87 protein-coding genes are annotated in these 82,389 nt (G+C 67.9%); 36 read left to right on the top strand and 51 right to left on the bottom strand.

Going from position 1 to position 82,389, the window contains the following annotated elements; genetic code table 11:
• Positions 1-75 precede the first annotated feature (75 nt).
• The 8 genes from FHR20_RS18585 to FHR20_RS18620 all read right to left on the bottom strand — a co-directional run bounded on the left by FHR20_RS18585 (position 76) and on the right by FHR20_RS18620 (position 5,971).
• Positions 76-738, bottom strand: a complete 663-nt coding sequence (locus tag FHR20_RS18585) for a TapB family protein (protein ID WP_167301099.1) — start codon at positions 736-738, stop codon at positions 76-78.
• Positions 739-760: 22 nt separating this feature from the next.
• The gene (locus FHR20_RS18590; RefSeq protein WP_167301100.1) at positions 761-1,216 is read right to left on the bottom strand and encodes a BA14K family protein; all 456 of its coding nucleotides are present in this window, start codon (positions 1,214-1,216) and stop codon (positions 761-763) included.
• Positions 1,217-1,300: 84 nt separating this feature from the next.
• The gene (locus FHR20_RS18595) at positions 1,301-1,684 is read right to left on the bottom strand and encodes a hypothetical protein (RefSeq protein WP_167301101.1); all 384 of its coding nucleotides are present in this window, start codon (positions 1,682-1,684) and stop codon (positions 1,301-1,303) included.
• A 56-nt stretch (positions 1,685-1,740) separates the two neighbouring features.
• On the bottom strand, positions 1,741-3,078 hold the full coding sequence (locus FHR20_RS18600) for a sensor histidine kinase (RefSeq protein WP_167301102.1): 1,338 nt from the start codon (positions 3,076-3,078) through the stop codon (positions 1,741-1,743).
• Positions 3,075-3,749 carry a response regulator gene (locus tag FHR20_RS18605; protein ID WP_167301103.1) on the bottom strand — a complete coding sequence of 225 codons (675 nt, stop codon included), beginning with the start codon at positions 3,747-3,749 and terminating at the stop codon, positions 3,075-3,077. Before FHR20_RS18605 ends, FHR20_RS18600 begins: the two co-directional genes overlap by 4 nt.
• Positions 3,750-3,912: 163 nt before the next feature.
• Positions 3,913-4,521 carry an outer membrane protein gene (locus FHR20_RS18610; protein WP_167301104.1) on the bottom strand — a complete coding sequence of 203 codons (609 nt, stop codon included), beginning with the start codon at positions 4,519-4,521 and terminating at the stop codon, positions 3,913-3,915.
• Between the two features lie 116 nt (positions 4,522-4,637).
• Complete coding sequence (locus FHR20_RS18615) at positions 4,638-5,336, bottom strand: response regulator transcription factor (protein ID WP_208413744.1); 699 nt, start codon at positions 5,334-5,336, stop codon at positions 4,638-4,640.
• A 182-nt stretch (positions 5,337-5,518) separates the two neighbouring features.
• The gene (locus tag FHR20_RS18620; protein WP_286711746.1) at positions 5,519-5,971 is read right to left on the bottom strand and encodes a MarR family winged helix-turn-helix transcriptional regulator; all 453 of its coding nucleotides are present in this window, start codon (positions 5,969-5,971) and stop codon (positions 5,519-5,521) included.
• A 142-nt stretch (positions 5,972-6,113) separates the two neighbouring features.
• Here FHR20_RS18620 and FHR20_RS18625 point away from each other — a divergent pair, with 142 nt between their 5' ends.
• Positions 6,114-6,884 (top strand): alpha/beta hydrolase, encoded by a 771-nt coding sequence (locus FHR20_RS18625; protein WP_167301105.1) that lies wholly within the window; start codon positions 6,114-6,116, stop codon positions 6,882-6,884.
• Positions 6,885-6,944: 60 nt separating this feature from the next.
• Here FHR20_RS18625 and FHR20_RS18630 read toward each other — a convergent pair whose 3' ends face one another.
• Both FHR20_RS18630 and FHR20_RS18635 read right to left on the bottom strand, forming a co-directional pair.
• Positions 6,945-7,298: an STAS/SEC14 domain-containing protein gene (locus tag FHR20_RS18630; protein ID WP_167301106.1), complete on the bottom strand. Its 354-nt coding sequence runs from the start codon at positions 7,296-7,298 to the stop codon at positions 6,945-6,947.
• A gap of 40 nt (positions 7,299-7,338) precedes the next feature.
• Positions 7,339-7,749, bottom strand: a complete 411-nt coding sequence (locus tag FHR20_RS18635) for an acyl-CoA thioesterase (RefSeq protein WP_086131069.1) — start codon at positions 7,747-7,749, stop codon at positions 7,339-7,341.
• A gap of 217 nt (positions 7,750-7,966) precedes the next feature.
• On the opposite strand from FHR20_RS18635, the gene FHR20_RS18640 reads away from it, so the two are divergent.
• Together FHR20_RS18640 and FHR20_RS18645 are read left to right on the top strand one after the other, a co-directional pair.
• On the top strand, positions 7,967-9,139 hold the full coding sequence (locus FHR20_RS18640; RefSeq protein ID WP_167301107.1) for a glycoside hydrolase family 88/105 protein: 1,173 nt from the start codon (positions 7,967-7,969) through the stop codon (positions 9,137-9,139).
• Positions 9,140-9,148: 9 nt separating this feature from the next.
• Positions 9,149-10,090 (top strand): DUF4861 family protein, encoded by a 942-nt coding sequence (locus tag FHR20_RS18645; protein ID WP_167301108.1) that lies wholly within the window; start codon positions 9,149-9,151, stop codon positions 10,088-10,090.
• 209 nt (positions 10,091-10,299) lie between these two features.
• On the opposite strand, the gene FHR20_RS18650 is transcribed toward FHR20_RS18645, so the two are convergent.
• The 4 genes from FHR20_RS18650 to FHR20_RS18665 all read right to left on the bottom strand — a co-directional run bounded on the left by FHR20_RS18650 (position 10,300) and on the right by FHR20_RS18665 (position 17,508).
• A complete protein-coding gene (locus FHR20_RS18650) occupies positions 10,300-11,577 on the bottom strand; it encodes an alginate lyase family protein (RefSeq protein WP_167301109.1) in 1,278 nt (425 codons plus the stop codon).
• A 20-nt stretch (positions 11,578-11,597) separates the two neighbouring features.
• Positions 11,598-14,534: a TonB-dependent receptor gene (locus FHR20_RS18655; RefSeq protein WP_167301110.1), complete on the bottom strand. Its 2,937-nt coding sequence runs from the start codon at positions 14,532-14,534 to the stop codon at positions 11,598-11,600.
• A 116-nt stretch (positions 14,535-14,650) separates the two neighbouring features.
• Positions 14,651-16,528, bottom strand: coding sequence for a hypothetical protein (locus FHR20_RS18660; protein WP_208413745.1), 1,878 nt, complete (start codon positions 16,526-16,528; stop codon positions 14,651-14,653).
• Between the two features lie 209 nt (positions 16,529-16,737).
• A complete protein-coding gene (locus FHR20_RS18665; protein ID WP_167301111.1) occupies positions 16,738-17,508 on the bottom strand; it encodes a FadR/GntR family transcriptional regulator in 771 nt (256 codons plus the stop codon).
• A gap of 88 nt (positions 17,509-17,596) precedes the next feature.
• Here FHR20_RS18665 and manD point away from each other — a divergent pair, with 88 nt between their 5' ends.
• A complete protein-coding gene (manD, locus tag FHR20_RS18670) occupies positions 17,597-18,808 on the top strand; it encodes a D-mannonate dehydratase ManD (protein WP_167301112.1) in 1,212 nt (403 codons plus the stop codon).
• A 199-nt stretch (positions 18,809-19,007) separates the two neighbouring features.
• Here manD and FHR20_RS18675 read toward each other — a convergent pair whose 3' ends face one another.
• The 4 genes from FHR20_RS18675 to FHR20_RS18690 form a co-directional block, all read right to left on the bottom strand.
• Entirely contained in the window at positions 19,008-20,762 is a 1,755-nt protein-coding gene (locus FHR20_RS18675) for a hypothetical protein (RefSeq protein WP_167301113.1), read from the bottom strand.
• Positions 20,763-20,922: 160 nt separating this feature from the next.
• Positions 20,923-21,096: a YegP family protein gene (locus tag FHR20_RS18680; protein ID WP_167301114.1), complete on the bottom strand. Its 174-nt coding sequence runs from the start codon at positions 21,094-21,096 to the stop codon at positions 20,923-20,925.
• Between the two features lie 34 nt (positions 21,097-21,130).
• On the bottom strand, positions 21,131-22,210 hold the full coding sequence (locus FHR20_RS18685; protein ID WP_167301115.1) for an NAD(P)/FAD-dependent oxidoreductase: 1,080 nt from the start codon (positions 22,208-22,210) through the stop codon (positions 21,131-21,133).
• A complete protein-coding gene (locus tag FHR20_RS18690) occupies positions 22,210-23,154 on the bottom strand; it encodes an alpha/beta fold hydrolase (RefSeq protein ID WP_167301116.1) in 945 nt (314 codons plus the stop codon). The genes FHR20_RS18685 and FHR20_RS18690 overlap by 1 nt, the downstream gene beginning before the upstream one ends.
• Before the next feature lie 49 nt (positions 23,155-23,203).
• Between FHR20_RS18690 and FHR20_RS18695 the strand changes: the two genes are divergently transcribed.
• From FHR20_RS18695 to FHR20_RS18735, 9 genes are all read left to right on the top strand, one after another.
• Positions 23,204-23,677 (top strand): A24 family peptidase, encoded by a 474-nt coding sequence (locus FHR20_RS18695; protein WP_167301117.1) that lies wholly within the window; start codon positions 23,204-23,206, stop codon positions 23,675-23,677.
• 61 nt (positions 23,678-23,738) lie between these two features.
• Complete coding sequence (gene cpaB, locus FHR20_RS18700) at positions 23,739-24,770, top strand: Flp pilus assembly protein CpaB (RefSeq protein WP_167301118.1); 1,032 nt, start codon at positions 23,739-23,741, stop codon at positions 24,768-24,770.
• Between the two features lies 1 nt (position 24,771).
• On the top strand, positions 24,772-26,496 hold the full coding sequence (locus tag FHR20_RS18705) for a type II and III secretion system protein family protein (protein WP_167301119.1): 1,725 nt from the start codon (positions 24,772-24,774) through the stop codon (positions 26,494-26,496).
• A 28-nt stretch (positions 26,497-26,524) separates the two neighbouring features.
• A complete protein-coding gene (locus FHR20_RS18710) occupies positions 26,525-27,148 on the top strand; it encodes a CpaD family pilus assembly protein (RefSeq protein WP_341786481.1) in 624 nt (207 codons plus the stop codon).
• Positions 27,145-28,437: a pilus assembly protein CpaE gene (locus tag FHR20_RS18715; protein WP_167301121.1), complete on the top strand. Its 1,293-nt coding sequence runs from the start codon at positions 27,145-27,147 to the stop codon at positions 28,435-28,437. The genes FHR20_RS18710 and FHR20_RS18715 overlap by 4 nt, the downstream gene beginning before the upstream one ends.
• 51 nt (positions 28,438-28,488) lie before the next feature.
• Positions 28,489-29,469 carry a type II secretion system F family protein gene (locus tag FHR20_RS18720; protein ID WP_167301122.1) on the top strand — a complete coding sequence of 327 codons (981 nt, stop codon included), beginning with the start codon at positions 28,489-28,491 and terminating at the stop codon, positions 29,467-29,469.
• A gap of 4 nt (positions 29,470-29,473) precedes the next feature.
• Positions 29,474-30,478, top strand: coding sequence for a type II secretion system F family protein (locus FHR20_RS18725; protein ID WP_167301123.1), 1,005 nt, complete (start codon positions 29,474-29,476; stop codon positions 30,476-30,478).
• A gap of 66 nt (positions 30,479-30,544) precedes the next feature.
• Positions 30,545-31,075, top strand: coding sequence for a hypothetical protein (locus tag FHR20_RS18730; protein ID WP_167301124.1), 531 nt, complete (start codon positions 30,545-30,547; stop codon positions 31,073-31,075).
• Between the two features lie 11 nt (positions 31,076-31,086).
• Positions 31,087-31,596: a hypothetical protein gene (locus FHR20_RS18735; protein ID WP_167301125.1), complete on the top strand. Its 510-nt coding sequence runs from the start codon at positions 31,087-31,089 to the stop codon at positions 31,594-31,596.
• A gap of 61 nt (positions 31,597-31,657) precedes the next feature.
• Here FHR20_RS18735 and FHR20_RS18740 read toward each other — a convergent pair whose 3' ends face one another.
• The 5 genes from FHR20_RS18740 to FHR20_RS18760 form a co-directional block, all read right to left on the bottom strand.
• A complete protein-coding gene (locus FHR20_RS18740) occupies positions 31,658-32,170 on the bottom strand; it encodes a chorismate--pyruvate lyase family protein (RefSeq protein WP_167301126.1) in 513 nt (170 codons plus the stop codon).
• The gene (gene ppdK, locus FHR20_RS18745) at positions 32,167-34,830 is read right to left on the bottom strand and encodes a pyruvate, phosphate dikinase (protein ID WP_167301127.1); all 2,664 of its coding nucleotides are present in this window, start codon (positions 34,828-34,830) and stop codon (positions 32,167-32,169) included. Before ppdK ends, FHR20_RS18740 begins: the two co-directional genes overlap by 4 nt.
• A 143-nt stretch (positions 34,831-34,973) precedes the next feature.
• The gene (locus tag FHR20_RS18750; protein WP_167301128.1) at positions 34,974-35,450 is read right to left on the bottom strand and encodes a hypothetical protein; all 477 of its coding nucleotides are present in this window, start codon (positions 35,448-35,450) and stop codon (positions 34,974-34,976) included.
• Positions 35,447-37,513: a glycine--tRNA ligase subunit beta gene (glyS, locus tag FHR20_RS18755; protein ID WP_208413746.1), complete on the bottom strand. Its 2,067-nt coding sequence runs from the start codon at positions 37,511-37,513 to the stop codon at positions 35,447-35,449. Before glyS ends, FHR20_RS18750 begins: the two co-directional genes overlap by 4 nt.
• Positions 37,510-38,376 carry a glycine--tRNA ligase subunit alpha gene (locus FHR20_RS18760; protein WP_167301198.1) on the bottom strand — a complete coding sequence of 289 codons (867 nt, stop codon included), beginning with the start codon at positions 38,374-38,376 and terminating at the stop codon, positions 37,510-37,512. The genes glyS and FHR20_RS18760 overlap by 4 nt, the downstream gene beginning before the upstream one ends.
• 153 nt (positions 38,377-38,529) lie before the next feature.
• Between FHR20_RS18760 and FHR20_RS18765 the strand changes: the two genes are divergently transcribed.
• From FHR20_RS18765 to pth, 5 genes are all read left to right on the top strand, one after another.
• Entirely contained in the window at positions 38,530-39,414 is an 885-nt protein-coding gene (locus FHR20_RS18765; protein ID WP_243857627.1) for a TraB/GumN family protein, read from the top strand.
• Positions 39,415-39,502: 88 nt separating this feature from the next.
• Positions 39,503-39,835 (top strand): ArsR/SmtB family transcription factor, encoded by a 333-nt coding sequence (locus tag FHR20_RS18770; RefSeq protein WP_167301130.1) that lies wholly within the window; start codon positions 39,503-39,505, stop codon positions 39,833-39,835.
• Positions 39,832-40,314 carry an SRPBCC family protein gene (locus tag FHR20_RS18775; RefSeq protein WP_167301131.1) on the top strand — a complete coding sequence of 161 codons (483 nt, stop codon included), beginning with the start codon at positions 39,832-39,834 and terminating at the stop codon, positions 40,312-40,314. Before FHR20_RS18770 ends, FHR20_RS18775 begins: the two co-directional genes overlap by 4 nt.
• A gap of 152 nt (positions 40,315-40,466) precedes the next feature.
• Positions 40,467-41,084 carry a 50S ribosomal protein L25/general stress protein Ctc gene (locus tag FHR20_RS18780; protein ID WP_086131043.1) on the top strand — a complete coding sequence of 206 codons (618 nt, stop codon included), beginning with the start codon at positions 40,467-40,469 and terminating at the stop codon, positions 41,082-41,084.
• 81 nt (positions 41,085-41,165) lie between these two features.
• Positions 41,166-41,735 carry an aminoacyl-tRNA hydrolase gene (gene pth, locus FHR20_RS18785; RefSeq protein ID WP_167301132.1) on the top strand — a complete coding sequence of 190 codons (570 nt, stop codon included), beginning with the start codon at positions 41,166-41,168 and terminating at the stop codon, positions 41,733-41,735.
• A gap of 93 nt (positions 41,736-41,828) precedes the next feature.
• Here pth and FHR20_RS18790 read toward each other — a convergent pair whose 3' ends face one another.
• The gene (locus FHR20_RS18790) at positions 41,829-42,470 is read right to left on the bottom strand and encodes a DUF2306 domain-containing protein (protein ID WP_208413747.1); all 642 of its coding nucleotides are present in this window, start codon (positions 42,468-42,470) and stop codon (positions 41,829-41,831) included.
• A 105-nt stretch (positions 42,471-42,575) separates the two neighbouring features.
• Between FHR20_RS18790 and FHR20_RS18795 the strand changes: the two genes are divergently transcribed.
• A complete protein-coding gene (locus tag FHR20_RS18795; RefSeq protein ID WP_243857629.1) occupies positions 42,576-43,349 on the top strand; it encodes a LytTR family DNA-binding domain-containing protein in 774 nt (257 codons plus the stop codon).
• 41 nt (positions 43,350-43,390) lie between these two features.
• On the opposite strand, the gene FHR20_RS18800 is transcribed toward FHR20_RS18795, so the two are convergent.
• The 3 genes from FHR20_RS18800 to FHR20_RS18810 all read right to left on the bottom strand — a co-directional run bounded on the left by FHR20_RS18800 (position 43,391) and on the right by FHR20_RS18810 (position 46,547).
• The gene (locus FHR20_RS18800; RefSeq protein WP_167301133.1) at positions 43,391-44,578 is read right to left on the bottom strand and encodes a JmjC domain-containing protein; all 1,188 of its coding nucleotides are present in this window, start codon (positions 44,576-44,578) and stop codon (positions 43,391-43,393) included.
• Between the two features lie 156 nt (positions 44,579-44,734).
• A complete protein-coding gene (locus FHR20_RS18805) occupies positions 44,735-45,739 on the bottom strand; it encodes a transferrin-binding protein-like solute binding protein (protein WP_167301134.1) in 1,005 nt (334 codons plus the stop codon).
• Between the two features lie 235 nt (positions 45,740-45,974).
• A complete protein-coding gene (locus FHR20_RS18810; RefSeq protein ID WP_167301135.1) occupies positions 45,975-46,547 on the bottom strand; it encodes a hypothetical protein in 573 nt (190 codons plus the stop codon).
• Between the two features lie 159 nt (positions 46,548-46,706).
• Here FHR20_RS18810 and ychF point away from each other — a divergent pair, with 159 nt between their 5' ends.
• A complete protein-coding gene (ychF, locus tag FHR20_RS18815) occupies positions 46,707-47,804 on the top strand; it encodes a redox-regulated ATPase YchF (protein ID WP_167301136.1) in 1,098 nt (365 codons plus the stop codon).
• 12 nt (positions 47,805-47,816) lie between these two features.
• On the opposite strand, the gene FHR20_RS18820 is transcribed toward ychF, so the two are convergent.
• From FHR20_RS18820 to FHR20_RS18830, 3 genes are all read right to left on the bottom strand, one after another.
• Positions 47,817-49,142, bottom strand: a complete 1,326-nt coding sequence (locus FHR20_RS18820; protein WP_167301137.1) for an acetamidase/formamidase family protein — start codon at positions 49,140-49,142, stop codon at positions 47,817-47,819.
• A 126-nt stretch (positions 49,143-49,268) separates the two neighbouring features.
• Entirely contained in the window at positions 49,269-50,726 is a 1,458-nt protein-coding gene (locus tag FHR20_RS18825; RefSeq protein ID WP_167301138.1) for an alpha/beta hydrolase, read from the bottom strand.
• 52 nt (positions 50,727-50,778) lie between these two features.
• On the bottom strand, positions 50,779-51,186 hold the full coding sequence (locus FHR20_RS18830; RefSeq protein WP_243857631.1) for a MerR family transcriptional regulator: 408 nt from the start codon (positions 51,184-51,186) through the stop codon (positions 50,779-50,781).
• Between the two features lie 23 nt (positions 51,187-51,209).
• Between FHR20_RS18830 and FHR20_RS18835 the strand changes: the two genes are divergently transcribed.
• The 3 genes from FHR20_RS18835 to FHR20_RS18845 all read left to right on the top strand — a co-directional run bounded on the left by FHR20_RS18835 (position 51,210) and on the right by FHR20_RS18845 (position 53,929).
• The gene (locus tag FHR20_RS18835) at positions 51,210-51,968 is read left to right on the top strand and encodes a glutaredoxin family protein (protein ID WP_167301139.1); all 759 of its coding nucleotides are present in this window, start codon (positions 51,210-51,212) and stop codon (positions 51,966-51,968) included.
• Positions 51,969-52,084: 116 nt separating this feature from the next.
• Positions 52,085-53,368, top strand: a complete 1,284-nt coding sequence (locus FHR20_RS18840; RefSeq protein ID WP_167301140.1) for an alkaline phosphatase family protein — start codon at positions 52,085-52,087, stop codon at positions 53,366-53,368.
• A gap of 108 nt (positions 53,369-53,476) precedes the next feature.
• Positions 53,477-53,929: a MaoC family dehydratase gene (locus FHR20_RS18845; RefSeq protein ID WP_167301202.1), complete on the top strand. Its 453-nt coding sequence runs from the start codon at positions 53,477-53,479 to the stop codon at positions 53,927-53,929.
• A gap of 9 nt (positions 53,930-53,938) precedes the next feature.
• Here the strand turns inward: FHR20_RS18845 and FHR20_RS18850 are convergent, their stop codons facing one another.
• The 5 genes from FHR20_RS18850 to petA form a co-directional block, all read right to left on the bottom strand.
• Complete coding sequence (locus FHR20_RS18850; RefSeq protein ID WP_167301141.1) at positions 53,939-54,271, bottom strand: hypothetical protein; 333 nt, start codon at positions 54,269-54,271, stop codon at positions 53,939-53,941.
• Between the two features lie 111 nt (positions 54,272-54,382).
• Positions 54,383-54,919, bottom strand: coding sequence for an adenine phosphoribosyltransferase (locus FHR20_RS18855; protein WP_167301142.1), 537 nt, complete (start codon positions 54,917-54,919; stop codon positions 54,383-54,385).
• A gap of 79 nt (positions 54,920-54,998) precedes the next feature.
• Positions 54,999-55,835 carry a cytochrome c1 gene (locus FHR20_RS18860; protein WP_086131027.1) on the bottom strand — a complete coding sequence of 279 codons (837 nt, stop codon included), beginning with the start codon at positions 55,833-55,835 and terminating at the stop codon, positions 54,999-55,001.
• 15 nt (positions 55,836-55,850) lie between these two features.
• Positions 55,851-57,110, bottom strand: a complete 1,260-nt coding sequence (locus FHR20_RS18865; RefSeq protein WP_167301143.1) for a cytochrome b — start codon at positions 57,108-57,110, stop codon at positions 55,851-55,853.
• Positions 57,111-57,122: 12 nt separating this feature from the next.
• On the bottom strand, positions 57,123-57,674 hold the full coding sequence (petA, locus tag FHR20_RS18870) for a ubiquinol-cytochrome c reductase iron-sulfur subunit (protein ID WP_086131025.1): 552 nt from the start codon (positions 57,672-57,674) through the stop codon (positions 57,123-57,125).
• A 201-nt stretch (positions 57,675-57,875) separates the two neighbouring features.
• Here petA and FHR20_RS18875 point away from each other — a divergent pair, with 201 nt between their 5' ends.
• From FHR20_RS18875 to FHR20_RS18885, 3 genes are read left to right on the top strand one after another with little or no spacing between them, the layout of a single operon-like run.
• The gene (locus FHR20_RS18875; RefSeq protein ID WP_167301144.1) at positions 57,876-58,325 is read left to right on the top strand and encodes a tRNA (cytidine(34)-2'-O)-methyltransferase; all 450 of its coding nucleotides are present in this window, start codon (positions 57,876-57,878) and stop codon (positions 58,323-58,325) included.
• Positions 58,322-59,164: an oxygen-dependent coproporphyrinogen oxidase gene (gene hemF / locus FHR20_RS18880; RefSeq protein ID WP_167301145.1), complete on the top strand. Its 843-nt coding sequence runs from the start codon at positions 58,322-58,324 to the stop codon at positions 59,162-59,164. Before FHR20_RS18875 ends, hemF begins: the two co-directional genes overlap by 4 nt.
• Positions 59,165-59,166: 2 nt before the next feature.
• A complete protein-coding gene (locus FHR20_RS18885) occupies positions 59,167-59,766 on the top strand; it encodes a GNAT family N-acetyltransferase (protein ID WP_167301146.1) in 600 nt (199 codons plus the stop codon).
• Here the strand turns inward: FHR20_RS18885 and FHR20_RS18890 are convergent.
• Both FHR20_RS18890 and FHR20_RS18895 read right to left on the bottom strand, forming a co-directional pair.
• A complete protein-coding gene (locus FHR20_RS18890) occupies positions 59,730-60,470 on the bottom strand; it encodes a hypothetical protein (protein WP_167301147.1) in 741 nt (246 codons plus the stop codon). The genes FHR20_RS18885 and FHR20_RS18890 overlap by 37 nt on opposite strands.
• Entirely contained in the window at positions 60,467-61,300 is an 834-nt protein-coding gene (locus FHR20_RS18895) for a DUF7847 domain-containing protein (protein ID WP_167301148.1), read from the bottom strand. Before FHR20_RS18895 ends, FHR20_RS18890 begins: the two co-directional genes overlap by 4 nt.
• Positions 61,301-61,394: 94 nt before the next feature.
• On the opposite strand from FHR20_RS18895, the gene lipB reads away from it, so the two are divergent.
• The 3 genes from lipB (at position 61,395) to FHR20_RS18910 (ending at position 63,250) form a co-directional block, all read left to right on the top strand.
• Positions 61,395-62,036 carry a lipoyl(octanoyl) transferase LipB gene (lipB, locus tag FHR20_RS18900; RefSeq protein ID WP_167301203.1) on the top strand — a complete coding sequence of 214 codons (642 nt, stop codon included), beginning with the start codon at positions 61,395-61,397 and terminating at the stop codon, positions 62,034-62,036.
• Between the two features lie 114 nt (positions 62,037-62,150).
• Positions 62,151-62,387, top strand: coding sequence for a hypothetical protein (locus tag FHR20_RS18905; protein WP_167301149.1), 237 nt, complete (start codon positions 62,151-62,153; stop codon positions 62,385-62,387).
• Between the two features lie 182 nt (positions 62,388-62,569).
• The gene (locus tag FHR20_RS18910) at positions 62,570-63,250 is read left to right on the top strand and encodes a hypothetical protein (protein WP_167301150.1); all 681 of its coding nucleotides are present in this window, start codon (positions 62,570-62,572) and stop codon (positions 63,248-63,250) included.
• Between the two features lie 150 nt (positions 63,251-63,400).
• Here the strand turns inward: FHR20_RS18910 and queE are convergent, their stop codons facing one another.
• From queE to FHR20_RS18950, 8 genes are all read right to left on the bottom strand, one after another.
• Positions 63,401-64,033, bottom strand: a complete 633-nt coding sequence (gene queE, locus FHR20_RS18915; RefSeq protein WP_167301151.1) for a 7-carboxy-7-deazaguanine synthase — start codon at positions 64,031-64,033, stop codon at positions 63,401-63,403.
• A gap of 12 nt (positions 64,034-64,045) precedes the next feature.
• On the bottom strand, positions 64,046-64,729 hold the full coding sequence (gene queC / locus FHR20_RS18920) for a 7-cyano-7-deazaguanine synthase QueC (RefSeq protein ID WP_167301152.1): 684 nt from the start codon (positions 64,727-64,729) through the stop codon (positions 64,046-64,048).
• Positions 64,730-64,901: 172 nt separating this feature from the next.
• Positions 64,902-65,309: a hypothetical protein gene (locus FHR20_RS18925; protein ID WP_167301153.1), complete on the bottom strand. Its 408-nt coding sequence runs from the start codon at positions 65,307-65,309 to the stop codon at positions 64,902-64,904.
• A gap of 71 nt (positions 65,310-65,380) precedes the next feature.
• Entirely contained in the window at positions 65,381-66,307 is a 927-nt protein-coding gene (locus FHR20_RS18930) for an Hsp33 family molecular chaperone HslO (RefSeq protein WP_167301154.1), read from the bottom strand.
• Positions 66,308-66,406: 99 nt separating this feature from the next.
• A complete protein-coding gene (locus tag FHR20_RS18935; protein WP_167301155.1) occupies positions 66,407-66,829 on the bottom strand; it encodes a hypothetical protein in 423 nt (140 codons plus the stop codon).
• 10 nt (positions 66,830-66,839) lie between these two features.
• Positions 66,840-67,754 (bottom strand): ornithine carbamoyltransferase, encoded by a 915-nt coding sequence (argF, locus tag FHR20_RS18940; RefSeq protein WP_167301156.1) that lies wholly within the window; start codon positions 67,752-67,754, stop codon positions 66,840-66,842.
• Positions 67,755-67,897: 143 nt separating this feature from the next.
• On the bottom strand, positions 67,898-69,094 hold the full coding sequence (locus FHR20_RS18945) for an aspartate aminotransferase family protein (protein WP_167301157.1): 1,197 nt from the start codon (positions 69,092-69,094) through the stop codon (positions 67,898-67,900).
• A gap of 161 nt (positions 69,095-69,255) precedes the next feature.
• The gene (locus FHR20_RS18950) at positions 69,256-70,095 is read right to left on the bottom strand and encodes an ABC transporter permease (RefSeq protein WP_167301158.1); all 840 of its coding nucleotides are present in this window, start codon (positions 70,093-70,095) and stop codon (positions 69,256-69,258) included.
• Positions 70,096-70,150: 55 nt separating this feature from the next.
• Here FHR20_RS18950 and FHR20_RS18955 point away from each other — a divergent pair, with 55 nt between their 5' ends.
• The 6 genes from FHR20_RS18955 to FHR20_RS18980 all read left to right on the top strand — a co-directional run bounded on the left by FHR20_RS18955 (position 70,151) and on the right by FHR20_RS18980 (position 76,790).
• On the top strand, positions 70,151-70,804 hold the full coding sequence (locus FHR20_RS18955) for a GcrA family cell cycle regulator (RefSeq protein WP_167301159.1): 654 nt from the start codon (positions 70,151-70,153) through the stop codon (positions 70,802-70,804).
• A gap of 6 nt (positions 70,805-70,810) precedes the next feature.
• Positions 70,811-71,392: a demethoxyubiquinone hydroxylase family protein gene (locus FHR20_RS18960; protein ID WP_167301160.1), complete on the top strand. Its 582-nt coding sequence runs from the start codon at positions 70,811-70,813 to the stop codon at positions 71,390-71,392.
• Positions 71,393-71,449: 57 nt separating this feature from the next.
• Positions 71,450-71,764, top strand: a complete 315-nt coding sequence (locus FHR20_RS18965; RefSeq protein WP_167301161.1) for a hypothetical protein — start codon at positions 71,450-71,452, stop codon at positions 71,762-71,764.
• Positions 71,761-73,284 carry a methyl-accepting chemotaxis protein gene (locus tag FHR20_RS18970; protein WP_167301162.1) on the top strand — a complete coding sequence of 508 codons (1,524 nt, stop codon included), beginning with the start codon at positions 71,761-71,763 and terminating at the stop codon, positions 73,282-73,284. Before FHR20_RS18965 ends, FHR20_RS18970 begins: the two co-directional genes overlap by 4 nt.
• A gap of 88 nt (positions 73,285-73,372) precedes the next feature.
• Complete coding sequence (gene parE, locus FHR20_RS18975; RefSeq protein WP_167301163.1) at positions 73,373-75,355, top strand: DNA topoisomerase IV subunit B; 1,983 nt, start codon at positions 73,373-73,375, stop codon at positions 75,353-75,355.
• 127 nt (positions 75,356-75,482) lie between these two features.
• Positions 75,483-76,790, top strand: coding sequence for a serine hydrolase (locus tag FHR20_RS18980; RefSeq protein ID WP_167301164.1), 1,308 nt, complete (start codon positions 75,483-75,485; stop codon positions 76,788-76,790).
• Positions 76,791-76,956: 166 nt separating this feature from the next.
• Here the strand turns inward: FHR20_RS18980 and FHR20_RS18985 are convergent, their stop codons facing one another.
• From FHR20_RS18985 to FHR20_RS19005, 5 genes are all read right to left on the bottom strand, one after another.
• Positions 76,957-77,220: a hypothetical protein gene (locus FHR20_RS18985; RefSeq protein WP_167301165.1), complete on the bottom strand. Its 264-nt coding sequence runs from the start codon at positions 77,218-77,220 to the stop codon at positions 76,957-76,959.
• Complete coding sequence (locus FHR20_RS18990; RefSeq protein WP_167301166.1) at positions 77,217-78,050, bottom strand: TIGR00266 family protein; 834 nt, start codon at positions 78,048-78,050, stop codon at positions 77,217-77,219. The genes FHR20_RS18985 and FHR20_RS18990 overlap by 4 nt, the downstream gene beginning before the upstream one ends.
• A gap of 90 nt (positions 78,051-78,140) precedes the next feature.
• Entirely contained in the window at positions 78,141-78,932 is a 792-nt protein-coding gene (locus tag FHR20_RS18995; protein ID WP_167301167.1) for a LysR family transcriptional regulator, read from the bottom strand.
• The gene (gene apaG / locus FHR20_RS19000; RefSeq protein ID WP_086130998.1) at positions 78,929-79,327 is read right to left on the bottom strand and encodes a Co2+/Mg2+ efflux protein ApaG; all 399 of its coding nucleotides are present in this window, start codon (positions 79,325-79,327) and stop codon (positions 78,929-78,931) included. The genes FHR20_RS18995 and apaG overlap by 4 nt, the downstream gene beginning before the upstream one ends.
• A complete protein-coding gene (locus FHR20_RS19005; RefSeq protein WP_167301168.1) occupies positions 79,327-80,535 on the bottom strand; it encodes a trans-sulfuration enzyme family protein in 1,209 nt (402 codons plus the stop codon). The genes apaG and FHR20_RS19005 overlap by 1 nt, the downstream gene beginning before the upstream one ends.
• A 108-nt stretch (positions 80,536-80,643) precedes the next feature.
• Between FHR20_RS19005 and FHR20_RS19010 the strand changes: the two genes are divergently transcribed.
• Positions 80,644-81,984: a glycosyltransferase family 39 protein gene (locus FHR20_RS19010; RefSeq protein WP_243857633.1), complete on the top strand. Its 1,341-nt coding sequence runs from the start codon at positions 80,644-80,646 to the stop codon at positions 81,982-81,984.
• Positions 81,985-81,993: 9 nt separating this feature from the next.
• On the opposite strand, the gene FHR20_RS19015 is transcribed toward FHR20_RS19010, so the two are convergent.
• Positions 81,994-82,389 (bottom strand): GtrA family protein (locus FHR20_RS19015; protein ID WP_167301169.1); only part of this gene is annotated, 396 nt, incomplete at its 5' end.

Genomic DNA, 82,389 nt, shown 5'->3' on the forward strand with positions numbered 1-82,389 from the left:
TTCCCGCGCGCCCCCCGGCCGGCACCGCCGTCCGGAACCAGGATTGCGTGAACATTGCGCCGGCGTCGTCGCGGTTCAATTCAGGAAGCGAACCGTGGACCGCTCGACCGTCCTGCCCTTCTCCTCGGCCTCGGTGCGCATCACGCCCAGCCCGGGCACGAAGAACTCCACAAGCTCGTACCGCATCGGGATCGCGACGCCGATGACGCGGAAGGACACGTTGAGCGTCGAGCGAATGACGAACGCCTGCTTGCGTCCCTGCGGCGTGTCGACCGCCTCGGACGCACGCACCCGGCGATCCGCGAGGCTGAACCTGACCTTCATGGCCTTGCCCCTGGTCTCTCCGTCCAGATCGAAGTCCACCCGCGATTCGAGCGCGTCGCCCACCCGCATGTCGCCGGGATAGCGGAGCAGGATGGGGCGGCGCGACGACAGAGCCTCCTTCTGGCTGGGCAGGCTGCCGGTGAGGTCGAGCAGCAGGTCGCCATTTTCGCAGCGCGCCTCGCTGGTGGTGGCGGGCTCCCGGGTGTCGAGGCTGCGGGTGGTGAGCTGGGCCGTGGCCGATCGCGGTGTGACCTGCCCCGCGCGCACGGTCATCAGCTTGCGGTTCTTGACCGATCCTTGCGCATCCAGGGTGACCGTCTCGATCCTGCGGCCATCGGCGAAGTAATAATAGCCGGCGCAATCCACGGGGCCGGCAGCCGCGCTCAGCGCCGCGGCCAGAATCAGGAAGGGCATTGCAGCCTCCGTCTCGTCGGTGTCACGTGCAGGGGTAGCTGCGGCCGTCGCGATCGCGATACGTGTCGCTGCGCTCGTCGTAATTGCCATAGCGTTCGATGCAGTAACGCTGGCGCTCGCGAGCCTTTTTCTTCTTGCTGTCGCTGGCGAGCGCGACGATCAGCCCACCGACCAGCGCGGTTCCGATGACGCCGGTGACCACGCCCTTGGCCCGGGCATCGTCGCGCCGCTTGCGTTCCGCCTCGCGCCGCCAGCGATCCTCGCGCTCGCGTTCCCACCGCCCCTGATCCCGTTCGCACCGGATCCGGTCGCGCCCCTCGCGCCAGTCGCAACGCGGCCGGTCCCAACCGCCATCGCCTTGCCAGTCGCCGCGGCGCTCTTCCTGCGCACCTGCCGGCAGCCCGGCGGCGGGCATGGCAGCCGCCAGATAGGCGGCCGCGCCAAACATCAGGGCCGTTCGGCCAAGTCTCGCCACCATGGCATTCACTCCTCGACACGCACCCTTGCCGGGCGCGGGTCGAGTAAAGCCGATCGACATTGCGTCAGTCTGGCGCGGGCCGGGTCAGCAGCCGAGCTCGGGGTTCAGGTAGCTGTCGATCCGCCAGCCTCGGGAGGTCCGGTTGGCATAGAAGGTATAGAAGCAGCGCTTCTGCTCGGTGGTCGTCGGCGAATACTCGGTTCGCCGCCGTCCCCGCTCGTACGTGGTCGTCTCGGCACCGCCGCTGGTGGTCGTCTCGACTTCCATCCACTGATAGGCGCGGCGCCCGTCGGGAAGATCGCGCACGTCTACCGGTGGGCCATAGCGCGCCATGACCGCCTCGGGCGGGCGGCCGATATAGCCGCGCATGATGTCCGCCGAGCATCCTTGCAGCGCCATCGCCAATGCCAGCCAGCCAGCCCCATGCGCGGCCTGCCGCGGGGCAGGGACGAAGAAACGAAACGGCATGCGCAATCTCCGGAAGTTCGATCACTCGCCTCCGGGTCTTCCGTCCGAAGCTTGCGTCAACCTTGCGTGCTCTCGACGAATTCGAGCCGCATGATCGTGCCGCCGGCCGGCGCTTCCAGCGCATGGGCCGTGCCGCCATGCAGCGTCATGACCTGACGGATGAGATTGAGGCCCAGGCCGGAGCCGGTTTCGCGCGCGCGCAGCCTGTGGAAGGGGTCGAACACCCGGTCACGCTCCTCGACGGGAATGCCCGGGCCATCGTCCTCGACTTCGATGGCCTCCCCCTGGACGCGCAGGATCACGTTCCGTCCGCCATGATCGACTGCGTTCTGGATGAGATTCGCCAGCATGCGCTCGATAGCGGCGGGATCCCCCCGCACCGGCCTGCCGCCCAGATCGGCAACCTCCAGATCGCCGCCCCCGGTGATCACCAGCGGCGCGATATCGGCGGCGACGCCGCGCGCGATCTGGCCGAGGTCCACTCCCTCGCGAAGGGGGGCGAAGCGCTCCAGCCGTTGCAGATCGAGCAGTTGTTCGGCCAGCGTCGCCAGGCGGGCGACGTCGCGCTGCAGCCGCGAGACCAGGGGGACGTCGGCCGAAGCCTCGATCTTGGCCTGCAATATCGCAATGGGCGTGCGCAGTTCGTGCGCCGCATCGACGATGAAGCGCTGCTGCCGGTCATAGCCTTCGTCGAGCCGGCAGAGCGCGCCGTTCATCGACTCGATCAGCGGCACGACTTCCGCCGGAAGCCCCTCCGGCGACAGCCTGGTGCCCCGCCGATCAATGTCTATCCGCCCCGCTTGCCTGGCGGCGATGGAAAGCCGGCGAAAGGCGCGCCGGATGATCAGCGGCGTGACGACGATCGTGATCACCGCCAACAGGCTGAGCACGGGGATCATCATCAGGTTCGACAGGAAGAGCACGACGAAGGTCATGCTGAACAGCCCGCCCTTGCCGAGCACGGTGAACGCGCCGGCGGGCCCGGACGCGCGACGCACCACGGCGATGTCGCGAAACGGCGGAGACGTGTCCCGGATATCGGCGAAGGTGATGCGATCGAGATTGTGCGCGATCGGCCGGTAGAGCGCGGGCATCTTGCCGAACGCGATCAGTTCCCCGCGATCGCTCCGCGCCACGAACCACATGTCCGGCGTGCTCGCCCGCAAGGCCTCGAGGTCCCGTGTCTTCACCAGGCGAAGCTGGCCGTCGGCGTCGCGCCGGATCGCCCGCACCGCCACTTCGGCGAAGTTGGAATCGATCAGCGCGCCGCCGTCGTCGGCGCGGATGAGATAGGCGACGAACGCCGCGCTGAAGACCAGCAGGATCGAGATCTGGAAGGCGAGCAGCCGTACGACCAGCTGACGCTTGAGCGGCACCGGCCGCGACGCGCTCATGGGCAATGGCGCAGCAGATAGCCGACGCCGCGGATGGTATGGATCTGAACCTCCGCATCGGCTTCCGAAAGCCGACGGCGCAGGCGCGAGATGTGCGAATCGAGCGTGTTCGACTGGATCTCGTCGTCGAAGCCGTAGACGGCATCCTCGAGCGCGGTGCGCAGCACCGTTCGCCCCCGCCGCCGCATCAGCGCGGCGAGCACCCGCAATTCACGACGCGGCAGATCGAGCCGCTCGCCGCGTACCAGCGCCTCGTCATGCGCCATGTCGTAGACCAGTTCGCCCACCTGCACTTCGTTGAGCGGCAACGCGGCCGGCCGCCGCCGGATCGCGCGGATGCGGGCAAGGAGTTCCTCCATCGCGAACGGCTTGGCAAGATAATCGTCGGCGCCGAGATCCAGGCCCGAGACGCGATCCTCGACCTCGGCGCGGGCGGTTATCACGATCACCGGAACGCCGGGGATCCATTGCCTGAGTTCCGCGATCGCCTCGACGCCGTCCCCGTCGGGCAGCGCGCGATCGAGCAGGACGACATCGCTGTTGGCGAGCCGCGCCGCTTCGCGCAGGTCGGCGAGGCCAGCGACATGATCGACGACATAGCCTTCGCGTTCCAGGACCGTCCGCATCGCGCTCGCCAACTCGGCTTCGTCCTCGACCAGCAATATACGCACTACGCCTCTTCCTGCCGCTGCCTGGTCCGCCGGCGATGCGCCGGTTTGCCATCGAAGCCCCCAGGCGCCAAGCGCCAGACGGGGTGAGGACGGACGGCCGACAAGACCGCCCGTCCTCGGGTTGAGAACGGACGGTCTCTCCTCCGTCCGCCCTCGGGGCAAGTTAGAAGCCGACCGATAGACCCAGTCGGACATTCGAGGCTGTCAGCCCATCCCGATAATTCGCACGACTATATTCCGCGCGTGCATACATTCCCGGCGAGATCCCGGCCTCGATGCCGGCTCCCCACAGAAAGCCCTTCTCGGTCCCGCTGGTGCGGAGATCCTTGAGATTGGTCGCCCGGAAATCGGTCGTTTCGCGCACGCGCAGCCAGCTATAGCCGGCGCGGCCGTACAGCAGGACATTCGGCGCCGGCAGGATGCCCGCGCGGCCGGAGGCGTCCCAGGTCCAGCCCGGCTTCAACGCATAGTCGCCCGTGGGGCTCGCGGCGGTCAGGGTCTTGCCGCCCCTGCCGATCCCGGCCTCGGCACCGATCACCAGCAGGTCGCCGAGCTGCGCATCATAGCCGACATGGCCGCGATAGCCGATGCCGCCCTTGCTCTGGTCGATGCGCGAAGCGATCCGCGGCAGCGAATAGTCGCCATCATGCCAGCGATAGTCGATCGAAACGCCGACCTTGACGCCGCCAAACGTCGCATCGCCTCCCGATTGCGCAAAGGCGGTCCCGGGGATTGCCGCCAAGACGCCGATCAGTACACAGATACGCTTCATCGAATTTTCCCTCCGGTCTCACAGGAACCGCCTCTTTCGGCGGCTCCGCATCCGGTTGGGCGGGGAACCTTGCATCAGCATTGCGCCGCGGGATCCGGCGGCAGCAACCGCCGGCGCTATCCCTCCATCCGCAACCGATATCCGACGCCCCGGACCGTCTCGATGCCGATGTTGCGGCCGGTCGCGCGATCGAGCTTCAATCGCAGGTTGCTCACATGGACGTCGATGCTCCGGTCATAAGGGTGGCGGGAACGCCCCAGTGCCGCCAGGCACAGCGCATCCCTGGTGGAAACCGTGTCGCCGCCGTGCATCAGCAGTTCGAGCAGATTGAATTCGGTCACGGTCAGGGCGACCTGCTGGTCGCCCCACGACGTGGTACGGCGCGCCTTGTCGAGGCGCAGCCGGCCGGCCGAAATCATGGGCTGGGCCGGCAGGTCGCGGGTGCGGCGCAACACGGCGCGAAGACGGGCGAGGAGTTCGCGCGGGAAGCAGGGCTTCGCCAGATAGTCGTCGGCGCCCAGCTCGAGACCGATGACCCGTTCGACATCGTCATCGCCTCGCGCAGTCAGCATCACGACGGCCACGGCGCTGCGGGCCCGGACGCGGCGGAGCACTTCGATGCCATCGATCCCGGGCAGCATCACGTCGAGGAGCACGAGGGCGAACCTGCCGGACAAAGCGAGATCGACGCCCTCCTCCCCCGTCGCGCTGGCCGTCACCCGAAAGCCCTGGGGAAGCAGATAGTCGCCCATCAGGGCGCCCAGCTGAGCATCGTCGTCGATGAGCAGTATCTCGATCACGTCGGCACGGCACATATCGGAAGCCCCTCGCAAGGAAGGGTCAGGCAGCCGCGAAGCGCGCGATCGGAACGACGGCGCCGGGCGCCGGGGAGTCAGCAAGACGCAACTTCATACATGGATCACCATCCGCCGGATCGACCGAACGGATTGCCGGGGAAGGTTGCGCCAACCTTGCGGAGCCGGCCGGCGAAAGGCGCCTAGCCCGCATTGCCCCCCGTCAGCGCCGCACGCAGCTGCAGGACCTGATCGTTGAGCGCGACCATCTGGGGCACGCTCAGCCCCGAATTGGCAAGCAATGCATCGGTGAGGCACGAAGCGCGGCTCCGCAGCGCCTTGCCCGGGGCGTTCAGGAACACCCGCACCTGGCGCTCGTCCTTCGGGTTGCGCCTGCGCGCGACGAAACCCGCAGCCTCCAGCCGCTTCATGAGCGGAGTTATCGTGCTCGGATCGAGCGCCAGCCGGTCGGCGATCGCCGAGATGGTCTGGCCGTCGCGTTCCCACAGCGTGCTCAGCACCAGATATTGCGGATAGGTCACGCCCAGCGAATCGAGCATCGGCTTGTAGAGCCGGTTGATCGCGATCGAAGTGGAATAGAGCGAGAAACAGAGCTGCGCATCGAGCGGCAATGGCTCGCCAGGGGTCTTGGCCACAAAATTCCTCGCTTCCGAATCATGAACTTACGACGAAAATACATATCGCGATAAATTTCCTCTGGACAAGAGGGCCGAACGGGCGCAGTTAATTATTATCGCGATAAATAATGTCGCGGAAACTTTTGAAAGGAGACCTCAGATGACCAAGTCCAAGATGCTGCTCGCCGCCGCTGCCACCCTCGCCCTCGGCACGGCCCCCGCCTCGGCCCAGGAAAGGGCCGCCGCCCCCGTCAAGTCGGTCGTGCTCGTGCATGGCGGGTTCGTCGACGGCTCCGGCTGGATGGATGTGTACAAGATCCTGAAGAAGGACGGCTATGACGTCACCATCGTCCAGAACCCGACCAACTCGCTTGCCGACGACGTCGCGGTGACCAAGCGCGCGATCGCCGCCGCCAGCGGCCGGGTGATCCTGGTCGGCCACAGCTATGGCGGCGTCGTCGTCTCCGAAGCGGGCACCGATCCCAAGGTCGCCGGCGTGGTCTACATCGCCGCCTTCGCCCCGGACAAGGGCGAGTCGGTCTCGTCGCTGATCGCCAACCCGGCCCCCGGCGCCCCGGTGCCGCCGATCCTGCCGCCCCAGGACGGCTATCTGTTCCTCGACAAGGCGAAGTTCGCCGCCGCCTTCGCCGCCGATGTGAAGCCCGAGGTCGCCCGGTTCATGGCGGACTCGCAGGTCCCCTGGGGCGTGGACGCCCTGGGCGGTGCAGTCACCAGCCCGGCCTGGCGCGTGAAGCCGAGCTGGTACCTGGTCGCCAGCGACGACCATATGATCCCGCCGGCGGCGCAGCGCCAGATGGCCGCGCGGGCCGGGGCCCATGTCAGCGAAGTCGCGGGCAGCCATGCGGTCTATGTCTCGAAGCCGGCCGCGGTCGCCGCAGTGATCGAGGAAGCGGCGAAGGGCGCGAAGTAGACCCGCCTCCCCTCCACTCCCCCGGCGCCGGGCTTCTTCGGAAGCCCGGCGTTCGGCGTCTCAGCGGCGCAGCAGCCAGGTGAGCGCGCTCTCGGCCCGTTCGAAGATGCGCAGATAGGGCTGGGTCATCTCGCGGCGCACCTGCATCCGCGCGATCGCGCTTTCGGTGACGACGGCGATGCGGCTCGCCTGGGGAAAGCCGGCGAAGTGGCGGCGAAAGGCGCGCACCGCCTCCTGGGCCTGCACCCCGCTGCGGCGCATGTCCATGCGCAGGAGATAGCCGGGCACGAAACCCTCGGCGTCGAACTGGTCGCGCAGCTTGCGGGCATAGTCGCCCACCCGATCGGGCTCGAACATCGCGAGCCACTCGATATCGAGCAGATTCAATTCCTTGCGAAAGGTCACGCGGTACATCCGGCTCCTCTCGCAGCGAGAGGTTAACGGATCCTCGCCGTCAATCCTCGGCCTTGACGAAGAAGCGGTCGATCACTTCGCGCGCCAGCCGCGCGGGGCGGAGCGTCTCGGCATCGAGGCAGCACCAGCTCGACTTGACCTCGGCCAGCACCTCGCCGCCGCGGCGGATCACCGTCTCGTAAAAGGCCCGGGCGCCCTGCACCTTCTCGAGCAGCACGGTCGCGACGACATCGTCCTCGAGGAACGCGGGCTTGCGATAGGTGATCTCGTGCTTGAGCGCGACCCAGAGATGCTCGGCCACCGCCTCGACCGGCGCCAGCGCCTGCCAGTGGCTGATCACCGCCTCCTGGACCCACTTCAGATAGGAAGCGTTGTTCACATGCCCCATGAAGTCGATATCGTCCTGCGCGACGTCGATCGGAAACTCATAGGGAAGCGCGGTGCCTGACATATTCCCGCATCATAGGGCCTATCGGGTTTCGAAGCGACTAAAATCCCCGAAATCCGCGGACTTCGAGGAACCGGCGGATGCCGTAGCGTCACCCCGGCGCGACGAGGCAAACCCGCCCGGCCCGCACGACAGATTGGCCTTACCACTTGACTTGGACACAGCGGGCAAACATCGTCCGGGCATATCGCGGTGACAGCGGTAGCAGAGAGGAGACAAGATGAAACTGAAGCTCGCCGCCGCCCTCCTTGCCGGAGCCGCGCTCGCCGCCAGCCCGAGCGGCATGGCCCGCCCCGTGGCGCCGGCCGCCGCGCCCGCCCTGCCGAGCCGCATGCAGCTGATGGCGTCGATGGAGCGCGTCGCCGACTGGCAGCTGACGCATCTCGACGACCTGAGCTACATGCCTGCCGCCCGCCCGAGCACCAAGCGCGCGCGCGACTGGCAGCAGGCGACCTTCTGGGTGGCGCTCACCCATCTCGCCGACCGTTCGAGCAGCGTGCGCTACAAGGACGCGATCTTCTCCAAGGGCCGCGAGGAGGGCTGGAAGCTCGGCGACCGGCTCTACCATGCCGACGACCACATCATCGGCGCCGCCTGGATCTGGGCCGCGCGCAAGGGCGCCGGCGCCGCCGCACTCGCCCCGATGCGCGCGAGCTTCGATCGGATCCTCGCCGCCCCCAAGACCAACGACCTCCATTTCGTCGCGCCCGAGCCCGGCGCCGGCGACCCGGGCTGCACCACGCGCTGGTGCTGGTGCGACGCGCTGTTCATGGCGCCGCCGACGCTCTGGGCGCTGAGCAAGGACACCAGGGACGGCCGCTACGCCAGCTTCGCCGACAAGGAATATCGCGCGACCACCGACTATCTGTTCGACAAGGGCGCGCATCTCTATTTCCGCGACAGCCGCTTCTTCGACCAGCGCGGCGCGCACGGCGAGAAGCTGTTCTGGAGCCGCGGCAATGGCTGGGTGTTCTCCGGCCTCGCCCGGATGATCCCCGAAATCCCGGCCAAGGATCCGCGCCGGCCCTATTACATCAAGCTGTTCAAGGAGATGGCGGCTAAGCTGGTGACGCTCCAGCGCGGCAACGGCTATTGGCCGCCCTCGCTGCTCGCCGATCCCGACCGCTCCCAGGACGAATCGAGCGGCACCGGCTTCTACGTCCATGGCATGGCCTGGGGCATCAAGGCCGGCCTGCTCGATCGCAAGACCTACCTCCCGGCCGTGACCAAGGGCTGGGCCGCGCTCGAGCACGCCGTTCAGCCGAACGGCATGCTGGGCTGGGTACAGCAAGTGAGCGACCGGCCCGATGTGGTGAAGGCCGAGGATGCGCAATTCTACGGCACCGGCGCCTATCTGCTCGCCGGCGCCGCGGTCTATGATCTGACGAGGTAAGGAAGAAGCATGAAGCACGCCCTCTGGTTGCTCGCCGCCCCGCTGCTGGTCGCGGCCGGGCAGGACAGTGCCCCGCCCGCGCCGCTGGCGACGCTCAACGTCCGCCAGGCCGATGGCAGCTACAAGCTGGTCGACCGGATCGACGTGCCCGCGGACCATAAGATCCATGACGGGCTGATCGCGATGGAGGGCCCGGGCTGGGAAAGCGACAGGATCGCCTATCGCCTGTACCTCGACGAGCGCAACGTGCCCGACATCTACGGCAAGAAGCTGCCCGGAAACATCCTGCCCACGATCGGCATGGGCAAGGACGACTATCATTCGATGGCGCCCTGGGGGCAGGACATCTTCCAGGTCGACCAGTCGCTGGGCATGGGCGGGATCGGCGTGCTGCGCGGCGGCGCGGCGACCCAGCTCGGCAAGGCGAAGGTCGGCGCGCGGGTGTTCAACACCGATCGCGCGGCGACGGTGCTGGTGACCAATACCGGCTTCCCGGGCGATGGCGGCCCGGCGGATCTCTCGACCACCTATCGGATCTTCGCGGGCTCGCGCCTCACCAATGTCGAGGCACGGGTGGGCGGCAACGTGCCGACCATGGTCGCCGGGCTGACGCTGCATGACGGGGTGACGAAGATCGAGAGCCCGAAGCGCGGCAAGTGGCGCTATTTCGCCACCTGGGGCAGGCAGAGCCTGGCCGGGGACGATCTGGGCATCGCCCTGTTCTACCCCGCCGACGAGGCGGCGGCGACGGGAAGCGACGGCAAGTCGCTCTATGTGCAGTTCTGCGATCCGCGGAACCTTCGCTACGCGTTCGGTGCGGCCTGGGTGGAAGAGCCGGGCGCGCCGAAGACCGAGCGCGAGTTCCGGAAATGGCTGGACGATACCGCGGCCGAACTCGCCCGCCAGCCCTTCGTGGTGAGCACGGCCCAGAAGACCTGCCCGGCGAAATAGGCGGCGCCGAAGCCGGGCGGTTCCCCGGCAAAGGCCCGGGTCGGGGACTCATATTCGTATCCGCCCTCCCCGCGCAGGCGGGGAGGGAGGAAGGAATCGCAAAGGCCTGCCTGGGTTCTCAGCCTGGAAGGGGGCCTCTCTCCCGTCCGAGATTCCGCCTCGATCGAAGATGACGCCCCTCCCCCCGGCAAGCCCGAGGGAACAGCCGCTCAGCCCGGATTCTTCCCCTCGCCCGCCGCCGGCGCCGCACCGAAATAGCGCTTCAACTCGGTCTCCGGCGCGAGCGGATAGCCATCCCCCCAGGCCCCGCGCGCGCGCCGCATCAGCTCGTCGAGCTCGCCGGCATCGGGGCGCAGCTCGGGCATCGGCCAGGCATCGACCTTGCGATAATAGGGTTTCAGGAAGTCGGTGGCGCCCTTCAGGCTCTTGGCGCCATCGGCATAGTTCCACACATCCACGCCCACGCATTTGGCCATGTCGGCGACGTCATAGGCGGCGAACAGCGCATAGATCGAGTAATGGAGGCTGCGCGTGCGGGCGAGCTCCAGCGGCATCCTGCCCTCGGCCGTGATCTGCGGCGAGATGCGCTTCTTGCCAAAGGCCTCGGCCACCGCCTTGGCCATTTCGGGCCGCCGCGCGAACAGGGCGAACTGCGAGGTCTGCGCGTCGAACCACATGCCGTGATTGTTCTTGGCGGCATTCTCCGCCTTGCCGTTCCTGCTCGTCTGCATCCAGTCGAGATAGTCGGAGAACCACTTCTCCAGGCCCTTCTGCTCCTCGGCGGTGAGCCTGGCCGAGGGGCCGATCAGCCCGATGCCGTCGACCACACGCTCGAGCCGCGAGGTGTCGAGCACGCCCTCGGCACGGCCCTCCTCGCGCCCGGGCACGGCCTGGGCATAGTTCATATTGGGGTTCATCCGCGTTTCCGGGTTGAGGAACCAGGTGCGCACCAGGCTTGCGGCGCGCCCGGCATAGCGCGGATTGTCGGAGAAATAATAAGCGAGGCTCAGCGTCTCGACGTCCGAGCTCATGCCCTCCAGATCGGTGACGTCGAACTTGTCGGTGTTGCGGTCCGGATTGATCTCGCCGTCCTTGCGCATATAGGGCACGCCGCCCGGCTTGCTGGGATCCGGCCACCAATAGGGCGCGAGGCTGATATAGTCGTGCCGATCGCGCGACGGCGGGATCGTGCGCTTGTCGACCACCGTGTAGAGCGGCCGCTTCATCGCCGCCTCGGCCCGCGCGATCAGCGCGTCATAGGCCGCCTTCACCGCCGGATCGGTCTGGATCGCGGCCTTGAGCCGCATCATCGCGTCCGGCGCCAAGAAAAAGGTCCTGCGTCCGCCGAACGACGCGGAATATCCTTCCGCGCCGGCGCAGACCGGCTGCTGGGTATTTAGGCCAGGGGAGGCGATCCCGGCATGGGAGGCAGCCTGCGGCGCGAGCGCCGCAGCCAGGACGAGGAGAAGAGAGGCACTGCGGCGCATCGGAGATTCCTTTCGCGTGCTCAGTAGCGGATCCGGACGCCGAAATAATATTGCGGCCCGCTCTCGCTCACTTCGGCGATCGAATCGTAGCCGCCCTTGTAGAACACGTCCCTGGTATTGGTGACGTTGAGCGCCTGCAGCTTGAGCTGGACGTTCCTGGTCACGTCATACTGGGCCGAAAGGTTCAGATAGCCCGCATCCTGCACGCCGCGATTCGTGCCGCCGTTCGGCTTGTAGTAATGCGAACGGTAGCGATACATCGCGCGCAGCGAGAAGCCCTTGCGCTCCCAATAGACCGTGCCGTTGGCGACATATTTGGAGAGGCCGATCAGATTCTCGGGATCGAGATAGGTCGCCAGTGCCGAGGTATCCGGATACTGGAAATTCGCCAGGGCGATGTTGACCGAGCCGTTGATGCCGAAGCCGCTGAGGATGCCGGGCAGCCAGGTGAAGGCATGGCTGCCGGTGAACTCGAAGCCGTAGAGGCGGCGCATCTCGGGATCGTTGGCCGGCGCGATCAGGTTGACGTTGTAGGTCTGCTGGGTCGGCGCGCCGTTATCCACCTGGGTGGTGACCGAGATCGTCGTCGGGATGCCCGCCGAACGCGAGATCACCGATCCGCGCAGCCACTTGTAATAGCCGGCGATCGAGAAGAGCGTGTCGCGGCTCGGATAGAATTCCAGGCTCAGATCCGCGTTCCAGGCGCGCATCGGCTTCAGGTTGGGGTTGCCGCTGGTCGGGTTGAAGGTGACGCTCGACGCGCCACCCGAGCCCGAAGTCGGGTTGAGGTTGATGCCCGCGCCGAAGCTCTCGATCGGCGAGCGCGACAGGGCGCGATAGCCGGCGGCGCGCAGCTTGATCTTGCTCGACAGGTCGAAGGCCAGGTTCAGGCTGGGCAGCCAATATTCATAGTCGCCCTTGAGCGTGTCGGTCTGGATCGTGCCGCTGGGATCGGCGGCGACGGTGTAATTGTCCGACGCGGTGTCGATCGTCACCTTGAACGGCAGGCGGAAGCCGACCGAGGTGATGCTGGTCTTCACATAGCGCAGGCCGATATTGCCGCTGAACGGCGTGCTGCCCAGGTCGCCGCCGAAGCTGGCCATCGCATAGGCGGCCCGGATCTTCTCGGTGACGTCGATGTCGCTGGGGTCGCGGCTGTCGGCCGGCAGTGCCAGCGAATCCTGGCCGGTGAAGGTCTTGAACAGGCACTGATTGTCGAAGGTCGCCCAGCTCGAGAGGTTGGTGTTGGTCGTCGGGAAATATTCGCTGGTCGGGAAGCTGCGGCGGCAATTGGCGTTGGCGCTGCCGATGATCTGCGCCACGTTGGTGAAGCTGCCATAGGGCACGATCGTGTTCAGGTCGGTGTTGCGGTTGTTGTCCAGCGTGCGCTGGTGCTCCGAATAGCGGCCGCCCGCCTTGATCGACTTGATGAAGCCGTCATTGGCGAACCGGTATTCCGCGTCGAGGCGGCCGGCCCAGATATCGTCCTTGCGATCGGTGACGAAGCGCTGGCGGGCATAGACCGAGGTGGCGGTGTTGGCGGCGAAGTTCGCCGGATTGTTCACGTCGAAATTGAAGAAGGTGACGCGCGGGACGATCGGGCTCTCCGAATAGTCCAGCTCATAGCCGACGCGCGCGGTGGAGCGCATGCGGGTCGCCTTCTGCGTCTCGGTGCGATGCGAGTCGGAGAAGCTGCCATCGGCGGTGATGATGAAGTTGCCCGGCTTCCAGGTGACGGTGGCGCCACCGCCCTTGTAGGTCTCGTCGCGCTCGCGCAGCTCGAGCTGGTTCTCGATGTTCGAATTGCCGCTGTACTTGATCAGCGCGCCCTTGCTGAAGCCATTGGTGCCGTCGCCGATAAGGATCGGCTTGATGCCGCGCAGCGCCTCCGCGATCGACAGGATGTTGCGGTTCTCGGTGGATTCGCGCTTCGACCATTGGCCGTCGATCGAGATGTCGAGATTGGGGGCCGGGCGCCATTGCAGCGCTCCGATCACGGCGTTGCGCAACTCGCGCGTGGTCTGCTGGCGGAAGTTGCGCGACTGGGTGGCGTAATAGGGGGTGCCGATCGTTTCGCCGATGCCGGCGCGCGGCGCGGCGCCGACCTGGCAGTTCACTGCGGCGCCGGCGGCGTTGTTCGCGGCCGAGCTGGTCGAGATCAGCGTGCCGTTGCTGGCCGAGGTGTTGCACGGCACGAAGTTCGAATTGCCGTTGTAATAGTCTTCCGGCGCGGCGACGTCCTGGCGCTGATAGCCGATCGCGATGCCGATCTCGCCGATGCCGGTGCGGAACTGCTTCACCAGGCTGGCATTGGCGCGATAGCCCAGGCCGTCACGGCCGATGATCGCGTCGTCCTTGGGCAGATACGAGCCGCGGATCTCCGCCTGGAAGCGCGACTTGCCATAGTCGAGCGGGCGCATCGAGCGCAGCTCGATCACGCCGCCGATACCGCCTTCGAGGAAGTCGGCCCGCTGGGTCTTGTAGACGATGACGCCGTTGACCAGCTCCGACGGGAATTGCTGGAAGGCGACGGAGCGGTCCTGGCCCGCGGTCGACACTTCGCGGCCGTTGAAGGTGGAGAAGCTGAGCGTCGGGCCAAGGCCGCGCACCGAGAGCTCGTTGGCATTGCCCTTGAAGCGATCGGCCGAGACGCCGGTGATACGCTCCAGCGTGTCGCCCACGCTATTGTCCGGCAGGGCGCCGATCTCGTCATTGACGATGCCGTCGAGCACGACATCGGCATTGCGCTTCACGTCGATCGAGCTGCGCTGCTCGGCGCGCGCGCCGGTGACGATGATGGCCTGCTCCGCATCCTGGGGCGCCGCGCTGTCCGCCGGGGCGGGATCGGGCGCGGTCTCGGCGGTCTGCGCATAGGCAGGCATCGCCGCACAGGCGGATGCCAGCAACGCCAGGCGCAGCGAGTTGCGTCCGAAAGCGGAAAAAACAGTCCCAGGCATGGAATCTCCCCGTCAGTTATTACGCCCGTTTTCGGGTCTGGTGGTGTGGTAAGGCCAATTTGGCACCGGTGTCAACCCAATTGGCCAGCGCGGGCGGCCCGGGATCGTAACGCCTGTCACTTGTAGCTGAGCGACCAGGTCAGCGTGAGCGGCGCGGCGAGGCGCCTGCCCGCCAGCGTGCAGCGGACCAGCGAGGCGAAGGCGCCGGTGGGTGCGCGATATTCCTTGCCCGTGGCCGGGCCGACCGTGCAGCCGTCATAGCCGGTGGCGGAGAAGCCGGTCACCTCGCCCGCCCCGAACCTCACGGCGCCGGGCCCGGCGCTGCGCGGATCGCCCGAGAAGCTGGCGAATTCGAGCGCGACTTCGGAAAGATCGACGGGCGCGGCCGCGCGATAGACGTCGGTGCGCGTGATCCTGCCCGGCGCGAACTCGTAGCGGGTGCTCACGGCGATCCGCTTGTCGGCGGCGGGCGCGTTGCCGCCCATCCGGTCCATCGCGTCCTGCCGCCAGCCGACGATCGTGCGATCGCCCCGGCGCTGCCAGGTCACGCCGCGGAACCAGGCAAGCGGCATCAGCACGCTGCCGTCGGCGAGCGCGAAGCGCGGGGTGAGCTGGGGGAAGCTCGCATCCGCCGATCCCTGGAGCATCCCGCCGGCGAACGGGATCGGGAAATAGGGATTGTGCATGTGCTGGTCCTCGGCGCCGTTGATGATCGGCAGGCCGATGACGTGGCCACGATCGCGCAGCGTGAGCAGCGCGCGATCCTGCGCGCCGCGCGCGAACCAAGTGAAGCGGGCGGCGGGCAGCGTCTCCAGCCAGGCCGCATAGCCGGGCGACGGCGCGGCGCGCTTGTAGCCCAGCGCGTTCCACAGCGCGTTGGTGTAGATATACTGGCGCGCCAGGCTCAGATTCTCGCCCAGGATCCGATGCTTGCCGCGATAGCCGTCGGTACGCCGGCCATCGTCCCACAGGTTCACCGAGCCTGTGGCCGGGTTCAGCCAGAAATCGGCATAGCGCGCGGCGATCCGGCTGGAGAGCGCATAGGCCATGTCGCGCTCGCGTGGCGCGAGCACCCCCAGCTTCGCCGCGGCGGTGAGCACTTCGAGGAACGCCGTCTCGCCATAGGCGCCGATGCTGCGGCCATATTCCCAGCCCTCGCCGGTGAGCGTCGCGCGCGCCAGCATCAGTTCGGCGGACTTGCGCAGCCACGCCTTCACGTCCGGCGTGGGCGCCATGCCGGTCTCGATGAAGCGCTGGGCGATCTCGCCGATCAACAGCACCGAATAGCGATCGAAGCGGCCATGCCCGTCCGTCTCGTCGGCAAAGCCATATCTGCCCGAATAGGTGCGGTAATGCGCGAGCATCCGCTTGAGCAGCGCCCTGGACGCCGTCTCGTCCTCCCAGCCGAGCAGGTAGCGCAGCCGCGCGACGCTGAAGGCGACGCCGTAGTAATTGTTCGGCAGCCCGTGCAGCAGGTCGAGCGACCGCGCATCGACGAAGCTGCGCCAGTCGAGACGCTGGCGGAGGCGCGCCAGCGTTTCGGGGCGCACCGCTTCCTCCAGCAGCCCGGCCTGTTTCAGCGCATGGAGGGCGGAGACATAGTAATAGATGCCCCAGCTGTCGTTGGGATCGGCGACGGTAAGGTCGGCGATATCGCGATAGCCGGCGAGATATCCGGCAAGGCGCGGGTCGCCGCGGGGGGTATCGAGCAGGAGATAGTGCAGGCCCGAGGCGATCTTACCGGGCAGGAACTTGTCGCCGCTGTCGAACACCGGCACGCCGTCCAGCCGCATGTCGCGCTTCTCGCGCAGCAGCTGGTGGAGCAGGCTCTCAAGCTGCGGCATCAGCCGCTCCTCGATCGTCGCGTCCATCGGCGGCGCCGCGACATAGACGGGGCCATGCGGCGCGGGCGCGGCTTGCTGCGCGACCGCGGCCGGGCTTGCGAACGCCGCGAGACAGGCGGCACCGAGCAGTGCACGCGAACGATTCTTCAATTGGCCTCTCCTTTTGGTCAGGCCAATTTCCATCTCACGGTAATCGGTGTCAAGCCACTGCGTCACGGAAAGCATTGCCCCGATTTCCGCCATGCCCGCACCGGCGGGGAATCCGGGGCAAGGGAGCGGCCCTCCGCACTCCGAACCCCGCCTGCGCGGGGATGGCGCGAAAGGACGGCGATGACGAGAAGGGGCCGAAGGCGCGAACCTCAGGCCGATCCGATCCTGAGCCGCTGGGCCACGCTGTTCCGGCGCGCGTCGATCTCGCTGCGGGCGCGCTCCATCGCTTCGAGCTCGGTGGCCTCGAGCAGGTCGTCGACCACGCCGCGCAAGTGGCGGCGCATCGCATTGCGCGCGGCATGCGGATCGCGTGCCTTGAGCGAATCGAGGATCGGGCGATGCTCCTCCACGCGCGGCGTGATGCCGCCGCGCTTGGCGCGCGCGAACATGTTGGCGGCCAGCGGCGACTTGGTGCGCAGTTCCCACAGATACTCGACCACGCTGCGGATCGCGGCGTTGCCGGTGGCATTGGCGATGGCGAGGTGGAAACGGTGATCGGCATCCATCACGGCGGGCTCGTCCGAATCGTCCGCCCCCATGTCGTGCAATATGGCTTCGAGTTCCTCGATCTGTTCGTCGGTGATCGAGACCGCTGCAAGCGCCACCGCCTCGCCTTCGAACAGGATGCGCGCTTCGGTCAGGTCGAAGGCGCCGACGTCGAAATTGAGCGCATCGGCACGCTCGCCGCTGCCATGGTCGCGGCGCGTGACATAGAGGCCCGAGCCGTGCCGCGCTTCGATCCAGCCCTTCATCTCGAGCGCGATCATCGCTTCGCGGATCGTCGGCCGGCTGACCTTATACTCTTCGGCCAGGTCGCGCTCGCCGGGCAGCCGGCTGCCGGGCGACCATCGGCCGGCCTCGATCGCCTCGGTGATCGAAGCGGCCACCCGCTGATAGAGCTTGTTGCCGGTAATCTTCATCGCACCCTCATTGTTACACTACCTCGTAGGTTGACACGATAGGTCATACAAGTGGATATTGGCCTGACCACTTCCAGGGGGTTTCGTTTTGCCACGTATCACTGCCGCCCGCGTCATCGTGACGCGCCCCGGCCGCAACTTCGTCACGCTGAAGATCGAGACCGACGAGGGCGTCTACGGCCTTGGCGATGCGACGCTGAACGGGCGCGAACTGGCAGTGGCGAGCTACCTCGCGGACCATGTGATTCCGTGCCTTGTCGGCCGAGATGCCCATAGCATCGAAGACATCTGGCAGTATCTCTACAAGGGCGCCTATTGGCGGCGCGGCCCGGTGACGATGACCGCGATCGCGGCGGTCGACATGGCCTTGTGGGACATCAAGGGCAAGCTGGCGGGCATGCCCGTCTACCAGCTGCTGGGCGGCGCCGCCCGCGAAGGATGCATGGTCTATGGCCATGCCAATGGTAGCGATATCGCGGAGACGATCGAGCGCGCGCAGGAATATCTGGAGCAAGGCTATCGCGCCGTGCGCCTCCAGTCCGGCGTGCCGGGCATGGCGACGACCTATGGCGTGTCGGGCGAGCGCTTCTATTACGAGCCAGCCAAGGGATCGCTGCCCGAGGAATCGCAGTGGAGCACGGCGAAGTACATGCGCTTCGTGCCCGAGCTGTTCCAGAGGGCGCGCGACGCGCTGGGCTGGGACATCCATCTGCTGCACGACGTCCACCACCGCCTCACGCCGATCGAGGCCGGGCGGCTCGGCAAGGACCTGGAGCCCTATCGCCTGTTCTGGCTGGAGGACGCGACGCCCGCCGAGAACCAGGCGGCCTTCCGGCTGATCCGCCAGCACACCACCACGCCGCTGGCGGTGGGCGAGATCTTCAATTCGATCTGGGACGCCAAGCAGCTGATCGAGGAGCAGCTGATCGACTATATCCGCGCGACCGTGGTGCATGCCGGCGGCATCACCCATCTGCGGCGGGTGGCGGCGCTCGCCGATCTCTATCAGGTGCGCACCGGCTGCCATGGCGCGACCGACCTGTCGCCGGTGTGCATGGCGGCGGCGCTGCATTTCGGCCTGTCGATCCCCAATTTCGGCATCCAGGAATATATGCGCCATTCGGAAGAGACGGACGCGGTCTTCCCCCATGCCTACCGCTTCGAACGGGGCCTGATGCATCCGGGCGACAAGCCGGGCCTTGGCGTGGACATCGACGAGGTCCTCGCCGCGAAATACGAGTATAAGCGCGCCTATCTGCCAGTGAACCGGCTCGAGGACGGGACGATGTTCAACTGGTGAGCCGCTGCAGGCCCGCCGGGATCGCCTCGCGGCGCGGAAGGGTACGAAGTTGACGCCATGGGGGGCGGGTTTCGCCCTCCCGTGACGGTGCCCCTGGCTGGCCGGGGCGCGGGAGAAGGCGAGCGGCTGCCGCATCCGGCCCGCCAGGCATGCCCAGGGCGCGGCGCCCCATCCCGCTGGACGAGGCGCCGCGCCTTGCTCAGGCCCCTTCCGGACGGGACTTCGATCCGATCCTGGCCTGCGCCTCGGCCACGCGCGCAAAGGGTGCCATGTGGCGCTCCGAATGCTCGAGGTCCTGCTGCCAGGCGCGAGTGATCGTCAGTGTCGCTTCACCGGCCGCGCGCCTGACGAGATCGCCCGGATCCTCCGCCAGGCCGCGCGTCGCTGCGATCCGGCCGGTCTCGGCGAGCTGGTGCTGCGCCTCCGGCATGTCGGCATAGACTTGCTTGACCAGCTCGCCGAGCACCACGGCGTCGATGAACTCTTCCGGCGGGCAAGTGAGGCAAGGCCACGGACCCGGCCTGGGGATCGGATCCAGCTCGATCGCGACCAGGCGCAACGCGTCGCGATTGAAATGCCAGACCCAGCACGGGCCGAGCGCGCGGCCGAGCAGAGTCTGCGCGGCAAGGCCGAGCGACACGGAATCGGCGAGCGGATGATATTCCTGCTGCCCGAAATAGCCGAACTGCTGGAGCTTGAGATAGCCGAGCGTCATCGCGTTGCGCCAGGCCGGCGAAGCCAGCCAGATGCCGACATTGACGAAATAGCGCATGACCTTCTCGAACGGCACCTTGTCCGGCGCCGCCTGCATGCCCACCAGGTTGATGTCGAGCCAATGGTGCCAGGTCGAATCGACGACGACACGGCCGAGGTCGATCTGCTGCCCGTCATAGACGGAAACGAGCGGAATCGTGCGGAAGTCCTGCTTGCCCTTGGCCAGCTTGAGCGGCGGGCTGGCCAGCGTGTTGCCGCGCGCGATCACCTTGGGCAGCGGGCGCTTGCCGTTGACGGTGGGATAATGTTTCCCCGAATAGCCGCCGAACGCATATTCGGCATTGGCCTGGTTCTCGAGCCAGCTCTGCTCGGTCGGCTCGTAGCACGAGCCTTCGTGCGGATGGTCGGGGAAGACGTCGATCGGGCCATGGCTGGGGTGGCAGAAGATCGGGTGCGGCGCCTGGCGCTTGAACAGCCATCCCCCCGAACTGTACTCGGGCACCCAATGCACCGGCTGGGGCGTGGCGTCGCTCTGATTGTCGAAGAGGATCGTCGCCTGACCGGCAGCTTCCTGCGGCGTGGCGGGCTGGTTCGTATCAAAGCGGGTCGGGAGTTCCACCGTGGTGGTGCCCTGCGCGACCGTCCACCGCCGCATCGTGTTCACGCGCGGGATGCGCGAGCACATCGAGGCGCCGAGCGTGTGATGATCGCCCGTGGCGAACAGCCCGCCCTGCCGCTCGTTCATCCAGCGCGTCAGCGCCGCCAGCTCGGCATCGCTGGTGGGGTTGTACTTCGCCATCGCGAAGACCGAATCGATCGACGGGTTGAGGCTGTTGGGGTCGTTGTCCGGCCCGTTTCCGGGCTGCAGGCCGAAGCACCAGACCTGGTCATAGCGGTTCAGCACCGGGTCGCCGGGGCCGCCCTGATCGAAGCGGAAGCCGGTATATTTGAACTCGGCGGGTCCGGGCGAATCGCTGGTCGCGGCCACGCCATTGCGCGTCGCGAGCGTGACCGAGAAGGACGCGAAGCCGGCCGAGAAGCTGCGCAGATGCGCGATCGCCATACTGAGACCGAACAGGTTGGCGTCGCCCAGATCGGTCGGATCGGCAGCGGGCGTGATCCGGATGCCGCCATCGACGACGATCAGGATTCGCGTCCTCCGGAACCACAGCTTGATGTGGCTCTCGAGGAACGCCGCGTCGACAATGCGGTTTTCGAGAAGCTTGTCTATTTCGAACATGGCGCATCTTTCTCTGAAAGAGTGGATGCGACGCCGTTTTCTTTTGCGAAGAATTGGCGCGAATAACCATATATACTTCAGACGAGCCTATCCGCGCGCCCATGGCATTATCATGCCATGGAACGCCCTCTCAACGCGATCTATGTCTGAATCGGATAGATCAGCCTTCTTCGACCGGCGCGCCCGGGCCGTTCTTCAGGATCGATTCGATCGCGTTCTTCGCGCTCGCCTTGCTGGAATAGCCTTCGGTCCAGAAGATAATTTCGCTGTTATACTTGAACTTCGCGACATACTCGCCAGCCTTGTTCTGCTCGATCACGAACTTGTGTGCCATTGGCTTTCTCCCGAACTAGAACGGCTAACCCAGGTTAGCTGCCGAAACGTGCAGGCGAATAGGGGTCCGGGTCAATAGCCGCGACCGCGGGATCGGGTGCGCCGCCGAGCAGCAGCGCCGAAGCGAGCCTGGCGGCGGCCGGCGCGGTCTGGATGCCGAAGCCGCCCTGGCCGGCGCACCAGAAGAATCCCGGCACATCCATGTCGAAGCCATAGACCGGCAGGCGATCGGGCGCGAAGGTCCTGAGGCCGGCCCATTTGTGCTCGAGCCTGTCCACCCGCCAGTCGACGACATGCTCGAACCGGTCGATCGCCGTGGCCACGTCGATATCCTCCGGCTGCGCATCGCAGGGCGGCGTCGCGATCTCGTCGTGCGGGCTCAGCCAGATCCGCCCGCCCGCCTCCGGCTTCCAGTAGAAGCTGCCGCCGATATGCGCGACCATCGGGCTGCCGGGTGCAGGCGCCGGATCGGTCTTCAGCTGCATGATCGTGCGGCGATAGGGCCGAATGCCGAGCGGCCGCGCACCGGCCATCTCCGCCACCGGATCGGCCCAGGCGCCGGCGGCATTGACGAGAATGGCAGCCTCGAAGGCGCCGGCCCGGGTCTCGAGCTTCCATGCGCCGCCCTCGCGCCGCGCGGAAAGGAGCCCGGCATGCGTCCGCAATTCCGCCCCCGCCCGCTTCGCCGCGGCGAGCATGTCGCCGTGCAGGCCGCCGACATCGATATATTCGCAGCTCGGCTCGAGCACGCCGAGCGTCCATTCGGGGCGCAGGCCCGGGATCATCGCCCGCGGATCGACCGGGCGCAGCGCCACCCCCGTGCCCTCGAACTCGGCGAGGAACGCCGCGATCGCCCCGGCCTCGTCCGCCCTGCCGATATGGACGGAGCCCATCGGCTCCAGATACTTTCCGAGCATCGGGCCCGATGCAGTGGTGAGCGGCTGGACGGCGGGCCCGCCATAGCTTTCGGACCAGAAGGCGGCCGAACGGCCCGTGGCATGATAGCCGGCGCGCTCCTCGGCCTCGAGCAGCAGCACGCGCGCATGGGGCGCGAGTTCGGCCGCGAGGCTGGCACCGGCGATGCCGGCACCCACGATCGCTATGTCATGGGCCATCAGCGCCGCTGGGCGCGGGCGGCGAGGAAGAGGTCGATCTCGCCGATCGCGCGGTTGCGGACCCGGTCTTCCTCGCGCAGGATCTCGTGCGCGCTTTCCTTGCCGAAGCTGACGATGCGGGCGTCGGGGAGCTTCGGCACGATCCGGAGCGCCGCCTTCGCATCGACGAGCCCATCCGCCTTGGCGACGAGGGCGAGCACCGGCACCGGCATTTTCCGAAGCTTCGGATTGCCCGCCAGCTCGCGCATCGACTTGAATGCCTGGATCAGCCAGCGCCAACTCGGCGGGCCGGTCACGATCGCGGGATCGTGCTGCTGCCACCAGATCTCGTCGGCATAGCGATCCGGATCATGGGTGAGCAGGTTGGCGCGGGTCTCGGTGGTGTAGGGCTTCTCGTTGCTCTTCCAGGCCGGCCGGGTGCTGTCCCCCACGCCGCCCAGGATGCGCGCGGCCCGCTCGGCAAAGGGGCCCAGCGCGCTCTTCACGCCCAGCATCGGCGCGACAATCACCGCGGCATCGGGGCGGATCGCCCCTTCGACCAGCCCGCGCAGCACCAGGTGGCCGCCCATCGAATGGCCCATCACCACATGCGGGCCGGGCGTCGCCGCCTCCCAGTCCGCATAAAAGGCGCGCAGGTCGGCGATGAAGCTGTCGAAGCTGTCGATATCGCCGCAATTGGCCGCGGCGGTGAGCCGGCCCGAGCCGCCTTGGCCCCGCCAGTCGAACGACGTGATCGCCCAGCCCTGGTCGTGCCAATGGTGGAAGGCCTCGAGATACTTCTCGAAGATGTCGCCCCGGCCGCCCTGGAACAGGATCGATCCGCGCGGCGTGGCGGCCTCGGCGGGCCAGGCGAAGGCGCGCAGCTGCCAGCCATCGGGAGCCGTCCAATGATGGACCTTGGCCCCGGCGGGGATGGTGCGGCGGATATCCGGGTTTTCACGCATGGGGCTTGGTTACGTTTTGATAAGCCGTCCCGTCTAGGACTTTGGCGACATGGGGGATGTGTACGTCACTTTGCTGCTCGTAGCACTTGCGCTGCTGCTCGTCTCGGCGGGCATCCAGGATGCGCGCACACGCGAGATCGCCAACTGGAAGAATGCCGCCATCGCATTGCTGGCGCCGCTCTGGTGGTGGGCGAACGGACTGGCGCTGTGGCCGGACGTGGCGATGCAAGCCGGCGTTGCCGCGCTCGTCTTCGCCTTCTTCCTCGGCGCGTTCGCGCTGGGGCAGATGGGCGGCGGCGACGTGAAGATGATCGGAGCGCTCGCGCTGTGGCTGCCGGTGCAGCCGCTGGTGTGGATGCTCGTGCTCATGTCGCTGATCGGCGGCGGCCTCACGCTCCTCATGGTGATCGAGAAGCGGTTGCGCCGCGACGCGGAGGGGCCGCTGGAGATCCCCTATGGCGTCGCCATCGCGATCGCCGCGCTGCTGGTTCTTCGCGAACCGATTTTTAACCAGTTCGGGTGAATAATTAACGCTGGCGCAACCACATACGCCGGCGCTTTTGAGAAGGCTTGGGAATAGCGAAATGGATGCACGCAAGCTGATCCTGCTCGTCGGCGCGCTCGTCGTGGCGGCCATCACCGCGTTCATGGCGCGCAACCTGATGAGCGGCGCGCCCGCGCCCCAGGCCGGCGCCGTGCCCGCGGCCGTCCAGCCGCAGAACACCACCGAAGTGCTCGTCGCCAAGCGCGAGCTGCCGGTGGGCACCATCCTGGATGCCCAGTCGCTCGAATTCCGCCCCTGGCCCAAGGAACTGGTCGAGGGCGCCTATTACGTGCGCAGCGAATCGGACCCGGCCAAGCTGGTCGGCACCGTGGTGCGCTTCCCAATTCCCGCCGGCCAGCCGGTGACCCAGGGCGCGCTGGTGAAGCCCGGCGACCGCGGCTTCCTGGCGGCCGCGCTCGGCGCCGGCATGCGCGCGGTGACCGTGCCCGTCTCGACCCAGAGCGCGGTTGCGGGCTTCGTCTTCCCGGGCGACCGCATCGACCTGATCCTCACCCAGTCGGTGAGCGGCGGCGGCGACGGTCCGGCGCTCAAGGCGTCCGAGACGGTGTTGCGCAACCTGCGCGTGCTCGCCACCGACCAGAAGACCGACAAGCAGACCGACGACAAGGGCAACACGATCGTCAACACCTATTCGACCGTCACGGTCGAGGCGACGCCCAAGATCGCCGAGAAGATCGCGGTGGCGCAGACCATCGGCACGCTCTCGCTCTCGCTGCGCTCGATCGCCGACAATCAGGGCGAGCTCGAGGACGCGATCGCGAACGGCGACGTCGAGGTGCCGAGCGACCCGAAGAAGGAAAAGGAAATGATCGCCAAGGTGGCGCGCACACCGCAGGACGGCGCGACCACCTTCGCCACCGGCGCCGACGTGTCGCGCTTCCAGCGCAGCACCGTGCCGACCAAGCCGCACGACATGGGCACGGCCGGCGCGCCCGGCGCTACGCCCGCGCCCGGCCAAAGCTTTCCCGGCGCCGCGACTCCGCGCGGCCCGGTCGTGACCGTCGTTCGCGGCAATGCCGAGACCGCCGTTGCTCTGGGGGGCAAGAACTGAAATGACTCGCAAGCTTCTCCTGAAGCGCTCGCTCGCCGCGATCGTGTCGACCGCGCTGGTCGGCACGCCGGCGACCGGCTTCGCCCAGACCGCCAAGTCAAAGCGGCCCCACCCGGCACGCACCAATGCGCCGGCCCGCACCAATGTGGGCGTCGCCAACCTGCCGCCGGGCACGCAGCGGCCGAGCGGCGAGATCCTGCTCTCGACCGGCCAGGGCGAGCTGATCACCCTTCCCGCCACCGTCGCCAACGTCTGGACTTCCAATCCGTCCGTCGCCGACATCTATGTGAACAATCCGCGCCAGATCCATCTGTTCGGCAAGGAGTTCGGCGAGGCGACGGTGTTCGCGACCAGCGCCTCGGGCGCGGTGGTCTTCTCCACCAATGTCCGCGTGGCGCAGAACATCACTTCGATCGACCGCATGGTGAAGGTGGCGATGCCCGATGCGGACGTCCAGGTAACCACGGTCGGCCAGATCGCGGTGCTCAACGGCACGGTGAAATCGCCGCAGGACAGCGAACAGGCGCAGCGCCTGGTAACCGGGCTGCTCAACCCTGGCGTCAACGTCAACGACCCCAATGCGCAGGTCAAGATCGCGGTGATCAACCGCCTGCGGACCGCTACACCGCTGCAGGTGCAGCTGCAGGTGAAGTTCGCCGAAGTGAGCCGCAGCTTCGTCAAGAACATTGGCGTTAATTTCAGCACTAAGGACTCGACCGGGGGCTTCCAGTTCGGCCTGGCCCAGGGCCGCAGCCCGGGCTCGTTCTCGGCGGCGGACCTCGCCAAATATCCGACCGCGACGATGACGCAGAACGGCGTCACCATCACCGGCGCCTATGATCCCTCCACGGGCAGGTTCGTCAATCCGCGCGCCAGCGGCCTGGCCGACATCACCCGCGGCTCCGACAACGCCACCATGGGCCTGGCGGGCAAGCTGTTCGGCCTCGACGTGCTTTCCGCCATCGATCTCGGCGAGACGATCGGCCAGGTGACCACGCTCGCCAATCCGAACCTCACCGCGCTTTCGGGCGAGACGGCGAACTTCCTCGCCGGCGGCGAGATCCCGATCCCGGTCGCGCAGGGCCTGGGCACCACCACGGTGGAATACAAGCAGTACGGCATCAGCCTGGCCTTCACGCCGACGGTGCTGGCCGATGGCCGCATCTCGCTGCGCGTACGCCCCGAAGTGTCGCAGCTGACTTCGGCCGGCGCGGTGCAGCTGAACGGCGTCACCATCCCCGCGCTCAGCACGCGCCGCAGCGAGACCACGGTCGAGCTCGGCTCGGGCGAAAGCATGGTGGTGGGCGGACTGCTGCAGAATTCGCAGAACAATTCGATCACCAAGACACCGGGCCTGGGCGACGTGCCGATCCTGGGCGCGCTGTTCCGCTCCAACGCCTTCCAGCGCCAGGAGACCGAGCTGGTGATCGTGATCACCCCCTATCTGGTGAAGCCGGTCAACGCCAATCAGATCGTCCTGCCGACCGACGGCTACAAGGCGCCGAACGATTTCGACCGCGTCTTCATGGGCGCGCTCTCCAGCCGCGACAAGAATGGCGAGCGCCCCAAGCCGAGCATGGCGCCGGCGGACGGCCAGCCTTCAGTGGGCGCCTATTCGCCTGCCCCGGCCGGCCAGGCGACCGCGCCCGCCCAGATGGCGCCCGCCCCGCAACCCAACCGCAAGCAGAAGAAGGGCGGCTCCGCGGCCCCCGGCTTCGGCTTCTGACCCGATGCGACTGACGAGGAGATCGCCCGTGCTTCCGCGCTTCACTCCCCTGCTCGTCCCGGCGCTGCTGCTCGCCGGCTGCGGCACCTATAATGGCGGCGTGGAATCGGTCCATCAGCCGATCGTCCAGCGCAGCGACTATGTGCTCGACCTGCAGACGACCGGCTATTCGCTGGCGCCGGGCGAAAGCCAGCGCCTGGCCGGCTGGATGTCGGCGATGAGCCTGCGCTATGGCGATCGCGTCGCGATCGACGACGGCGCCGCCGGCACCACCGGCCGCCCGGAAATCGCCGCCGAGGCCGGCCGCTACGGCCTGATCCTCGCCGATCGCGCGCCCGTTACCACCGGCCAGATCGCGCCGGGCACCATCCGGGTGGTCGTTACCCGGATGACCGCCAATGTGCCGGGCTGCCCCGACAATTCGCGCCCCGCGGAATATACGTTCGAGGCGAGCACCAGCTCCAACTATGGCTGTGCGAGCAACAGCAATCTCGCCGCGATGATCGCAGATCCGGCCGATCTCGTCCGCGGCGCCGCGGGGTCGCCCACGGCCGATCCGATCACCGCATCCAAGGCCATCGGCGCACTGCGCGCGGCGGTGCCTTCGGGCAGCGGCGGCAAGGTCGACGCCGGTTCGGGGAGCCCCAAGTGAACGCGCCTTTCAATCCCGCCCGCACCGGGCATCGCGATCCGTTCGTTGCGTTCGTCTGCGACGAGACGACGGCGGAGATCCTGCGCCCGATCGCCGTCGAGCTCGGCTGGTCGCCGGAGAAGGTCAACAAGGGCGGCCTGCGCAACGCGGTCCAGACCCTGTCGGTCTCGGCGAGCCCGAACATCCTGTTCGTCGACCTCTCCGAGAGCGGCGATCCGCTCAACGACATCAACGCACTCGCCGAAGTCTGCGAGCCTGGCACGATCGTGATCGCGTCGGGCCAGGTGAACGACGTGCGCCTGTATCGCGACCTCGTCGCGAGCGGCATCCACGACTATCTGCTCAAGCCGCTGAATCCGGATGCGCTGCGCGACGCCTTCGCCCAGGCGCAGACCGCGCTCAACGCACCCAAGCTGGCCGAGACCGGCACCGATCGGCCGCATTGCGCAGTCGCGGTGATCGGCACGCGCGGCGGCGCCGGCGCTTCCACGCTCGCCACCTCGCTTGCCTGGCTGATGGGCGAGCGCCTGGGCCGCAGCACGGCGTTGCTCGACCTGGACGTGCATTTCGGCACCGGCGCGCTCGCGCTCGACCTCGAGCCCGGCCGCGGCCTGACCGACGCGATCGAGAATCCAAGCCGCATCGACGGGCTGTTCATCGAGCGCGCGATGGTCCGCGCTTCGGACCGCCTCGCGGTGCTCAGCGCCGAAGCGCCGATCCACTCGCCGATCATGACCGACGGCGCGGCCTTCTATCAGCTGCAGGAAGAGATCCGCACCGCATTCGAGTGCACGATCGTCGACCTGCCGCGCTCGATGCTGGTCAACCATCCGCACCTGATCACCGATGTGCAGGTGGCCGTGCTGGCGACCGAGCTGACCCTGGCTTCCGCGCGCGATGCGATCCGCATCCTGAGCTGGTTCAAGTCGAACGCGCCGCAGACTCAGGTGATCGTGGTCGCCAACAAGATCCAGCAGGCGGCGGTGCTCGAGATCAGCCGCAAGGACTTCGAGGGCTCGATCGAGCGCAAGATCGATTTCATGCTGCCCTTCGATGCCAAGCTCGCCTCGCAATCGGCCAAGCTGGGCAAGCCGCTCGCCGAAGTGGGCAAGGGCAACAAGGGCATCGCCCCGCTCGCCGACCTCGCCCAGCGCATCGCCGGCATCGCCGATTCGGGCGCGGACGAAGCTGGTCCGAGCAAGGCGAAGGGCAAGGGCGACAAGCCCAGGGGCGGCGGCTCGCTGCTCGACAAGTTCAAGGCGAAGATGCCGGCAAAGGCAAAGAAGTAACCATTGCGCGGCTAGTCTGCGCAAGGGTTACGCAAGCGGAGTTGGTGCGGCGTGGACATGCTGCCGGTATTGATGCTCGCTGGAGGCACCTTCGTGGTGCTCGCGCTGATGGTGCTCGCCTTTTCGGGGCCCTCGGCCGAGCGGGCGGGCGCGCGCCGCGTCAAGTCGATGCGCGAACGCCATGTGGTGAGCGCCGTCGGCGCCAATGCGATGGAAGCGCAGATGCGCCGCGTCGCCGCCGCCCGCGCCACGCGGATGGACGTCACTGCCGCGCGCTTCCTGCCCAATCCGGCGCTGCTCCAGAAGCGGCTCAGCATGACGGGGAAGCCCTGGACGCTCGGCCAGTACATGATGGTCAGCGCCGGGCTCACGCTGGTGCCCGCCGTGTTGATCATGCTCCAGGGCCTGCCGATCCTGCTGGGGCTGGGCGTCGGCCTGGTCCTGGGCGTCGGCCTGCCGCATTTCGTGGTCGGCTTCTTCATCAAGCGCCGCGTCGCCCGGTTCACCGCCAAGTTCCCCGATGCGATCGAACTGCTGGTGCGCGGCCTGCGCTCGGGCCTGCCGATCACCGAGACGATCGGCGTGGTCGGCCAGGAAGTCGACGGCCCGGTCGGCGAGGAATTCCGCGCGGTGAGCGACAAGATGAAGATCGGCAAGTCGCTCGACACCGCGCTGCAGGAAACCGCGGACCGGCTCGGCACGCCCGAATTCCAGTTCTTCACCATCACCATCCAGATCCAGCGCGAAACCGGCGGCAACCTGGCCGAGACGCTGGCCAACCTGGCCGACGTGCTGCGCAAGCGCGCGCAGATGAAGCTGAAGATCAAGGCGATGTCGTCGGAATCCAAGGCATCGGCGCTGATCGTCGGCGCGCTGCCCTTCATCGTCTTCGCGCTCGTCTGGTTCATCAACAACAACTACATGGCCAATTTCTTCGCGGACCAGCGCCTGATGATCGCCGGCGGCGGCGGCCTGCTCTGGATGGGCATCGGCGCCTTCATCATGGCCAAGATGGTCAATTTCGAGATCTAGCGGCATGAACCCTCCTCCCTCCGGACCCACGCTGCTCGGCGTCGACGTCATCTGGGTGGCGACGATCCTGTCGGCCGTCGCCGCCTTCGCGGTGCTGCTGGCGATCTATGCCGCCACCACGGTGCGCGATCCGATGGCGAAGCGCGTGAAGTCGCTCAACGAGCGCCGCGAGCAGCTGAAGGCGGGCATCACCGCCTCCACGTCGAAGCGCCGCGCTAAGCTGGTCCAGAAGAACGAGACCACCGACCGCATCCGCTCGCTGCTCTCCTCGATGAAGGTGCTGCAGGACAGCCAGGTCAAGCAGGCGCAGACCAAGCTGCTCCAGGCGGGCATCCGCCGCAAGGAATTCGCGGTGGCGGTGATCTTCGGCCGGCTGGTGCTGCCGATCGTGATCGGCGGGCCGGTGCTCTACCTCGTCTACGGCACGAGCATGTTCGCCGACTGGAGCCCGATCAAGGCCTATGGCCTGGTCGCCGGCAGCTTCATCCTCGCCTACAAGTTCCCGGATCTCTATCTCAAGAACAAGATCCAGAAGCGCAGCGCGGCGATCCGCAAGGGCCTGCCCGACGCGCTCGACCTGCTGGTGATCTGTGCCGAAGCGGGACTCACCGTCGACGCCGCCTTCCACCGCGTCGCCAAGGAGCTGGGCAAGGCCTATCCCGAGCTGGGCGAGGAATTCCAGCTCACCGCGATCGAGCTGGGCTTCCTCACCGATCGCCGCCAGGCCTTCGAGAATCTGGCGGAGCGCATCGACCTCGATTCGATCCGCGGCGTGGTCACCACCATGATCCAGACCGAGAAATACGGCACGCCGCTCGCCTCGGCGCTGCGCGTGCTCTCGGCCGAATTCCGCAACGAACGCATGATGCGCGCCGAGGAAAAGGCCGCGCGCCTGCCCGCGATCATGACCGTGCCGCTGATCCTGTTCATCCTGCCGGTGCTGTTCGTCGTGATCCTGGGGCCCGCGGCCTGCTCGATCAACGATGCGCTGATCTCGAAGGGCCCCTAACCTTTCCGGTGGCGCGGCCTTCCCGGGCGGGATAGCTTCCCGCCAGACTAAGGGGAGGTCGACTCGATGCATGATTTGCCGTTCCAGACGATCACGCAGGTCGCGGGCTTGGGCCTTACGCTGATCGCCGGCTGGTTCCTGGGGCTCGCCAGCCATGGCGGCGGCCGCAAATGGCGCGAACGACTCGAGGAAGCGGAAACCGAGAATGCCGGCTATCGCGACCGGGCCGAGAGCGACCTGCGCGATGCCGCCCGCCGCATCCGCGATCTCGAGGCCGAGAATGCCCGGCTGAAGGCCGCCCCGCCCGCTCCCGTTCCCGCTCCGGCCCCCGCCGCCGAGCCCGAGGGCCATTCGACCGCCACCATGGCCGCGGCGGCAGCCGTTGGCGCGGTCGCCGGAGCCGCCGTCACCCATGCGGCGGAGGCACATGCCGAACCCGCGCCGGAGCCTGTGCATGCCGAGGCCGCTCCCGTGGAAACGGCGCATGTCGAAGCCGCGCCCGCCGAGCCGGCGCCGGTGGCCCCCGCGCCCGCCGAGCCGGTGCATGACGTGCCGGCGGCAGAGGCCGAGCCCTCGCATCCCGAGCACGCGCACTAGGATCGCGGACGATGGCGCTTCCGTTCGAGACCGCGACTCAGTTCGCCGCGCTGGGGCTGACTCTGGTCGGCGGCTGGTTCATCGGCCTTGCCAGCCGCTCCGGCGGCGCGAAGTGGCGCGAGCGCTACCAGGACGAGGAACTCGAACATGCCCGCTATCGCGACGAGGCAGAGGAGCGCATCCGCGCGCTCCAGGCCGAGTTGGCGACGATACGCAGGCAGGCGCCGGTGCCCGCTCCCGTGGTGGAGGATGCGCCCGGTGCCGGCTGGCGCGGCTGGTTCGGCTGGGGCCGGGACAATCTCGCGCGGATCAAGGGCATCGACGAAGCGCGCGAGAAGCGGCTCAACGAGCTGGGCATCAAGACCTATCGCGAGATCGAGAAGATGGCGCCCGATGACGAGGCCGCGCTGGAACAGCGGCTGGAAGTGGCGCCCGGCACGATCGCCGGGCAGGGCTGGCGCGAGCAGGCCGCCCTGTTGCGCGCCGGCAACGAGCGCGAGCATGCGGAGAAGTTCGGCTAGGCCGTGGTCTCATATTCGTTTCCGTAATTCCCGCCTGCGCGGGGATGACGGGCCCGGGGCGTCAGGGCTTGCGCACCGGCAGCCCGATCAGCTCCGGCGTGTAGTTCTCCACCACTTCGGCGAGCGGCCGGCCGTCGCCGCCGATCACCAGCGCGCGCTGGCGCAGGACATAGGGCGCGACCATGGCGTCCTCGCCTTGCGTCGCGATGCCGAGCGTGCGCCGGCTGGGGGCGAGCGGGCGGATTACGGCCCCGAACGGAGTATCGCCGGCCAGCGCCGCGTTCATCTCGGGCGTGAGCCGCGCGGGCACATACCAGTTCTCGGCGATGGACAGCGACAGGCCGCCGCATTTGAGCACGACGCTGCGATAAGTCACCGGCTCGGCCGGACCGACCGCAAGATGCGCGCGCTGCTCGGGCGTGGGCGGCTTCCGCCCGGCCCGATCCACCACGGCGCGGATCGGCTCGCCACAGCGGCGCTGCAGCACCGCGGTCGCGCTGCGTGCCGAGCGCAGTTCCTGGCGGAGCGATTCCGCCGGATCCGCCTGGACCAGCAGCAGCGCGAGCGGGATCACCCCTTGCGCAGCGCCGCCTGCGCCGCCGCCAGCCGGGCGATCGGCACGCGATAGGGCGAGGCCGAGACGTAATCGAGCCGGGTCTCCTCGCAGAACGCGATGCTGGCCGGATCGCCGCCATGCTCGCCGCAGATGCCCAGCTTGATGTCCGGGCGAGTCGCGCGGCCGCGCTCGGCGGCGATCGCGATCAGCTCGCCCACGCCCTCGACATCGAGGCTCACGAACGGATCCTTGGCGTAGATGCCCTTCTCCACATAAGTGGTGAGGAACTTGGCCGCATCGTCGCGCGAGACGCCGAGCGTGGTCTGGGTCAGGTCGTTGGTGCCGAAGGAGAAGAAGGCGCCGACTTCCGCGATCTCGCCCGCGCGCAGCGCCGCGCGCGGCAGCTCGATCATCGTGCCGACCAGATAGTCGATCGTGCGTTCCTGCTCGGCGAACACGTCGCGCGCGGCCTTGTCGACCACATTCTTCATCAGCTCCAGCTCGCGCCTCGTGGCGACCAGCGGGATCATCACCTCCGGGATCGGCGCCTCGCCGCTATTCTCGGCGACGATGCACGCCGCCTCGAAGATCGCGCGCGCCTGCATCTCGTAGATCTCGGGATAGGTCACGCCCAGGCGGCAGCCGCGATGGCCAAGCATCGGGTTGAACTCGTGCAGCTCGGCCGCGCGGCGCTTGAGCGTCTCGACATCGAGGCCGGCCGCCGCCGCCACTTCGGCGAACTCGGCTTCCTCGTGCGGCAGGAACTCGTGGAGCGGCGGATCGAGCAGGCGGATCGTGCAGGGCAGCCCCGCCATCACTTCGAAGATCTCGACGAAATCGCTGCGCTGCTCGGGCAGCAGCTTGTCGAGCGCGGCGCGGCGCCCCGCCTCGTCGGCGGCGAGGATCATCTCGCGCACCGCAGTGATGCGCGACTGTTCGAAGAACATGTGCTCGGTGCGGCACAGGCCGATGCCCTCGGCGCCGAAATCGCGCGCGGTGCGGCAATCGAGCGGCGTCTCGGCATTGGTGCGCACCTTCAGCCGGCGCTTGGCATCGGCCCAGACCATCAGCGTGCCGAAATCGCCGGCCAGCTCGGGCTGTACGGTGGACACAGCGCCCAGCATCACTTCGCCGGTCGCGCCGTCGATGGTGACGAGATCGCCCTCGCGCACCTCGCGGGTGCCGACGCGGAACAGCTTCTCGCGCGCGTTGATCGCCAGCGTGCCAGCGCCGGAGACGCAGGGGCGGCCCATGCCGCGCGCCACCACCGCCGCGTGGCTGGTCATGCCGCCCCGCGCCGTGAGGATGCCGCGCGCCGCGTGCATGCCGTGAATATCCTCGGGGCTGGTCTCGACGCGGACGAGGATCACCGCCTCGTTCGCTGCCGCCCATTTCTCGGCGGTATCGGCGTCGAACACGACCTTGCCCGAAGCCGCGCCCGGCGAGGCGGGCAGGCCCTTGGTGAGCACGTCGCGCGGCGCCGCCGGATCGAGCGTCGGGTGGAGCAGCTGGTCGAGCGCCGCCGGATCGACGCGCAGGATCGCCTCCTCCTGCGTGATCAGCCCCTCGCTCGCCATGTCGACCGCGATCTTGAGCGCCGCCTTGGCGGTGCGCTTGCCCGAGCGGGTCTGGAGCATCCACAGCTTGCCGCGCTCGACGGTGAACTCGATGTCCTGCATGTCGCGATAATGCTTCTCGAGCGTCTCGAAGACGGCCGCGAGCTGCGCATAGACTTCGGGCATCGCCTCTTCCATCGAGGCGGGCCGGGCGCCGGCCTTTTCGCGGGCGGCCCGGGTCAGATATTGCGGGGTGCGGATGCCGGCGACGACGTCCTCGCCCTGGGCATTGATCAGGAACTCGCCATAATAGGCGTTCTCGCCGGTCGACGGATCGCGGGTGAAGGCCACGCCCGTCGCAGAGGTGTCGCCCATGTTGCCGAACACCATCGCCTGGACGTTGACTGCCGTGCCCCAGTCGCCCGGGATGTCGTTCAGCCGGCGATAGACCTTGGCGCGCTCGGATTGCCACGAGCCGAACACCGCGCCGATCGCGCCCCAGAGCTGGTCGTGCACGTCCTGCGGGAAGGGCTTGCCCCACAGCTCCTGCACCAGCGCCTTGTACGCGGCGACCAGCGCCTGCCAGTCCCCGGCCGAAAGCTCGGTGTCGAGATTATAGCCGCGATCCTCCTTGGCGATCTCCAGCGCTTCCTCGAAGCGGCCATGATCGAGCCCGAGCACCACGTCGGAATACATCTGGATGAAGCGGCGATAGCTGTCCCAGGCGAAACGCGCATCGCCGCTGGTGGCGGCCAGGCCCTCGACCGTGGCATCGTTGAGGCCGAGGTTCAGCACCGTGTCCATCATGCCCGGCATCGACACGCGCGCGCCGGAACGGACCGAGACGAGCAGCGGATCGGATGCGTCGCCGAACTTCTTGCCGGTGACGCCCTCGATATGGGCGATGCCGTTCGCGACTTCGGCCTTCACGCTTTCCGGAAAGGCCTCGCCCTGGTCGTAATAGACCGCGCACATCGGCGTGCTGATCGTGAAGCCGGGAGGCACCGGCAGGCCGATCGAGGCCATGCCGTCGAGATTGGCGCCCTTGCCGCCGAGCAGGTTCTTGTCACCCTTGCCCCCGTCCGACACATTCCCGCCGAAGCGGTACACATATTGCGTCATGCAAAGCCCTTCGTTCGTTGGGGCCGCCTACCGCAGGTGCGAACAGGGGGAAACCCGCTGACTACGTTGTCATATCGCAAGATTTGCTTGGGTTGGGGACAAGTTTCGAAGACACCGGTTACCCAACATGAATCCCGGGGCCATTAGCCTCTTGTCGATCCGGTCTTGTCCTGCTGGCGTTCCAGGAGTGCGCGGCCAAGCGCGCCGACAAACAACAGGTCCGGCACTTCGCCCGCGAGCTTCACCCGAACCCGCTCGCCCACCAGCCTGCGCTCGCGCTCGACCGAGTGCATTTGTGCCCAGGGCACGTAGATCGTCGGATGAAAGGGGCGGAAGAGCAGGAAGGGGCGCAGCCAGAAGCCCGATTCCGAAGTCCAGCCCTCGACCGCGGAGCCATAGTTGGGCGAGCGCAGCGATCCGCCGATGTTGAGCGACACGAAGCGCCAGCGCCGCGCGGAATAGGGCGGATCGGAAGTGGCGGGATAGGCGCGGGCAACCTTGCGCCACCCCAGGTTCGCGATCAGGGCAATGATCGCGAGCCAGAAGAAGGGGAAGACCAGCAGGAACAGCGCGGCGAAGAGCCCCGGCGAAACCGGAAGCCCCTGCCCCGCCGCGCTCATCCCTCGATCCTGGAGAAATCGGCGACGTTGTTCATCGCATCGCGGATGCGGGCGAGCAGGGCCAAGCGCGCATTGCGCTTCTGCGCGTCGGGATCGTTGACGGTGACGTCGTCGAAGAAGCGGTCGATCGGCGCGCGGAGCGAGGCGAGGGCCGCCATCGCGCCTTCGAAATCCTCCGCCGCGATCGCCGCTTCGGCCTTGGGCTCGGCAGCGTCGAGCGCCGCGATCAGCGCGGACTCGGCGGGCTCGGCTTCATAGATGCCGGTATCCGCGACTTCGCCGGGGACCCAATTCTCCTTCTTGAGGATATTGGCGGCGCGCTTGTAGCCGGCGAGCAGGTTCCGGCCCTCTTCCGACAGGACGAACGCCTGGAGCGCCTTCACCCGGGCGAGCAGCCGGACGAGATCGTCCTCGCCGCCCAGGGCGAATACCGCGTCGATCAGGTCGTGGCGGACGCCGGCTTCCTTCTGCTGGACCTTGAGACGGTCGGCGAAGAAATCGAGCACATCCTGGTTGACCGACTTGGCGAGCGGGAAGCGCAGGCCGTTGTCCAGGATCAACGCGATCACGCCCAGCGCCGAGCGGCGGAGCGCGAAGGGGTCCTTGGAGCCGCTGGGCTTCAAATCGACGCCGAAGAATGCCGTGATGCTGTCGAGCTTGTCCGCCAGCGCCACCGCCACCGTCACCGGCGCAGTCGGCACGTCATCCCCCTGCCCGACCGGCTTGTAGTGATCGCGGATCGCCTCGGCGACTGCCGCCGGCTCGCCCTGGGCGGCGGCGTAATAGCCGCCCATCAGGCCCTGGAGCTCGGGGAACTCGCCGACCATGCCGGTGACGAGATCGGCCTTGGCGAGCCGCGCGGCGCGCTCGGCCTGGTCCGGATCGGCCTTGACCACCCCCTCTTCCGCCAGCCAGCGCGCCAGCCTGGCGACGCGGTCGACCTTGTCCGCGACGGTGCCCAGCTTCTCGTGGAAGACGATCTTCCCGAGCTTGGGCGTCAGCGCCTCGAGCCGGGTCTTGAGATCGGTCTCATAGAAGAAGCGCGCATCGGAGAGGCGCGCCGCGAGGACCTTCTGGTTGCCCTCGACGATCTTCGCGCCGCCGTCCGCCGCGTCGATGTTCGCCACGCAGACGAAGGCGTTGGCGAGCTTGCCCGCGCCGTCACGGCAGACGAAATATTTCTGGTTCACCCGCGCGGTGAGCTGGATCACTTCGGGCGGCACGTCGAGGAACGCCGGATCGAAGCGGCCGAGCAGCGGCATCGGCCATTCGGTGAGGCCGGCATTCTCGTAGAGCAGCCCTTCGTCCTCGATCAGCATCAGGCCCGCCTTCTGCGCCGCCATCTTGGCGCCCAGCGCGATGATGTTGCGGCGCTCGGCGCCGTCGACGATCACATGGCAGGCGCGCAGCTTCTCGATATAGTCGGCGGCCGAGCCGATGGTGATCCCGCCCGGATGGTGGAAGCGATGGCCGACGGTGACCGAGGCGCTCTTCACTCCGGCGATCTCCACCGGCACCAGCCTGTCGCCGAGCAGCGCGATGATGCCCTGGAGCGGGCGCACCCAGCGCAGGCTCTCGGTCGATTCCGACGCGGCGCCCCAGCGCATCGACTTGGGCCAGGGGAAGGCGGTGAGCACATGGGTGATCGCGCTGGCGAGCACCGAACCGGCGGCGATGCCGGGCCGGTCGATCACGGCGAACAGCAGCTTGCCACCCTTGCCGTCGTCGCGCTCGACGAGCTGGTCGCGGCTGAGGCCGGTCGAGCGCAGGAAACCCTCGATCGCCTGGGCCGGCGCATCCGCGCGGGGCCCCTTGCGCTCCTCGCTGGCCGCCGCGGTCATCTCGGCGACGCCGCGAACGATCAGCGCCAGGCGGCGCGGCGTCGCGTAGCTCTCGATTGCGGAGAACGGCAGGTTGAGCGCCTTCAGTCGCGCCTCGAACAGCGCGGCCAGATCGGCGCGCGCCTTTTCCTGCATGCGCGCCGGAATCTCTTCCGAGCGGAGTTCGAGCAGAAAGTCTTCCACGGCACCCGTGTTCGGCGTGCCGGCAACAGGGGCGCTCATACCGTCCACTCCGGATACTTGGCATTCCAGGCGGGCGTCATGTGCTGGATCCAGGCTTCGCAACTGCCCTTGGCCAGGTCGCGCACGCGGCCGATATAGGCCTGGCGCTCGGCGACGGAGATCACGCCGCGGGCCTGGAGCAGGTTGAACAGGTGGCTGGCCTCGATCGCCTGCTCATAGGCGGCGATGGGCACGTTGTTGGCCAGGCAATTCTCGCACTCGGCCACCGCCTTGCGGAAGCCGTCGAACAGCATCTCGGTGTCGGCGACTTCGAAATTATACTTGGACATCTGCTTCTCATTCTCGAGAAACACGTCGCCATAGGTCACGCCCGCCTCGTTGAAGGCGAGGTCGTAGACGCTGTCCTTGTTCTGGATGTACATCGCCAGCCGCTCGAGCCCATAGGTGAGCTCGCCGGCGACGGGCTTGCAGTCGAAGCCGCCCATCTGCTGGAAATAGGTGAACTGGGTGACTTCCATGCCGTCGCACCAGACCTCCCAGCCCAGGCCCCAGGCGCCGAGCGTGGGCGATTCCCAATCGTCCTCGACGAAGCGGATGTCGTGGCGGGTGAAGTCGATGCCGATCGCCGCCAGCGAGCCGAGATACAGGTTCTGCAGGTCGGGCGGGCTCGGCTTCAGGATCACCTGATACTGGTAGTAGTGCTGGAGCCGGTTCGGATTCTCGCCATAGCGGCCGTCGGTCGGGCGGCGGCAGGGCTGGACGAAGGCGGCGTTCCACGGCTCGGGGCCGAGGGCGCGCAGCGTCGTCGCCGGATGGAAGGTGCCCGCGCCCATGCGCATGTCATAGGGCTGGAGGATCACGCAGCCCTTCTCCGCCCAATAGTCGTGGAGCGTGAGGATCATGCGCTGGAAGCTGAGAGGCTCTGCCACGGGACCTTCTTGGTTGTAGGGTGTACAACAATAAAGGCGCGCTTTGACGTTTCCTCTCCTGACGGTCAATGCTGCACCGCCGTTGACTCGGCCGGGGGCATCGGGTCTGCTCGCCCCATGCATCCCATGATCCGCCGCCTGCTGCCGGCCCTGCTCGCCCTCGCGCTCTGGGGCTGCGGGCAGCAGCCGCCTGCCCCGGCCGAGCAGGCCCGGCCCGCGCTCTGGGTGGTCAAGGACGACGATACCACCATCTATCTGTTCGGCACCGTCCATGTGCTCAAGCCCGGCATCGCCTGGTTCCAGGGCGGGGTGAAGCAGGCGTTCGACAAGTCCGACACGCTGGTGCTCGAGCTGGTGATGCCGCCCGATGCCGAGATGCAGAAGATCGTCGCCGAGCTCGGCACCGCGCAGGGCGGCCCGCCCCTGCCCGAGCAGCTCCCCCCGGCAGAGGCGGCGCGGATGCGCGCGGCCCTGCCCGAATATGGCATGGCCCCCGATTCGCTCGACCGCGCCGAGCCCTGGCTGGCCGCGACCCTGCTCTCGGTGATGCCGCTCCGCCAGCTCGGCTATGACGACAAGCAGGGCGCCGAACGAGTGCTCACCGATGCCGCCAGGGCCGGGGGCAAGAAGATCGAGGGACTGGAGACGGCGCGCCAGCAGCTCGGCTATTTCGATGCCCTGCCCCTGCCCGCCCAGCGCAAGCTGCTGATCGAGACGATCGACGACCTGCCCCAGGCCGGCAGCAGGATCGGCCGGGCGGTCGCCGCCTGGCGCCAGGGCGATGCCGACGGGCTGGCGAAGCTGGTCAACGAGGACATGGCCAGCGCCCCCGAAGTGACCGAGGCGCTGCTCGTCCGCCGCAACCGCAACTGGGCCGACTGGATCCAGCGGCGGATGGCGCGGCCCGGCACCGTGTTCGTCGCCGTGGGCGCCGGGCATCTGGCGGGCGAGGCCAGCGTGCAGACCGAGCTGGCCAGGCGCGGCCTCAAGGTGGAGCGCGTCCGCCCCTGACGGACACCAAAGGCGACCGGGTCACCGCCGGATTGACATCGCCCGGAGCTTAATATAACTGATTGGTTAGATAACCAATGAGTTAGATATGGACAGACTGAGCAACACCTTTGCCGCCCTGGCCGACCCCACCCGCCGCGCGATCCTGGCGCGGCTGGCGCTGGGCGAAGCTTCGGTGGGCGAGCTCGCCCAGCCCTTTGCGATGAGCGGCCCGGCGGTGACCAAGCACCTGAAGGTGCTCGAGCATGCGGGCCTGATCTCGCGCAGCCGGGTCGCCCAGCAGCGCCCGGCCCGGCTCGAGCCCGCCGCGCTCAAGGCGGCGAGCGACTGGCTCGCCGAATATCGCCGCTTCTGGGACGCCAAGTTCGACGACCTCGACGCGTATCTCGCTGAACTGCAACGCAATGGAGAGAGCAAATGACCACGACCGAAATCGGTGTCGGCTATGAAGTGACGATCGACCGCATCTTCGCGGCCCCGCGCGAACTGGTGTTCGACTGCATGACCAAGGCCGAGCATCTCGCCCGCTGGTGGGGGCCGCATCATTTCGACGTGCCCTTCGCCGAGAGCGACGCGCGGCCGGGCGGCAGCATCCGCCTCGATATGCGCGGGCCCGAGCCCTATGGCACCAACCCGGTGCACGGCGAATATGAAGTGGTGGACCGTCCGGATCGCCTGGTCATGGTCCTGCGCGCCTTCCAGGGCGCGGACGGCAGCTGGGGCATCGAGCACCGCACCACCATGGCCTTCACCGACGCACCCGAAGGCGGCACGCGCATGCACATGACCACGGTGGTGCTGCAGGCGAGCGCGGAGATGCTGCCGGCGCTGGCGGGCATGAAGGAAGGCTGGAGCCAGAGCTTCGAGAAGCTCGAAGCGGTGCTGCCGGAACTGGCGTGAGCGATCCTCCCTCTCTCCGCCTGCGGGGAGAGGGGGTATCCCCGCCTTGCTTTTCTTCCCTTGCCCCGCTATGCGCGCGCCTTCCGTGCCAGGGTCATCCCTGGAGGCCTGGCCGGTTGCATTGATACAACACTAGCGAATTGGAACGACACATGAGCGATACGCTTACGCTGTCGGCCGAGGCGCGCGAGCAGGTTGGCAAGGGAGCCTCCCGTTCGCTTCGTCGTGAAGGCCGCGTCCCCGCCGTTATCTACGGCAACAAGCAGGATCCCAAGAGCATCCACGTCTCCGAGCGTGAACTGACGAAGCTGCTCATGACCGGGCACTTCTTCAACTCGGTCGTGATGATCGGCGGCGAGCGCACCCTGCCCAAGGACGTGGCGTTCGACCCCGTCTCCGATCGTCCGGTCCATGCCGACTTCCTGCGCATCAGCGAGCACGCGACCGTGCACGTGAACGTGCCGATCGTCTTCACCGACGAGGAAGCAGCCCCCGGCATCAAGCGCGGCGGCGTGCTGAACGTCGTCCGCCACGAGCTGGAGCTGGTGGTCGACGCGGCCGAGATCCCCGACGAGATCAAGATCTCGCTCAAGGGCCTCGAGGTCGGCGACTCGCTGCACATCTCGGCGGTGACCCTGCCCAAGGGCGCGACCCCGGCGATCACCGACCGCGACTTCACCATCGCGACCGTGGTTGCCCCGTCGGCGCTCAAGTCGAGCGAAGGCGACACGACCCAGACCGAGGCTGCGGCCGAGGGCGAAGGCGAGTAATCCCGCCTCCGAACTTGCGGGTTCAAAAAATCGCCTCCGCATCCTAGGTGCGGGGGCGATTTTCGTTTTCAGGAACATGCGATGCAGCTCTGGGTCGGCCTGGGCAATCCGGGCCCGCAATATGCGATGCACCGGCACAATGTGGGCTTCATGGCGGTGGACGCCATCGCCGAGACCTATGGCTTCTCGGCGGAGAAGAAGCAGTTCCAGGGCCGGGTGCGCGAAGGCCGGGTGGGCAACCAGAAGGTGCTGCTGCTCAAGCCCGGCACGTTCATGAACGAGAGCGGACGCGCGGTGCGCGCGGCGATGGACTTCTACAAGCTCGCCCCCGCCGACGTGACCCTCTTCCACGACGAGCTCGACCTGGTGCCGATGAAGGTGAAGGTTAAGATCGGCGGCGGCACCGCGGGGCATAACGGCCTGCGCTCGACCGACAAGCATATCGGCCCCGATTTCCGCCGCGTGCGGATCGGCATCGGCCATCCCGGGCACAAGGACCGCGTGCACGGCTATGTGCTGGGCAATTATGCCAAGAGCGAGATCGAGCCGCTGGCCGACATGCTCGGTGCGATCGCCGCGGAGGCGCCCTGGCTGGCAGCGGGCGACGATGCCCGGTTCATGAGCGACGTGGCGCTGCGGCTGCAGGACTGAGGTCGGGAATCCGAACAAGCCCCTGAAACCCCGCCTTCGCCGCGGATGACGGTCGGGAATGGCGGGGAACAATGGAAAGCCCGGGCGGCGACATCATGAACCGGGCCGGGCCCCCGCGCGTCGCAGCCAGAGCTCCGCCACGACAAGGTTCGGAACCCAGGCCAGGAACGAGATGGCCCGGTACCAGGGCAGGAACGGCAGATCCAGGACCATGACCAGCGGCAGATAGAGCCGCAGCGTGACCGCCGCGAGGGTGAGCGCCCAGGAGCGGATCATCCAGCGGCGATGCGCGGCGAAGCGGCCCTGCAGAACCGCACGCCAACCAAGGAGAGTCACGGCGATCCAGGCGATGGCGAGGCTGCCGAAGCCCGTCGAGGCGATCGGGCCCGCCGAGGATCCGGACGCCAGGATCAGCCCCGCGGCACCCCCGACCAGGCATCCCATGACATAGAGCCGGCCGATCCATCGGTGCGGCGGAATCGCGCCCCGGCGCAGGGCAGGCAGGAATTGGAACGAACCCAGCACGAGCGCGACGACCGCGCCGGCGACATGCACGAAGAGCCACGGAACCCCTTGCGGGTTGTGCAGCGCCTCGGCCGGCCTGCGTGGGGGATGCAGCAGATAGTGCGCGGAATAGACGGCGATCCCCAGGCAGAGAATGGCCAGGATCATCCAGGCGATGCGGACGGACCAGGGCGCGGGCCCGGATGGCAAGGCTGCGGCGGCGGTGGTCAAGCAGGGGCCTCCATTGGCGGTCTCGCCGAACCTCGTTGCCGGTAGGGCGGCGGCTCGCTAGGCCCTGCTTCGCGAATGGTGCGAGGATTGCGCGAACGGAGCCGCATGAACGGTTGGGCGATGGGGCGGGAAGAGCGAGCGGCGCGGCGATGGGCGATCGACATCGCCATGCTGGTGGCGTTCGGCCTGTTGATGGGGTTCCTGGGCCCGTTCGCCTCGGAGCGCCTGCCCGTTGTGGGGCGCTATGTCTATTGGATGATCTGCATGGTCGGCGGCGGGCTGATCGGCGTGGTGGCGGACGATCTGCTGCGCCGGCGCATGGCGCGGGACTGGCGAAGGATAGCGGTGGTCTCGGTGCTGATGACGCCGCTCGTGTCGCTGCTGGTGCTGACTACCGAGCACGGCCTCATCGGCGGGCCCTTCGATTGGCGAAGCTACCAGCGGCTGCTCTGGCAGGTATGGCCCATCCTGCTGGCCGTCCTGGTGGTCCGCACCCTGGTCTGGCGGCGCTTGCCCGGGCGGATCGAGACGCGGACCATCGTCGCCCCGCCGCTGCCCGAGGCCGAGGCCGGCTTCAGGCGGCGGCTCTCGGCGAAACGGCGTGGGGCCCGGCTGATCGCGATCGAGGCGCATGATCACTATCTGAAAGTCCATACCGACGCCGGCGAGGAACTGATCACCCTGCGTTTCGCCGATGCGCTGAACGAGCTGGCGCTGGCCCATGGCTGGCGTGTCCATCGCTCCTGGTGGGTGGCCGCCGATGCCGTGGAGGATGTGCGCTGGCGGCGCGGCGCGGGCGAAATCCGCCTTGTCGGCGGCCTCGTGACGCCCGTCAGCCGCACCTATGCGCCGACGCTGAAGGAAGCGGGCTGGTTCTAGGCTGTCTCCACATTCGGGCTGAACGCCCGGTCCTTCCCAGCCTAGAGCGCCGGCCGATAGGGCTGAACCAGCCCCAGCCGGATGAGCAGCGCGAGCAGCGCATCCACCTCGTCCGCCGGATGATGGGCAAAGCGGGCCCGCACCTCCTGCGCGCTCACCGCCGGACGATCGAGCACATATTCCGCCGCATCGGCGACGGGGCCGAGCGGCTGCTCGCCGCCGCCGGCTCGCAGCACCGCGCCCGTCTCGAGCCAGGCGACCGTGCCGGCGCGATCGGTGCGCGCATAGAAGTCGAGCAGCGGCCGCTCGGGCAGTGCCAGCGACCGGCCCGGCGCGGCGAGCCGCCGCTGGCGGACCGCCACTTCCTCGTGCAGCGCCCGGCTGCGCGCCAGTTCAGCCAGACGTTCGCCCAGCGCCGCGAGCTGATCGGCAAGCGCCGCGCCTCCCCCCTCGCGCGCGTCGGCGAGATAGGCGCGGAAGGCCGGCTCGCGGAGCGCCATCTCCTCCAGCAGCTCGAACAGCAGCTTGCCCGAATGCGGGGTGATGCCGATGGTCAGGTGGAGCGATTCGGCGGAGCTCGCCAGCGCGTCGTGAAAATAGCCGCGCGGGATATAGAGCACGTCGCCGGGCCGCAGCGTGACGTCCATCAGCACGGGGCCCTTGGCGGCGTCGATCCGTGCCTGGGCATCGTCGCCCTTCAGCGGCGCAATCGGATTCTCGGCGCGGTTCGCGTAGATGCGCCAGCGCTTCTCGCCGACGCAGTGGATCGCGAACACTTCGTGCAGGTCGCAATGCGAGGCGAAGGCCTGGATGCCCTGGAACGAGCAATAGAGGTTCGCCTCCGCGCGTGCCGCGAACTGCCGCGCCAGCGCGTCGGTGAGGCGGCGGATCTCGGGTGCCACTTCCTCCACCGCATCGGCGACCAGGCTGGCGCCCATGGCGAGGAACATCTCGACCTTGGCAGGATTGGCGAGCCGGCGGACGCCGCCGCGGCCGGGCACCGGGTCCATGTAGAAATCGGGCGAGACCGGCGCGCTGTTGAGCAGCAGCTTGATGTGCTCGGCGCCCCAATGGGTCCGCACGCCGAGCAGCGCGTTGAGCCGCGCCCAGCCGATCACCGCCTGGCGGTTCGTCCCCGCGGGCGCGGGAATATGGACCGGCTCGCGGCCCCAATATTCGCCAAGGAATTGCTCGGGCGCCAGCGGCGCGATCAGCTCGGAGAGATCCACCCGGTCAAGCTAGGGTCCGTGCTCGATGCTGGCAACGGCCGTGATCGGGCAGGGCCCCTGGCGGCAGGGGGCGATGCGCGTCGATCCCGCAAGCAGACGGCGCCGCCTCCCCCGGGGGAAGCGGCGCCGCGAAAGCATCGATCCTGGGCGAAGCGCCTATTTCTTGCCGATGACCACGCCGATCAGGCGCTGCTGGGCGCCGCCGAGCGTGCCCGAGGCCGAGAAGACCACGCCGATCTGCTCGCCCTGCGAACCGAAGAAGCCACCGGCCAGCGTGCCCGAGAGCGGGCTCGCATTGGTGAAGCTGCCGGTCCACTGGTTCTGGCCGACCGGGATGGCACCCTGCGCGGTGAAGTTGGCATAGGCCACCTGCGCGCCGCCGCCCGCCGGGATCGTGCTGAGCGTGAAGGCCATGTCCACCACGCCGGTGGCGAAGTTCACGTTCATCGTCACCGTGCCGGTGACCTGGTTGATCGCGGTGGTGGTGCCGCTGGTGCTGACCAGGCGGCCGGTGATCCGGTTGGTATAGGCGACCGTGCCGGTGGTCGGCATGTCGGACAGCGCCGTCGAATAGCCCCAGGCGGTATAGGCCAGGCGCTTCTGGCCCGCGGTCGAATCGCCGCGCCACCAATTGGCATAGCTCACCCGGGTGAGGGCCAGCCCGGCATCGCTGGTGATCGTCGTCGGGATCACGTTGTTCAGATACTCGACCTGGGCGAACTTGCCCGCGGTGGTCGCATCGTTGGTGCGGAAGACGAACTCGGGATTGGCCGCCGCCGAGGGCGTGACCAGGGTCGAGGTGCAGGTCTGGCCGGTCGGCACGCAGAAGCGCGATTCCTCGGTGTTCTCGCGCATCACATAGGTGCCGGTGTTGATCGCCGAATCGGTGGCGAGGCGCACGCGGGTCGACAGCGTCTCGGTGCTGGCGGCGCCGAGCGTCACTGCGCTGGTCGCCGGATCGCCGGTATAGCTGATCGCGGCGCTATAGGTGTTGAATTCGGCCGCCGCGGCGAGCGGGAAGGCGGCATAGGTGGGCGACGGCGTCGGCGTCGGCGTGGGGCTCGCAGTCGGAGTCGGCGTGGCGCCGCCCTTGCCGCCACCGCAGCCCGACAGCGCAACCGTCGCGGCGAGCGCGCTCATGAACATGTGACGGCGAATCATTCCCTGCTCCTCAAAAACACGCGGGCACCGAAAGGGCTCACCCCTGTACCCCAGATGAACGGCCCCCAGTCAAGCCGGACGGACCGGCTAATCCGGCTCCAATGCGGCGTTTTGAGGGCCTGGAAAGGCGAAACCGCGCATCGCGGCCCCACCTGCCTCCCCCGCGGGGACGGAGCCGCGCATGCCAACCCGCAACCGCTCGTCGCCCAGGCGCCACGCGCGGTCGCGGTGCCGATCAGGCCTCCTTGTCCTTCAGCGACTTGCGGAGCGCCTCGATCTTGAACATGCGCGCCACCTTGTCCTTCCCCGCCAGCGGGCCCTTGCCCATCTCGGCGGCGAACTGAACGCACTGGCCGACCATGTTGAACCCGCGGCCGCTGCGCTCCAGGTCGGAGACCTTGCCGTCGCCATTGGCATCCTTGCCCGCGCGGAACTTGGCCTCGACCGTCTTCGGATAGGCCCAGTCGGCATATTGCTGGATCGTCGCGCGCGAGAGCGCCGGGGCGCCGTCCTCGCCCGCGGGCAAGGTCTGATCGCCGAGCGAGGCTTCGAGCTTCTCGCGGTAGAAATCCTCATACGGCTTGGCGTCGCCGGCGACGGCGGCGATCGCGGCCTTCTGCCAGCGCAGCGCGGCGAGGCAGTCGAAATTATGCTCGACGCTGTCCTTGAGCTTCTGCGCCTTCTCGGCATCGGCGGCACGCGCGGCCGCTTCCTCGTTCGCCTTCTTGTTGGCGGCACTGTCGTCGCAGGCGGAAAGGCCCAGTGCGAGCGCGAGGCCGGCCATGGCGAGATTCCCGATACGGATCATTGCTTCTCTCCCCTCTTTTATCGCGGCACTCTGCCATGCGGCCTTCCCAAGTCAACGCGATGGCCCAAGTCGACGCGCCGGCCCCGGTCAACGCGCTGGCAAAAGCGGCGCATTGCCTCTATCGGGGCGCCTTTCCCAATACATTGGAACAGGCTTCACATGGGTTTCCGCTGCGGCATCGTCGGGCTTCCGAACGTCGGCAAGTCCACGCTCTTCAACGCGCTGACCGAAACGGCGGCGGCGCAGGCGGCGAACTATCCGTTCTGCACGATCGAGCCGAATGTCGGCAACGTCGCCGTGCCCGACCCGCGGCTGGACAAGCTCGCCGGGATCGCGGGCTCGGCCAAGATCATCGAGACGCAGCTCGGCTTCGTCGACATCGCCGGGCTGGTGCGCGGCGCCAGCAAGGGCGAGGGCCTGGGCAACCAGTTCCTGGGCAATATCCGCGAAGTGGACGCGATCGTGCATGTGCTGCGCTGCTTCGAGAATGACGATATCCAGCATGTCGACAACAAGGTCGACCCGATCGCCGACGCGGAGACGGTGGAGACCGAGCTGATGCTCTCGGACCTCGAGAGCCTCGAGAAGCGCGTGCCCAATTTCCAGAAGAAGGCGGCGCAGGGCGACAAGGAGGCCAAGGCGGCGGCCAGCGTGCTCGGCCAGGCGCTCGACCTGCTGCGCGACGGCAAGCCCGCGCGGCTGACCCAGCCCAAGGACGTGGACGAGGAGCGCATCTTCCGCCAGGCGCAGTTGCTCACGTCCAAGCCCGTCCTCTATGTGTGCAACGTCAACGAGGAGGATGCGGCGAACGGCAACGCCTTCTCGGCGCGCGTGTTCGAGAAGGCCGGGGCCGAAGGCGCCGAGGCGGTGGTCGTCTCGGCGGCGATCGAGGCCGAGATCGCGACCATGCCGGCGGAGGATCGCGGCGAGTTCCTGGCCGAGCTGGGGCTGGAGGAGACCGGCCTCGCCCGCGTGATCCGCGCCGGCTACAAGCTGCTCCACCTGCTGACCTTCTTCACCGTCGGCCCCAAGGAGGCGCGCGCCTGGACCGTGCATGCCGGCGCCAGCGCGCCCGAGGCGGCGGGCGTGATCCACAGCGACTTCGAGAAGGGCTTCATCCGCGCCGAGACGATCGCGTACGAGGATTATGTCGCGCTGGGCGGCGAGGCGCGGGCACGCGAGGCGGGCAAGCTGCGCGCCGAGGGCAAGGCCTATGTCGTCAAGGACGGCGACGTGATGCACTTCCTGCACAGCTGAGGCCGCCCGGCCTCACGGCTTCGGCGCTCCCGGCAGCGTGGCAAGGCGCGCCTTGGGGATCTTGAGCACCATCCCCGCGGCGCGGCCCGGCACCGCGCTCACTCGATATTCGGCGGCGGTGCCAAAGATCTGCGCGATGTCGGCCGGGGCAAGGCCATAGTCCGCGGCGAGCCAGGCGAACATGCTCGAAGAGGCGCTGCGGAACGACGCGTCGAGCGAGCCGTCCAGGCCGATCGCGACGATATGGGTCGGCGTCTCGATACGCACCTGGCCGGCGCGCTTGCCGCGGACCAGGTCGACTTCGACTTCGACGTCCATCGAAGTCTCCAGCGCGTCGCCGGTGGTCTCGCCATCGCCCTGCAGCGCATGGCCGTCGCCGAAATAGAGCAGCGCACCCGGCACGGCGACGGGGAAATAGACGGTCGTCCCCTCGCCCATCTCGTTGAAGTCCATGTTGCCGCCGAACCGGCCGACATCGCCCGATCCCGGCGCAGCCAAACCGGGGTCGGCCGCCACGCCGATGCCGCCGAGCATCGGCTTGACCGGCACCCAATAGCCCTTCAGCGCATTGCCCGGCGCCTCGGGCGTGGCGATGCCCTTGTCGCGGTCGAGCCGCCAGGTGACCGGCTTGCCCAGCCCGGCCATGCGCACCGCGGTGCGCGCATCCTGCCCGCGCTCGGTCATGCCGTTGGTGCTGATCGCCGTGTCGCGGTTGAGCCGGAGCCGGCGGATGCGCACGACCAGCGTGTCGCCGGGCATGGCGCCGTCGATATAGAAGGGCCCGGTCTGCGGATTGCCGGGCGCGGCGCGGCGCACGCCCTTGGCGTCGATGCCGGCGGCGTCGATCGTCGCGGTGTGGATCGTGTCGCCCGGATTGACGTGCAGCACCGGCGGGTTGAACGCCGAGAACTCGCGATAGAAGCGCTCGGGGACGAATTCATGCCGGCGCGGCGGCCCGCCGCTCGGCTGCGGCGCGCGCTCGGCGGTGAAGCTGAGGCGATGCGGCATGCGCGCCTGCTCCGCGCCGTCGATCAGGATCATCTCGCCGGCGATCCGCCCGTTCGCGAGCCGGGCAGTCACGTCCTCCGATCCGCCCACCTTGTCCTTGGCGAGGAAGCGGATCTCGTTGCCCTTCACCGTGCCGGTGAGCACATCGCCGGTCAGGTCGCCGCTGATCCGGTTGCCGTCCTGCGCGAGGTCGAGCGTCCAGATCGTCGGCGTGCCGAAATAGTCGACGGTGACGATCCAGCGCCCGGCGAGCTGCGCTGTCTGCGCCTGTGCCGCCATCGGCGCCGCGCATGCCAGCGCCGCCGCCATGCCCCAGATTCCGCCCCGCATATCGCCTTCCCCCCGCAACTTCGTTTCGCCCCGGAAACGGAGCGGTGACTGAACCCCGAATGAACCGGCCGCCGGTTCGCGGCTGAACGCCGCGCGAATCGGACCAAGCACTGCGCCTGTGCCGGTTCAGCCGCCGGTCGACGGCAGCGCGAAGCGAACCGGCGCCGCCTCGACCCGGCTGGGCAACCCCGCCATCTCCCCTTCGCGCAGGAAGCGCAGCACCGCGGCGGCGAGATCGGGATGGTCGCGCAGCAGCGGCATCGGGCCGTTGTGCTGCCCGCGATGGACGATCAGCGCGCGGGCATTGGGGAACCAGGGCAGCAGATCGAGCAGATTCTCCATCGGCGTGTTCGCGTCCCAATCGCCCTGGACGAACAGGATCGGCGTCTCGTCGCGCACCGGCAGGCGGAAGCCGTCGCCCAGGTCCGCGGTGGGCCACAGCCCGGCCGAGGCCGTGTAGGCCGCGAAGTTCCAGCGGCCGAGCATGTCGAGCGCGGGATCGCTTTCGAGCTGCGCCAGCCGCGCCGCGGTGACGCCGGTGGCGGTGTCGATCAGTGGGCCGATCAGCGACTGGGTGCCGGCCTTGCGCCCATCGGCCACTTCGCGCGCCCAGGCCTGGTAGCGGCCCCGATGGAGATCGATGACGAAGGCCGGCCACCGCGCGGCGTTGATCACCTTGGCGAACAACGCCTGCTGATAGTCGCCGAGCCCGATCACGACCTTGCCCTCGGGCAGGTCGACGGTGATCGGCCCCCTGGCGAAGCGATCGCGCACCGCACGCGCCGCCGCGATCAGCCCGCCCTGGGGGAGGAAGGGCCGCAGCGCCGGATCCTGCTCCGCTTCGAACGCGACGCGCTGGAGGACGGCGAAGACATGGCCGGGCATGTCATAGCCGTTGTTCAGCGGCTCGGCCGAGGCGATCAGCGCGCGCGCCACCGTGCCGGGATGGCGCTTCAGCACCGCGAAGCTCCATTGCGAGCCGAAGCTGGCGCCCATCAGCCCGATCTTCGGATAGCCGAGCGCCCGGCGGACCGCGTCGACATCGTCCGCGCATTCGGCGATCGTATAGCCGGCCAGGTCGCGCCCCGGATTGGCGGCGGCGGCCTCGCGGGCCAGCCGGCGCATCACCGCGACATCGTCCTCGACCGTCGAGGGGCGGTCGAGCGGCATCGCCGGATAGCGCAGCTCCAGCATGTCGCCGCGCAGCGTGTAGCCGCGCTGCTCGACGATCACGAGGTCGTTGGTCGCGCTATAGTCGAGCCAGGTCCCCAGGCGGCGCCTGGCGGCCGGGCTCTGATCGCCGATCGTATCGAGCATGGTGACGCCGGGGCCGCCGACGAGCAGGAAGATCGGCGGCTGGCCGTTCGGCTTCGCCGCCTTGATCCGCAGCACGCCCACCGTGATGCGCCGGCTGTCGGGCTTCGCCCGGTTCTCGGGAACGTCGATCGCGCCGATCTCGTAGCGGACCGGGCGGCCATCTCCCGCGGTCTCGGTGCCCGGCGTGAGGGCAAGCGCCTCCTTCGCCGATGCGGGCATGGCCCCCGCCAGCCCCAACGCCATGATCAGCCCGAACAGAATCCGCATCCGCCCCTCCCCGATTCGCGGCATCGTGGCGCGCGCGAAATGAACGGCGGGTTTATCCCTCGAACGCCGTGAGGATGGGGCATGGCCCGGCGCCGCCCCCGCCGCATTCGCGCGCCAGCCTGGCAAGCGCGTCGCGGGCGGCGGCAAGCTCGGCGATCCTGCGGTCGAGCACCAGGATCTGCTCGCGGGCCAGGGCGCGGGCGCGGGGACGGTCGTCGCGCGCGTCGAGCGCGAGCAGCTCGCCGATCTGCTCGAGCGTGAAGCCCGCCGCCTGGGCCGAGCGGATGAAGCGCAGCCGGCGCACGTCCTGCGCGCCATAGCGCCGCACCCCGCCATGATAGCCGCGCTCGGGCTCCGCCAGCAGCCCGCGGCGCTGGTAATAGCGGATCGTCTCGACGCCGACGCCGCCCGCCTCCGCCAATTTTCCGATCGTCAGCATATCGTCTTGACTCCGTACCATGGTACGGACCCTATATGGCGCGCATGACTGGAAACGCAAAGCGCGCGACGCTCTATCGCATGGTGATGCCCGATCATGTCTGCCCCTATGGCATCAAGTCCAAATGGCAGCTCGAGCGGCACGGCTACACGGTGGACGATCATTGGCTGACGACGCGGGAGGCAACCGACGCGTTCAAGTGGGAGCACAGCGTGCAGACCACGCCGCAGACCTTCATCGACGGCAAGCGGATCGGCGGCAATGACGACCTGACCCGCTTCTTCGGCGGCAGGGTCGCCGCGCCGGGTGCGACCAGCTATCGCCCGGTGATCGCGCTGTTCGCCATGACGGCGGCGATGGCGATGGCGGCGAGCTTCGCGGCGACCGGTTCGCCCTTCACCGTGCGCGCGGCCGAATGGTTCGTGAGCTTCAGCATGTGCGTGCTCGCGATGCTCAAGCTGCAGGACGTCGAGAAATTCTCGTCGATGTTCCTCAACTATGATCTGCTCGCGCGGCGCTGGGTGCCCTATGCCTATGCCTATCCGTTCCTGGAGGGGCTGGCGGGCGTGCTGATGGCCGCGGGCGCCCTCCCCTGGTTCGCCGCGCCGCTGGGCCTGACCATCGGCACGATCGGCGCGGTCTCGGTGTTCAAGGCAGTCTATGTCGATCGGCGCACGCTCAAATGCGCCTGTGTTGGCGGCAGCAGCAACGTGCCGCTGGGCTTCGTCTCGCTGACCGAGAATCTGTTCATGATCGGCATGGCGCTGTGGATGATCGCCGGGCCCGGCGGCATGGCGATGTAGGCACGGAAGACCCGCCACCCCCAGGGCGGGACGGCGCCCGGCCAGGCATGGTTTGCCCGGCCGGGCGCCGGCATGTAACGACTTACCCCCGCAACATTTCGCTGTCAGGGGGCCGCATGCGCTGGTATTCGAAGATCGCCGCCGCGGCACTGGCCGCCATTCTCCAGGCTTGCGCGACCGCGCCGGTCGCCGCGCCGCCGCCCGCCGCAGCGCCCGCACCGGCCGTGGCGGAGCAGCGCCCGCCCGTGACGATCCTGGTCTCGATCGACGGCTTCCGCGCCGATTATCTGACGCGCGGCGTGACGCCCAATCTCTCGCGCCTCGCCGCGGGCGGCGTCACCGCGCCGATGCACCCGAGCTTCCCGTCCAAGACCTTCCCCAATCACTGGACGCTGGTGACCGGCCTCTATCCCGACCATCACGGCATCACGGCCAACAAGATGGAGGACGCGGCCCGGCCGAAGGAAGTCTTCACCATGATGAGCGACGACCCGTTCTGGTGGAACGCGGCGGCGCCGATCTGGGTCGATGCCGAGAAGGCGGGCATCCGCACCGCGACCGAATTCTGGCCCGGCGCGAACGTGGCGATCGGCGGCGCGAAGGCGGACAAATGGCCCTATCAGATCCAGGGGGGCACGCGCCCGAGCGACTGGGCGCAGTTCAACCAGGCGATCCCCGGAAAGCAGCGCGTCGACGCGGTGATCGACTGGCTGCGCCGCCCCGCCGCGACTCGGCCGAAATTCCTGACCGTCTATTTCGACACGATCGACAATGCCGGCCATATGTATGGCCCGGACGATGCGCGCACCACCGATGCGGTGGCGGATATCGACCGGACGATCGGCCGGCTGCTCGACGGACTGGCGGAGCTCGGCCAGCCCGCCAACCTGGTCATCGTCGCCGATCACGGCATGGCGCAGACCAGCGGCAAGCGCGCCATCTCGATCGGCAAGTTCCTCGAGGCCAAGGACTATCATCTGGTCGAATCCGGCCCCTATCTGAGCCTGATCCCCACTCCGGGGCGCGAGGCGGCAGTGGAAAAGGCACTGCTCGGCAAGCACGCGCATTTCGAGTGCTGGCGCAAGGCGGAGATTCCGGCGCGCTTCCACTATGGCACCAATCCGCGGATCCCCCCGATCTTCTGCCTGGCGGAAACCGGCTGGCAGATCGGCGAGAAGGATATCGATCCCGACCGGATCGACGGCACGCACGGCTTCGACAACATGTCCCCGGAAATGACCGCGCTGTTCATCGCCAACGGCCCGGCCTTCCGCCCGGCGACGCTGCCGGCCTTCACCAATGTCGACGTCTATCCGCTGCTGCGCGACCTGATCGGCCTGCCGCCCAAGGCCGGGGTGGACGGCACCGACGCGCCGTTCCGGGACGTGCTGGTCAAGTAATCCGCCCACCCCGTCATCCCCGCCCTCGCGGGGATGGCGCGCAGAGAAGACGGGGATGGCGAATAGAGAAGACTTGCCATGGATGAGTTTTCATCCGAAACTGATCCCATGCTCTATCTGGACGACATGCAAGTTGGCACGAAGCGGAGCTTCGGCCGTTACGAGGTCACGCGCGAGGAAGTGCTCGACTTTGCGCGCCGATATGACCCGCAGCCCTTCCACCTCTCCGACGAAGCCGCCGCCGAGACGCATTTCGGCCGGCTCGCGGCCAGCGGCTGGCACACCTGCGCGATGACCATGTCGATGTTCGTCGCCGAGATGGCGGTGCATCCCCAGGCCAGCCTGGGCGCCGCCGGCGTGGACGAGCTGCGCTGGCTCAAGCCCGTCCATCCGGGCGACGTGCTCCGCTGCGAGAGCGAGATCCTCGAAGTGAAGCCCTCGCGCAGCCGGCCCGACATGGGCAGCATGCGGACGCAGACGACCACCTACAACCAGCATGGCGAACCGGTGCTGCGCTTCATCGCGCTGGCGCTGATGCGGCGGCGCCCGGCAGCGGGCTAGGGCCGCCGCTCAGCGCCGCCGGTGGCCGCCACCGGGCCCGCGGAAATCATGCCAGTTGTTCCGCCAATGCGGGTTGCCGCGCCAGTTGGTGCGGCGGTTCTCCCAATAGCCGCGCTGCACGTCGTTCCAGGGGTGGCGGACCCGGGCGCGATCATAGACGTAATAGCCGGTGCCGGGATAATAATAGTCGCCGTACCAGCCCCAATAGGGATCGCCCCAGGCGGCATCATAGCCGACCGCAACGCGGCCGCCATAGCCGTAACCGTCGTCGACGCAGCCGCCAAGCGCGGCCGCCCCGGCGATGCCGGCGGCGAAAACCATGGATTTTAGGACGAAGCGCATGTCCGGTCTCCTGGCGGGAGACGCGGCACGGAGGCGGGATCGCACGTTCGCGCCCCCGTATCGAGCTAAATGACCGGCGGGACGGATGGTTCCGCGCCCGTCATCATCCCTTCAATGTCCGTCGAACGCCACCAGCGCATGCACTCCGATCCCGTCGCCGCGCAGCGCATCCGCGCCGCCCAGCTCGGGCAGGTCGACCACGAACGAGGCCTGGGTGACGTGCGCGCCGGCCTTGCGCAGCAGCCGCACCGCGGCGCGGGCGGTGCCGCCGGTGGCGATCAGGTCGTCGACCAGCAGCACCCGGGCGCCCGGCGCCAGCGCGTCGGCATGGATGGCGATCCGGTCGGTGCCATATTCCAGGGCATAATCCTCGGCGATCGTCGCGCCCGGCAGCTTGCCGTCCTTGCGGACCAGCAGCATGCCCGCGCCGAGCTTCACCGCCAGCGCCGCGCCGAACAGGAAACCGCGCGCCTCGATCCCGGCGACGAGATCGACGGGCCCGTCCACCGCCGCCGCCATCCGCTCGACGGCGAGCCGCAGCCCCTCGGCATCGAGCAGCAGCGTGGTGATGTCGCGGAACATGATGCCCGGCTTGGGGAAGTCGGGAATCGTCCGGATGCGCTGCCGGATGTCGTCATTCTCAGCCATCGAAGCCCTCGAAACAGGAATCCCGCCCTGGCGGTGCCGGGGCGGGATTCGATACGGCCAATACTGCCGCCGAAGCGGATCAGTGCTTAACGCCCGCCCATACCGAGCGATAGGCGCCATAGGTCAGGAACGCCGCGAAGATCAGGAAGCCCAGCACGGCGAGGCCCGCCGCATGGCGCGTCTCGAGCGTGGGTTCCGCCGTCCAGACCAGGAACGCCGCCACGTCTTCCGACATCTGCGGGATCGTCGCACGGGTGCCGTCCGAATAATTGACCTGGCCGTCCTGGGTGAGCGGCGGCGGCATCGCGATGTTGAGGTTCGCGAAATAGGGGTTGAAGTGCATCCCGTCGGGCGTCTTGGCGAATTCCGGGAAGTGCTTCAGCGCCTCCGCCGACGGCTTCTCGTTATAGCCGGTCAGCAGCGAGTGGACATAGGCCGCGCCGTTATGCCGCGCCTTGGTGATCAGGCTCAGGTCCGGCGGCGTGCCGGTGCCGGGATAATAGACCTTGGGGAAGCGATCCGACGGCACATTGTCGCGCTCGCCCCAGGTGCCGCCCTTCTCGTCGAACACCGGCTGCTTGGTGCCCCAGTCCTTGGCGATCTTCTTCACCTCGGCATCGGTATAGCCGAGGTCCTTCAGATTGCGGAACGAGACCAGGTTCAGCGAGTGGCAGGTCGAGCAGACATCCTTGTAGACGAGGAAGCCGCGCTGCAGCTGCCGCCGGTCGAACTTGCCGAGCAGCCCGTCCGAGGCGAGCTTCAGCGGCTCCGGATGCTTGTGCATCATGTGCTCGGCGGTTTCCGCCGGCGGCTCGTAGATCACGCCCTTGACCGAGCCGAAGAGCGCGATCGCCAGCACGAGGATGAAAGCACCGCCGACCAGGAACTTGATCGATTTGATGAACAGCGAAGTCATTGTTCCCAGTCCCCCTTACGCGCCGGTCTTGGCCAGCACGGCCTCGGTGATCGAGCCCGGCAGCGGCTTCGGCGTTTCCAGGTGCGAGATGATCGGCACGACGATCAGGAAGTGCGCGAAATAATAGGCTGCCGCGATCTGGCTGACGATCACATAGAGCGGCTCTGCCGGCGAGCCGCCGCAATAGCCGAGCACCAGCACGTCCGCCACAAGCACCCAGAAGGCGATCCGGTACATCGGGCGATAGCTGCCCGAGCGCACCGGCGACTTGTCGAGCCAGGGCAGGAAGAACAGGAGCAGGATCGACCCGAACATCGCCAGCACGCCCCACAGCTTCGCCGGCAGGATGAAGTCCGCGGTGAAGGCGCGCAGGATCGCGTAGAACGGCCAGAAATACCATTCGGGGACGATGTGCGCCGGGGTGGAGAGCGGGTTGGCCGGGATGTAGTTGTCCGGATGGCCCAGCAGGTCCGGCGCGAAGAAGATCAGCGCCGAGAAGGCGATCAGGAAGACCACCACGCCCAGGCCGTCCTTCGCCGTGTAATAGGGATGGAACGGCACGGTGTCCTGCTCGCCCTTCACCTCGACGCCCGTCGGGTTCGACGAACCCGGGATGTGCAGCGCCCAGATGTGGAGGATCACGGCGCCCGCGATCACGAAGGGCAGCAGATAGTGCAGCGAGAAGAAGCGGTTCAGCGCCGCATCGTCCGGCGCATAGCCGCCGAGCAGCCAGATGCGCACCCAGTCGCCGACCACCGGGATCGCCGAGAAGAAGCCGGTGATCACCTGCGCGCCCCAGAAGCTCATCTGCCCCCAGGGGAGCACATAGCCCATGAAGGCGGTGGCCATCAGCAGCAGGAAGATCACCACGCCGAGCAGCCACACCATCTCGCGCGGCGCCTTGTACGACCCGTAATAGAGGCCGCGGAACATGTGGATATAGATCACCACGAAGAACATCGAGGCGCCGTTGGCGTGGGCGAAGCGCAGGAACCAGCCCGCGTTCACGTCGCGCATGATGCCGACATTCACCGAATCGAAGGCGCCCGCGGCCGACGAATGGAAGTGCATCGCCAGCACGATGCCGGTGATCAGCTGGCAGACCAGCGCCACCCCGGCGAGCACGCCGAAATTCCACCAGTAATTGAGGTTGCGCGGCACCGGATAACCGGCGCCGACGGCGTTGTAGACGAAGCGCGGCAGGGGCAGACGCGAGTCCACCCACTGCATCAGCGGATGCTTCGGCTCATAATGCTTGGCCCAGGGAAAGCTCATCGCGCTCTATCCTCACCCAACCACGACGACAGAGTCGGACGTGAAATTATATTTCGGAACCTCGAGGTTCTTCGGCGCCGGCCCCTGGCGGATGCGGCCGGCGGTATCATAGGCCGAGCCGTGGCAGGGGCAGAAATAGCCGCCGAACGGCCCGCGATTCTCGCCCTCGCCCGCGCCCAGCGGCACGCAGCCGAGATGGGTGCAGACGCCCAGCGTGATCAGCCAGTTGGTATGGCCCTTCGCCGTGCGCTGCTCGAGCGTCTGCGGATCGCGCAGGCTGGAGAGCGGCACCGCGTCCGCCTCGGCGATCTCCTTCGGCGTCAGGTTGCGCACGAACAGCGGCTGCTTGCGGAAGCTCGTCTTGATCGCCTGGCCCGGTTCGATCTTCGACACGTCCACCTCGGTGGTGGACTGTGCGAGCACATCGGCCGACGGGTTCATCGAATTGACGAGCGGCAGCACCACGACGCCCGCACCCACAGCCGCCACCGAAACGGCGGCATATTGCAGATAATCGCGGCGGCGGGGATTTTCGAGACCGGCGAGATCGCCTTCAATTGCCATGTTTACCCCTTGCACTTCGAACTTGCCGCGGCGGACGCGCGGGTAGGACGTGACGCAGACACGGGCGCTAAGGCCCCCCTCGCGGCCCACCGGTGTCTCCCGGCTAAGCCAGCTGGCCTGATAGACGGCGCCCAAGCGCTTCGGCAACAGGGATTTTGAACGACTTGCTGCGCCGGGCGCGGGGACGCTAGGAGCGGCACCATGCGACTAGCCCTGTTCGAGCCCGATATCGCCGGCAATGTGGGTGCCGTGCTGCGCCTCGGCGCCTGTTTCGGCGCGCCCGTGGATTTGATCGAACCGATGGGATTCGCCTGGAACGATGCGGCGCTGCGCCGCGCCGCGATGGACTATGGCGGCCAGGCCGATGTGATCCGCCATGTCGATTTCGATGCCTTCGCCGCAGGGCTGACCGGCCGGCTGGTGCTGTTCACCACCCGCGGCGCCGAGCGGCTGGACATCGCCCGCTTCCAGCCGGGCGACACCTTGCTGTTCGGATCGGAAAGCCGCGGCGCCCCCGATCACGTCCACGCCCGCGCCGATCTTGCCGTGCGCATTCCGATCCGGGCGGGGTTGCGCTCGCTGAACCTCGCCGTATCGGCGGGCATCGCACTCTCCGAGGCGCTCCGCCAGACCCAGGGCTATCCCGAATGAACCGACTCGACGAACAGCAGCAGCGCGCCCGCACCTGGTTCGAGAGCCTGCGCACATCGATCTGCACCGCATTCGAGGCGATCGAGGCGGAAGCCGGATCGGACGCGCGCTTCGAATATATCCCCTGGGATCGCACCGATCCCTCGGGCGAGCCCGGCGGCGGCGGCGTGCGCGGCGTGATGAAGGGCAAGGTGTTCGAGAAGGTGGGCGTCAACGTCTCCACCGTCGGCGGCACGTTCGAGGGGGAATTCGCCAAGTCTATCCACGGCGCCGGCGACGACCCCAAATTCTTCGCCACCGGCATCAGCCTGGTCGCGCACATGGCCAATCCGCACGTGCCCGCAGTGCATATGAACACGCGCTTCCTCACCACCACCAGGCGCTGGTTCGGCGGCGGGGCGGACCTGAACCCGCCCATCCCCTATGCAGAGGATACCGGCGAATTCCACGCCGCGCTCGCGGCCGCCTGCGATGCGCACGATCCCGAACATTATCCGCGCTTCAAGAAATGGGCGGACGAATATTTCTATATTCCGCACCGCAAGGCGCATCGCGGCGTGGGCGGGATCTTCTACGACCATCTGGAGAAGGACTGGGAGGCGGACTTCGCCTTCACCCAGGATGTCGGCCGGACGTTCCTGGACGTCTATCCCCGCATCGTGCGGCGGCGGATGGGCCTGCCCTTTGGCGAGGCCGAACGCCGGCAGCAGCTCGAATGGCGCGGCCGCTATGCCGAGTTCAACCTGATCTACGACCGGGGCACCCTGTTCGGGCTGAAGACCGGCGGCAATATCGACGCGATCCTGATGAGCCTGCCCCCGATGGCGGCGTGGAGCTGAGCATGGGCCTGATTCCCGTCGCCGACGACCAGGTCGCCACCATCGTCACCGCGCTCGAGATGCTGGCCCGCCCGCGGCCCCGGCCCCTGCCCGATTCGCCGCTGCGGCTGGTGCGCTGGCCCACGCCCGATCCGGCCAGGTATCGCGCGCTGTTCCGGCGCGTCGGCGAGCCCTGGCTCTGGTTCTCGCGGCTCGTGATGGACGCGGAGCGCCTGGCCGCGATCCTCCACGACCCCGGGATCCATGTCTTCGCGGTGGTCGATCGCGCGGGGATCGAAGTCGGCATGCTCGAGCTCGATTTCCGCACCGAGGCGACTTGCGAGCTGGGCTTTGTCGGGCTGGTGCCCGAGCTGGCGGGCAAGGGGCATGGCGGCTGGCTGATGGCGCAGGCGCTGACGCTCGCCTGGACGCCGGACGTGACGCGCGTCTGGGTGCACACCTGCACGCTCGACCATCCGGGCGCGCTCGGCTTCTACCGCAAGCATGGCTTCGTGCCCTACAAGCGCACGGTGGAGACGTTCGCCGATCCGCGGCTGGCGGGCGTGCTGGCGCCCGGCGCCGCGCCTCAGATCCCCTGCCTGGGCGCCCCGGCCAGCCGATAGGCGGCGATGCGGATCAGCGCGAGCGCGACCCAGGCGCCGCCGCCGAGCAGCGCGGTGACGAGATAGGAGACGGGCGCAACCGCCTGCGCGCCGCCAATGAGCGCGGCGATGGTCCCCAATATCCCGCCGGTGAGGATCACCAGCCCGAACGCCAGGAACATCGTCATCGATGCCAGGCCCAGCAGCGCGAAGCCCGTGAGGCCGGCGCTGCGCCGCCATCCCTCGCGAAAGGCGCCCAGCACGCCCGCGGCCGGATCGGCGGCCAGGGCGGGCCCCGCCAGCCAGGTCCGCGCCACCACGAACAGGCCGGGGATCACGAACAGCGAAAGGCCGAAGGAAAAGAGCAGCCCGGCGATCAGGTTGAGCACGAAGAAGGCGGCGAAGCGCTTCAGCGTGATCAGCAGCACTTCGCCGAGCGTGCGCCCGCCGCCCTGGAGATAGAGGTTGAATATCGCGAAGGTGCCGAATTCAATGGCGATGTTGATCGCAAGGATCGCCGGCAGATTGGCGGTATAAAAGGCCGTCAGCGCCTGGCGCAGCTTCTCGGGGTCCTCGGTGGCCGGCAGCGCGAGCCCCGCGAGGAGCAGCGCCGCGCCCAGCATGGGCACCACGAAGAACATGCCCGCCAGCGCCACGAGGAGTTCGCGCTCGGCGCGCCACAGGGTGACGGCATCGGCGAGGATGCCGCGGCTGGTAAGGCTCATGCCCGGAACGCGCCTTCGCGCAGCCCGGCATCGGCCGCCAGGGCGAGATAGAGCTTGGCGGTGAAGGCGGGCACCAGCACGGTGAAGCCGGTCTGCACCGCGGCGACCACGATCGAAGTGAGCACGCCGGCCAGCGTGATCCCCTCCGCCGGGCCGCCGGTGACGAGCGCGAAGATGCTGCCGAACACCATGTTGGCGGCGAGCATGGAAACCCAGGAGACGAGCGCGAAGAGCAGGATCACGCCGATGATTCGCCAGGTCATGCCACGGGTGAGCTTCCACGACTGGCGAAGCGCGGAGAACATCCGCTTCTCGCGCACGATCACCGGATTGGTGACGAACAGCCGCGCGCCGACCCACAGGAGCAATGCGACCAGCACCAGCCCGTAGAGCGCGATGCCGCCGGCGATCTGCGGGCCGAGCCCGACATTGGCGCCGCGCGCGATCTCCATCAGGTCGTAGCCGTTCAGCTGCAGCGCCAGCGGGATCGGCAGCACCAGCACGAACATCACCGCGAACAGCAGCACCGAGACCGCGAGCGCCGGCAGCAGCCGGTCCCGCCCGATCACGCCGGCGCCGCGCACGCTCGCCATGTCGAGCGCCATCGCCGAGATGGTGAGCGAGCCCCAGAGCGAGAGGATGCCGAAGGCGAGCTGGACAAGGTAGAGCGACAGCACCAGCCCGGGGCTCCCCCCGGTCTTGGCCGCCTGGAAGCTGCCCTCGATCGAGGCCGGCACGAAGAAGGCGAGCAGCGCCACGGGCAGGATCGCGCCCAGATTGTCGCTCAGAAACTCCGCCGTCCGATCCCAGACGGTGCCCATCTTCGCCATGCGCCCGATGTCCTCCCTCCAACCGGTGTTAGCGGGCGCGCATTATGTTGCCAATGCTTGCGCAATCGCTTTCGGATGCGCAATTCGCATGCCGATGGACCAGGATATCGAATGGCGGGTCGCGCCGGAGCCGATCGAATATGGCGCCGCGCTGACCGAGATGGAGGCGCATGTCGCGGCGCTGACCGCCGGCACCGCGCCCGAACGCATCTGGCTGCTCGAGCATCCGAGCGTCTACACCGCCGGCACCAGCGCCACCGATGCGGGCGAGCTGATCGACCCGCGCTTCCCCGTGTTCCGCACCGGGCGCGGCGGCCGCTACACCTATCATGGGCCCGGCCAGCGTATCGGCTATCTGATGCTCGACCTGCGCCGGCGGAAGCGCGACGTGCGCGGCTATGTCCATGCCGTGGAAGGCTGGGTGATCGCCGCGCTGGGCGAGCTGGGGATCGAGGCGTTCCGCGCCGAGGGGCGGATCGGCATATGGACGCTCGACCAGACCGGCCGGGAAGCCAAGATCGGCGCGATCGGCGTACGCATCCGGCAATGGGTGACCATGCATGGCTTCGCAGTGAATCTCTCGCCGAACCTGAGCGATTTCGGCGGAATCGTCCCGTGCGGCATCGCCGAGTTCCCCGTCACCAGCGCGGCCGCGCTCGGCAAGCCGGTAACATCCCGGCAATTCGATTCGGCGCTCCATGCCACATTTTTGCCATTTTTGGACGCTCTCACCTGAGCGCAGGTCAAATCGAGTCTTGAGGGGTTTGCCCGAACCGTCTAATGTCCACTCCGGTTTGGGTATTAAACGGCGTAACCGTAATCCAAATCCATTATCTAGGGAGCTTTCTACATGCGTGCAGTCATTTCGAAGATCGTTGCGGGCTCGATGATCGCCGGCGCGGCCCTCCTGGCCTCGGCGTGCACCAGCAACGAGTCGACCAACGTGACCAACACCACCGAAGTCGTTCCGACCGAGAACGTGACCACCGACACCATGGTGACCAACATCGACGCCGCCGCCACCGAGAACGGCGCCGTGGTCGAGAACGCCACCACCGTCGAGACCAACACCACCAACGCGCACTGATCGCGCGCCCGGTAGGGTGTTTGAAGAAAGGGCCGTCCGGGCGACCGGGCGGCCCTTTTCGCTTGCCGATTTGCGATGAAATGCCGGCATGGCACGGCCCGGATGGTAAAAAAGGGCTTCAACCCGGACTCGGAACGCCGTAACCCGTGCGCACGGGGTCAACTGGTAGTTTTCGAGGCAGCATGTTCGCATCGCGTATCGCACTTGTGCTGGCCGGGGGGATCGGCCTGTTCGGATCCGCGCCGGCTTCGGCGCAATTCTTCCTCAAGCCCGCCAATCTCGAGAGCGGGCGAGTCACCGGCGCCGAGCCGGGCATGACCGGCCCGGCGCTGCCGGGCGCCACCGCCGCCGAGCTGCGCGCCGCGCTCGCCTGGAACCTGCGCGCCGCGCTCAACGTCGCGGCGCTCCAGTGCCAGTTCGAGCCGACGCTGTTGTCGGTCGACAACTACAATTCGCTGATCAAGGATCACGCGATCGAACTGCGTGATTCCTACGCTGTGCTCGAGAAATATTTTGAACGAGCATACAAGAACAAGAAGCAGGGCCAGCTTGAGCTCGACAAGTACGGCACCCGCATCTACTCGGGCTTCTCGACTGTTCAGGGGCAGCTTTCTTTCTGCCAGACGGCGGCCGCAATCGGCCATGATGCCGTCTTCGTGAAGCCGGGCAAGTTCGGTGACCTGGCACAGGACCGGATCAAGGAACTCCGTGCCAGCCTGGGCCCCTGGGGCGAGCAATATCGTCCGTCGGGCTATATCGTCACCGGCATGTACGGCGTGAAGATGCCGCCCTTCGGCAACGACAAGTGCTGGAAGAAGGGCCAGTATCAGGTCAAGAAGTGCGGCCCGCTGCTGATCGATTGAGTTCGGGTGCCTCCCCCTCCTGAAAGGGAGGGGCCAGGGGCGCGTTTGAAAGGGCCGGGCCCGATGCCCGGCCTTTTCCGTTTTCGGCTACCGCCCCCGCCTGGCGCGCCGCGTTCGCGCGCCCTCCCAGCTGGGCGAGCGAGGCCGCTCCTAGCGCAGGCCCAGCATCTTGTGCGTCTGGAGCGTCAGCCGCCATTTCGGCCGGTCCATCGCAAAGGCGATCGCGGCCTCGATATTCTCCTGCGCTGCCGCGCTGTCCATCGGCTGGATGAGGAAGTTGGCGAAATCCCAGCCCTCGAGCATCTCGACATCGGTGCCGGGCTGCGGCCAGACCAGCTTGAGCTCGTCGCCGGCGCGCTGGACGACTTCGCTGCCCGCCTTGGGGCTGATGCACACCCAGTCGATTCCCGGATGCACCGGCAGGGTGCCGTTGCTCTCGATCGCGATGCGGAAGCCGCGGCCGTGGAGCGCATCGACCAGCGCATCGTCCACCTGGAGCATCGGCTCGCCGCCGGTGAGCACGGCGAAGCGCGCCTCCGCCCCCTCGCCCCAATGCCCGGCCACCGCGTCGGCCAGCGCAGCGGCATCGGCGAACTTGCCGCCACCCAGCCCGTCGGTGCCGACGAAATCGGTGTCGCAGAACCGGCAGACCGCGCCGGCCCGGTCGGCCTCGCGCCCGGTCCACAGATTGCACCCGGCGAAGCGCACGAACACCGCCCGCGCGCCGGCATTCACGCCTTCGCCCTGAAGGGTGAGGAACATTTCCTTAACGCTATAGGTCATGGCCCCGGATCCCTATGGATGGGTCGCGTACCGGGTCGGGTCGGGGATGCCGGCTTCCTCGAAGCCCTTCGCCCGTAGCCGGCAGCTGTCGCACAAGCCGCAATGCAGCCCGCCCGGCGCCGGATCGTAGCACGACCAGCTGAGGCCCATGTCGAGCCCGAGCCGCGTGCCTTCGCGCGCGATATCCGCCTTGGTCATGTGCTGGAGCGGCGCGCGGATGCGGAAGGGCGCGCCTTCCACCCCGGCCTTGGTCGCCAGCTCCGCCAGCTTCTCGAAGCCTTCGATGAACTCCGGGCGGCAATCCGGATAGCCCGAATAATCGAGCGCATTGACGCCGATATAGATGTCGCGCGCGCCCGAAGCCTCGGCCCAGCCGAGCGCGAGGCTGAGGAAGATGGTGTTGCGCGCCGGCACATAGGTGACGGGGATATCGTCGCCCACACCGTCCTTGGGCACGTCGATATCGGCGGTGAGCGCCGATCCGCCGAATGCGCGCAGGTCCATCGGCATCACGATATGGCGTTCCGCGCCCAGCGTCGCGGCGATGCGGCGGGCGGCGGCGAGTTCGATCTGGTGGCGCTGGTTATAGTCGAAGGAGAGCGCGTACAGCCGATACCCCGCCTCGCGCGCAAGCGCGGCCGAGATCATCGAATCGAGTCCGCCGGAAACCAGTACAATTGCAACGCTGTCTGTCATCGGCGCGCCCTACTCCGGATTTCGCCGCGAGGCAAAACGCGTCGCCACGCGCAAAATGGGCCGCCCGTAAGCGGCCCAGTTTCTTGGGATAACCCATGCCAGAGAGGAAAGTGCTCACTAGGAGCGAGGTGCAATATAGCCCGGCAGCAGTGAAATAAGGGTTAAATCCCGTTCAGCCGCAGGCACCGGCCCGGCGCGCCTCATATTCCTGCTCGAACGGCGAGCCGTCGAGCACGCCCTGGGTCTCGATCCGCACCAGCCGCGGCGTCTCCACCGTGATCGTGGTGCGGCCCTGGCCATGCCCGGTGCAGGTATAGCGCACCGTCGCCGCATGCTGGTCCTGGGCGACCACGAACTGCTCGCAGGATGCCGTGCCATGGGCGAGCTGGATGAAGCTGTTCGGCCCGGCGAAGCAGACCTTGCGCTCGCCGCCGCGCCGCTCCTTGAGCAGCCATTGGCCGCGCTCGATCTGCGAAAGCACTGCCTGGGTGGAGGAACGATGGGCCGCAGCCGGCCCATCGCCCACGATAAACAGCGATGCGCCGGCAAATGCCGCACACACCAGACGCTTGAACAACATGCGCAACGTCCTCCCGTCGCGAGCTCGAGAGCCCGCGCCCTTTGCAGCCGATATGGCGCGAGTCCGCCGGATTACAACGGTGGCGGAACGAAATCGGCGAGCTTCACCGGGAATTTTTTCGAGCAAAAGACGCAATCGACGGCGATCACCCCCGCTTCGTCCGCCATCGCCGCCCGCTCCTCTTCCGGGAACTTGGCAAGCACCCCGGTGATGTAGCCGGGGTCGCACCGACAGCCGCGCGCGAGATCCGCACCGCTGAGAACGCGCACCTCTTCCTCTTCGTTGAACAGCCGCCAGATCAGCGATTCGAGCGGGATTGCCGCATCGGCCAGCTCGTCGACGCCCATGGTCGAGCCCAGCGCCTCGACATGCTGCCATTCGGGATGGTCGAGCCGCACATGCAGCCGCTCGCGCCCCGCCTCGCCCTCCGGCAGATGCTGGAGGAACAGGCCGCCGCCGATCCACTTGCCGGTTTCCCTGTCGCGCCGCGCGCCCAGCCGCACGAGGCTGGGGATCTGCTCCGACTGGAGGAAATAGCTCTGCGCCGCCTCGGCCAGCGAGCCGGCGTCGAGCGGCACGATGCCCTGGTAGCGCTCCTTGGTGGTCGCCTGGTCGAAAGTGATCGCCAGATGGCCCTTATGGAACAGCGCGAACAGCGACGGGTTCTTGCCGAGCTGCGACAGGCGCAGGGCATCGAACTGCACATAGCCGCGCAGCTCGCCATTCTTGTAGTCGCACACCAGCAGGCTGACGATGCCGCCCTGCGTCTGCGCCTGGAGCGTCATCTGCCCTTCGGCCTGCTTGAGCGTGGAGCCGAGCAAGGCAGTGAGCGTCAGCGCCTCGGCCAGCAGCCGCTCGATCTGCTCGGGATAGGCATGGGCCGACAGGATCTCGTCGAGCACCGGCCCCAGCCGCGCAACGCGGCCACGGGTGTGGCGGCCAGGAATGGTGAAGCCGATCACGCGATCGAGATCGGTGGTGGGGGCAGTGTTGGTCACGTCGAAATTCCTCGCTGCCCGGCCGAAGCCGGGTTGCCGCTTGTGGCACAGTTTGTCGGAAGTTGCCCGCTATGTAGGGCCTTGCGGGCCCGAGACAACTCAGGCCGCGCGAGCGCGCCCGGCGATCCGCGATGCGAACCAGAGCACCCATCCCGCCGCCAGCGCGGACAAGCCGGCAAGGAAGAGTGCCACGGCGATCCAACGCGCCACCGCGATGGCCGCAAGGGCGCCGGTGAGGCTGCCGTCACTCGGAAGCACAAGCCCGGCCCAGTCTTCGAAGCTTCCGATCGCGATCGCTATGCCGACCCCGATCATCACGAGCCAGAGCGCCGAACCGGACAACTCTGCACCGCGGATGCGCCCGAGATGGGCAACCATTGCCGAGTTCGCGGCGGCAACGAACAGCGCGGCCAGGCAGGTCAACCGATCGGCATAGTCGGCTTCACGAGGCACGAGCCAAAGCACCCAGAGCAGCACCGCGAGGCCCAAGGCAACCAACGCTGCGATGCGAACCGACGGCAAGGCACGCCCCCTAGATCTGCCCGAAGCACCACCGTAGCACAGCTTTCTGCGCGTGGAGGCGATTTTCCGCCTCCTGCCAGATCAGCGACTGCGGCCCGTCGATCACTTCGTCGACCACTTCCTCGCCGCGATGCGCCGGCAGGCAGTGGAGGAACCTGGCGCCCGGCTTGGCGACGCCCATCAGCGCCTCGGTCACCTGGAAGGGCATCATCGCGGCGAGCTTGGTCTCGGCATGCGCCTGGCCCATCGAGATCCAGGTATCGGTGACGACGATGTCGGCGCCCTCCACCGCTTCCTGCGGCGTGCCGACCACTGTCGCCCGGCCCTTGCCGCGCGCCACGTCCGCGTCGCTCGGCTGATAGCCCTGGGGGCAGGCCGCGACGACATCGAAGCCCATCAGCCCGCCGGCCTCCATGATCGAGGCGAGGACATTGTTGCCGTCGCCCAGCCAGGCGACCTTCAGCCCCGGCAGCGCGAAGCCGGCCTCGAGGATCGTCTCCAGGTCCGCCATGATCTGGCAGGGGTGCGAAGCGTCGGTAAGGCCGTTGATCACCGGCACGCTGGCATATCGCGCCATGTCGACCACCTTCTGGTGATCGTCGGTGCGGATCATGATCGCGTCGACATAGCCCGAGAGGATGCGCGCGGTATCGGCAATGCTCTCGCCGCGGCCGAGCTGCATCGAGCCCGCGTCCATCACGATCGACGTGCCGCCGAGCTGGCGGATCGCCATGTCGAACGAAACCCGCGTGCGCGTGGAGTTCTTCTCGAACACCATCGCCAGCACGCGACCGGAGAGCGGAGCATCGGCGTCCACCTTCCCCTTCGGCCAGCCGGCACGGGCTTGCTTGCGGGCAATGGCATCGTCGAGCATCGCCTGGATGCCGGCGGCGCCGGCGTCGGACAGATCAAGGAAGTGGCGCATCTTAAATCCTCCCCGACACGGGGAGGGGGACCGCCGCGATTCGCTGGTGGAGGGGCCCCTCCACCAGCGAATCGCTTGGGGCACTCCCCCTCCGCCATGCCTTCGGCATGGTCCCCCTCCCCGTCCCGGGGAGGATCTTGGTTTCAGTCACCGCTCGGCGGCGCGAAGCTGCGGGCGCCCTCGCTGAGGCGCTCGATGCATTCGGCGATGTGATCCTCGTCGATCACCAGCGGCGGCAGCACGCGGAACACGTTCTCGCCCGCCGCGACGGTCAGCAGCCCGTGATTGTCGCGCAGGTGCGCCACGAAGTCGCGGCTCACCGCCGGCTCCTTCATCTTGATGCCCAGCATCAACCCCTTGCCGCGGATCTCCTCGAACAAATGATCATGGTTGGGGATCATCTGCTCGAAGGCCTGGCGGAGGCGCTCGCCCATCTTGGTGACGTGATCGAGGAAGCCCGGCTCGAGCATCACGTCGAGCACCGCCTGCCCCGCCGCCATGGCCAGCGGATTGCCGCCATAGGTGGAGCCGTGCGTGCCGATCACCATGCCCTTGGCCGCTTCCTCGGTCGCCAGACAGGCGCCGAGCGGGAAGCCGCCGCCGATGCCCTTGGCGGCGGTCATGATGTCCGGGGTGATGCCGTAATGCTCATAGGCCCACATCTTGCCGGTGCGGCCATAGCCGCACTGGATCTCGTCGAGGATGAGCAGCAGGCCATGCTCGTCGCACGCCTTGCGCAGGCCCTGGATGAACTCGGGCGTGCCCGCGGTCATGCCGCCCTCGCCCTGCACCGTCTCGACCAGGAAGCCCGCCGTCTCGTCGTCGATCTTCGCCAGCGCGCCTTCGAGGTCGTTGAACTTCACATAGTCGAAGCCCGGCAGCAGCGGCTCGAAGCCGTCGCGCATCTTGGGCTGGTCGGTCGCCGAGATCGCGCCGATCGAACGGCCGTGAAAGGCGTTCTTGAAGGTGATCAGCTTGTGGCGCTGGGGGTTGCCGTTGACATAGTGATAGCGGCGGGCGGTCTTGATCGCGCACTCGATCGCCTCGACGCCCGAATTGGTGAAGAACACCGTGTCGGCGAAGCTGTTGTCGACGATCCGCTGGGCCAGCGCCTCGCCCTGGGGGCTGCCATAGAGGTTCGACACGTGCATCAGCGTGGCGACCTGGTCCTGCAGCACCTTGGTCAGGTGGGGATGGCCATGGCCGAGCGCGTTGACCGCGATGCCCGCGGCGAAGTCCAGATACTGCTCGCCGCGCTCGCCATAGAGATACACGCCCTCGCCTCGCACCGGCCGCACAGCGCACCGCGGATAGACGGGCATGAGCGGGGTGATGGTCATGGGAACATACTCCTTCGTGAAAAGCTCGAAACGAGACTCCAGAAACGCAAAAGGGCGGCCTGTCGGGACCGCCCGAGGCGGGTGTTTACGAGCCTCCAGCCGGAGAGGCAATAATCGTTTCGGCGAGGGACATGCGCCCACGCTATCGACCTGGAATCGGCCTAGTTCTTGATCTTCCATCCACGCCGCAGCAGCGTGTAGCAGGCGAAGCCCAGCAGCACGTCGAGCCCCAGGATCACCAGGCTGCCGACCAGGATCGGCGAATCGGCGACTCCGAGGAAGCCGTAGCGGAAGCCCGAGATGATGTAGAAGAACGGGTTGGCGTGGCTGATCGCCTGGAAGGTCGGGGCCAGCCGCTCGACCGAATAGAAGGTGCCCGAGAGCAGGGCGAGCGGCGCGACGACGAAATTGGTCACCGCCGCGGCATGATCGAACTTCTCCGCCCAGATCGACGTCAGCACGCCCATCAGCGCGAGGAACAGCGAGCCGAGGAAACCGAACCACAGCACCGCCCAGAGATGCTGCGGCCACAGGTTCACGCCCCAGATCGCCATCGCCAGCCACACCGTGCCGCCCACGCAGAAGGCGCGCGTCACCGCACCGCCGCACAAGGCCGCGAGCACCTCGGTGGTCGAGAGCGGGGGCATGAGATAGTCGACGATCGTGCCCTGGATCTTGCCGACCAGAAGCGAGAAGCTGGCATTGGCGAAGGCGTTCTGCAGCATGCCCATCACGATCAGGCCGGGCGCGATGAATTCGGCGAAGTGAATCTCGCGGTGCTGGAGCGTCACCATCCGCCCGCCGCCGCCCAGCGCGACGGTGAAGATCACCAGAAACAGCAGCGTCGTGACCGCCGGTGCCCATACCGTCTGGAGCTGCACCTTGAAGAAACGGCGCACCTCCTTGATATAGAGGGTGCGCAAACCTCCCCAGTTGACGTTGCGGATCACCGGAACGCCGGGCTCGGGGAGCTGTTGACCGAATTCAGGCTGGCTGCTCATCGCGCGTTCGCGTAACCGCTGCGCGGGCCGCCTGCAAGGTGAAGGAAGAGAAGTTTTGAGCTGGACCGAAGAGCGGATCGATACGCTGAAGAAGATGTGGGACAGCGGGCTGACCGCGACCCAGATCGCCGAGGAGCTGGGCGGGGTGAGCCGCAATGCCGTGATCGGCAAGGCGCACCGCCTGGGCCTGCCCGCGCGTCCGTCCCCCGTGAAGCCCAACGAGCCCAAGGCCGCGGCCGAGCCCAAGCCGGCGCCCGCGCCGCGCCCGACGCCGGCCGCCACCGCCACTCCCGCCGAGTCGCCGGCTCCGCGCGCCGCCGCGCCGGCCGCCACGCCCTCCGCTCCGGCCGAGCCCAAGCCCGCTTCCGACGGACCGGTGCTCCGTTCGGTCGGCCCGGGTGGCTTCGTCCGCCAGAACCCCGGCGAGCAGACCCCGCCGATCTCGCCGGCCCCGCCGCGCCGGCTTGTCCCCGCCAAGCCGTCCGAGGCGATCGCGGGCAAGACCAGCCTGCTCGATCTCAACGACAAGATCTGCAAATGGCCGATCGGCCATCCGGGCGAGCCGGACTTCCATTTCTGCGGCGACAAGGTGAACCCGGGCTTCCCCTATTGCGTCGAGCATTGCGGCCATGCCTATCAGGCGCAGCTGCCCCGCCGCGATCGCCGTCCGCCGCCGCCCCTGCCCTTTGGCGGCCCGCGCGTCCGCTAATCATCGATGCCGATCGCGGCACGCCTGGCACCTGGCGAGACGCTGGGTGACCGCGTGCTGCGCGTCGACCATGCCGGCGAGCACGGCGCGGTATGCGTCTATCGGGCGCAGCGACGGCTCGCCCGCTGGACCGCGCCGGGCCTGCTGGCCGAGATCGAGGCGTTCATCGCGCACGAGATGCGCCACCGCGCGCTGTTCGCCGCCGAACTCGCCCGCCGCGGACAAGCGCGCTGCCCCAGCTATGCCCTGTGCGCGGCGCTGGGCACCCTGCTCGGCACCATCACGGGCCTGCTCGGCTGCCACGCGATCGCCGCCACCACGGTTGCGATCGAACGAGTCGTGCTGCGCCACATGGCGGCGCAGATCGCGGCGCTCGGATCCAGCGATCCCGCCGCGGTCGCCATCCTCCTGGACATCGTCGAGGAGGAGCAGGAGCATCACGATCGATCGGCGGCGCATCTGCGGGGCGGCCTCCTCCAGCGCGTCCTCGACGTCGGCGTCGGCATCGCGACCGAGGCGGTGATCTGGATCGGCATGCATCGCCGGTCCGGGCCAAGGGCCATCGGAGACGCGCGACGAATATCGTAATCTGCGCAAATACTGTGGTTTACGTGTTTCTAACCTAATTCCCGCTAGACGCGCGGAATGAACCGTTTCGGATCAATCCTCGCCCGTCACGCCCTGGCCGCGCAGCTCGTGCTCGCCGGGCTGGCAGTGGCCTGCGCAGCCTTCTGGCCTCCCAGCCAGGGGCGGATGCTGCTCGTGCCCATGCTGCCGGGTGCGGCGGACCACATGCTCGCCCAGGCAATCGACAGCGGCGCGCAACTGCTCGGCGACGGGCCGCTGCCGGGCAGCTTCGTCGTCACGGGCACGCATCCCGCCATCGCCTCGGCGCTCCGGGGCCGGGCAATCCTGATCCTCGCGGCGCCGCCGGCCCTGTGCGGAGGCGCGGCCGCATGAACGAGATCGATCGCCTTCGGCGCCGCGGCGTCCGGACGCTGGTCGTGGCGAGCTGGGCGACTGTCGGCGTGGTCTTCCTGCTCGGCCTGCTGCTCGGCAGCCAGCGCGAGTGGATGACTCTTTTGCTGGGTGCCGCGGCGAACATCGTCCCGACGATCGTCGCGCTGCGCCGCCGCTACGATGCCGCCGCGCGGCTGATCGTCGGCACGCTCGCCGCGATCCAGCCCGCGCTCGCCGTCTATGCGCTGACCGGCCATCCCTGGCAGATGGACTCGCACATGTATTTCTTCGTCGCGCTCTCGGGCCTGACGCTGCTCTACGACTGGCGGCCGATCGCGCTCGCCTGCGCGATGATCGCGATCCATCACATCGTCCTCCAGCTCGCGGTGCCTGCCTGGGTGTTCGAGGGCGGCGGCAACTTCGGACGCGTCGTCTTCCATGCCGTGGCGGTGCTGCTCGAATTCGCGGTGCTCGCCTATCTCACCACCCAGCTCGTCCGCCTGATCGAGGCGCAGGCCGATGCCCGCGCCCAGAGCGACCGCTTCGCCGCGGATGCCACCGCACGACGCGACGATGCCGAGGCGGCGCTCACCGCGATGCGCGCCGCCGAATCGCGCGAGCGCGCCGAGCGCGCGCGCCGCGAGGCGAGCGAGCGCGACGCGACCGCCGAGCGCCGCCGCGAGATGCTGGCGCTCGCCACCGCCTTTCAGGATTCGGTCGCCGAGACCGTGCGCGACGTCACCCGGGCCGCGAGCGACCTCGATCGCTCGGCCCATGCGCTCAATTCGCTGGCCCATACGGCGAGCGTGGAGCTCGCCGCGACCGCGCATATCGCCAGCCAGGCTTCGGACACCGCGGGCGGGCTCGCCAGCGGCGTGCGCCAGCTCACCGCCTCGATCGTGGCGATCGCCACCAGCGTCGACCAGCAGGCGAATCTGAGCGGCGCGGCGCGCGGCGTCTCGCGTTCGGGCGAGAATGCGGTGCGCGCACTGGCCGAGCGCGCGAACACCATCACCCGCTTCGCCGAATCGATCCAGGAGATCGCCGCCCGGACCAACCTGCTGGCGCTCAACGCCACGATCGAAGCGGCGCGTGCCGGCGATATCGGCCGCGGCTTCGCGGTGGTTGCGCACGAAGTGAAGGCACTCGCCAACCAGACCGGCTCCGCCACCGAGGAGATTCGCACCCTCGCCGGCACCGTCCAGGGCGGCGCCACCCTGGCGCACGGCGCGCTCGACGAGATCGCCGCCACCGTCGCCGAGGTTGCCGCGGCCGCGGAAGCGATCCGCAGCGAAGTCGACGGGCAGCGCCAGGCCGCGGGCATGATCGAAGCGACTGCCCACGACACGGCCATGGGCGCCACCCGCATGGCCGAGCGGATCGGCGCCGTCGCCACCGTGGCAAGCGACACCGAGGCGCTGTCCGACCGGGTCTCCAGCGCCGCGACCGGGCTTTCCGAGGCCGCAGTGGCGCTGGAAGCGGCGACCGACAAGTTCATCGCCCAGCTCAAGGCGGCGTGATTCCCAAATTCCTCCCCGGCAAGCCGGAGGAGGAATTGGACGGCTCCATCCCTTGCGCCCCTCACCCCGCACCCCCTATACGTTCTCCATGGCCGCTGAAGACCTGTTTGCCGCGCCGGGCGTGCCCTCCGGCACCTATGACGCCTCCTCGATCGAAGTCCTCGAAGGGCTGGAGCCGGTACGGCGCCGCCCGGGCATGTATATCGGCGGCACCGACGAACGCGCGCTGCACCATCTCGCCGCCGAGATCCTCGACAATGCGATGGACGAGGCGGTGGCCGGCCATGCCAACCGCATCGAAGTCACGCTCGAGGCCGGCAACCGCATCACCATCGTCGACAATGGCCGCGGCATGCCGATCGATCCGCATCCGAAATTCCCCGACAAGTCGGCGCTCGAGGTGATTCTCTCGATGCTTCACTCGGGCGGCAAATTCTCCGGCAAGGCCTATGCCACCAGCGGCGGCCTGCACGGCGTCGGCATCTCGGTGGTCAACGCGCTGTCGATCGACACCACCGTGGAGGTCGCGCGCGACAAGCAGCTCTATCGCCAGCGCTTCAGCCAGGGGAAGACGCTGGGGCCGCTCGAGCATGTCGGCGGCACGCCCAACCGGCGCGGCACTTCCGTCAGCTTCGTACCCGATACCGAGATCTTCGGCGAGATGCTGTTCAAGCCGGGCCGGCTCTACAAGCTGGTCCGTTCCAAGGCCTATCTGTTCGCCGGCGTCGAGATCCGCTGGAAGTGCGACGCCGAGCTGATCGGCGACGAGACGCCGCCCGAAGCCGTGTTCCAGTTCCCCGGCGGCCTGGCCGACCATTTGAAGGAGCAGCTCGGCGCCCGCGAATGCGCCACCGCCGATTTCTTCGCCGGGCGCCAGGATTTCCCGGGTGAGCATAACGGCCGCGTCGAATGGGCAGTCGCCTGGCCGCTATGGTCCGACGGGTCGTACAGCTGGTACTGCAACACCATCCCGACGCCCGATGGCGGCACCCATGAGGCGGGCCTGCGCGCCGCGTTGACCAAGGGCATCCGTGCCTTTGGCGAACTGATCGGCAACAAGAAGGCCAAGGACATCACCGCGGACGACGTGATGACCGGTTCCGAGCTGATGTTGTCGGTCTTCATCCGCGATCCGCAATTCCAGTCGCAGACCAAGGACCGGCTGACCTCGCCCGAGGCAGCCGGCCTGGTCGAAAAGGCGGTGCGCGACCATTTCGACCATTTCCTCGCCGACAATATGGACCGCGGCAAGGCGCTGCTCGGCTATGTGCTCGAGCGGATGGACGACCGCCTGCGCCGCAAGCAGGAACGCGAGGTCAAGCGCAAGACCGCGACCAGCGCGCGCAAGCTCCGCCTGCCGGGCAAGCTCACCGATTGCTCGGCCGACGATCCGGCGGGCACCGAACTGTTCATCGTCGAAGGCGATTCGGCCGGCGGTTCCGCCAAGCAGGCGCGCGACCGCAAGACCCAGGCGATCCTGCCGATCCGCGGCAAGATCCTGAACGTCGCCTCCGCCACCTCGGCGAAGATCCTGGCCAACCAGGAGATCGCCGACCTGATCCTCGCCATGGGCTGCGGCACCCGCAAGGATTGCGACCCCAGCAACCTGCGCTACGAGCGCATCATCATCATGACCGACGCGGACGTGGACGGCGCCCATATCGCCACGCTGCTGATGACCTTCTTCTTCCAGGAGATGCCCGACCTGGTCCGCCAGGGGCATCTCTATCTCGCCCAGCCGCCGCTCTATCGCCTGACGGTGGGCTCCAAGTCGCTCTATGCGCGCGACGACGCGCACCGGCTCGAGATCGAGACGACGGCGTTCAAGGGCAAGAAGGTGGAGGTCAGCCGTTTCAAGGGCCTGGGCGAAATGAACCCGAACCAGCTCAAGGAAACCACCATGGACCCGGCGACCCGGGGCCTGCTGCGCATCACCCTGCCCCAGGAATATGAGGAGCGTGCCGGGGTGAAGGATCTGGTGGATCGCCTCATGGGCAACAATCCCGCCCATCGTTTCGCCTTCATCCAGGAGAACGCGGCACGGCTCGACGAGGAAGTGATCGACGCCTGAAAGGGTTCGCGCCCCCTCCCGCGTCATCCCGCCTTCGCGGGGATGGCCGGGCGGGAAATGTGCAGCAATAATCTTGATATCATGATTTACCTCGCGTAGAAGCAGCGCGTCCACAGCCGCCGAGGCAATGATGCGCCTGCTCCCGCTTCTCGCCGCTTTCCTGCTCGCCGCACCCGCTTCCGCGCAGACTGCCCCGCCGCAGCCGGTTCGGGCCGACCCCGCCTTCACCCTGCGGCTCGGGGAGCTGATCGCGATCCTGAACGGAGGCGGGGACTATGCCGGCTATTTCACGCCCGCCTTCCAGGAGAAAGTGCCGCAGGCGATGCTCCAGAGCGTCACCGCGCAGCTGATCGCCGCCAACGGCAAGCCGCTCGCGATCCTCGGCGTGACGCAGGAGACGCCGTGGCGGGCCAATATCCGCGTCCAGTATGAGAAAGCGGTGGCGAACGTCCTCCTCGTGGCCGACCCGGCGCCGCCGCACCGGGTGGGCGGGCTGCTCGTCCGCGGATTCGAGAGTGCCGAGAAGACGCTGCCGCAAGTCGAAAGCGCCCTTGCCGCCCTGCCCGGCGATATCGGCTATGCGATCGCGAAGCTGGGCAGCGGTGCGCCGCAGCCGCTCGCCGGCCGCAATGCCGACAAGCCCTATGCGATCGGATCGGCGTTCAAGCTGGTGATCCTCGCCGAGCTGGTCCGCGCCACCAATGCCGGCGAGCGCAAATGGGACGATCTCGTCACGCTCGACGGCGGCATGCTGCCCGGTGGCGGCTACACCATGAAGCCCAAGGGCACGCAGGTGACCCTGCGCGAGCTCGCCACCCAGATGATCTCGATCAGCGACAACAGCGCGACCGACATCCTGCTCCAGCATCTCGGCCGCGCGAAGGTCGAGGCGATGATGCCGGTGCTCGGCATCGCCGATCCGGCGCGCAATCGGCCCTTTCTGGGTACGCTCGACGTCTTCCGGCTGAAGGGCGTCGCCGGACTGGGCGACCGCTATCTGGCGCTGGACGAGGCCGGGCGCCGCAAGCTGCTTGAAGGGGAAGTAGCCGGCATCCCGCCGATCCTGATCGACGCGACCAGCTTCACCCGGAAGATCCCCAACCGCATCGACACGCTCGAATGGTTCGAGACCCCGAACGATCTGGTCCGGGTGATGGACTGGCTGCGGCGGAACACCGAGGGCATGGCCGGCACCGACGCACGCAGGATCCTGTCCACCAATCCGGGCGTCAGCCCCGATGTGCGCGGCAAGTGGCAATGGATCGGCTACAAGGGCGGATCGGAACCCGGCGTGATGAACATGACCCTGCTGCTCCAGGCGCGGAACGGCGACTGGTACGTCGTCACGGGCAGCTGGAACGATGTGCAGAAGGCCGTCGACGAGAGCCGCTTCGCCTCGCTGATCGGCAAGGCGGCGGAGCTGACCGCGCCTTAGCTGATGGCACGTCAAGCAACGAATTTGCGGAAGCTGATCCCCGGCGAAGGGCGGGCCCCGGTTGCCACGTCGTTCGAGAGGTTCGACCGCCCAAACAGCCGCCCCGATACTGGGCCCCGCCCTTCGCCGGGGAGCTGCTGCAGCTAGATGCCGGTTGCCCCGGATCCTAAATCTCTCCGCGCATCCGCCGCTTGTGATATTTGGTGCGCATGCCGATCCCCATCAGCATCAACGCGAAGCCCGTGACGATGGCCGCCAGCGTGACGAGGTTCGGAATCGGCGTCCAATAGGCGTTGATCAAGATCAGCGCCGACCCGATCACCGCCAGCGCCACGCCCAGGCGGCGCGGCCCCTTGGCCACCTGCATCAGCTCGCGACGATAGGCGCTGCGCTGCTCGGGATCGCGCAGATCGGGGATCGGCCGGCTCAACGATTGCCTCCGATCAGGTCGCCAAGCCCGCCCAGCACCGAGCCTTCGCCGCGATTCTGCCCGCCATGGCTGCTCGCCGCCGCCATCATCCGCCCGGCTAGGCGGGAGAAGGGCAGCGACTGGATCCAGACCTTGCCCGGGCCGCGCAACCGCGCGAAGAACAAGCCCTCGCCGCCGAAGATCGCGCTGCGCACCCCGCCGGCGCCGACCAGGTCGAACTCCACCGAAGGGGTGAAGGCGGCGACGCAGCCAGTGTCGACGTGGAGCTCCTCGTCCGCCGCCAGCTCGCGCTCGACGACCATGCCGCCGAACTGGACGAACACCCAGCCATCGCCGTCGAGCTTCTGCATGATGAAGCCCTCGCCGCCGAACAGGCCGGTCATGATCCGCCGCTGAAACGCGATGCCCATCGACACGCCCTTGGCCGCACAGAGGAACGCGTCCTTCTGGCAGATCAGCGTGCCGCCGACCGAATCGAGCTTCAGCGGCACGATCGCGCCCGGCACCGGCGCCGCGAAGGCAACGCGCGCCTTGCCCGAACCGTTATGGGTGAAGACGGTGGTGAACAGGCTCTCGCCGGTGACCAGCCGCTTGCCGGCGCCGAGCAGCGCGCCCATGAAGCCGCCGCCCTGCCCGCCGCTGCCGTCGCCGAACACGGTGGTCATCCCCACCGCGGCGTCCTTCCACACCAGCGCGCCCGCCTCCGCCACCGCGCTCTCGCCCGGATCGAGCTCGATCTCGACGAACTGAAGCTCCTGTCCCTTGATCTCGAAATCGATGTCGTCGGCAATGCCGGCGCTGCGGCTATGGCTCCAAGGGCTTTGCGGCATGGGTGTTCGCTCCTGCGGTTTTGCGCCTCCTTATCCGGCTTCGCCGCACCGATGAAGGCCGATGCGCATCGGCCCGCGATCGGAGCGCGCTCACGCCGCCAGCGCGTCGACCAGCGTCTTCACCTTCTTCTGCCGCCACTGGGGCAAGGGCGCGACCAGCCAATAGCCGAGCTTCGAACTCTTGGGCTCGCCGACGACGACGACCCGGCCCGATTCGATGTCGCTACGGGCCAGCAGCTCGGGCACGGTGGCGCGGCCCAGCCCCTCGGCCGCCGCGTCGAGCGCAAGCCCGGCATCCGCGACCCGCACCAGCGAGCCGGCATCCTCGGCCATGCAACCGGGCCACGAGATGCGCACGTCGATGCTGCCGCCCGGCCGCTCGACCGTGACCATCCCGTCGCTCTCCAGCGCCTCGCCCTCATGCTCGCCGGGCCCTTCGCCCCAGCGGATCGCGAGATCGAGATTGGCTTCGGTGAAGTCGATCGCCTCGTCCGCGGGGACGAGCATGAAGCGCAGGTCGCTGTCCTCGCGCGCGATCTCGGCCAGGCGCGGCATCAGCCATTTCGCGGTCAGGTCGCGCGGCGCGGCGATGGTCAGCGACTTGGACGATTGCCCCGCCTGCATCGCGCGCACGCTTTCCTCGAACTGGAGGAAGCCCGCCCGCAGCGCCGCCAGCCCCGCCTCGGCCTCCGGCGTCAGCTCCAGCCCCTTGGTGGTACGGCGGAACAGGACGACGCCCAGCGTGTCCTCGAGCGCGCGGATCTGCTGGCCGACCGCCGCCGGCGTCACCGCCAGCTCGTCCGCCGCGCGGGTGAAGCTCAAATGCCGCGCCGCCGCGTCGAGCACGCGCAGGCCGTTGAGGGGGAGATGCGTCCGCTTCATTCCGCCACCGCCGGCGCCGTGAGTGCGAATTTGGGGATGGCGACGTCGAACGCCGAGCCGTCCTCTCCGATCATGTGATAGCTGCCCTGCATGTTCCCCATCGGCGTGCTCAGCGGGCAGCCCGAGACATAGTCGAAGCTCGCCCCCGGCGCGATCATCGGTTGCTCGCCGACCACGCCTTCGCCTTCCACCGTGTGGCGCGCGCCCCGGCCGTCGGTGATGATCCAGTGCCGCGTCAGCAGCTGCACCGTCATCGGCCCGCTATTCTCGATGCGGATGTGATAGGCCCAGAACCAGCGGCCGCGATCGGGCTCGCTCTGCTCGGGCAGATAGCTCACCGACACGCGCACGGTGATCCCGCGCGTTTCCGCCGCATCGGTGAACAATGCGTCCATCACAAGCCGGCGGCCCTCAGCGCCTGGTCCAGATCGGCGATCACGTCCTCGGAATCCTCCAGCCCGACATTGAGCCGCAGCATGCCCTCGGTCACGCCCATCTCCAAGCGCTTCTCCTCGGCCACGCTCGAATGGGTGGTGGAGGCCGGATGCGTCATCAGAGAGCGCGAATCACCGATATTGTTCGAGATGTCGACCAGCTCGAGCGCATCGAGCAGCGCGTGCGCCTGTGTGCGGCCGCCATCGACCTCGAACGAGAAGATCGGGCCGGCCGCCTCCATCTGGCGGTTGAACAGATTGTGCTGCGGGTGGCTCGGCAGCGCCGGGAAGTTGATCCGGGGCACCCGCTGCTCGAGGAAGCTGCCCACCTTCAGCGCATTCTCGCTCTGCCGGCGGATACGCAGGTCGAGCGTCTCCAGCCCCTTGAGCACCACCCAGGCGTTGAACGGCGACAAGGTCGGCCCGGTGTTGCGGGTGAAGGGCAGCAGCACGTCGTTGATGAAGGCGGCGGAGCCGGCGACCGCACCGGCGAGCACGCGGCCCTGCCCGTCCATCATCTTGGTCGCCGAATAGGCCACCACGTCCGCGCCGAATTCGAGCGGGCGCTGCAGCGCGGGCGTGGCGAAGGCATTGTCGACCACGCTGGTGATGCCGTGCTTCCGGGCAATGCCGCACACCGCTTCCAGGTCGACCACGTCCATCGTCGGGTTGGCCGGCGTCTCGAAGAAGAAGACCTTGGTGTTCGGGCGTACCGCGTCCGCGAACTGCTGCGGATCGCGCGCGTCGATCACCGTCGTCTCCACGCCGAAGCGCGGGAGCAGGCTGTCGGTCAGCCAGCGGCAGGAACCGAAGGCGGCGCGGCCCTGGACGATATGGTCGCCCGCACTGACCTGGCACAGGATCGCCGCCGTCATCGCCGCCATGCCCGAGGACATGGTGCGGCAGGCCTCGGCGCCTTCGAGCAGGGCGATCCGCTCCTCGAGCATCTCCACCGTCGGGTTCTGCAGGCGCGAATAGGTCATGCCCTGCTGCTCGCCCGCGAAGCGCGCGGCGGCGTCGCCCGCGCAATCATAGGCATAGCCGGACGTGAGGAACATCGCCTCGCTCGTCTCGCCCCATTCGGAACGCGCGGTGCCCCCGCGCACGGCCTGGGTGGCGGGTTTCCAGTTGCGGGTTACGCTGCGGTCTTGGCCGGTACGACGCTTCATAGTGCGAGATGCTTTGCGGCTGAGGGGACGGGGCGTCAACACCGCTCGTCACTTGGGCGCCGACAAGTCCTGCTTCGTCGCTCCGCGGATCCGGAAACCAAGTTCAGCATGACGGCCACCAAACGCTCGGCTAATCAACGCGCCATGCTCGATCGCCTCAAGGCCCTGCAGGACCGCCCCTGGCTCGTCGCCCTGCTCCTCGCCATCGCCGTGCAGGCGCTGTTCCTGGTCCATCTCGACCAGCCGAGCGTGATCATGTTCGACGAGGTTCACTATCTGCCCGCCGCCCAGGCGCTGCTCGACCTGTCGGGCCCGCGCAACGTCGAGCATCCGATGCTCGGCAAGGAGCTGATCGCGGCGGGCATGGCGCTGTTCGGCGACAATCCGTTCGGCTGGCGCATCGCCTCGACTCTGGCAGGCACCGCCACGGTGCTCGGCGTCTTCGCATTCCTCTGGCTGCTCGCCGGCAACATGCGCACCGCGCTGGTCGGCGCGGTGCTCACCACGCTCAACCAGACCGTCTATGTCCAGGCACGCACCGGCATGCTCGACATCTTCCTGGGCGCCTTCCTGGTCTGGGCGCTGGTGGCGTTCCTCTGGGCGATGAAGGCCCCCGGCAGGGGCGCCAGCTGGCGGCGCTGGATCGCGGGGAGCGTGCTGCTCGGGCTCACCACCGCAGTCAAATGGGCGGGGGTGCCCTATATCGTGCTTGCCGCCCTGGCCTTCCTCGTCATTCGCGCCCGCGACGCGCGCCTGGCGAAGCGGCCGCTGCTCTCCGCGCTCTCGGGCGGGGACCAGCCGCACTGGCCCGGCCTGCCCGCGATCCCGGCGATCCTAGCGATGGGCGTGGTCAGCGTGGTCACCTATTTCGTCACCTTCGCGCCGGCCTTCTTCTACACCACCGATCCGCTGACCTCGCTCTCCGGCCTGTTCGCCCAGCAGCTGCACATGTGGCAGATGCAGACCCAGATCCTGCCGCACCACACCTATCAGTCGAGCTGGTGGAGCTGGCCGCTGATGCTGCGGCCGATCTGGTATTTCTACGAATGGGATCGCGGCGCCCAGCGCGGCGTGCTGCTGATCGGCAATCCGCTGATCATGTGGGGCGGGCTGGTCGCGGTAGCCGCCTGCTATTGGGCGTGGTTCCGGGACAAGGCGATCCGGCCGCTGGCAGTGGCGCTGCTATGGACGGCATCGCTGGCGATCTATGTCGTGATCCCCAAGTCGATCGGCTTCTATTATTACTATCATCCGAGCAGCATCTTCCTGTGCATGGCGCTGCCCATCGCCTTCCAGCATTTCGACCGGGGCCGGAATCGCGGCTGGGAAGAATGGTTCGCCGCGCTCTCGCTGCTGGTCTTCGGCTATTTCTATCCGATCCTCTCGGCCGCCCCGCTGGCGGACAGCCAGGGCTTCACCCATTGGATGTGGATCGGCAGCTGGCGCTGACCCGTCGGTTCAGTACCGTCCCCAGACGAAGCGCGAGGACAGGGCGAAGTTCCACACGGCGGCGACGGCGATGCCGGCCAGCGCCGCGAAGCGCCAGTCGCCATGCTGGACATTGTGCAGGAACGCCGCCACCCCGACATTCGCCGCCGCACCCACGCTGCACACCAGGCAGAAGGAGAACCAGCCGGCCAGCAGCGGCCCCGCGCCCTGCAGCCGCTGCTCGCGATAGGTGAGCGCGTTGTTGAGGAAGAAGTTGAACGTCATCGCCGCCGCGGTGGCGAGGATGGTGGCGCCGACAAAGGGCCAGGCCAGGCCGCGGAACAGCACGCCGAGCACCAGGAAATGCACGCCGGCGCCCAGCGCGCCGATGCCCGAGAACATCACGAAGCGCACCGGCACCACCCG

Source organism: Sphingomonas leidyi, assembly GCF_011761945.1.
Lineage (GTDB): Bacteria > Pseudomonadota > Alphaproteobacteria > Sphingomonadales > Sphingomonadaceae > Sphingomonas > Sphingomonas leidyi.

Bases quoted from the DNA above. Each gene is read 5' to 3' on its own strand.
- FHR20_RS18585 (WP_167301099.1), bottom strand. From the start codon at position 738: ATGCCCTTCCTGATTCTGGCCGCGGCGCTGAGCGCGGCTGCCGGCCCC.
- FHR20_RS18590 (WP_167301100.1), bottom strand. From the start codon at position 1,216: ATGGTGGCGAGACTTGGCCGAACGGCCCTGATGTTTGGCGCGGCCGCC.
- FHR20_RS18595 (WP_167301101.1), bottom strand. From the start codon at position 1,684: ATGCCGTTTCGTTTCTTCGTCCCTGCCCCGCGGCAGGCCGCGCATGGG.
- FHR20_RS18600 (WP_167301102.1), bottom strand. From the start codon at position 3,078: ATGAGCGCGTCGCGGCCGGTGCCGCTCAAGCGTCAGCTGGTCGTACGG.
- FHR20_RS18610 (WP_167301104.1), bottom strand. From the start codon at position 4,521: ATGAAGCGTATCTGTGTACTGATCGGCGTCTTGGCGGCAATCCCCGGG.
- FHR20_RS18615 (WP_208413744.1), bottom strand. From the start codon at position 5,336: ATGTGCCGTGCCGACGTGATCGAGATACTGCTCATCGACGACGATGCT.
- FHR20_RS18625 (WP_167301105.1), top strand. From the start codon at position 6,114: ATGACCAAGTCCAAGATGCTGCTCGCCGCCGCTGCCACCCTCGCCCTC.
- FHR20_RS18630 (WP_167301106.1), bottom strand. From the start codon at position 7,298: ATGTACCGCGTGACCTTTCGCAAGGAATTGAATCTGCTCGATATCGAG.
- FHR20_RS18635 (WP_086131069.1), bottom strand. From the start codon at position 7,749: ATGTCAGGCACCGCGCTTCCCTATGAGTTTCCGATCGACGTCGCGCAG.
- FHR20_RS18640 (WP_167301107.1), top strand. From the start codon at position 7,967: ATGAAACTGAAGCTCGCCGCCGCCCTCCTTGCCGGAGCCGCGCTCGCC.
- FHR20_RS18645 (WP_167301108.1), top strand. From the start codon at position 9,149: ATGAAGCACGCCCTCTGGTTGCTCGCCGCCCCGCTGCTGGTCGCGGCC.
- FHR20_RS18650 (WP_167301109.1), bottom strand. From the start codon at position 11,577: ATGCGCCGCAGTGCCTCTCTTCTCCTCGTCCTGGCTGCGGCGCTCGCG.
- FHR20_RS18655 (WP_167301110.1), bottom strand. From the start codon at position 14,534: ATGCCTGGGACTGTTTTTTCCGCTTTCGGACGCAACTCGCTGCGCCTG.
- FHR20_RS18665 (WP_167301111.1), bottom strand. From the start codon at position 17,508: ATGAAGATTACCGGCAACAAGCTCTATCAGCGGGTGGCCGCTTCGATC.
- FHR20_RS18675 (WP_167301113.1), bottom strand. From the start codon at position 20,762: ATGTTCGAAATAGACAAGCTTCTCGAAAACCGCATTGTCGACGCGGCG.
- FHR20_RS18680 (WP_167301114.1), bottom strand. From the start codon at position 21,096: ATGGCACACAAGTTCGTGATCGAGCAGAACAAGGCTGGCGAGTATGTC.
- FHR20_RS18685 (WP_167301115.1), bottom strand. From the start codon at position 22,210: ATGGCCCATGACATAGCGATCGTGGGTGCCGGCATCGCCGGTGCCAGC.
- FHR20_RS18690 (WP_167301116.1), bottom strand. From the start codon at position 23,154: ATGCGTGAAAACCCGGATATCCGCCGCACCATCCCCGCCGGGGCCAAG.
- FHR20_RS18695 (WP_167301117.1), top strand. From the start codon at position 23,204: ATGGGGGATGTGTACGTCACTTTGCTGCTCGTAGCACTTGCGCTGCTG.
- cpaB (WP_167301118.1), top strand. From the start codon at position 23,739: ATGGATGCACGCAAGCTGATCCTGCTCGTCGGCGCGCTCGTCGTGGCG.
- FHR20_RS18705 (WP_167301119.1), top strand. From the start codon at position 24,772: ATGACTCGCAAGCTTCTCCTGAAGCGCTCGCTCGCCGCGATCGTGTCG.
- FHR20_RS18725 (WP_167301123.1), top strand. From the start codon at position 29,474: ATGAACCCTCCTCCCTCCGGACCCACGCTGCTCGGCGTCGACGTCATC.
- FHR20_RS18730 (WP_167301124.1), top strand. From the start codon at position 30,545: ATGCATGATTTGCCGTTCCAGACGATCACGCAGGTCGCGGGCTTGGGC.
- FHR20_RS18735 (WP_167301125.1), top strand. From the start codon at position 31,087: ATGGCGCTTCCGTTCGAGACCGCGACTCAGTTCGCCGCGCTGGGGCTG.
- ppdK (WP_167301127.1), bottom strand. From the start codon at position 34,830: ATGACGCAATATGTGTACCGCTTCGGCGGGAATGTGTCGGACGGGGGC.
- FHR20_RS18750 (WP_167301128.1), bottom strand. From the start codon at position 35,450: ATGAGCGCGGCGGGGCAGGGGCTTCCGGTTTCGCCGGGGCTCTTCGCC.
- glyS (WP_208413746.1), bottom strand. From the start codon at position 37,513: ATGAGCGCCCCTGTTGCCGGCACGCCGAACACGGGTGCCGTGGAAGAC.
- FHR20_RS18760 (WP_167301198.1), bottom strand. From the start codon at position 38,376: ATGATCCTCACGCTCCACGACTATTGGGCGGAGAAGGGCTGCGTGATC.
- FHR20_RS18765 (WP_243857627.1), top strand. From the start codon at position 38,530: ATGATCCGCCGCCTGCTGCCGGCCCTGCTCGCCCTCGCGCTCTGGGGC.
- FHR20_RS18770 (WP_167301130.1), top strand. From the start codon at position 39,503: ATGGACAGACTGAGCAACACCTTTGCCGCCCTGGCCGACCCCACCCGC.
- FHR20_RS18775 (WP_167301131.1), top strand. From the start codon at position 39,832: ATGACCACGACCGAAATCGGTGTCGGCTATGAAGTGACGATCGACCGC.
- FHR20_RS18780 (WP_086131043.1), top strand. From the start codon at position 40,467: ATGAGCGATACGCTTACGCTGTCGGCCGAGGCGCGCGAGCAGGTTGGC.
- pth (WP_167301132.1), top strand. From the start codon at position 41,166: ATGCAGCTCTGGGTCGGCCTGGGCAATCCGGGCCCGCAATATGCGATG.
- FHR20_RS18795 (WP_243857629.1), top strand. From the start codon at position 42,576: ATGAACGGTTGGGCGATGGGGCGGGAAGAGCGAGCGGCGCGGCGATGG.
- FHR20_RS18805 (WP_167301134.1), bottom strand. From the start codon at position 45,739: ATGATTCGCCGTCACATGTTCATGAGCGCGCTCGCCGCGACGGTTGCG.
- FHR20_RS18810 (WP_167301135.1), bottom strand. From the start codon at position 46,547: ATGATCCGTATCGGGAATCTCGCCATGGCCGGCCTCGCGCTCGCACTG.
- ychF (WP_167301136.1), top strand. From the start codon at position 46,707: ATGGGTTTCCGCTGCGGCATCGTCGGGCTTCCGAACGTCGGCAAGTCC.
- FHR20_RS18820 (WP_167301137.1), bottom strand. From the start codon at position 49,142: ATGCGGGGCGGAATCTGGGGCATGGCGGCGGCGCTGGCATGCGCGGCG.
- FHR20_RS18825 (WP_167301138.1), bottom strand. From the start codon at position 50,726: ATGCGGATTCTGTTCGGGCTGATCATGGCGTTGGGGCTGGCGGGGGCC.
- FHR20_RS18830 (WP_243857631.1), bottom strand. From the start codon at position 51,186: ATGGTACGGAGTCAAGACGATATGCTGACGATCGGAAAATTGGCGGAG.
- FHR20_RS18835 (WP_167301139.1), top strand. From the start codon at position 51,210: ATGACTGGAAACGCAAAGCGCGCGACGCTCTATCGCATGGTGATGCCC.
- FHR20_RS18840 (WP_167301140.1), top strand. From the start codon at position 52,085: ATGCGCTGGTATTCGAAGATCGCCGCCGCGGCACTGGCCGCCATTCTC.
- FHR20_RS18845 (WP_167301202.1), top strand. From the start codon at position 53,477: ATGCTCTATCTGGACGACATGCAAGTTGGCACGAAGCGGAGCTTCGGC.
- FHR20_RS18850 (WP_167301141.1), bottom strand. From the start codon at position 54,271: ATGCGCTTCGTCCTAAAATCCATGGTTTTCGCCGCCGGCATCGCCGGG.
- FHR20_RS18855 (WP_167301142.1), bottom strand. From the start codon at position 54,919: ATGGCTGAGAATGACGACATCCGGCAGCGCATCCGGACGATTCCCGAC.
- FHR20_RS18860 (WP_086131027.1), bottom strand. From the start codon at position 55,835: ATGACTTCGCTGTTCATCAAATCGATCAAGTTCCTGGTCGGCGGTGCT.
- FHR20_RS18865 (WP_167301143.1), bottom strand. From the start codon at position 57,110: ATGAGCTTTCCCTGGGCCAAGCATTATGAGCCGAAGCATCCGCTGATG.
- petA (WP_086131025.1), bottom strand. From the start codon at position 57,674: ATGGCAATTGAAGGCGATCTCGCCGGTCTCGAAAATCCCCGCCGCCGC.
- FHR20_RS18875 (WP_167301144.1), top strand. From the start codon at position 57,876: ATGCGACTAGCCCTGTTCGAGCCCGATATCGCCGGCAATGTGGGTGCC.
- hemF (WP_167301145.1), top strand. From the start codon at position 58,322: ATGAACCGACTCGACGAACAGCAGCAGCGCGCCCGCACCTGGTTCGAG.
- FHR20_RS18885 (WP_167301146.1), top strand. From the start codon at position 59,167: ATGGGCCTGATTCCCGTCGCCGACGACCAGGTCGCCACCATCGTCACC.
- FHR20_RS18890 (WP_167301147.1), bottom strand. From the start codon at position 60,470: ATGAGCCTTACCAGCCGCGGCATCCTCGCCGATGCCGTCACCCTGTGG.
- FHR20_RS18895 (WP_167301148.1), bottom strand. From the start codon at position 61,300: ATGGCGAAGATGGGCACCGTCTGGGATCGGACGGCGGAGTTTCTGAGC.
- lipB (WP_167301203.1), top strand. From the start codon at position 61,395: ATGGACCAGGATATCGAATGGCGGGTCGCGCCGGAGCCGATCGAATAT.
- FHR20_RS18905 (WP_167301149.1), top strand. From the start codon at position 62,151: ATGCGTGCAGTCATTTCGAAGATCGTTGCGGGCTCGATGATCGCCGGC.
- FHR20_RS18910 (WP_167301150.1), top strand. From the start codon at position 62,570: ATGTTCGCATCGCGTATCGCACTTGTGCTGGCCGGGGGGATCGGCCTG.
- queE (WP_167301151.1), bottom strand. From the start codon at position 64,033: ATGACCTATAGCGTTAAGGAAATGTTCCTCACCCTTCAGGGCGAAGGC.
- queC (WP_167301152.1), bottom strand. From the start codon at position 64,729: ATGACAGACAGCGTTGCAATTGTACTGGTTTCCGGCGGACTCGATTCG.
- FHR20_RS18925 (WP_167301153.1), bottom strand. From the start codon at position 65,309: ATGTTGTTCAAGCGTCTGGTGTGTGCGGCATTTGCCGGCGCATCGCTG.
- argF (WP_167301156.1), bottom strand. From the start codon at position 67,754: ATGCGCCACTTCCTTGATCTGTCCGACGCCGGCGCCGCCGGCATCCAG.
- FHR20_RS18945 (WP_167301157.1), bottom strand. From the start codon at position 69,094: ATGACCATCACCCCGCTCATGCCCGTCTATCCGCGGTGCGCTGTGCGG.
- FHR20_RS18950 (WP_167301158.1), bottom strand. From the start codon at position 70,095: ATGAGCAGCCAGCCTGAATTCGGTCAACAGCTCCCCGAGCCCGGCGTT.
- FHR20_RS18960 (WP_167301160.1), top strand. From the start codon at position 70,811: ATGCCGATCGCGGCACGCCTGGCACCTGGCGAGACGCTGGGTGACCGC.
- FHR20_RS18965 (WP_167301161.1), top strand. From the start codon at position 71,450: ATGAACCGTTTCGGATCAATCCTCGCCCGTCACGCCCTGGCCGCGCAG.
- FHR20_RS18970 (WP_167301162.1), top strand. From the start codon at position 71,761: ATGAACGAGATCGATCGCCTTCGGCGCCGCGGCGTCCGGACGCTGGTC.
- parE (WP_167301163.1), top strand. From the start codon at position 73,373: ATGGCCGCTGAAGACCTGTTTGCCGCGCCGGGCGTGCCCTCCGGCACC.
- FHR20_RS18980 (WP_167301164.1), top strand. From the start codon at position 75,483: ATGATGCGCCTGCTCCCGCTTCTCGCCGCTTTCCTGCTCGCCGCACCC.
- FHR20_RS18990 (WP_167301166.1), bottom strand. From the start codon at position 78,050: ATGCCGCAAAGCCCTTGGAGCCATAGCCGCAGCGCCGGCATTGCCGAC.
- FHR20_RS18995 (WP_167301167.1), bottom strand. From the start codon at position 78,932: ATGAAGCGGACGCATCTCCCCCTCAACGGCCTGCGCGTGCTCGACGCG.
- apaG (WP_086130998.1), bottom strand. From the start codon at position 79,327: ATGGACGCATTGTTCACCGATGCGGCGGAAACGCGCGGGATCACCGTG.
- FHR20_RS19005 (WP_167301168.1), bottom strand. From the start codon at position 80,535: ATGAAGCGTCGTACCGGCCAAGACCGCAGCGTAACCCGCAACTGGAAA.
- FHR20_RS19010 (WP_243857633.1), top strand. From the start codon at position 80,644: ATGACGGCCACCAAACGCTCGGCTAATCAACGCGCCATGCTCGATCGC.